The following is a 115,343-nucleotide window of genomic DNA, read 5'->3' as shown; positions in this document are numbered from 1 at the left end:
TCGGCCACGAGCTGCTCGACCGGCTTGCCGGTGGCGGCCAGCATGTTCAGCCAGAACAGCACCGCCCACAAGCCATCCTTTTCGCGCACGTGATCCGAGCCGGTGCCGTAGCTCTCCTCGCCGCACAGCGTGACCATGCCGGCATCCATCAGGTTGCCGAAGTACTTCCAGCCGGTCGGCGTCTCGAAGCAGGACACGCCCAGCGCCGCAGCCACGCGGTCGGCGGCGGTCGACGTCGGCATGGAGCGGGCGATGCCCTTGATCCCTGCCGCGTAGCCCGGCGCCAGCGTGGCATTTGCCGCGATGATGGCCAGGCTGTCCGACGGCGTCACCGCAATGCCGCGCCCGACAATCATGTTGCGGTCGCCATCGCCGTCCGATGCCGCACCGAAGTCGGGCGCATCGGCGCCATTCATGAGGGAGATGAGTTCGGCGGCATTGACAGGATTCGGGTCCGGATGGTGGCCGCCAAAGTCTTCCAGCGGTACGCCGTTGATCACGGTGCCGGCCGGGGCGCCGAGCACGCCTTCGATGATCGCTTTCGCATACGGCCCAGAGACGGCGCACATGCCGTCGAATTTCATTGTAAAACCGCGTGCGAACAGGGCGCGGATGGCGTCGAAGTCGAACAGGCGGCCCATCAGTTCGGCGTAGTCGGCCACCGGATCGATCACCTCGACCTGCATGCCTTCCAGGGTGCTGGTGCCGATCGCGTCGAGGTTGACCGCCGGCGCGTCGCTAATGCGGTAGGCGGACAGGTTCCGGGTGTGGGCGTACACGGCCTCGGTGATTTTTTCGGGAGCCGGTCCGCCGTTGTCGATGTTGTACTTGATGCCGAAGTCGCCGTCCGGGCCGCCGGGGTTATGGCTGGCCGAGAGCACGATGCCGCCAAAGGCGCCATGCTTGCGGATCACGCAGCTGACCGCCGGCGTCGACAGGATGCCGCCGCGCCCGACCAGCATGCGCGCCACGCCGTGGGCGGCGGCCATGTGCAGGATGGTCTGGATCGCGTCGCGGTTGAAATAGCGGCCGTCGCCGCCGACGACCAGGGTGCGGCCCGTGCAGTCGCCTAGCGTCAGGAAAATCGCTTCGACAAAATTCTCGAGATAGCCCGGCTGCTGGAACTCGGTCACCTTCTTGCGCAGGCCCGAGGTACCCGGACGCTGGCCGGCAAATGGCGTCGTTGCCACGGTCTGAATGGTCATGCTTCGCTCCTGAAGTGAATGCGTTCGTCTGTTGATAAAACGTTACGATACGCTAGGGGCGAAAAGCATGGCGCAAATTTAGCGGTTTTTATCGGTGACAGCCAGCGTCAATACGGCAGCCAGCAGCATGCAGCCGCCGCCCAGCGCCAGCGTCTGCGCCGTGTGGCCGTTAAAGAATTCGCGCGTGACGAAGCCGAGCAGCAGGCCGCTGACGATCTGCGGGATCACGACGAAGAAGTTGAACAGACCCATGAAATAACCCATGCGCCTGGCCGGCAAGGCGCCCGCCAGGATCGCATACGGCATCGTCAGGATGCTGGCCCAGGCGATGCCGACGCCGACCATCGGCAGCATCAGCATTTCCTTGCTATCGATGGCGACGATGCTGGCCAGGCTCAATCCTCCGATCGCCAGGCAGGTCGCGTGCACGGTCTTGCGGCTGGTGGCGCGCGCGAACACCGGCAGGATGAAGGCGGCCAGCGCCGAGACGCCGCTATACACCGCGAACATGATGCCGACCCAGTTGCCGGCGTCCTGGAAGGCGGCCGACTGCGCATCGCGCGTGCCGTAGACGGAATCGGCGATCGCGCTGCCGGTGTAGATCCACATCGCGAACAGGGCGATCCAGGTGAAGAACTGGACAAAGGCCAGCTGCACCATCGTCTTCGGCATCTTGCCGAAACCGCTCAGGATCTCGGTCAACGCCACACCGACGCGGCGCGCGTTGGCGCGCTCCTTGTTGAACGCTTCCATGTCCGGCGGCGGCAGTTCGTCGGCGGTGAACACGGTCCAGCTCACCGCGATCATGAAGACCAGCGCGCCGGCGTAGAACGCATAGCGCACGGTGTCGGGAATGGCGCCGTCGACCGGCACGTTCGACACGCCCATGCCGGTGAAGATCGTCGGCAGCAGCGAGGCGATCACGGCGCCACAGCCGATGAAGAAGGTCTGCATCGCATAGCCCGCGGTCTGCTGCGAGACGTCGAGCTTGTCGCCGACAAAGGCGCGGAACGGCTCCATCGAGACGTTGATAGCGGCGTCCATCATCCACAGCACGGCCACCGCCATCCACAGCGCCGAGGAATTGGGCATCAGGAACATGGCGATCATCGCGAGCAAGGCGCCGACGAAGAAGAAGGGACGGCGGCGGCCCCAGGTCGGGTGCCAGGTGTTGTCGCTCAGGTAGCCGATGATCGGCTGCACCAACAGGCCCGTGACGGGTGCGGCGAGCCAGAACAGGGCCAGGTCGTCGGGGTTGGCGCCCAGCGTCGAGAAGATACGGCTGGTGTTGGCGTTTTGCAGCGCGAAGCCGAACTGGATGCCGAAGAAGCCGAAACTCATGTTCCACAACTGCCAGAACGACAGGCGCGGTTTGTCGAGCGCCTTGGTATGCATGTCCATCCGTGTCCCCAATGGCCCGGCGTCCCGGGCGCTATTCGTGTATGTGGCGAACGCGCCATGTGCCGCGCGGCGCCAACTAAATTTGTAGCAAAATAACATGGCGTTTTCCGAGTGTCAATTCGAATGAGTCAGAGTAAAATCGCAACGCGAGTCCGCTTCAAGACGGGCTTTGTAGTCAAATAACACAACCGATGGAGACACCCATGCGCGACATGCAGCGCCGGCTGAGCAATTCCTTTTACGCCCTGAGCAGCTTGCCAGCCACGGCCATGGGCTTCGCCCTGTGCATCCAGATTTCGGCGCTTAGCTGGCTGCTGAGCACCAAATACGGACTCGACATCCACGAGATCGGCGTCGTCTGGGCCGCCGGTCCGCTGGCCGGCATCCTCGGCCAGGTGATCATCGGCTTCATCAGCGACAAGACCTGGTTCTGGGGCGGACGACGGCGTCCCTTCATCCTGATCGGCGGCGTGCTCGCTGCCTTGTCGGTGTACCTGCTGCCGCGCATCGAAGTGGTCGCCGACCTGTTCGGCATCGGCAACCTGGTGGTGGTGGCGGTGATGGTCGCACTGACGCTCGACCTGTCGATCAACATCGGCTTCAATCCGACGCGCTCGCTGATCGCGGACGTGACGCCCGACGGCGAAGCGCGCACGCGCGGCTATACCTGGATGCAGACCATCTCCGGCTTCTGGGGCGTGATGGCGTATTTGATCGGCGCCTTCATCGACAACTACACGCTGATCTCGGTCGGCGTGGTGCTGGTGCTGGTGTTCTCGATCGTGCCTGTCCTGTTGATCGAGGAACCGCGCGAACTGGCGCCGGCAACGCGGGAAGCTGCCAGCGCCACCGACTGGCCGCAACTGTGGCGCATCTGGGCGGCGCACGCGTTCACCTGGTTCGGGGTGCAGGCGATGTTCGTCTACATCATCGCGTTCATCCAGCAGCACGTGGTGGCCCCTGGCGCGACTGCCGCACAGGCGGCGGCGCAGTCGGGCCACGTGATCGCGATCTCGTTCGCGGTGATGAACGTGGTCGGCTTCCTGCTGCCGGCGCTGGTGCTGGCACCGCTGGTGAAGCGCTTCGGGCGCGTGCGCACGCAGGCCGCCTGCACCGGCATCATGGCGCTCGCTTACTTCGCCATCGCCTTGTTCGCGCGCTCGCCGGGCACCCTGTACGTGCTGATGGGCGTGGTCGGCATCGGCTGGGCGGCGGTGGTCAGCCTGCCCTTCGCGATCATGAGCGAGCAGGTCGACCGCAGCCGCATGGGTTATTTCATGGGCCTGTTCAACCTGTCGGTGGTGCTGCCGCAGCTGGCCACCACCGCCGTCGGCTTCGTATTGAAAACCAGCGCCGACAAGAGCCTGCTGTTCCTGATCTGCGGCGGCTGCCTGGCGCTGTCGAGCGTGCTGTGGCTGCTGGTGCGCGAGAAGGAGGCGGCGCCTGTCGCCGCGCCGGCGCTGGCCGCTTCCCACTAATCACAAGACCTCTTCCATGCCACCGATTCGTACCGCTTTCGTCCTGTTCGCCGCCCTGCTGGCCGCACCCGCCTTCGCCACCGACGCCGCTCCGACAAACAAACCGTCGACCGCCCTGCCCGGCGTGCGCCTGCTGCCCGACCTGGTTGAGATCCCGCAGCTGCAGCGCAAACGCCAGATCCGCCTGTACCTGCCGCCCGGCTATGCGACATCGCATAAACGCTATCCGGTGCTGTACATGCACGACGCCCAGAATTTGTTCGACGACGCCACCTCCTTTGTCGGCGAATGGAAGGTCGACGAGACGCTCGACGCGCTGGCCAAAGAGGGCAAGCTCGAACTGATCGTGGTCGGCATCGACAACGGCGGCGACAAGCGCATGACGGAACTGAACGCCTGGGACAACACGCGTTTCGGCGCGGGCGAAGGCAGGCAGTACACGGATTTCATCGTCCACACCCTGAAGCCGCTGATCGACGCCCAATACCGCACCCTGCCCGGCCGCGCCCACACCGCGATCATGGGCAGTTCGATGGGAGGGCTGGCTTCGCACTATGCGATCGCCCGGTACCCGCAGGTGTTCGGTAAAGCCGGCGTGTTCTCGCCCGCCTACTGGACGGCGACGCCCGCCTTCGACTTCATGGCGCAGCACCCGCTGCCGCAGGATGCGCGCGTGTATCTGCTGATGGGCGAAAAGGAAGGCGAATCGATGGTGCCGGACGTCGAGCGCATGGCCGGCGTCGTGCGCGCGAGCGGGCATCCGGCGGCGAACATGGTGCTGAAGATCGTGCCGGGGCAGCAGCACAACGAGGGGTTCTGGAGCGGCGAGTTGCGCGAGGCGTTGTTGTGGATGTTTGTCAGCGAGAAGACAACGCCCTGACACGACAGTAGTGCACCGTAGGGTGGGCACTTGTGCCCACGCGGATGCGGCCGGTGCGGGTCGAAACGTCGGCACGAGACGCAAACGTTGAACCGCGTGGGCACAAGTGCCCACCCTACGTTACGCATCGGCCAACGCAAAAAGGGGAATCGATCCACTTAACCGATCCTCCGTTTTATTTCATTGCGGCGAAGCCGCAACCATCACGCCTTCGGCTTCGCCTTCTTGAACGGCGGCTTGTCTGATTTAAAACCCGGCTTTTCCGAGAAGCGGCGATCGCCACCGAACGACTTCTTCGCGCCCGCAGCCTTCTTCGGCGGCGGCGTTTCGCCATCGCGCGTGATCTGCAGCTGCTGGCCGGCGACCCACACGGTTTTCAGGTGGTCGATCAGGTCCGGCGGCAGATCGGCCGGCAGGTCGAGCGTTGAAAAATCGTCGTAGATTTCGATACGGCCGATCAGCTTCGAATCGATGTTCGCTTCGTTGGCGATGGCGCCGACGATGTTGCCCGGCTTGACGCCATTGGTGTGGCCGACTTCGATGCGGAAAGTGGCCATGCCTTCGTCCGGCGCACGCGCCACGCGCTCCTTCTTGAAGCCGCTCGTGAAGCCAGCCTCGCGTGGCGCACGCGGCGCACGCTCTTCCCAGCTGCCGCCATCTTCGCGCGACGGACGCGGCAGGCGCTCGACGAAATCGGTGCGCGCCGGACGGTCTTCCCAGCTCGATGCCTTCGGTTCGCGGTCCGGCTTTTCCAGCAGCAGCGGCACGTCGCCGCGGCCCAGCTTGGCCAGCGCGGCGGCGATGTCGACCGCCGGCACGTTGTTCTCTTGCTCGTATTCCTCGATCAGGCCGCGGAACTGCTCCAGGCCGCCGGCGGCCAGGGTTTCCGTGATCTGTTCCTTGAACTTGGCGATGCGCACGTCGTTCACGGCTTTAATCGTCGGCAGCGTCAACTGGGCGACCGGCTGGCGCGTGGCGCGCTCGATCGCTTTCAGCAGGCTGCGCTCGCGCGGCGTGATGAACAGGATCGCGTCGCCGCTGCGGCCGGCGCGGCCGGTGCGGCCGATGCGGTGGGTGTAGCTTTCCGGGTCCGACGGCACGTCGTAGTTGATGACGTGGCTGATGCGCTCGACGTCGAGGCCGCGCGCGGCGACGTCGGTAGCGACCAGGATGTCGATCTTGCCGTTCTTGAGCTGCTCGATGGTGCGCTCGCGCTGCACCTGCGCCATGTCGCCGTTGATGGCGGTGGCCGCGAAGCCGCGCGCCTGCAGCTTGGTCGCCAGCTCTTCGGTACCGAGCTTGGTGCGGGCGAAGATGATCATGCCGTCGAACGGCTCGGCTTCCAGGATGCGGGTCAGCGCTTCGAGCTTCTGCATGCCCGACACCAGCCAGTAGCGCTGGGTGATGTTGTCGGCGGTGCCGGTCTTGGCGGCGACGGTGACTTCCGACGGGTCGCGCAGGTAAGTCTTGGCGATGCGCTTGATCGCCGGCGGCATGGTGGCCGAGAACAGCGCAATTTGCCGCTCGTCCGGGATCTGCTGCAGGATCTGCTCGACGTCGTCGATGAAGCCCATGCGCAGCATTTCGTCGGCTTCGTCGAGCACGAGCGTCTTCAGCTGCGACAGGTCGAGCGAGCCTTTCTGGATGTGGTCGATCACGCGGCCCGGGGTGCCGACGATGACTTGCACGCCGCGGCGCAGCGCCTGCAGCTGCGGGCCGTAGCTCTGGCCGCCGTAGATCGGCAGCACGGCGAAGTTCTTCATGTGCGCCGCGTAGCTCTGGAAGGCTTCGGCGACCTGGATCGCAAGTTCGCGCGTCGGCGCCAGCACCAGCGCCTGCGGCGTCGACTGTTTGGTGTCGATGCGCGCCAGCACCGGCAGCGCGAAGGCGGCTGTCTTGCCGGTACCCGTCTGCGCCTGTCCCAGTACGTCGCGGCCTTCCATCAACAGGGGAATGGTGGCGGCCTGGATCGGCGACGGCGTCTCGTAGCCGACGTCCTTCAGTGCCTTCAAAATAGGCGCCGGGATGTTCAGATCGGAAAACGTTGGGAGTGGGGTGTCAGACATGGATGAGTTGCTCTTAAATTAAAACGGAAGCGACAGTTTACACCGTCGTCCGCAAGGGCGTGGGCCGATTGCCGACACGCCACTGGTTTTGCAATAGAAAAAGCCCTTGCAGACAACAAAGTCCGCAAGGGCTGGATTCGCCCGAAGGCGATCCAGTAAGTTCGAGAAACCGTCGCGAGCGGAAGGAGTGCTGGCCGAGAAGCGCAGCTGTACGGTTGTACAGCGAGCATCGCAGGCCGGCAATCCGACGCGCAGCAGGTTTATCGAACTTACATCTTACAGTTTGTAGTTCAGGCCCAGCAGCATCTGACGGCCGTACTTGGTGTAGCCGCGTGGACGATCCTTGGTGCCGGCATAGGTCTCGAACTCGGTATCGGTCAGGTTGTTCACCTGGAACAGCACCGACAGGCCCTTCACTTGCGCGAAGTCGTAACCCAGCTGCAGGTCGACGACCTTGTCCGACTTCACGAAGGTCAGTTCGTTGGCGCCGCCGATGCCGCCGATCTCGCCGACGAAATCGCTGCGGTAGCGCTGGCTGACGCGGGCCGAGAAACCGTTGGCTTCATAGTAGGCGGTCAGGTTGAAGACGCGCTTCGAGAGGCCCGGCAGCGGAATCGCCATGCTGCCGAAACGCTGGTCCTTGACTTCGATTTCGCTGTTGGTGAACGAAGCGTTGGCGGTGACGCCGAAGCCGTCCAGCATCGGGTGCAGCATGTCCAGCGGTGCCGAGGCAGCCAGTTCCAGGCCTTGCAGCTTGCCGCCCTCGCCGTTCATCGGCTGGGTCATGGTGCCGATGTCGGCGGTGGCGCCCACCAGGCGGTATTCCGAGAAGTCACGCGGGCCGGTCAGCTGGTAGATGTAGGAATCGAGCTTCTTGTGGAAGCCGGCGACCGACACATACCCCTTGTTACCGAAGTACTTTTCCCACGACAGGTCGACCTGCTTGGCGCGCCATGGGTCGAGCTGGGCGTTGCCGCCGTTGCCCCATGGGGTACCGGTGCTCTGCGCGGTCAGGCCGACTTCCAGGGCGGCGTTCAGCTCGTTGAGCTTGGCGCGCGCCAGGGTCTTGCCGGCGCCGAAGCGGATGAACTGCTGGTCGGGCAGGCTCCAGGCCAGGTTCAGGCTCGGCAGGTAGTCGGTGTACTTCTTGCCGTCGGTCAGCGGCACCAGGTCGGCGAACGGCCAGGCGCGCAGCGTGTTGGCGGTCGAGCTCTGGTCGGTCTTGACGACCTGTACGCCGACGTTACCGCGCAGCGGCATCGCCATCAGTTCGGTGTCGATGTTCAGCTTGACGTAGCCGGTCTTGACCTTCTCGTCGATGGTCCAGTTCTTGGTCGCGCCCCATGGCACCAGCACCGACGGCGCGTATGGGCCGAAGTTCTGCGCCAGCACGCCCGGGATGTCCCAGCTCAGGGTGTTCGGCAGGCCGTACAGGTCTTGCGAACCGTTGACGACGTTCGCTGCAAAGGTGCCGGCGCCGATCTTCGAGAAGCCGGTTTCCAGGTGTTCCTTGTCCTTCGAGCGCTTGGACAGGTTGAAGCCGACTTCGACGCTCGAGAAGGCGCCTTCGGCGAACTTGTATTCGACGCTGGCGCGGGCCGAGTGCAGCTTGTCGGTCAGGTTCGGCGCATTGACGTAGCCTTCGCCGAACTGGCCGCCGATGGCGATCTGCGACGGGTCGTCGTAGGTGCCCGACAGGTTCAGGTTCGGGATGGCGCCGTTGCGGTAGTCGAAGCCGAGGGTCTGGCGCACGGCGCGGCCGGCGTTGATCTCGACCAGTTCTTCCTTGTGGTCGGCCTTGGAGCTGGAGAGGTCGATGATGCCGACCCAGGCGCCGCTGGTGAAGCGGTTGTTCCAGCCGATGGCGGACAGCTTGTCGTCGCGCTTCATGCGGTTGTTGCGCACGACCGGATTGACGTTGTTGGCGTTGCCGGCAACCATCACGCCATTCACGATGGTCGGATTCGCGAAGACGACGCTGCCGTCATCCTGCAGCGGGATTTCCATGCCGCGGCGGATTTCTTCCTGGTCGAAGCGCGAGTGGTACATGTCCAGGGTCGAGCTGAAATTCTTGTTCGGACGCCATTCGAGCACGCCCATCAGGCCGTCGCGCACCTGGTCGCCGGTCGTTGCCAGCGCCTTGATGCCCTTCGGTACCTTCACGGTCGAACCCGGCGCGACAGCCGAGTTGTCGACCCAGTCCCAGGTCTCGAACTGGCGCGAGACGTTCGGCTTGTCCTGGCGTGCGTAGCCGATGGCCACGCCGATGGTGCGGTTGGCGAACTGGTCGATGTACGAAGCGCTGACGCGGCTGCCGGTGTCCGGCGAGCCGGCGCTGATCGAGCCGGCCGAGTTCTTTTCGCCGCGCACGTTGACGCTGATCGCGCGCTCGCGCAGCGACAGCGGCTTGATGGTCTGCATGTCCACCGTGCCCGACAGGCCCTGGCCGACGACGCCGGCGTCCGACGTCTTGTACACGGTAACGGCGTTGATCAGTTCCGATGGGTACTGGTCGTATTCGACGGTGCGGTTGGCGCTGGTGCTGACCTGCTCGCGGCCGTTGAGCAGCGCGGTCGACAGGTCGCCCGAGGTGCCGCGGATGCTGATCTGCTGTGCCTGGCCATTCACGCGCTGCGAGGACAGGCCCGGCAGGCGCGCCAGCGATTCGGCGATGGAGACGTCCGGCAGTTTGCCGATGTCTTCGGCGGAAATGGCTTCGACGATACCGGTCGCATCGCGCTTGGTGGCGATCGCCGTTTCGATTGCGCGGCGGATACCGGTAACCGTCACGGTCTGGACTGGCGCATCGGCCGCCGCTTCGGTGACGGCGGTTTGGGCGCTGGCGGTGCCGGCCAGGGCCGATGCAAAAATGGCGCAGCCGGCCGCAACCGGGCTCAGCTTGAAGACAAGGCCCGACCCAGCGGTGCGCTTGTTTGCGAAGATATTCATGTGTCCCCTCAGATCAGACTACGTAATTTCCCGCAAGACAGCTGCACAGCCACGGCACGGGAGCTTTGATATAACGCCTCTTTAGACGTTCTGGCAAGAATTCTGTACTAAAACTAGATGCACTGTCAACGGGAGTTGATCCGCACTACGTTTCAAACGCCCTATACAAGCGCCTTATATAGAAGGAAGCTTCTTATCGTTGTATCCCAGCTACAAGAAGGCTTGCGCATATGTGTAGTCGGACTACAAGTCGATGTATTTTCACCGACTTAGTGCGAAAATGCACTATTTCGGTGCAATTTTAAGGATTTGATTTGTTTCACTGCTGATGAGGTCGCCTTGGATCTGTTCCGCACAGCATGATGTTAACGTGCACGGTGCCCGGACATCTTCCGCGCCACCATAGGCGATGTACTTAAACTAGCAATATTGTTGAATTGGCGTCAGGCCGCCTGTATAGTATTCTCGGCAATGCATAGAGTGAACACCGCGCTCAAGCTTGCCGATCGCTGAGTTTTATGTAATCAGACTACGTCTGACCGCATTAGAGTGTTTCCTCCATTCCCTTTTCCTGCCGAGTCCCGCATGCGACGCTCTTTTGCAACACTTTGTCTTGCCCTGACTTACCTGGACCCGGCGCTGGCCGCGCCCGCCATCGAACATCTCGAGCCGCCGTTCTGGTGGACCGGCATGCAGCACAAGAATGTCCAGTTGCTGGTGCATGGCGCCGGTATCGGCCGCATGCAGCCGGCGCTCGCTTACCCGGGCGTGCGCATCGTTTCCAGTACCCGGGTGGCGAACCCGAACTACCTGTTCATCGATCTCGAGATCGCACCCGGCGCCCAGCCCGGCAGCCTCGACCTCGTGTTCGAAGGCGCGGACGGCACCCTGCGCCAGCCGTATCAGCTGCGTGCCCGTGAACCCGGCTCGCGCGCGCGCCAGGGCTTCGGCAATGCCGACGCCATCTACCAGATCATGCCGGACCGCTTCGCCAACGGCGACCCGGCCAACGACAGCGTGCCCGGCATGCTGGAACGGGCCGACCGCAAGCACCCAGGCGGACGCCATGGCGGCGACATCCAGGGCGCGATCGACCGCCTCGACTACATCGCCGGCCTCGGTTTCACCCAGCTGTGGCCGACGCCGCTGGTCGAGAACGACATGCCGGCCTGGTCGTACCACGGCTACGCGGCCACGAATCACTACCGGATCGACCCGCGCTATGGCAGCAACGACGACTTCGTGCGCCTGTCGCAAGAGGCGCGCAAGCGCGGCATCGGCCTGATCCAGGACGTGGTGCTGTCGCACATCGGTAAAAACCACTGGTGGATGAAGGACTTGCCGACACCGGACTGGATCAACTTCGGCGGCCAGTTCGTGCCCACCGCGCACCACCGCGTCGCCGTGCAGGACCGTTACGCCTCACAAGCCGACAGCCGCAACTTCACCGCCGGCTGGTTCGTCGAGAGCATGCCCGACCTGAACCAGACCAACCCGCTGGTGGCGAATTACCTCATCCAGAACAACATCTGGTGGATCGAGTACGCGGGCTTGTCGGGCCTGCGCATCGATACCTACAGCTATTCCGACGGCGCCTTCCTCACGCAGTACACCAAACGGCTGATGGACGAATACCCGCACCTGAACCTGGTCGGCGAGGAATGGAGCACGCTGGTGCCGGTGGTGGCGCGCTGGCAGCGCGGCAAGGTCAACTTCGACGGCTACATCTCCTCGCTGCCGAGCCTGATGGACTTCCCGCTGGTCGAAGCGATGCGCACCGCCCTCACCGACCCCACTAAAGGTTTCAACGAGGTCTACCAGACGCTGGCGCTCGACCACCTGTACCCGGCGCCGGACAAACTCGTCCTCTTCGGCGGCAACCACGACATGGCGCGCATGTACAGCGCGGCCGGCGAAGACTTCGACCGTTACCGCATGAACCTGGTGTTCCTGATGACGATGCCGCGCATCCCGCAGTTTTATACGGGCGACGAGATCCTGATGACCAGCACTGTCAAAGGCCGCGACGATGCCAGTTACCGCCGCGACTTCCCGGGCGGCTGGACCGGCGACCGGGTCGACGCCTTCAGCGGCAAAGGTTTAACCAGGCACCAGCACGCGGCGCAGGAACTGGTGCGCAAGCTCGCGAACTGGCGCAAGGGCCAGGCGGTGATCCACAATGGGAAGCTGATGCATTTCGGGCCTGAGGAGAATACCTGGGTCTACTTCCGCTACAGCGATAACAAACGCGTGATGGTCGCCATGAACAACAACGACAAGGAGATGCGCTTGCCCATCGCCCGCTTCCAGGAAATGTTAAAAGGGACCGGCGCCGGCATCGACGTCCTCACCGGCCAGACGGTCGACCTCACGCGCGAACTGCGCCTGGCGCCGAAAGCGACCCTCCTCATCGAACTGCCGGAAACATGATGCGCCCTACCCTGCTTGCACTTTCCCTCGCTTTTGCCCTGGCACCCGCGGCCGCTGTCGACAAACCCGGCGTCGATGCCTTTTTCGAGGCGATGGCGATCGAGGCCGCCCCTGGACAACAGGCGCGCTTCGTCGCCGGCGATAACCTGGCCGGCTATTTCGAGGGTTTTACCCACAGCCACGATGCCGGGGCCGGCTACGTGCTCAAAAGCGGCACCGTCTTCCACAACTACGTGAGCCATATCGATGGCGTGCGCAACGAGCGCGCCGGCGGACGCGAACAGGTACTGCCTTTTGGCCACCGTGTCGTCTACACCAACGGCAGCAGCGAAGAACTGGCGCTGCTGTCGAAACAGCATGCGCTGGCGCTGCGCGTGACCGGTCCGCGGCCGGCGCTGCTCGGTTTGCAGCCGCTATTGAAGACGGCCGGCGCGATCAGCTTCACCGATGGCGTCGCCGTTGTCGCCCCTGGCAAAGGCGCCACCCAGTTCATGGCGCTGGCGGGCGATCGTCCGTTCACATTGGAAGATAGCCTGTTGCTGCGCACGCGCGCACCGACTGCGAGCTTCACTGTCGTCGCGGCCTTTGGCGCCACCGCCGAGGAAGCAAGCCAGCGCGCACGCACCCTGGTGTCCGGCGACCCGATCGGCGATGAACGCCGCGCCACCCACGCGGCGCTCACGCGCAGCTATCTCACCACCAGCGATGCGGAATACAACAAGGCGCTGAACTGGGCCAAGGCGGCCTCGCGCCTGTTCGTGGTCGACGAATACGGCGCCGGCATCTGGGCCGGCCTGCCCTGGTTCCGCGAGAACTGGGGCCGCGACACCTTCATCGCCCTGCCGGGTACGCTGCTGGTGTCGGGCCAGTTCGCGGATGCACGCGCGGTGCTTGCCAATTTCGCGCGCTTCCAGAACCTGCGCACGCCACGTGACAAGGATTACGGACGCATTCCGAACCGCGTCTCGCCCGACGAGATCATCTACAACACGGTCGACGGCACGCCGTGGATGCTGCGCGAAGCCCATGAATACATCCGCTACACCGGCGACCAGGCTTTTGCGCGCGCGATGTACCAGCTGGCCGTGCCCTATTTCGACGGCGCCATCGCCAATTATGTCGATGCCGACGGCTTGCTGCGCCATGCGGCCTCGGACACCTGGATGGATGCCCGCGTCGAGAACCCCACCCACCAGCCCTGGTCGGACCGCGGTCCGCGCGCCAACGACATTCAGGCGCTCTGGTACACGGCGCTGGAAACCGGCGCCTGGCTGGCGACCCAGGCCGGCGACCACCGGCGCGCGCGCGAATGGTCGGCACTGGCGGCAAAGGCGCAGGCCAGTTTCCTGCGCCTGTTCTGGGATGGCGCGACCATGGCCGACCGCCTGCGCGCCGACGGCAGCCGCGATACCAAGGTGCGGCCGAACCAGCTGATGGTCGCGACCATTCCCTTCGACGACTTCGTGCCCGCCGCAGTGCAGGCGCGCGTGACGAAAAACGCCGTCTCCCAGCTGCTCTACCCTTACGGCATCGCCTCGCTGAGCCAGGACGATCCGTATTTTCATCCGCGCCACCAGAACCCGGGCTTCCACCACAAGGACGCGGCCTATCACAACGGCACCATCTGGGGCTGGAACGCCGGCTTTACGGTCACTGCGCTGAACCGCTTCGGCTACCAGGACCTCGCCTGGGCGCTGACGCAAAACCTCGGCACGCAGATCCTCGGCCTCGACACGCTGGGCAACATGAGCGAAAACCTGGATGCGCTGCCGCGCGAGGATGGAAAGCTGCAGCCATCCGGCACCTTCGCCCAGTCCTGGAGCGTGGCCGAATATGCGCGCAATGGCTACCAGGATTACGTCGGTTTCAGGCCTGACCTGCCGGCCAATACGCTCGCGTTCGAGCCGGCGATTCCGGCGGCGTGGTCGCGTTTCGAGGCCGTGCTGCCCTTCGGGGCCGATGAAGACGTCGCCGTCGCGTTTGTTCGCCCCCAAGTGCGTGCCCAAGGCGGCGAACGCTGGACATTCACCCTGCGCGGCCAGAAGGCGCGTACGCTGCGCATGGCCTGGCTGAACCCCGATAAAAGCCGCTCGCAGGCCGCGTTCACGCTGGCGCCGGGCAAGGCGGTAACCTTGGCGCTCGGCACGCGCCGCGCGACGCTGGACGGGCGCCGGCTGGCAGTGCAGCAGTTGCGGCCCTCGTATGCGCAGGTCATCGGCTCGCTGCGCTTCGTCACGCCGAAGACCTACCACAGCGAAGATTTTCCCGTGCTCCGTGCGCAGGATGCGCTGCGCGGCATCATCGAACGCAACGAATACCGATAACTAAAGGTCTCACATGATCTCTCCCCGCTGGCTGCTGCCCACCTTCCTCGCTGCAAGCAGCGCCGTCGCCGCTGATCCCGGCCCGCTGCGCGAAGCCTTCTACATTCGCGGCGGCTTCAATGCCTGGGGCCTGGACAACGCCTTGCAGCACAAGGGAAATGGGGTCTACCAGGCCGACATCCTGGTCAGCCCCGGCAACCACGGCTTCAAGCTGGGCAATGGCGACTGGAGCCGGGAGTGGGTGCCGAACCCGGCGGCCAGCGTCGCCGTCAAGCCCGATCAGCCGGTGCAATTGGCCACCCGTGCCGGCCCCGAGGCGACGCTGTTCGTGGCGCGCACCGGCACCTACCGCTTCACGCTCGATGCTTCGAAGCCGGCCGCGCCGCAATTGCGTATCACGCGCCTGGCCGAGCCCAAAAGCGGCGCAGTTCCCGATCCGCATGCCGGCCGTGCGCGCGTGGCGACACTCGGCTTTCCCACCTGGGACGACAAGCAGGAGACAGCGCGCTTTTCGATCGCCGATCCCGAAGCCCAGCTGCGCAGCTACACCCATTCGACCACCATGCAGCTGCGCGACCCGCTGCCGCAGCACAGCAGCTACGCCGAAAGCGCCGACCTGCCTTATCTGCGCAGCGGGAACCTCGCCTTCGACGCGCTGTTCGCGCTGGCGGCGAGCGAGATGCGCCAGGATGCGGTCAGTGAAATCCGCGATGGCAACTACAACGGCGGCGCGGCGATTCCCTGCGACTGCTTCGAGACCGGAGAAAAGTGGCATTACGTCTGGACGCGCGACCTGTCGTATGCGGCCGACCTCGGCCTGGCCCTGCTCGATCCGGCGCGGGTGCGCAATTCGCTCGCATTCAAGCTGGCCGGTTTCAGGAAGAACGCGCCGCAAGCGCCGCAGGTTGCGGGCAGCGGGCAGCCGAATGTGCAAATTGTGCAGGATACCGGCAGCGGCGGCAGCTGGCCGGTCAGTACCGACCGCGTCGCCTGGGCCTTTGCGGCCGAGGAAACCCTGCGCACCCTGCCCGCCGCCGAACGCGCCGCCTTTGCCGCGCGCGCGCTTGCAGCCCTCACCAACACGCTCGAGAACGACCGCATCGCCGCCTTCGACGCGGCGGATGGCCTGTACACCGGCGAACAATCCTTCCTCGACTGGCGCGACCAGAGCTACGCCGCCTGGATCACCGACGACCTGGCGGCGATGGCGGGGTCGAAATCGGTGTCGACCAATGCCGCCCACTACCAGGCTTTAAGCCTCACCGCCCGCCTTGCGCGCGAAGCGGGAGACACTGCACGCGCCGCGCGCTACACGGCGTGGGCGGCTGCACTCAAGGAGGCCATCAACGCCAAGCTGTGGCTGCCCGAGGCCGGCATGTACAGCAGCCTCACCGCCGCCCACTTCGACGGCGCGCCGCTGCACAAATTCGACTGGCTCGGCCAATCGCTGGCGATCATCACCGGCATCGCCAGCGCCGAGCAGGCGCGCAGCATCCTCGCACGCTACCCGCACGGGCCGATGGGGCCACCGGTGATCTGGCCCCAGCAGCCGGGCATGCCGGTGTATCACAACCGCGCCATCTGGCCCTTCGTTACCGGCTATGGCCTGAAGGCCGCGGCCCAGGTCGGCAATGCGGCGGTGGCCGACGCCGCCTATGCCTCGCTGATGCGCGGCGCGGCGTTGAACATGTCGAATATGGAAAACCTCGAGTGGCTGTCCGGCCAGCCGCTGTTGCTCGACGAAAAACACCCAGGGCTGACCGGCCCCGTCATCAATTCGCGCCGCCAGCTATGGTCGGTCGGCGCCTACCTCGGCATGGTGGTCGAACAGGTGTTCGGCGTGACGGCGACCGATGCGGGTATCGCGCTGCGGCCCTTCGTCACCACCACGCTGCGCCGCGAGACCTTTGCCGGCACCGGCCAGGCAATGCTGCACAACCTGCGCCTGCGCGGTGTTCGCGTCTCGGTGCGCTTGCTGCTGCCCCCGGCCAGCACGGCGCCGGGTGTCCACCGGGTCGACAAGGTGCTGCTCAACGGCGCGCCGGCGGGCAGCACCATCGCCTGGGACAAGCTGCGCGACGGCGACACCATCGAGATCGCGCTCGGCGCGGTGGTGGCGGGCGATAATGCCATCCGCCGCGTCAACGCCGCCTCGTACGTCGAAGCGCCGGCCGTGTTCGCCCCGCCCGAGCCGGTCATCGCGTCGCTGGTGCGCGAAGGCGACGATCACGCGCGCCTGTACTTCACGGCCGGCGCGAACCAGGGCGCCGCCACCGTGTACCACGTCTACCGCAACGGCAGGCAGGTCGCCGCCAACGTCAAACCGGGCGAATGGCGCGACCCCGAAGTGCATCCCTACGCCTGCTACGCGGTCGAGGCGCAGTACCAGGAGTCCGGCAACCGCAGCCACCACAGCGCGCCACGCTGCGTGGATGCGGCGGTCGAGATTCCCGTGTCCGATGCGCGCGTGGTAGCGAGCCTGAAGGCGACCGCCGGTACGTCGCCCTACCTGGCCAACTGGGGCGCGCCGCAAGACCGTTTCGAACTGCGCGACCTGCGCATCGAGGCAGCGGGCACCTATGCGCTGCAGCTGCGCTACCGCAACGAGGCGAACCAGATCAACCTGGGCATCAGTGCCGGCGTCAAATGGCTGCAGGTCGAGGATGCGGCCGGGCGCACGCTGGCGGCCGGCGTGGTGCAACTGCCGCACACCAGGCCGGCGGGCGGCGCAGTGCCGGCGACGCTGTCGACACCCTTGAGTGTGCGCCTGCAGCCGGGCGCCTACCGCATTCGCATGATCGATTTCTATAACATGAGCTACCTGGAGAGCAACGCCAGCTTCAGTGGCGCCGGCGGTACGGGCGGGCCGTCGAATCGCTTCGACCTGTTCGGGGTGAGGGTGCAGCGGGTGGAGTGAGCGCGCGCCGGTTGAACGCGTGGGCGGCGCACGTGCCGCATGTGTGCATATCGCCGGGTGGAGCCGACCACCCTACAAATGCGTGCCGCGTCTGCGCATCGTTACGCGTGGGCTCGGGGCGCCCACCCTACCAAACCCGGCAGGCCGTAGGGTGGTCGGCTCCACCCCGCGCTATGAACAGACGCAGCATATGCGCCGCCCACGCGTTCAACGCACGTTTGAACCGTCGCGAGGTTTCCGGAGCCGGTTGAACGCGTGGGCGGCGTTAGCGGTGACGATGTTCACGTGCCGGAGTGGAGCCGCCCACCTTACGAGTATGCCGGACCCGTGCCGATAGTGCCGGCAGCACGACGTAAGGTGGGCGGCTCTACCCCGCGCTATGAACAGACGCAGCGTATGCGCCGCCCACGCGTTCAACGCACGCGTGCAGCGCCCCACATTAGACCGTCCCCAGTATCGCAAACAACTGCTTCGGATCGAGCGGCTTGACCAGGTGGTGGTCGAAGCCCGCCGCCGCCGTGCGCTGGCGGTCGGCTTCCTGGCCGTAGCCGGTGACGGCGATCAGCAGCGTACCGGCCGTCTCGGGCAGCGCACGCAGGCGCCGTGCCAGTTCGTTGCCGTCCATGTCGGGCAGGCCGATGTCGAGCAGGCAGGCGTCGGGCTGGTCGGCCTGCGCGCGTGCCAGGCCTTTGCGCGCGTCGTGTTCGACCGCGACCTGGTGGCCCGAGGCTTCGAGCAGCATCGCCAGCATCGCCGCCGCGTCGGCGTTGTCGTCCACGATCAGGATGCGCAAGCCGTGGGGACCCGCCTGCAGGGGGTGCTCGCCTGCCGCCGGCGCTGGCGGATGTTCCTGCGCGGCCAGGCGCGGCAGGCAGACGCTGAAGGTGCTGCCCTGGCCGGCACCGTCGCTGTGGCAGGCCACCGTGCCCTTGTGCAGTTCGACCAGGCTTTTCACCAGCGCCAGCCCCAATCCCAGGCCACCGGCCGAGCGGTCCGAGCTGCGTTCGGCCTGGGCGAACAGTTCGAACACGTGCGCCGCCAGCTCGGGCGCCATGCCGATGCCGTTGTCCGTCACCTCGATGCGCACGTGGGCGCCGTCGACCTCGGCGCGCAGGCTGATGCTGCCGCCTTCGTCGGTGTACTTGGCCGCATTCGCCAGGATGTTCGTGAACACCTGCACCAGGCGCTTCTTGTCGCCGATGACGCTGGTCGCCTGCGGCGGCAGGTGCAGGGCCAGCTGGTGGCGCCGCGCCTGGATCAGGGGCGTGACCTGCTCCACCGCTTCCATGACGACCTGCTGGACGTCCTGGGCCGCGTTGTCGAGCGTGACCAGGCCGCGCGTCACGCGCGACACGTCGAGCAGGTCGTTGATCAGGTGCGTCATATGGTCGACCTGGCGGCCGATGATCTGGCTCGTGTGGCGCACCCGCGCTTCGTCGAGCCGGCCCATGCGCAGCAGCTGGGCGGCGGCGCCGATCGGCGCCAGCGGGTTGCGCAGTTCGTGCGCCAGCATGGCCAGGAATTCGTCCTTGCGGCGGTCGGCCGTTTTCAGCTGTTCCTGCGCCAGGCGGCGCTCGGTGACGTCGCGGAAGAAGAAGGCGATGCCGCCGTCGAGCGAACGGTGGGTGCGTACCTCGCTCCACATCTCTGTCCCGTCGGGCATGACGTGCAGGGTTTCGATGATTTCCGTTTTCCCGGTCGCCATGACTCGGCGGTAAATACTCTCGGATTCGGAATTTTTAAGGTGGGGGAATACATCCCAGTGGCTCCGTCCGATCACCTGGCTGGCCGAAGTCTGCGTCAGCCGCAGTCCCTCCGCGTTCATGCGTACGATGGTCCAGTCGCGGTCGAGCACCGCGAAACCTTCGGCCATGCTGTCGAAGATGTACTGGCTCTGGTCGCGCTCGGCGCGCAGCGCCGCCTGCGCCTGCGCCGCCTCGACCGCCGACCAGGTGCGTTCGGCCATGTCTTGCGCAAGCTGCACTTCGTCCTCGCGCCATTCGCGCGCCGTGGCGTTGTGAATCGTCAGCACGACGCGCAGCCGGCTGCCGCGCACCAGGGGCAGTAGCAGGTCGGCGCGCACGCCGATCTTGTCGTAGGCGGCGACGTGGTCCGCCGTGCGCGGATCGCGCCTCACGTCGCCGTTGGCCACCGCGCGGCCGCCACGCAGGTCGGCGATCATGTCGGGACCGAAGTCGTCGAGGGTCTTGGTCTGCCCGGCCAGGCTGGCCGATCCCGCCAGGTTCCAGTCGCGCCGGATGAACAGCGTGCCGCGCGTGTCGTCGACTTCGGCGTACAGCACGCGCGTGACGCCCAGTTTGCGGCCCAGCAGTTCGCAGGCGGCTTCCATGACCTGGTCGGGGTCGTCCAGCTGGCGGATGCGGTCCGCCAGTTCCAGCTGAAAGGCCTGGCTCGAGCGGATCGCTTCGAGTTGCTGCACCTTTTCAGACAGCGCGCGATTGGCGTGGTAGGCGCCGCTGACGTCGTTCCCCTGCACGAAAATGCCCATCACCCGCTTGCCGTGGCCGGGCATCGGCTGGAACAGCAAGTCCACATAGCGGTCTTCCGGCACGGCGCCGGGTTCGCGATACAGCGTGATGCGGCGCTCGCGCAGCACGACCGGTTCGCCGCTGCGCGCCGCCTGGTCGAGCAGCTCCTTGAAACCCTGCCCCACCAGTTCGGGCAGCGCCTCTGCCGCCGGCTTGCCGATGATGGGTCGGCGCCCCACCAGCCGATAAAAGGCTTCGTTGACCATGTCAAAGGTATGGTCCGCGCCGGACAGGAAAGCGATGAAGCCGGGCGCGTGGTCGAACAGATTCTGCAGCTGGCTGCGCTCGTCGTTGAGGATGCGCACCATCGTCTCGTGCATTTGCAGCCGGTTCATCTGCTCGATGTCCGGCACCGCATTCGCCTCCTGCTTCAGGTAATACTTCCCGCTGGAGGGATCGAAGCGGTACAGGCTCGTGACGTCGATCGCGGTCTGGGCCACGTAGAGGACCTCGCCGGTGTCGTCCAGCACCGGACTATGCACCGCGCTCCAGTAGCGCTCTTCGAACGAAACGCCGCCGCCAGCCGTCGCGACCGGGATCGCGTAGCGCAGCAAGGCGCTGGTATGCGGCTGGCGCGTCGCGATGGCGCACTTGATCGATGCCCGTACTTCGTCGAGGTTGGTCGATTCGGGATGGTCCGGGTCGACGGGAAAGGCGTCGAAGATCGGTTTGCCGACGATGTCCTGCGCGGCCCTGCCGGTGGTGCGCAGGTAGGCCGGATTGGCGCCGATGATGACGAAGCCAGGATCGATCAGCAGGTAGGGATAGGGCGAAGCCACGAACAGCGCCGCATAGTCCGGTCGGATAGTCATGGTGCATTTTACCGACAACGGCCGCACGGGGCCGCACCGCCGCTGCTCTAAGCGGATTGCGCGTCGTCCGCCGGCCTGGCGGCCGGTTTCAACAGCAGCAGCCGTCCCTCCACCACGCGGAACTCGAGCGGCATGCGCATGTGCGTGACTTCGCCATCGGTGGCGACCTTGATGCGCTTGCGCGGCGACAGCGCGGCATGCTTCACCGTCAAGCGTTTGAAGGAAAAGGCGATCACGTTCTCGGCCTGGCCCAGGCGTCCGAGGGCGCCGCGCAGCAGCAGGCCGAGCATGCCGAGCTTGCCCACCGGGCGCGGCGCGATCGCGGCCAATTCGCCCTCCTCGAGCGCCTCGCCCATCGGTTCCAGGCCGACCTGCTCCATCTGCAGGCGGTTGTTGCCAACGAATAGGGTCGGCGTGCGCAGTTTGCGCATGATGCCGTCGAGCTCGAGCCGGATGCGCAGCGGACGGTGGCGCCCGAGCGCCGTTTTCAGGGCCGAGAGGATGGCCACCACGCGGCTGCGCCCGTACTGGCGTTTATCCAGTTCGCGCGCTTCCAGCAGTTGCGGATACAGGCCGACACTGGCGTTGACGAGGAAGATGCGGTCGTTGACCATGCCGATCTGGACGGGCGTGACGCGGGCATCGAGCAGCGCGCGCACGGCTTCTTCCAGGTCTTCGGGAATGCCGTGGGTGCGGCCGAAATAATTGAAGGTTCCCTGCGGCAGCACGCCGAACAGGCAGCCCTGGCGCACCGCCTCGTGCGCCACCGTGTTGATGGTGCCGTCGCCGCCGGCGGCGACCACGACGCCATCGTTGTCCCTGGCCTGGACCGCCATGCGGCGCGCGATGTCTTCGAGCTTGCCCGGGTCGTCGACGACCTCGAGATGGCAGGTGCGGCCGGCCGCTCCCAGCACGTCGCGGATGGTCGATTCGCGTAATGCCGTTTCGGAATGGCCGGAGCCGGCGTTCATGACGACGTAGAAGGCTGCGTTCGGACCGGGTTCGACGGGATGCATGGATGGTTTGGCTGTTGTAGGTTGGATGTCGAATTGACAAGCTCATCCTATCACTGCGCATACGGGCATGCTGCACCGCAGCCGTGCGGAAACAAAGCGCTTAACTCAGCTTATTCGTCGGCGGTCGGCCAGTGGTCCGGATCCTGCAGCAGCTGGTACATGACGTAGGCATCGACATAGCCCAGGCGCTTGTGGCGGAAGGCCTTGGGCAGCGTGCCGACGATGGCAAAGCCGAGCTTTTTCCACAACATGACGGCGGCGGTATTGGTACTGACCACGTAGTTGAACTGCATCGCCAGGTAACCCTGGCTGCGCGCCTCCAGCATGCTGTGCTCGCCCAGCAGGCGGCCCACGCCCGCGCCCTGCGCCGCCGGGCTGACCATGTAGGAGGCGTTGGCGACGTGGCGCCCGCGCCCGAGCTGGTTCGGCACCACGCGGTACATGCCCAGCACGCGTTCGCCCAGCGCCGCCACGCGGCTGGTGACGCCGGGACCGAACCAGTAGGCCTGCACCGCCTCGCGCGTGGTGTCAGGCTCGAACGGATACGTCTCCCCCGCATGCACATGGGCGCTGAAAATGTTCCACATGGCGTCGAAATCGGCGCTGGTTGCGGGGCGGATCTGGAGGTCTTTCACGGCTCGGCAATACTTCTTATCAAAAATGAAATTGATTCTAGCATCCGCTTTGACGAACTCAGCGCCTGATACGGAAGTCGACCGTGCCGGGGCGTCCGGCCAGGTGCAGGGCCGCGGCCGCGCGCGGCGCCTCGGCCACGACCTGCCCGCGGCGCACCACCAGGCGGCGCGCGGCGCGCAAGCGGATTGCCTCCACCGGGCTGGAAGCGTCGAGCAGGACGAAGTCGGCGTTGCAGCCGGGGGCGATGCCGTAGCCTTCCAGGCCAAGGATGCGCGCCGGCGTGTCGGTGATGGCCTGGTAGCACTGCAGCATGGCTGCCTGCCCCGTCATTTGCGCCACGTGCAGGCCCATGTGCGCCACTTCCAGCATGTCGCCCGAACCCATGCCATACCAGGGGTCCATCACGCAATCGTGGCCAAAGGCGACGTCAACGCCGGCGGCCAGCAATTCCGGCACGCGCGTCATGCCGCGCCGCTTGGGGTAGCTGTCGTGGCGGCCCTGCAGGGTGATGTTAATCAGCGGATTCGCGATCGCCGCGACGCCCGACTCGGCGATCAGCGGCAGCAATTTGCTGACATAATAATTGTCCATCGAATGCATCGAGGTCAAGTGCGAGCCGGCGACGCGTCCCTGCAGGCCGAGGCGCCAGGTCTCGTACGCCAGCGTCTCGATGTGGCGCGACAGCGGATCGTCGCTCTCGTCGCAGTGCATGTCCACGCGCAAGCCACGTTCGGCCGCGAATTCGCACAGCAGGCGCACCGACTCGGCCCCTTGCGCCATGGTGCGCTCGAAATGGGGGATGCCGCCCACCACGTCCACGCCCATGACGATCGCCCGTTTCAGGTTATCGAAAGCGCTCGGGCTGCGCAGCAGGCCATCCTGCGGAAAGGCGACCAGTTGCAGGTCGAGGTACGGCGCCACCCGCCGTTTTACCTCGAGCAGCGCTTCGACGGCCAGCAGGCGGTCGTCGCAAATGTCGACGTGGGTGCGGATCGCCAGCAGGCCGCGCGCCACGGCCCAGTCGCAATATTGCAACGCCCGCTCGATGAGCGCTTCCTGCGCCAGTTGCGGTTTCAGTTCGCCCCACAGCGCGATGCCTTCTAGCAAGGTGCCAGATTGGTTGACGCGCGGCAGGCCATAGCTGAGCGTGGCATCCATGTGAAAATGGGCATCGACAAACGGCGCCGACAGCAAGTCGCCGCCGGCGTCGATTTCGCGCGCGCCCTGTAGCGGCAGGCGCGCTTCGACAGCGGCGATGCGGCCGCCGGCGACGCCGACGTCGATCCCGCTGCGGCCATCGGCCAGAGTGGCATTACGTAGTACAAGGTCCATGGGCGCTCCCGTTCAGGTCGAATAATTGTAGCGATTTCCCATCACTGTCGATGTTGTATTAGGTGTTCAATTGTAACGGTGCTGCAATGCAATATTGCGCACATGACACAGTGGCAAATTTCGCTTTGCAGCACTCAGCATCGGGACTACACTAGTTATGTTGCAGTGCGCCATAACAGTGCGCCCTTACTCATTTGCACGTTCACTAACACGTCACAACCGATAGCCGATCGATAAGGATTTTCCGATGACTTCGCTTCCAGAACAGTTTTCAGCCGCTCGCCTTACCCAGCTCGACAATGGATTCAACCTGATGCGCAGCTTCGGCGACCAGGCCCTCGACCAGACCAGCCGCGTCGTCGCGCTCCAGCTCAACGCCTCGCGTAGCGCCATCGAACAGTCGTCCGCCGCCCTGCGCCAGCTGCTAGCCATACGCGACCCGCGCGACCTGCTGGCCTTCGGCTCCCAATCCCAACAGCAACTGCGCTCGATGCTCGACTACGGCAACGAGCTGTTCAGCATCGCCGCCGGCTTCACGCCGCTGCGCAGCTACAGTGCCGACGCCCTGAATGCGATCACGACCGCGAATGCCGCTGCGGCGCAACAAACGGTCGATGCGGCGGTGGCGAGCATGACGCCGTCGCTTCCTGTTGCGGAACCAGAGGCCGTAGCCCCGGCGGCCGAAGCCGAGCCTGCGCCTGCATCGGCTCCCGTTTCCGCCGTGCCGTTTAACGCGCCCGTGGCCGAACCGGAAAGCCTGCCGTCGATCGAAATCGTGACCTCTGACGTCGCACCGACCGTCGCGCCGACCGCGATCGCCCTGGCCGCCAGCGAAATCACCGACATGTCGGTCGAACCGCCGCACCCGGTGGCCGCCAGCGTGCCGGTCGAGGTGTCGGTCGAGATCGAACTGCCGAAGGTCGAGCCGGTCGATGCGACGCCGCCGGTCGTCGTTCCGGCCACCACCAAGGTCACGGAAATCCGCGGCACCAAGGGCCGCCGCAAGCAGCCCTGAGCGGCCGCGCGTGGCGCGCTGCGCCTGATGCGCAAAAAAAGTAAACTAGCGGGCTTCGGCCCGCTTTTTTATTTGGGCCGCACCCGTGCCGGTTTCCGGTGCGCTTACCCTGGCGAACGTAGGGTGGACGGCTCCACCGCATAAGGCGGCAGGTCCGCGGCGCCGATGCCGTCCACGCGTCCGCCAGAAGCAGAAACAAGGAACAACATGAGTCTAGCAAGCCTGGTCGGCAATTTTGTGCTGCGCCACTGGAAGGCCTACGCCTCGTCGGCGGTGATGCTGGTGGGTGTCGCCGTGTGCACGGTCTGGGTGCCGCGCACGGTCGGCCGCCTGATCGACGGCCTGGCCGCGCACACCCTGTCGCCCCACGACCTCACCATGGGCATCCTCGAGCTGCTCGCCCTCGGCGCGGCGATCTACGTGCTGCGCGTGAGCTGGCGCATCCGCCTGTATTCGGCCGCCTACCGCCTCGGCGTCGAGCTGCGCACGCGCCTGTACGCGCGCCTGGCGGCGCAAGGCCCGGCCTTCTACCAGAAGCAGCGCACCGGCGACCTGATGGCGCTGGCGACGAACGACATCGACGCCATCGAGATGGCCGCCGGCGAAGCCATGCTGGCCGGCTTCGACGGTACGCTAACCCTGGTCATGGTGCTGGGCGTGATGCTGCTCGGGGTCGACTACCGCCTGGCGCTGATCGCCCTGCTGCCCTTTCCGCTCATGGGCCTGGCCTTCTGGTATATCTCGCGCCACATCCACACGGCCGAAACGGATTCGCTGAAGCGCTTTTCGGCATTGAACGACCATGTGCAGGAATCGCTCTCCGGCGTGCGCACCGTGCGCGCCCTCGGCCTGGAAGCGCGCAGCAGCGCGCAATTCTCGGAACTGGCGGGCAAGGCGGCCGACGCCAGCCTGGATGCCAAAAAATGGGAAGCGGCCTACGAGCCGGCGGTCGGCCTGACGCTCACCGCGGCCAGCACCCTGACACTGGGCCTGGGCGGCTACCTGGTCTGGCAGAACCAGCTCACCATCGGGGCATTGACCAGTTTTACGATGTACCTGGGCCAGCTGATCTGGCCGATGTTCGCGGCCGGCTGGGTGCTCTCCTTGATCGAACGCGGCCGCGCCGGCCTGGCGCGCCTGCAGCCGATGCTCGATGCGCCGCTGACGGTGGTCGACGAAGGCAGCCTGGAACGCATCGACGACGGCGCGCTGGTCCTGCGCGACGTGCGTTTCACCTATGGCGGCACCGACAAGCCGGCGCTCGATGGCGTCTCGGTGGCGCTGCGTCCCGGCATGACGCTGGGCCTGGTCGGCCCGACCGGCGCCGGCAAGTCGACGCTGCTGCGCGTGCTGCTGCGCCAGGCCACGCCGCAGGCGGGGTCGGTCACCTGGGGCGGCCATCCACTGGCGAGCTACCAGCTGGCCGCCCTGCGCGCGGCCACCAGCTGGGTGCCGCAGGAATCCTTCCTGTTCTCGGCCAGCATCGCCGAGAACATCGCCCTGGCCCGCCCCGGCGCCAGCCGTGCCGAGATCGAGGCGGCAGCCGACATGGCCGCGATCCACGACGACATCCTGCGCTTCCCGCAGGGGTACGACACGCCGGTCGGCGAAAAAGGCATCACGCTCTCGGGCGGCCAGCGCCAGCGCGTGGCGATCGCGCGCTCGCTGCTGGCGCACAGTTCGCTGCTGTTGCTGGACGATGCCCTGTCGGCGGTCGATACCGGCACCGAGACGCGCATCCTCGAACACCTGGCCGAGCTGCGTGCGGCCAGGCCGGAACTGTCGGCGATCATCGCCAGCCACCGCCTGTCGGCGGTCGTCAACGCCGACCTGATCGTGGTGCTGAAAAATGGCCGCATCGTCGAATCGGGCGACCACGAGCAACTCCTCGCATTGGATGGCTGGTATGCCAGCCAGTGGCGCTACCAACAACTGGAGGCCAGCCTTGACGCAAGCTAAACCAATGGAAAAGGCCGGTCGCGCCCAGCTCACGCAAGCGAGCAGCCTGCTCAAGCGCGCCGCCTGGCCCGACCGCCGCCAGCTGATGCTGGCCACCTTGTGGCTGATGCTGTCCGCCTTCCTCGAAGTGATCGGCCCGATTTTAGGTAAAGCCCTGATCGACGACCACCTGCTGCCGCGCCACGCCGACTGGACGCGCATGTCGCTGCTCTTGGGCGGCGTGCTGCTCACCGGCTGGGCCGCCTCCTGGCTGCGCTACCTGCAGCTGATCCGCCTGTCCGGCATGGCGATGCGCTCGGTGCAGCGCCTGCGCGAATGGGTGTATGGCCACGTGATGCGCCTGCCGATGGCGTTCTTCGACCGCGCGATTACCGGCCAGCTGGTCAGCCGCGTGACCAACGATACCGAGGCCGTCAAAACCCTGTACATCCAGGTGCTGTTCGTGCTGCTCGATTCGAGCATCGTCCTGGTCGGCACCATGATCGCCATGGCCTGGCTCGACTGGCGCCTGATGCTGATCGTGCTGGCGCTGCTGCCGGCGGTGCTGGTCATCGTCTGGCTCTACCAGCGCCTCTCCGCGCCGGCGGTGACGCGCGCGCGTGCGTTGAGGAGCGACATCAACGGCCAGATGGCCGAATCGATCGGCGGCATGACGGTGCTCCAGGCCAGCAACGCCGCCGGCCGCTTCGGCCAGCGTTTTGCGTCCACCAACGACAAGCACTACGACGCGCGCCTGTCGGAGTTGAAAGCGAACGCCTTTTTGCTGCGGCCCGCGCTCGACCTGCTCAACGTGATCCTGCTGGCGGTGGTCATCTTCAGTTTCGGCCAGCGCAGCATCGGCGCGGTCGAAGTCGGGGTGCTGTACGCCTTCATCAGCTATATCGCGCGCGTGGTCGAGCCGCTGATCCAGATCACCATGCAGTTCAGCGGCCTGCAGCAGGCGGTGGTCGCCACCGCGCGCGTCGCCACCCTGCTCGACGAACCCGGCGCGGCCGAACACACGGCCGGCCGCGCCGCCGGCGCACGCCTCGAAGCCCGCCCCGATGCGCCGGCCGTGCGCGTGCAGGGCCTGACGTTTGCCTACGTACCGGGCCAGAACGTCCTGCACGACATCACGCTCGACATCCCGCAAGGCGCCTTCTTCGGCATCGTCGGCCACACCGGCAGCGGCAAATCGACGCTGCTGTCGCTGCTGCTGCGCTACTACCCGGCCGAGACCGGGCGCATCGAAATCTGCGGCGAGCCGATCGCCGGCATCGACAACGACCATTTCCGCAACGAAGTCGGTCTGGTGCCGCAAGACCCCTTCATCCTGGCCGCATCGGCGCGCGAAAACATCGACATGGGCCGTGGACTGCCGTTCGAGCGCATCGAAGCTGCGGCACGCGCCGCCCACGCGCACGATTTCATCGAAGCGCTGGAACAGGGCTACGACACCTCGCTCGGCGAAGGCGGCTCGCGCCTGTCCTCGGGCCAGAAGCAGCTGATCGCGATCGCCCGCGCGCTGGCCGGCGAACCGCGCATCCTGCTGTTGGATGAGGCCACCTCGCGCATCGACAGCGCCACCGAACAGATCGTGCAGGAAGCGCTGGACGAACTGCGCGGCCACGTCACCATCATCGCGATCGCGCACCGGCTGTCGACGATTCGCGATGCGGACCGGATCGTGGTATTGAATCACGGGCGCATCACGGAGTCGGGCGCGCATGAGGAGCTGATGGGGATCGAGGGTGGGCTGTATCAGCGCTTGTATTTGCTGCAGCAGCTGGCGGTGTAAACTTTTATCCGGAGGCAGGCAAGCGGATGGCAAAAGTCGCGCCTTGCCCGCGCCCCGCACTACTGACGCTGAGCGTCCCCTCGTGCAGTTCCACGATGCGGCGGGCGATGTACAGTCCCAGCCCGAGGCCGGCGGCGTTATTGTGCTGTTGGAGGGTAAAAGCGCCGAACACGTGGGGCAAGTCGTCCGGTTCGATGCCTTGGCCCGAATCGGCGATATCGATCGCCACCATGCCGTCGATGCGCCCGATCGTGATGCGGATGACGCCGTCCTCGGGCGTGAATTTGGTCGCGTTGAACAGCAAATTCCAGATCACCTGCTGCAAACGGCGGGCGTCCGCGTCCAGGCGGATGCGGTCGCCATAATCGCTCGGCGTGACTTGAATCGAGATGTGCTTGGTGTGGGCGAAGGTTTCCACGGTCGAGATGGCGTCCCGTAGCACCTGGCCCAGCAGGACCGGGGTTCGCGTTACCGACATCTGGCCGGTCAGGGTGCGCGCCGCGTCGATCAGGTCGTCGACCATGCCCGCTTCCTGGCGCACGTGCACGCGCATCGCTTCGAGGCCGCTGGCGACTTGCGGCGGCAGGTCGGGCATGGTGCGCAGCATCAGGTCGATGCGCAGCGACAGTGCCGACAGCGGCGTGCGCATTTCGTGCGACACGGTGGCGAGGAACAGTTCGCGCGTACGGCTCACACGCGTCAGGTCGTCGATCATTTCGCGCTGCCGGTCGAGCGTATTGGCGAGTGTGGACAACAAGGCCGTATACGTGGCCATGCGCCCCTCGGACACCGGTGCATCCAGCCGCGCCTCGTTCCACAGGCGGTGGCCCGGCAGCCCGATCTGCCTGGCGATGCGTTCGCACTCGAGCGGCGAACTGAAATCGCCGAAGCGCCAGCCGAATACCACGATGCCGTAGACCCGGCCGCGCAGCAGCAAGGGCAGCGAACAGACGCGCAGGCCGCCGAACTGTGCCGAGGCAGCCTGACCGTCGGCGCAGCTCGATTCCACTAGTCCGCGTTCGAGCGCCGTGCCGGCGCCGTCCTCATGCCACAGGCTGGAGCTGGCCAGCAGGCTGGCCAGGCGCGAGCCGGTGCGCGGCCCGATGCGGCGCACGCCATCGGTATCGAACACGGATATGACCAGGCCAGTCGCCGCCGCAAACTGCGTCAGCGGTGTGTCCCAGTCGTCCCAGTCGGGGGGTAATGTGGCCGGCAGCGTAGCGGTAATCACTCTGGCTTTTCGGTCAGCAGGCCCGCCGATGCAGGCAGCGGTGCGCCCTTGGCGACGGCTTCCTCGATGAGCGGACTCTGGCGCGATGGGGAGCGCGACAGCAAGCCGTAATAGGAGGAGAACGGCAGTTGCGGCACAGCGCCGGACTGGGCACTCTCTTCCTCGTCAACCAGCAGCAAGCCGCCCACGCCGATGGTGTATTCTCGCGTGATTTGCAGGTTGCGGCTGCCACGTACTTTCGGCACTGCGATCGCGCGCCGTAGGACTGTCGACACTTCCACGTAGTTCAACAGGACGATATTGTCGACCAGGTGCGAACCCTTGAGTTCTTCACTGATCTGCGACACGCCCAGCAGTTCCGGGCTTTCGTAATTGAACAGCGTCGTCGCCAGGCGGTTCTTGAAATACGTCGCCAGCGCATACAGGTAATCGGCCACCTCGCCGCGGCTGGTCATCTCGTAGACGGCGATCGAATCGAACACCACACAGTCGATACCGTGTTCCTCGACCAGCTTGACGAGGCGGTCGAAGTGGACATCGAGTTCCAGTTCCAGCGGTGACTCGTAGTAGATGAACATATCACCTGCATCGACCAGGGCCTGCAGGTCGAAGCCGAGCGATCTGGCATTGCGCATCAACTGGGCCGGATGCTCGTCCAGGCTCACCAGCAGCGTCTTGTGGCCGTCCCGGATCGCATTCGACAGGAATTGCACGCTCAGCACCGTCTTGCCGGTGCCGGAAATGCCCCCCACGAGCGTGACCGAACCTTTATACAGGCCGCCGTCCATCATCTTGTCGATGGCCGCCGAACCAATCGACAAGCGCTCCTCCGAGGTCGGTTGCACGATCGTGCCGAGTGGTCGCGACTGGGCGCGGCGGTAGACGTGCACGCCCGTTCCCGCTTCGATGCGCATCGTATGGCTGCCACCGATGAAATCCTGGCCGCGCGACTTCATCACCGCCAGGCGGCGCTGCACGCGGCGGCGCGTTTCTTCGCGCGTGAGCGAGATGATGGTATCGAACACGAAGCGCTCGTGCGCCAGCACGCCGCCCAGCGACTCGTCCCGTTCAGCGGTGACCATGGTGGTTACGCCCAGCCTTGTCAGGCCTTCGATCAACAGGTGCACGTCTTCGCGGAAAGGCATGTCGTGCACCTCCGCATGCAGGCGCAGCGGCGTCAGGCCGTCGATCAACAGGCGTTTTGCCCCCATTGCCAGCAGCGAAGCGGCAAAAGCGCCATCATCGCTGCGGAACTCGCTCAGCAAAACGGCCGGGCTGGTCTGGATGATCTTGATCTTGCCCGCGTCGATCATGCCCTGCAAGTCCCAGTTGAAGCCGGCCGCGTCGCGCAGCAGCTTGGCCGGATCGAGCTCGAACGAGACAATCGCGCCCGGTTCGTCGTAGTCGAGCGCACCGTGGTAAATGAAACCCAGGCCGAACGTGGTCTTGCCCGAACCCGGCGGCCCCTCGACGATCAGGTTGTTATTGCGTGGAATGCCGCCATGCAGTACCTCGTCGAGGCCCGCAATCCCGGTCTTCACCAATCCGTCCATGGACTTGCCCTTTTTATATAGTTGCCCAGCTTAACATGCCGGCAGGTGGCGGTTGCAAGGGCCAATGGTGCATGACGGGCCGGCAGGTAGCGAAGTTTTGGGAAGCCGCTTATATGTTTAATGAACAGCAATGATCTAAGGTCAATATTGTGGTTTCGCCGTCGCTTTTTTGCGATATCCATTCAAAAAAATTGATATTTCTGTTCTGCAACAAGAATATAATGGCAGATGGGCGCGCGTCATGACGCTAAACCGACCATCCTCGAGAGACCATCTATGCCAGCAGCACGCACGTTCAGACAGCCACGCCGTCGCACCGCGACGCTGCTGGCTTCGTTATTGCTGGCCTCCTCCTGCGCCTGGGGACAAACCGCCGCACCGCTCGCCGAGCGCCTGGCTGGGATCCGCGAAATCAACCGTTTCATTCCCGAACGCGCGCTGCCGATGCTGCTCGGCGTCGAGCACGAAGCGCGCGTGGCCACGGTCGCGGACAAGGGCGAGATGCTGGCCCAGCTGTGCGTCGCCTACATGGGTGTCGGCCGGCTCGACAAGGCGCTGGCCACCTGCGACGAGCTGATCGCGTTCGGCCGCCAGGCCAACGACAATGGCGCGCTGGCCAAGGGCCTGATGTCCAAGGGTTATATCAAGTACCGGCAAAAAGAGCTGGCCGTGTCGCATGCGCTGATCTGGGAAGCGGAACGCCTGGCCTTGACGACCGACGACGTCGAACTGCGTGTGCGCGTCGGTGTGTCCTCGGCCGAGTCGTACGCCGAAGACGGCAATTTTTTCCTGGCGCTGGAAAAGACCCAGGCGGTGCTGACGTATGCCCGCCAGCATGGCGGACCGGTCCACCTGGTCATGGTGCTCAACTCGCTGGCGCGCCTGTATGGCCAGACGCGCGAGCACGACAAGGGCTTCGAAGCCCTGGCCGAAGCGACCGAGGCCGCCGGCAAGACCAATTCCCCTGGCCGCATGGCGACGCTCAAGGCCACCGAATATGGCCTCGCGGTCGATACCGGCCAAATGCCGCGCGCGCTGAAGGCGCAGACGATGGCGCTCGAACTGCAGCGCCAGATCGGCGCCCAGTCGCTGGTGGTGCGCTCGCTGGTCAACCTGGCCGACTGCTACCTGAAGATGGGCGACTACCGCAACGCAAAGTCGTATTCGGTGCAGGCGATCGCGGCTGCCGGGAAAATCAACGACGAGGTGGCGCTGGCCACGGCACGGGTGAACCTGGGACAGGCATTCCTGTCGACCGGAAACCTGACCGAAGGCAAGCGCAGTTTCGAAGCGGGCCTGGCCTCGTATGAAAAAAGCGGCGACAAGCCCGAACTGCAGACGGTGCTGGCCGAATACGGCGAGGCGCTCGAGCGGGCGGGTGACTATGCCGGCGCGGTGCAGGCGTATCACCGCGAGCGTACCCTGTCGAACGAACTGTTCGAGCGGCGCCGCCAGAAGGCGATGCTCGAGCTGCAGGAAAAATACGACGCCGACAAGAAGCAGCGCCAGATCGTGCTGCTCGAGCGCGAGAACGAGATCAAGTCGGTCGAGATCGACAACCGGCGCCTGCAGCAGCGCGTGTGGTGGCTGCTGGCCGCCGTGTTCGCACTGGCCTCGCTCGTGGTCGCCCTCCTGTACCGCAAGGTGCGCCACGCCAACGCGCAACTGTTCCTGAAAAACCAGGAACTGAAGCAGCAGAGCGCGCGCGACCCGCTGACGAACCTGTACAACCGCCGCCACTTCCAGGAATTCATGCGTGGCGACCGCATGCTTGAGCGCATGGGCGACCAGCGCGGCGCCGGCACCACGGGCGAGGAGATGGTCAGCGCGCTGTTCCTGCTCGACGTCGATCACTTCAAGCACATCAACGACACCTGGGGCCACAGCGTCGGCGACGCGGTGCTGATCAGGATCGCGGAAAGCCTGCGCGAGATCCTGCGCGAGACCGACATGATCGTGCGCTGGGGCGGCGAGGAATTCCTCGCCTTCCTGCCGTCGATCCCGAAGAGCGGCCTGGACGACGTGGCGCGCCGCCTGCTGAACGGCATCGGCGACACCAGCATCGCCTGCCAGGGCACGACGCTGTCGGTGAACGTGTCGATCGGCTTCGCGCCGTATCCGCTGGCCCCGGCCGGCCAGCCGCTGCCGTGGGAGCGCGCCGTCAACCTGGTCGACATGGCCCTGTACATGGCCAAGGGCCACGGCCGCAACCGCGCCTACGGCGTGCGCGGCTTTACCAACTTCGGGCAGACCTCGATGGAGGAAATCGAGCAGAACCTGGAGCAGGCCTGGCGTGCGGGGTTTGTCGATATGTCGATCGTGACGGGTGGCTATCCGGATTTGCGCGCGAGCGCGTAGGGTGGGCTCCGCCCACGGCCGTTTTTCGTGCCCATGCATACCCGGTATGCGTTGCGGCCGTGTGAATGATGTAGGGTAGGCGCCCCTGTGCCCACGCGGAACGACGCGCCGACGAAACGCTTTTAATAATGGCGATGACAGCGCCGGGCGGCGTCCTGGAAAGCGTCAATGCGATGCAAGCGTCCGCGTGGGCACGGGGCGCCCGCCCTACAAAGCCGCAGCAGCCAAGTTCAGCGTGCAGCTTCCTGCATCTTTTCGCCGGCCTGCTCGACCTTCTCTCCCACCTTGCTGGTCGCCTTTTCCAGGCCGCGGCCGGCTTCCTGGGTGGCGTCCTTGATTTTTTCGCGCGCGGCTTCGGTGCGTTCGGCGAGTTGGCGGCGCTCTTCCTCGGCGCGGGCGGCCAGTTTTTGTGCTGCTTCATCCGCCTTTTCGATCGGGGCGCGCAGGCCGTCGGCGACCTTTTCGCCGGCCTCGTCGATCGCCTTGCCGGCCTTTTGCGCCGGCCCCACCGCTTCCTCGTCGCGCGTGCAGCCGGCGGCCAGGGCCAGGACCAGCAGCGCACCGAACATGGTCATCGTCTTCATGTTTCGCTCCTGTGTTCGTGTTTCCTAAAGCATACACCCAGCGCCGCTGCTGCGGTGCCTCACCTTCCTTCGACCTCATCGGCGCGCGGATGTTCGGGTGAGCGCGCCTCGATCTTGTCTTTCATGGTGCGGGTGGCGTCGTCCTCGCCCCAGCGTTTGGTAAAGGCGCGCAGGCGCGTGCGGGCGCGTTCGTACGAGGCGGCCGACAGTGCCGATTCGACCGACGTTTTCGTTTCGCGCCAGGCCTTGTCGCGCTGGCGCTTGCGGGTGCAGGCGCCGCTGGCGTCGTTGAGCGCCTTTTGCACGCGCTGCAGTTGCTCGGGCGTGGCTTTGGTGCCGCGCAGGGCGATCAGTTCGCTCTGGGCCTCGCGCGGTTTGCATTCGACGGCCAGCGCGATCGCCTTGTCCATCTGCGCGTCGATGCGCCGCTTGGACGGGTTTGCAATCAGCCAGACCACCCACAGCACGGCCAGCGCCAGCAACCACCAACGCAGGCGCACCGGTGTGCGCTGCGGCGGCGCGGCGGGGCCGCTGCGTGGCGGCGGTCCCTGTGGACGCCGTGGCGGCTCCGGCGGCAACCGGGTATTCGCATTGGCACGACTATCCGCCGTTGGTGCAGCCGGTTGCGCCGGCGCTCTCTCAGGAGGCGCCGCAGGCGGCGTGCCCTGCGCGTCGGCGCGGGCGGCCGCAGCGGCGGCGGTCACGGCCGCGGCAGAGGCGGCAGCGTTCATGGCGGCCGTGACGACGATCGCCTCGCGCGCCGGCGGCTCCTGCGCGGCGCTGGCCGGCGCCACGGGCGCGGCCGCCGGCACGGGCGCAGGTGCAGCCGCTTGCACGGGTGCCGCCGCCGGCACAGGCACCGCCGGCGGCGGCACCGGCCTTGCCTCTTCCTGCGCGGTCCCGCAATACGGACAAAAATGTACGCGCCGCGGCAATGCGTGCCCGCACGCGGCCTGGATGCAGCGGACCATCAGTTGCTCTTGCACAGCCCTCCCCTGTTATTGCGGATCCGGGACGCCGTCGTCCGGATCGGGAATCGATGGCGCCTGGACGCCCAGGCCGGGAATGTCGGAGACGAGCCCCCACTTGCCGAAGCGCGGATCCTGCGCCATGTTCCAGGCGCGCGTGGACAGGTCGATCTCGCCGCGCGCCAACTGCTGCGCGATCTCGCCAACCCCGAATGGCCCGCGCTGGGCGCCCGCCACGAACAGTTTATAGGTAAGCTGTGAAGCGGCCTGCGCCATCGGCAGCGGATCGGGAATCACCGCCGCTTGTACACCGAGTGCACGCACTTCCAGCGCCGCCGCGGCCCGCGCCTCGCTCGCCAGGATCTCGGGTTTCACGACGCGCTTGTCGATCGGACGCTCGACTTCCCAGCTGTAGGCGTCCTGCGCCGAATCGGGTACGGTGTCGCTCCAGGAGGCAATTGCCGCCAGCGCGGCGTCGACCGCGGCATTCGACAGCGTGCCGTCGGCCGCCTGCGCGCGCCGCAGCCAGGCTTCGTACAGCCGGCGCGCCGTGATGTTCGGCAGCGACGGCGACGGCAGCTGGGCGCCGGTTTCGTCGGTCTCCAGGCGCGGCTCGTACACGCGCTGCTGGTAATGGCGCATCAGCGCCGCCAGCAGCAGCAACTGGTGCGGGCCAAGCGCGGCCTGGCGGTTGCGCACGGCCGCGATCACCTGCTCGCGGTAATACGGCGGCAAGCCGTTCGAGCGGACCGCGTACTCGTTCCCGATCTGCAGCCATTCGCCGGAACCCGGCTCGACTTCGAACAGGTATTGACCGCGCGGCTGGAAGGCCGCTTCGCGGTCGCCCTGGTCCGCCTTCCTGCGGATCACGCCGAGCGCGATCGCCTGCAGGAACCACTCGTAATCGTCGGCCAGGCGATTGAGTTCGTCCATCGAGGGAGAAATCGGATGGCGGAAGCGCGTCGAGTCGAAGTGCAGGTGGGTCGGAATCTTCGGGTTCTCGATCTGGTACGAGGCGCGCCAGGTCGGCAGCCCGCGCAGGACCGTCATCGGGAAGCCCGACAGTTCGATGTAGCAGGTCGCGCGCCCGGGAATGCCGGTGTTCACCACCGAGACCAGGTCGCCATGAAAATACCCGGTCGGGATCGCTGCGCGGATCTCGCCTTCCATCCGGCGCCAGGCGCCGACGTCGCCCACTCCAATAAAACATTTAAATTGGTCCGAATTCGGAGTGAACTCGGCGGAGAAGCGCGCGTTCACCCAAGGCATGGCGCTCCTGATCCATTCGGCGAAAATGCGCTGGCGTTCCTGCGGCGTCATCGCATTCAGGCGCTCGAGCAGCGGGTCGACCGGTTCGCCTTGCAGCTCGCTGTTCGAGAGCTGGGTCTGCGCCCGGCGGAACAGCTTTAGCAACAGCTCCGCGCGCGTACGCTCGTCGCCCAGCTGCGGGAACAGTTTGCCGGAGCCGCCGAATTCAAGCAGTACTTCCTCGCTCCAGGCGCTCACGTCGCCGGTCAGGCGCACCGGCGCCGGCTGCATGTCGCCGGCCAGCTTGATGTACGTAGCGTGTTCCTGGCGCGCGTCGGCGCGCAGCTGGCTGATGCGGCCGTCGACGGCGCGCAGGATGTCCTGCACGTGGCGCCGTCCCTCCTGGAATTCGCCGGCGATGCCGCTCCACTGGGCATTGCCGTATTCGTCGGTCGATTGCGGTTCGCCCAGCCAGGCCGACATGCCGCGCATGACCTCGATCGACTGGCCGGCGGCCACCGCCAGCATGTGGAAGCGCAGGTAATCGGCGATGTCGCGTTTCAAATGCGCCATCACCTCCCTTGCCTGCGCATCCTTGCCGAACAGGCGTCCCGCCGCCTGCGACAGGTTGTTCAGCGATTCCTCGACCTGGCGCGTGCGCAGCGCGTCGCGGATGTCGCGGTAGCGGCGGCCGTTGCGCTCGGCGTTGGCCAGGTCGCGCTGCAGCAGGCGCGATTTGACTTGCTCCAGCAGCGACAGCACGAATTCGAGCCCGCCCTGCTTGCGGTCGTCGAGCAGCGCATACAGGCGCTCGCGCACGCGCGCCTTCAGGCCGCCGGTGAGTTCGATCGTGTGGCGCTTGATGCGGTCTTCGCTGGTCTCGGCGCTGGCGCCGGCTTCGCGGATCGCATCGCGCTCCAGGTTCGGCAGCAGCTCGGCCACGCGCTCTCTCCACTGCGGCACGTCGAAGGCGGCCATGATGCGGTCCATCTCGAGCTGTACTTTACTTTCGACGCGTTCCAGCAGCGAGCGCCCTTCCTTGTCGCGCAGCAGGAGACCTGTCAGCGCGTATTCCTGGAACGGCGCCACGTCCACCGTCCCCTTTTTAAAATCGGGGAATTCGTCGAAAGGCAGCTCGCGCATGTCCATGTGTTCGCGCATGAAGCCGTCGCGCTCCTGGTCGCCGGCACGCCGCGCCAGGGCGCCGTCGCGTCCGACCAGGCCAAAGAATTCCTTGACCATCAGCGCCGCCAGTTCATACGCGCGGATATCGTCGCGCAGGCTTTGCTGGGTATCGAGCACCGACTGGCCGAATGCCGAATACACCTTCGAGTACGACAGGCGCATGTCGCCGAAGCGCGCTTCCGGCACGCGCGGGTTGTACGGCCCCAGCTTGTGCTGCTGCTGGTTGACCGCCACCGAGCGCTTGCGATTGGCGAAATCGGCCGAGGCGAAGTCTTCGAACAGGGTGTCGGCCACCATCTGGTACACGTCCTTGACGTCGTGGGTGGCCTTGTTGGCGAGGTTGGCGGTGTCGACGAAGTACACGTCGTCGAACGGCGCGCCGCGCCCGGTGATGCTGTCCGGGTCCATCCATTTCACTTGCGCGTTCATGTCGCGCATGGTCGTTTCCAGCTCCATCATGGTGGCGTAGGCATTCGCTTCGGTACGCTCCTTGTTCGCCTTCGCAAACCCCGACGGCATGAACATCACCAGGTCGACCTGGCTGTCCGCCACTTCCTGGCGCGCGATGGCCTTTGCCATCCAGCCCAGGTCGATCGCGCTGCCGGCGCCGGTGCCGCCCGCATTCGAGGCGATGACGACGATGCGGAACTTCGAGGTATCGACCTGCAATCCGAGGCGCTGGTAATTTTCCTTGCGCTCGATGCCGGCGTTACTCCCCAGGTAGTTCAGCGCCCCCTTGATGCGCCCGCGCAGCTTGGGGTATTTGTCGAACAGGTACAGCCGCGCCACGGCGCGGATCTGGCCCGCCCCTTTCGACGGGTCGATGCCGAGCGAGCGCAGTTTTTTCGGGCGCAGCGGCATCCATTTTTCGATCAAGGGGAAGCGCGCCAGGCTGTCGTCGGACTCGTGGTACTGCGGCAGGTCGAGCGGTTCGACCAGCCGTTCCTCGTCGGTGAGTTTCACCAGTTCGTACCAGGGATCGGTGCGCTGCGATTTACCCTCGTCGATGATGGAATTCGAATCGAGGTCGAAGTGGAGGAAGCGCGCCACCGGGAAGTCGGCGATCGATTCGACCCGCGTGGGGTGGTGCCGGTTCCAGACGGCGGACAGGATGCGCCGGCGGATGCGCATCATGACTTCCATGCCGGTGCCGCCGGCGCCGATGAACAGCGTTGGGCGCAGGTCGACCTTCAGTTCGGACTTGCGGTTGATCTGGTCGAGAGTCGGGATATCTGCCATGTTCTTGTTCCTTTAGCGGCGGCCGATGAACAGCGCCGCGACCAGGCCGCCCAGTCCGACCGCAACCAGCGGCACCGTCACGCCGAAGGTCAGGTATTTGCTGGCGTTGATGATCGCCAGTACCACCGCCGCCGACAGGAAGGCGAGGCCGACGAACAGCAGCCAGCCGGCGCTGCCCGCGGTCGAAGGCGCTACGCGGCGCACGACCAGGTGGTGCACATAGGCGTTGCGAACGAAGAAGTACACCACCAGCAGCACCAGGAACACGCCGGTTCCGATGGCGACGTCGCGCGTGGAGGTGTCGGTCGCCGGCGCCGGCGCGCCAGGCATCACGTCGAGCGTGCCGGTCGGCGTTTCCGGTGTGGTTTTCGGCAGCGGATCGTCGGGCACCGCCTTGTCGGCGGGGAGTTTGAAGCCAGGGTCGGCCTGGGCGGTGGTGTTTTGGGCTTGCATGGTTTTTTTCCTTGGGGGTCAGCGGCCGAGACGGACTTGCGCACCTTCGCGCAGGTCAATCAGCTGGTGGCCGAACAGGGTGGTCTTCAGGCGCGCCACTTCATTGCCCGCCTTGTCGTAAATCGGTTGAATCGTGCCGGTGCGCGCGCGCATCGTACGCTGCTCGTCCTCGACGGTGACGAGCGCGCGGCGCGGACGCATCCAGCCCCAGGCGGCAGCGGCACCGGCCGCCAGCAGCGCCAGCAAGCCGCCGCCCACGGCCAGCAGCGGGCCGCTGTCGTAATGCACGCGCACTTCGATCGGCAGCAGTGCGGTCGATGCCTGCACCTGCGCGGGCGGCGTGAAAATCTCGGGCAGCGGGTCGCCCGGGAACAGTTCCGCCATGCGCTCGCGGAAGCCTTGGGACAAGGCCAGCTTCTGGTCGGCCAGGTGCAGCGCGATCGTCCCCGGCAGTACATAGGCCGAGCCGGCGGATTTCAGCGCCGCCATCGACCACTTGCCGGGCAGTTGCGCCACCGGCAGCTGCAGGGTCGAGCCGAGCGGCTGCGCCTTGCCTGGCGCCAGCGCATCGATGCGGTGGCTAGCCAACGTAACGGCGCGCTGCTCTCCGCCCAGCGTCGAGCGCGCGCTCAGACTGGCGCTGACGATGGTGTACGGGTACATCGTGTTCTCGAGCTGCCAGCCGATCTTCGCATTCGGCGCGCTGGCGTTGGGCGCGACATCGGCGCGCAGCACGCCGTTCTGCGCCATGGCGAAGGTGACGCCCGGCGCATTTTCGACCTTGCGCGGCACCAGGCGCACGGTATCGCGGTCGAGCGGCTTCAGGCGCGCCGGCGGCTCGGTGATGATCCGGCGTACCGCGCCCGACGCCAGCAAACCGTCGAGGGCGCGCGCCCCATCCGCACCGATTGCGAACGCGTACACCATCAAGCCGTTGGCCGTGTAGTGCGCGCCTTTGACAGGCATGCGCAGCGGGAAAGCCAGCGCGGTGCGGATCTTGTCGCCGCTGTGGATCAGCTGGTAGAACTCGCGGTTGCGCAAGCTGGTGGCCTGGTCGTTGTTCGGGCTGTTGCGGTTGTTGGTAACCAGCCAGACGATGCCGTCCTTGCCGCCCAGCGCCTGCGTCATGGCGGCACTTACCGCTTCGCCGAGGTCGGTGTCGGCCAGTGCGCCGCCGGCTTTGCGGGCGGTGTCGAGGCCGGCCAGCGCACTTGTGACGGTGGCGCGCGTGTCCTTGCCGACCGTGGCCGAGACCAGTGCGCGCGGCGATGGCGCGTTCGGCTGCGACTGGTTGAACGCCGCCAGCACCAGCGCGTTGCCCGGCTGCGCCACCGCCAGCGCGAGTTCCGTCACCAGCGGCTTGAAGGGCGATTGCGGATCGCTGTAGAACGGTTCCATCCAGCCCGAGTTCTGGACCAGGAAAACATGCGGCGTGGCCCATGCCGCAGCGCCGCCGCACAGCAGCAGGAAGCCAGCAATGACGCGTAAAAAAGCCGCCGTCACGACACGACTTCCAGGCGCCAGCCGCGCACCGTATTCCAGTCCGGGTGGTGCAGCCACAGCGCGCCGTCGTAGACAAACGGCGTGCAGTCGAGCGGGCGCGCCAGGCGTGCGACTTCGTCGAGGATCACGTTACGCTTGCCGATCCATTCGATCGTGGTCTTGGCGATCGTTCGCCCGGCCAGCGCTTCCTCGGCGCGGCCGGTGTAGGCGTGGAAGCGCAGCACCAGGCCGCTCGGCTGGGCGCGGTTGTTGTTAAAACTGCGCAGCAGCGGCAGCACCAGCGAGTCGTCGGCCACCGCGTCTTCGATGTGCTCGGCCGACCAGGGCTGGTCGAGCACCGGATGGCCGCGCCGGAACAGGAAATTGGCAAAGCCCAGGCGCGCGCCGTCGATCGGTTCGACCTGTGGATTGTCGGCCCCGAGTTCGAGGAAGGAATAGGCCTGGCCGTCGTGTCCGATGTGCCACAGGCGGCCGTCGCGGCTCTGGGTCGGCCCGCCGAAATCGAGCTTGGGCGTCCAGCCGCGCGGCCACGGCGTCCAGCGCGGCGCCTCGCCCGGGCGCCAGACCAGCTGCCCTTCGGCGTGCAGCCAGAACAGGCGGTTGTCGTAGCCGATCGGACGCTTCCAGCCAGAGGTCGGGGCGCCGGGACAATCGAAGGTAGTGCCGTTGACGAAGTCGAGCTGGGCGTCGAGCAGGTGCAGCACACCGTCTTCGACGTACAGGCAGCCGACCTGGCGCCGCATCACGCCGGGACTTGAGGCCAGGCGCCCGGCGAACAGCAGTTCGAGGCGGTAGCTTTCGTTGACCGGATTGATCCACAGTCGCGACAGACCCGTATCGAGCGGCACGATGCCGACTTCGCCGCGCGCCGGGTTCAGCGCCGGCAGCCAGCTGTAGCAGCCCCCGGAAAAGCGCAGTTCGTTGCCCGCTTCCTCGGCGCCCATCACGTGCCACAACTGGGCCAGCGGATCCCAGTATTGCAGCACGCCGCGCGCCGGGGCCAGCGCCAGCAGGCGCTGTTCGGGAAAACCGTAGCTGCCGGCGATGAATTCGCAATGGGCGTTGGGCGGCGCCGGCATCGCCAGTTCGGCGCGGTTCGGATGCGGCGCCGCCGGCCGCCCCTCCAGGCGGTCGCCCAGCGCCAGCGAGGTGACCGGCAAGCCGTGTGGCACGTGGCGCGGCAGCGCCTGGTCGCTGGGGGCGCCCCACCAGTCGGGCTGGTGATGGTGGCGCCCCTGCAGCCGCTCCAATGCGGCGCCGCAGGTCGGGCAATACGCAAAACCTTCGGGGTAGATCGGCGCGCAGGCGCAAGCAGCGGGTAGCGAGGCGCCGAGCAGATGGGCGACGTCGGGTAGCCGGCCGCGTGCATGCGCCAGCCAGTCGATCGTGCCCAGGCCTTGCGTGGCCTGCAGCGCGAATTGCCCGCTCGTCTCGTCTTCCAGCCAGGTGCTGGTCGGCGTGTCCCATTGAATTGCCATCGTGCTCCGCCGTCGGTCTTGCCGTGATTAGATATGCATGTCACCCACGTACCGCGGGTGGCCATTGCTGTCTAAATAATAACTGCCCCGGCACCTTCGCGGCGCGCCGTTCGGGCGGTAGCGCCGCGCGGCACTGCCGGGCGCGCCATCCGCGCCTTTGGGACGCCGCGGGGAGGACCGTATAATGTGCGCTCCACTCGCGCACGCTTCCCATGACCACCCTCGCCCCCACGCCCGACCTGCCGGCGCACGCCATCGATGCCGCCGCCGCCCACCTCGACAACATCCTCGCCGTCGCCATCGAACACGGCCCCGCGCACCAGGCACTGGTTGTCTACGACACGCGTACCGGCCTTTCCCGGGCGCTGGTCGAAGCTTACCGGCGCAACCTGCCCGACGCCGACTTCCTCGACTTCGACAGCGTCGACGCCGCCGAGGTGCTGGCGCGCTTTCGGCAGTTGAAGCCGCAAGACCTGGTGGTGCTGGTGCAGTCGACCAATTTCAGGTTGGAGGCGTTCCGGATTCGCGTCGAACTGTTCAAGCTGGGCCTGAAGGTGGTCGAGCACGTGCACCTGTCGCGCATGCCCGGCATCCAGGGCGAGCACTACATCGCGGCGCTGGAATATGATCCGGCCTACTTCCGCGGCGTCGGCCGCGCGCTCAAAGGCCGTATCGATGCGGCGCCACATGGGCGCGTGTGCGGGGGTGGCGAGGAGCTGGTGTTCGCCTCGCGCTTCGAGCCGGCCAAACTGAATATCGGCGACTACAGCGGGATGAACAACGTCGGTGGCCAGTTCCCGATCGGCGAAGTGTTCACCGAGGCGCTCGACCTGGAAGCGGTAAACGGGCGCGCGCAGATCCACGTGTTCGGCGATACGTCGTACCTGTCCAATCGGCCAGAAGTGCCGGTGACGATCGTCGTCGAGCGCGGCCGCGTCGTCGCTACCGAACACGCCACGCCCGAATTCCAGCGCGTGCTCGACATCATCCGCGCCGACGAGGGCGAAGTCTGGGTGCGCGAACTGGGCTTCGGCATGAACCGCGCTTTTACACGCGAGCGCCGCGTCGACGACATCGGCACCTACGAGCGCATGTGCGGCATCCACCTCTCGCTCGGCGCCAAGCATGGCGTGTATCCGAAATCGGGTTTCAAACGCAAGGATGCGCGTTACCACATCGATGTATTCGTGGTGACGGACGCCGTCTATCTCGGCTCAGAACGCGTGTACGCGGATGGCGCCTGGTGTCCTTGAATTAATGAATTTGACGACGACAAGTGGTAACATCGCAGGGTTGCCAATTATTCATATAAAACAGGTGGGATTGGAATGAACGAGGACCTTTTGAAGCGCGTGGACGAGATCCAGGCGATCAGCGCGGTGCCGAAGATTCTTGAAACGGTCGCCGCCATGACCGCGCTGCGTTTTGTCTGCATCGCGCACGTCACCGACGAGGCGTGGATCGCCTGCGCCGTGCTCGACAAGCTTGGTTTCGGCCTCGCGCCGGGCGGACAGCTCGATGTCAAAACGACACTTTGCGAGGAAGTGCGCGACAGCGCGCGCGCCGTCATCATCGACTGCGTGCGCGATAGCGAGCGCTACCGCGAGCATCACACGCCGCGCATCTACGGCTTCCAGAGTTATTTCTCGATTCCCATCTTCCGCACCGATGGCAGTTATTTCGGCACCCTGTGCGGGCTCGACCCGGAACCGGCGCGCCTGAGCGACAGCACGACCGCCTCGACAATGCACCTGTTCGCAGAACTGGTCTCGAAGCAGCTCGATGCCGACGTCAAGCTCGTCGCCGCGCGTGCCGACCTCTCGATCGAACGCGAAACGGCGGAACTGCGCGAGCAGTTCATCGCCGTCCTCGGCCACGACCTGCGCACCCCGCTCGGTTCGATCCTGCTCGGTACCGAGTTGCTGGCGCTGAAGCATCCCGACCCCGAATCGCGCCCGGTCGTCGAGCGCATCCGCCGCAGCGCCACGCGCATGGCGGCGCTGGTGGACGACGTGGTCGATTTCACGCGCGGCCGCATGGGCACGGGCATCCCGATGCGCCTGCGCGACGCTGCACTCGACGGCACGCTCGAACAGGTGGTCGACGAAATGCGCGGGCTGTATCCGGGGCGCGCGATCGAAGCGCAAATCACCCCCGGCTTGCGCCTGCGCTGCGATCCCGAGCGCCTCGCCCAGCTGCTGTCGAACCTGCTGAAGAACGCGCTGGTGCACGGCAGCGCCGACGCGCCGGTGCAGGTCGTGGCCGCGACCATCGGCGGCGAATTCGTGCTGTCGGTCGCCAACGGCGGCCGCGAACTGCCGCAAACCGTGATCGACAGCCTGTTCAAGCCTTACTGGCGCGCCGCCTCGCGTTCCGGCAGCGAAGGCTTGGGACTCGGCCTGTACATCGTCGACCAGATCGCGCGCGCCCACAACGGCACCATCGAAGTCAGCTCGCAGGGCGGCACCACGGTCTTCCTGTTCCGGCTGGTGGGCGCGAGTTTGCCGGCTGCATCAGCCACCACGCGGCCCGCCCATGCTGACGGCTGAACAGCGCACAGGCTACGACCGCGACGGCTTCATCGTCCTGCCCGGCTTCAAGGACGCGGCGCAGATCGCCGCGCTGCGCGCGCGCGCCGAAGCCATCGTCGACGCTTTCGACCCGAACGAATCGCGCGCCATTTTTACGACGCGCGACCAGGAACGCGCCAGCGACGCCTGGTTCCTTGGCTCGGACAACACGGTACGCTGCTTCTTCGAGGAAGAAGCCTTTGGCGCCGACGGCCAGCTGCGCCAGCCGAAAGCGCTGTCGATCAACAAGATCGGCCACGCGATGCACGACCTCGACCCGGTGTTCTCCGCCTTTACACGCGACCCGAAACTGGCGCAGGTGGCGCGCGACCTCGGCCTGGTGCAGCCGCAGGTGTATCAGTCGATGTACATTTTCAAGCAACCAGGCATCGGCGGCGAAGTGCGCTGGCACCAGGACGCGACCTTCTTCGACACCGACCCGATCAGCGTGACCACCTTCTGGTTCGCGCTGGAAGACGCGACGATCGACAACGGCTGCCTGTGGGCCGAACCGGGCGGCCACCGCGGCCCCTTGCGCGAGCGTTTTATCCGCGACGGCGATGCGATCAGGATGGAGAAGCTGGATGCGACGCCGTGGCCGGACGACAGTACCGCGGTGCCGCTGGAAGCGGCGGCCGGGACGCTGATTTGCTTTCATGGACTGCTGCCGCACTACAGCGCGCCGAATCGGTCGCCGGTGTCGCGTCATGCGTTTACCTTGCATGCGACGGATGCGGGGACTGTGTATTCGGCGCGGAACTGGATTCAGCGTGGGGCGGATTTGCCGGTGCGGGGATTTGACTGAGCGGCTTTTATAAGCCGCGTAACGCGTGGAGTCTCACGCCCCCCCAAACCCCGACTGCGCCAGCGCCCGCATCAAATCCGCCTTGAACACCGCATGATGAGCGTGGCGCTCCCGCCAGTGATGCTAGTCAAACCTGTCTAGCAGCTCAGCAATCATAGCAGTCAAATAGTGTATCAGGCCTTAGCCGTACTGGCAGCCTTCAACCAGGCTGACACTGCCTGCGAGTTCAAGTGACGCAATCTTGTTTCCAGCTGATGCACTTCAAGATGCGATATACTTCTATCAGTATCTTTTAATGCACTTTATTTCATTCATAAGCGCATCAGCGTGCGTGAAAGCGGACCATGGACTGCCACATCGAGCTATTTCACGAAGGCCAATGGCTTGAAGCCGCACAGGTGAGCTTTCCAGACAGGGTACAGAACGGCTTTCGGGCAGACGGCTGTGTGTTCGAATACGATCTTCATTACGCGTTCGGCGACGCCCCTCCGGTATCGCTGACCTACCCGGTTAACGCCGATCGTCATGTCCTGCAGTCATGGCCAGCCTTCCTGTATGACTTGGTACCCCAGGGCAATGGGCGCAGGTTTCTCCTGGACCGCATGCAGCTTCCGGATGCGCAGGCATCTGACCTGCCGCTGCTCTGCGCCGGCGCCTTCAATCCGATCGGACGGCTGCGCATCCGCGAAGCGGTGCACTACTTCGAACGACATGTCGAGCGGCACGGACTGATCACAGATGGTTTCGCGTTCGATGAACTGTTGGCGCGCGCGCCAGACTTTCATGAAGCGATGATGGTGCACGGTATGCTGGCGGCGGGCGGCACGGGCATCCAGGGCGTCGCTCCAAAATATCTGCTGACCGAAGCAGATGACGGGAAGTGGTATCCAGACGGGGCGCTGACCGATAGCGGGGCGCGGCGTCACTTCATCGTCAAGCGTCCGCGCGGGCCTTCCGAGGCTGACCGCAAGGTGCTGCGCAACGAGGCGCGCTACATGGAAGTCGCGCAACGCATCGGCATCCGAAGTTTCGACCTGCCGTCCCTGCACGAAGACATGCTGTTCATCCCGCGCTTCGACCGGCGCGCACAGAATGGCCGTGTTCTGCGTTTTCACCAGGAGAGTGCCGCGTCGATCGCCGGTCTCGGCGGATTCGGCATCCAGGCCAATCAGTTCGATTTGCTGGCGGCGATCCGCAAGGTCGTCGATGCGCCCCTGGAAGAGACGATCGAATTCATCCGGCGCGACGTGCTCAACCTGGCAATGCGTAATCCCGACAACCATGCTCGCAACACGGCCGTGCAGACCGTCGATGGCGTCACCCGTCTTACGCCCCTGTTCGATTTTGCGCCGATGTATCTTGACCCGGAAGGCATCACACGCGCGGCGCGCTGGTATCACCCTGCAACCGGCAAGGAGCTGCAACGCTGGGAAGATGTGCTGGCCCATCTGGCCCTGCCTCTGCAGGAGCGTGCACAACTGGTCGAGGCGCTGGTACGCTTCGGCGAACAGCTGGCAACCCTGGCGGACTGCATGCGCGAAGCCGGCGTCGACGAAGATATCGTCGATTTCGTTACGCCCAGCATTGCCGCGCAACGCACCCAACTTCTGGCACTGAGATCATCATGAGCAAACGAAAACCGATGGACAAGGCCCAGGCCCGAGAAAGGCGTAACCAGTTGCTGGAGTCGGCTGCAGGGGCAAGGCTGTCGCTGACCGAAGGCGTACGCGAAATGCGCGCAATCTCAGGCATGACGCAGGAAGACTTTGCGCGCCACCGCGAGGTCAGCGCGCGCGTCATCAAGGCGATCGAACTTGGCCAGGGAAATCCGACAGTGGCGACGCTGAATCGCATTGGTCAGTTCTTCGGGTTGGAAGTCGGATTTGTTCCAATCAAGCGCCAGCAGATAGCTGCGGCATTGCCCCACGCGGATGCGGTGTCGACAGGCGTGCTTGCGCAACCGGCTACTGTTACTATCGACGCCTGGACTGCCAGTGCGATTCGTAATGAAGTGTTCAAGGAGCTTGAAACCGTGCTGATGTCGGATGACTTCGGCAGAATTTTTCGTGAGGGTTTTCGCAGCGCCATGCGCGAGGCAGCTGAACCTGACGCAATCCCTGAACACCAAAAACCCAATTCAGAACAATCGCAAGAACGCGTATTCAGCGATGCCCAACTACCTGTCGCGCCTATCCGCAATAAAAGAAAGTCGTGATTTCCTGATGCGTACTTGCGTGTCGCTCACGCGCACCCAAACCCCGACTGCGCCAGCGCCCGCGTCAACGCCGCCTTGAACACCGCGTAATCGATCGCCTTTTCCACGAACTCTCCTGCACCCAGCATACGCGTACGCACGCGGTCGCTGTCGTTGCGCGAACTCGACAGGACGATGACGGGGACGTCGGACAGGAAGGGTGTGGAGGCGATGGCCTTCAATACTTCAAAGCCGTCGACCTTGGGCAGGTTCAGGTCGAGCAGGACGACGTCGAAGTCGTGCGCCCGGCGCAGTGCGCGCAGCGCTTCTTCGCCGTCCGAGACCACGACCACTTCATGATCGGCGGCGCAGCCCTGCAATACCCGGCGCGTCAACGCAACGTCGAAGGGCAAGTCGTCGACAATCAGGGCTTTTTTGACCATTGGTCGATGGTACATCAAATAGCGGCCCAGGCAGCAGCGGCGCAAGCATGATTTCTACATCAGCCGGACCCAGCTGCCTTTATAGAGGATTGGCCCGCTCGGCCCGTCGGGACTCGGCGAGCCGCCGGCCGGTTCGAGGCTGACCGCCAGTACCGCCACGTCGGCGCCGATGGCACCGGCGGGCAACGGCAGCGTCAGCTCGCGCCGGGCGCCCAGCACGCCCAGCGAACGCGGTCTGCCGGTGCGTGGTACCGCCCACAGTTGCAGCGCCTGTTGGGCCGTGAGCGGCACGTTCGCCACCACCTTGACCGTCATGCGCCTCCGTTCGCGGTCGGCCGTTACCACCAGTGCGGGCCGGGCCTGGGCGTCGGTCAGGCTGGCGATGTCGCTCATGGGCGTTGTGTCGGGACGCCCGAGCAGCACCGCCACCAGCAGCAGCGCGGCCAGTGCCGACGAGGCCAGGCCGACGCCGCGCCACAGGCCGAGCGCGCCATGGCGCCAGAGCTGCCAGGCCGGGGCAGCCGGCCGCAGGCCGAGGCGGTTCTCGATCGCGCGCCAGATGCGCCGCGGCGGCGTCACCGGTACGGCGAATTCGGCCATCACGCCAAGGCGCTCGTGCCATTCATGCGTGGTCCGGCGCAAGGCGGCATCGCCATGCATCAGGCCTTCGAAACGGCGCCGCGCGTGGCCGCGCAGGGTGCCGAGCACATATTCGGCGGCCAGGCGCTCGCGCAAGGGCTGGTTGCCGCGCAGGTTCATGCGGCGCCCCGTGCGCTCAGGCAGGATTGCAGGCGCGCCAGGCTGCGCCGGATCCAGGTCTTGACGGTGCCAAGCGGCAGCGTCAGCCTTGCCGCGACGTCGTTGTGCGACAGGTCGTGGAAGAAGGCCATGCCGACGACTTCGCGGTGTTTCTCTTCCAGCGCCGCCATACAGTCGGCCAGCGCTTGCGCGTCGCTGCTCATCTGCAGCCGGTCGGCCGGCGTCGCCGCGCCATCGGCCAGCGCCTCGAGCGCACGGCTGTCGAGCGCAGCATCGTCGCCTTCGTGGCGGCTGCGGCGCAGCACGTCGAAGGCGCGGTTGCGCACGATCGTCGTCATCCAGGTCATCGGTGCCGACAGTGCACCCTCGTATTCGCCCGCATGCTGCCAGATCGCCGCGAAACTCTCTTGCAGCACCTCTTCGGCCAGTTCGTGGCGGCCGAGAATGCGCAGTGCCAGGCCATACAGCCGGGGAGAACTGGCGTCGTAGAGCGCGCGGAACGCGCCGCGGTCGCGCCGCCCCGCCGCCTGCAGCCAGGCCCGCAATTGCACCGGATCGGTTTGTGATGCGGCGCTGCTCACAGTGTGCTTTTTAATGGAGGCATGGTCATGGCTGTCGTGATGTTGTTAATAAAAATACCACAACCTCCACTGCGCACCGCAGGAAAATAATTTGAATCCATCTTGCCGTTTGCTGCGTATATGTGTGTACGGCCTGGTCTGATTTGAAATATCTCCTATCCTTATCGAATCGTGCGACGGCCTGTCAGCCTAATCAATATCATCAAATTTGTACTGCAACCAATAATTAAACAACGTAGTCAACCGGAGAGCGCGATGAGACACATGCAGAAAAAGAGCCTATGGGCGGCGGCGGTTTTGACGGGAAGCGCGCTGCTGGCGCTAACGGGGCCGGCAAGCGCCTCCAGCCACCGCGAAGCACCCTTTTTGACGAATTCGCCGAAGGTGGACGGCACCGATTTCTACATGTTCCGCAGCTATGCGCCGGGGCGCGAGGGCTTCGTGACGATGATTGCGAATTTCATTCCGTTCCAGGACCCGCAGGGCGGGCCGAACTTCTACCAGTTCGACCAGAACGCCCTTTACGAGATCCACGTCGACAATAACGGCGACGCGAAAGAAGACATCACCTTCCAGATCCGCTTCAAGAACACCTCCAAGCGCACCGCCCTGAACATCGGCGGCAAGCAGGTGCTGATCCCCCTGATCAATTCGTCGACCATCAGCGGCGTCAATCCGGCGTCGCTCAACGTGCGCGAAACCTATACCATCGACATGGTCAAGGGCGACCGCCGCAGCGGCGCACGCACCCGCCTGGCCGCGGCCAACGGCACCACCGAGTTCGACAAGCCGGTCGACAACATCGGCGACAAGGTCTTCGGCGGCGCGACCGGTTACGAAACCTATGCCAACCAGCATATCTACGACATCAACGTACCGGGCTGCGGCGCCGGCCGCGTGTTCGTCGGCCAGCGCAAGGAACCGTTCTACATCGCGGTCGGGAAAATCTTCGACTTGTTCAACCTGAACCCGCTCGGCGCGGAATCGGGCGGCAACCGCAACGACCTGGAAAGCAAGAACATCAGTGCGATCGCACTCGAACTCCCGGTCGGCTGCCTGGCCGTGGCCGGCGAGCCGGTGATCGGCGCCTATGCCACCGCCAGCCTGCGCCAGGCGCGCCTGCTCAATCCGGCGCCGGCATCGGGCATCAACAACGCGACCAAGGAAGGCGCCGCCTGGGTGCAGGTGTCGCGCCTCGGCATGCCGCTGGTGAACGAAGTCATCATCGGCCTGGACGACAAGGACCGCTTCAATACCTCCAAGCCGAAGGACGATGCCCAGTGGGCCAACTACGTGACCAATCCGGTGCTGCCGGCCGTGGTCGAGACGTTGTTCCCGTCTGCCAAAGCGCCAACCAACTTCCCGCGCACCGACCTGGTTACCGCCTTCCTGAAGGGCATCCCGGGCGTGAACCAGCCGAAGAACGTCGTGGCCTCGGAAATGCTGCGCCTGAACACCAGCATCGCGCCGACCGCGCTGGCGTCGCAGAACCCGCTGGGCGTGGCCGCCGGCGACAATGCGGGCTTCCCCAACGGACGCCGTCCGGGCGACGATATCGTCGACGTCGAACTGCGCGTGGCGATGGGCGCGCTGTGCGTGCTGACCGGCGCCAGCGATGCCCTCGGCGTCGGCTGCAAGCCGGCCGATGCACCGGCCGGCGCCCTGCCGCTGACCGACGGCGTACGCAAGAATGCGAGCAATTTCAGGGCGGGCTTCCCCTACCTGAACACGCCGCTGCCGGGCAACCAGTAAATCGAGGAGCGCAGCCATGTCCATCCATCTCCTTTTGCGCCGGCGCGGCGCCCTCGCCGCGGCGCTCGTGTGCACGGCGCTGGCGCTCGCCGCCTGCGGCGGCGACAGCAAGACGCCGCACGTGAACCTGCCGCCGGGCGGCGGCACGCCGCCGCCGGTGGCGAGCGATTCGTTCTTCGACTACGTGCTGGCACGCGTCAACACCATGCTCGACAACGATGAGCCGGCCGCGATCGACGGCGTGACCGAAACCCGGCCGGAAGACACCGAGCCGAAACCGCTCGGCTGACCGTAGTGCAAGGCGCGGGGCGGTTCGCCGTTCCGCGCCATCCCTTACCAAGGTTTCCATGCCCGGCAAGACCTTTATTTTCTTCGCCTGCGCCTGCCTGCTCGCCGGCGCCGGCGCGAACGCGGCGCCGTACATTCCTTCGAGCGGCGCCCAGGTGCTCGAACGCCTGCCCGGCGGCCTCGCCCCCGCGCGGCGTGCGCTCCAGGAAGCGCGCAGCGCACTGCGCGCGCACCCGCACGACCTGGCGCTGGCCACGAATCTGGCCCAGCGCTATATCGAACAAAGCCGGCGCGACGGCGATCCGCGCTATCTGGGATACGCTCAGGCCGCGCTGGCCCCCTGGTGGGACCAGCCGCAGCCGCCCTCCCCGGTGCTGGTGTTGCGCGCGACGCTGCGCCAGAGCACCCACCAATTCGGCGCCGCGCTGGCCGACCTCGACACGGTCCTGCAACGCGACAGCGGCAACAGCCAGGCCTGGCTCACGCGTGCCACCGTGCAGACCATCACCGGCGATTTCGGCGGCGCCCGCGCCAGCTGCATGCGCCTGTATTCGCGCGCGCCGCAACTGGTGGTGCAAGCCTGCCTGTCGAGCGTGGGCAGCGTCAGCGGGGACGCCGGCGCCAGCTACGAACGCCTGCGCCAGGCCCATGCCGCGCGCGCCGACGCCGGCCCCGAACTGCGCGCCTGGAGCGCGACCCTGCTCGGCGAGATGGCCGCGCGCCTCGGCCGGCCTGACGCGGCCGAGGCCCACTTCCGCGAAGCGCTCGCGCTCGACCCGGCCGACAGCTATCTGCTGGGCGCGTATGCCGACTTCCTGCTCGAACGCGGCCGCGCCGTGGAGGTCGTTGCCCTCCTGCGCGACAAGACGCAAGCCGATGCGCTGCTGCTGCGCCATGCGATCGCGCTGAAAACCACGGGCGCGCCCGGCGCGGCGCAAGCCAGTGCGGAGCTGGCGGCGCGCTTCGACGCCGCCATGCGCCGGCGCGACAACGTGCACCAGCGCGAGCAGGCCCGCTACGAACTGGCGCTGCGCGGCGACGCGCCGGCGGCGGTGCGCCTGGCCAAGCTGAACTGGGCGGTGCAGAGGGAACCGGCCGACCTGCGCATCCTGGCGCAGGCGGCGCTGGCCAGCCGGGACCCTGAAGCGCAGGCCCTGGTGCGCGCCTGGCTGGCGTCGAGCCGGCTCGAAGATGCCGGCATCGCCGCCACCGTGGCGCGCCTGGGGGGCAAGGCATGAGGATATTGTTGTGGTTGGTTTTGCTGTTCGGGTATGTGCTGCCGGCGCAGGCGCACAAGGCGAGCGACAGTTATCTCAGCCTGGCGGTGCAAGGCGAACGCATCGACGGCCAGTGGGACATCGCCCTGCGCGACCTCGAGATGGCCGTCGGTCTCGATGCCGACGACGACGCCGCCATCACCTGGGATGAAGTGCGCGCGCGTCACGAGGCGATCGCCGCCTACGCGCTGGCGCGCCTGCGCCTGTCGAGCGACGACGCGCCTTGCCCGCTGCGCGTGACGCAGCACCTGGTCGACACCCATACCGACGGTGCCTATGCGGTGCTGCGCCTGCAGGGCGCCTGTCCGGCGGCGGTGACCACCCTCGCGATCGATTACAACTTGCTGTTCGACGTCGACCCGCAGCACAAGGGCCTGCTGCGCCTCGCGCATGGCGCCGTCACTACCAGTGCGATCTTCGCGCCCGACACCCGCAGCCAGGCGCTGGCGCCGGCGCTGCAGTCGCGCTGGCGCCAGTTCGCCGATTATGTGCGCCACGGCGTCTGGCATATCTGGATCGGCTTCGACCACATCCTGTTCCTGGTGTCGCTGCTGCTGCCTGCGGTGCTGGTGCGCCAGGACGGCCGCTGGCAGGCGCGCGCCACGCTCAAGGCGTCGGCGCTCGACGTGCTGGCCATCGTGACCGCGTTCACGCTGGCGCATTCGCTGACCCTGACGCTGGCCGCCCTGGGCGCGCTGGCGCTGCCTTCGCGCCTGGTCGAATCGGCGATCGCCGCTTCGGTGGTGCTGGCGGCCCTGAACAACCTGTGGCCGCTGGTACACCGCTGGCGCGCGCTGGTCGCCTTCGGCTTTGGCCTGATCCACGGTTTCGGCTTTGCCAGCGTGCTGGCCGACCTAGGCTTGCCGCAGGGCGCGCTGGTGCTGTCGCTGGTCGGCTTCAACGTCGGCGTCGAGCTGGGCCAACTGGCCATCGTGGCCGCGTTCCTGCCGCTGGCCTACCTGCTGCGTGGCGGCCTGTTCTACCGGCGCGTGGTGATGGCGGGCGGCTCGGCGCTGATCGCGCTGGTGGCCGTGATCTGGTTCGCCGAGCGCGCACTCGACCTGAAGCTGCTGGCGTGAGCAGCCCGCCCTGCCGTCAGGCCTGCCGCTTCAAGACTGCTCCTCCGGCTCCGGCCCGCGCGTCTTGCCCGGCGGCGTCAGCTTGACCGGCCGCCCGCTGCGCGCCGATGCGTAGATCGCTTCGATGATGCGCTGGTCCTGCAAGCCCTCCTCGCCCGGCGTGTGCGGCTCCTTGTCCTTGCGTACGCACTGGGCAAAGTGGTCGAGCTCCCTGGCGAACTGGTTGCCTTCCTCGATCTGCAGTTCCGACGTCTGCTCCCGGCCCTGTTCGACGCGCGAGACGCGCAGGCGGTTGCCTTCATAGGCATAGGCTGGACTCATCTCGGCCCAGGTGCTGGCGCCGTTCAGGCGGTACATCTGCGATTTGTGCGAACTGTAGCCGGTCGAGCAGGTGGCAACGAAGCCGCTCGGGAAGCGCAGCGTGAACTGGCAGCTTTCCTCGACTTCCTTGAAGCGCGCGTCGCCCGGCGTCGACCAGGTGTGTCCAATGACTTCGACCGGTTCTTCCCCGCTCAGGAAACGCGCCTGGCTGATGCAGTACAGGCCGACGTCCGGCAGCGGTCCGCCGCCGGCCAACGCCCGTTTTAAACGCCAGTGCTGCGGATCGCCCATGTTCTGCGAATTGACGGAGGTAAATTCGCGCAGCTCGCCCAGCTTTTTGTCCTTGATCATCTTGACCAGCCCGCGCTCGAGCGGCGAGTACTGGCGGCGGTAGGCAATCATCAGCTTGCGTTTGGCGCTCCTGCAGGCGTCGATCATGCTCTGGCATTCGGCTACCGTGTTCGCCATCGGCTTTTCGCACAGCACGTGCTTGCCCGCCTTGGCGGCGCGGATCGTGTACTCGGCGTGCATGCTGTTCGGCAGTGCGATGTAGACGCCCTGCACTTCCGGCATCTGCGCCAGCTTGTCGTAATCCTTGTAGTCGAGCACCGCGCTTTCGGGAATGTTGTACTGGCGCGCGATTTTTAATGCCTTGGCGCGGTCGCCGCTGACCAGCGCGACCGGTTTCGCGTGCTTGCTCTGGGCGAAAGCCGGCAGCATTTCATTTACCGAGATACGTCCGACGCCAACAATCGCGATGCCGACCCGCTCGTTCCACGGGTCGCCCGGCGGTTCGGTCTTTTCCGGCTTTTCGGTCTTGGTTTCGATGGGCGGGAAGGTAACTTTATCTTTTTCGGCTGCGCCCGCTGCCAGGGCGGGACTCGACAGGGCGGCCAGGGTACCCACATAGCGCAGGAAATCACGGCGTGGCGCTTGGTCTTGACTCATGAAATGCATCCTTTCGGCGAATGCTGCTGTTAGATGAGAGTGGATGCAAATCCTCGCACACTGCCAAAAATGACAATTTTCTATTGCCTATAGTTCATAACCGTCTGTCGCACCAGGGTGCAATCCGTCGCATTGCCTCCTTCATGTCGATGATTTGATGAAATCATAGGATTTTGAACAGCTGGAGCCCGCCATGCACACCATCGTCCTGAACGACCGCTTCCTTTCACGCCGCCGTTCAACCGGAGCGCGCGCCCTGTTGCTCCTGCTGTGCATGCCGGCGCTGGCATGGGCCGGCATCGACGCCGAGATTGCCCGCGTCGAGCGTGGACTGGGCGCGCCGGTGGTGCTGGCCGGCGCGGCGGCGCCGTCGCGCACGCTGGCGGACGAGATGGCGCGCCTGCACGTCCCTGGCGTCAGCATCGCGCTGATCCGCGGCGGCAAGATCGCGTGGACGCGCGGCTACGGCCTGGCCTACCCCGGCGGACCCGCCATCACGCCCGACACGCTGTTCCAGGCCGCTTCCATCAGCAAGCCGGTGACGGCCATGGCGGCATTGCGCATGGCGCAAGAGGGCCGGCTCGCTCTCGATGCCGGCATCGAACCCTTGCTGACGGGCTGGAAGCTGCCTGCGGCGGACGGCGCCGCGCTGGTGACGCCGCGCCGGCTGTTGTCGCACACGGCCGGCATGGGCGTGTCGGGCTTCCCCGGCTATGCCGCCAACGCACCGGTGCCGACCCTGGTGCAGGTGCTCGACGGCGCGGCGCCGGCCAACACGCAGCCAGTGCGCGTCGAGACGGCGCCGGGCAGCGCCTGGCGGTATTCCGGCGGCGGCTACAGCGTTGTCCAGCAGGCGCTGATCGACCACACGGGGCAAGCTTTCGACGTGCTGCTCGACGAGACGGTGCTGGGCCCGATCGGCATGCGTGACAGCCGCTTCGCCCAGCCGCTGCCCGCCGGCCTGCTGCCGCGCGCAGCCCTGCCGCACGACGAAGAAGGCAAGCCGATCAGCGGCGGCCCCTATACCTATCCGGAACGGGCGGCGGCAAGGGCGTGCTGTCGCCGCGGATGGCGCGCACGATGACCACACCGGTAAAAAACGGCTATGGCCTGGGCCTGAACATCGAAGGCACAGGTACAGCGCGCAGCTTTGCCCACGGCGGCAGCAACATGGGCTACCAGAACACCATGTTCGCTTATGTTCATGGCGACGGCGCCGTGATCATGACCAACGGCGCCAACGGTGCGGAACTGGCGAACAGCGTGCTGCGCGCCCTCGCCGCCGAATACAAGTGGCCGAGCCAGCATCCGCAAATACGCAAGGCGGTGGTCCTTGGCGCCACTGCGCAGGAAAAGCTGGCGGGCCGCTACGAGATCAAGGGACTGGGCGACTTCCGCATCGCGCGCAGGGACGGCCGGTTGATGGTGGCGCTGCGCGGGGACAGCTGGGAGCCGCTGTATGCGGTCTCGCCGACGCGGCTGTTCGTGCTCTCGCGCGAACTCGACCTGTACGTGGATGGCGATGGCGGGCGTCTCGTTTCCGGCTCGTTCGACGTGCGCTTCCAGCGGGCGCCGTAATCTGCAAAGGCTGATGCGTGTTGCGTATGCATCATGTATCAGCTTTTTTACAAATCGGCTCCAAGCTTGCTCGAAAGATACCATTAGAATCGTTTCTCCAAATTATCTATAAAAACAGGGGAAACATGATTCGTTTGCCAATCGCACTGGCGGCCTTATGCCTCAGCGTCTCCGCCTTCGCGGCCGATCCTTTCGACGACAAATTCCGCCAGCTCGACGAGCTGCTGCCGACCGCGTCGACCGTCCGCACCGCGTCGGGCGCGCCGGGCCAGGCCTACTGGCAGCAGCGCGCGGACTACACGATCCGCGCCACCCTCGACGAAGCGAACCGCGCGATCCGCGGCGCCGAGACGATCACCTACCATAACAATTCCCCGGATACGCTCAACTATCTGTGGGTCCAGCTCGACCAGAACATCTACAAGCCGAACTCGGACGCGCGCATGTCGGCCACCTCGGTCTCGCGCGAGGCGTGGGCCAAGCCGCGCAGCCCGGAAGAAGGCATGAAGTTCGACGCCCTGCGCACGACCTTCGAAGGCCTTACTTTTGATGGCGGCTTCAACATCACCAACGTGAAGTCGGGCAGCCGCACGCTGGCGCACACCATCAACCGCACGATGATGCGCATCGACCTGCCGCAGCCACTGAAACCAGGCCAGCGCTTCACCTTCGAGGTCGAGTGGAACTACAAGATCAACGAACAGAAGGTGCTGGGCGGCCGCTCGGGCTACGAGAAGTTCGACGAAGACAAGAACGACCTGTTCGAGATCGCGCAGTGGTTCCCGCGCATGGCGGCCTATTACGACGTCTATGGCTGGCAGCACAAGCAGTTCCTCGGCGCCGGCGAATTCACGCTCGAATTCGGCGACTACGACGTGGAAATCACGGTCCCAAGCGACCACATCGTGGCTTCGACCGGCGTGCTGCAGAACCCGGGTTCGGTGCTGACCTCGGCCCAGCGCGAGCGTCTGGAACGCGCGAAAAAATCGAACAAGCCGGTGATCATCGTTACCCAGGCCGAAGCCGAAGCAGCCGAGAAGTCGCGCGCAGGTGTCAGCAACGGCGCCACTAAAACCTGGCACTTCAAGGCGAAAAACGTGCGCGACTTCGCGTTCGCTTCCAGCCGCAAGTTCATCTGGGATGCGCAAGGCATCAAGAGCGGCGACACCGACGTGATGGCGATGTCTTACTATCCGAAGGAAGGCAACCCGCTGTGGGAGAAGTATTCGACCCAGGCGGTGGTGCACACCATCGAGCAGTACAACAAGTATTCGTTCGACTATCCGTACCCGACCGCGATTTCCGTGAATGGCCCGGTGGGCGGCATGGAATACCCGATGATCTCGTTCAACGGCCCGCGTCCGACCAAGGACAAGAAGACCGGCGAACTCACCTACGGCAAGCGCACCAAATATGGCCTGATCGGCGTGATCATCCATGAAGTGGGCCACAACTACTTCCCGATGATCGTCAACTCGGACGAGCGCCAGTGGACCTGGATGGACGAAGGCTTGAACTCCTTCGTGCAGACCCTGGCCCAGGAAGCCTGGGAAGAGCAATGGCCGGAAATGCGCGGCGAGCCGCGCCTGATCACCGACTACATGAAGAGCCGCAACCAGGTGCCGATCATGACCAACTCGGAGTCGCTCCTCCAGTTCGGCAATAACGCCTACGCCAAGCCGGCCGCCGCGCTGACCGTGCTGCGCGAGACGGTGCTGGGCCGCGAACTGTTCGACTTCGCCTTCCGCGAATACGCACAGCGCTGGAAGTTCAAGCGCCCGACCCCGGCCGACTTTTTCCGCACCATGGAAGACGCTTCGGGCACGGACCTCGACTGGTTCTGGCGCGGCTGGTTCTACACGACCGACGCGGTGGATGTGAGCATCGACGGCATCAGCGAATACACGGTCAGCTCGCAGAATCCGGAAATCGAAAAAGCATGGCGCCGCAAGATGCGCGACGCCGAGCCGACCTCGCTCACCGACCAGCGCAACAAGGGCATGCCGCGCCGCGTCGACGCGCATCCTGAACTCAAGGATTTCTATAACGAGCATGACGACTTCACCGTCACGAATGCCGACCGCAACAAGTTCAACGAGTCGCAGGAAAAGCTCGAGGACTGGGAAAAGGCGCTGCTCGCATCGGGCAAGCACCTGTACCTGGTCGACTTCACCAACATCGGCGGGCTGGTGACGCCATTGGTACTGGAGATCCAGCTCGCCAGCGGCAAGAAGTACGTCGAGCGCATTCCGGCCGAAGTGTGGCGCTACTCGCCGAAGAAGATCACGAAACTGATCGTCACCGACGAGCCGATGACCAGCCTGGTGCAGGATCCGTTCTGGGAAACCGCCGACATCGACCAGAGCAACAACGCCTGGCCGCGCAAGCTGACCCCGTCGCGCCTGGAACTGTTCAAGACCGAACGTGGCGGCAACGACATGATGAAGGACTTCAATACCAAGTTGAAGACCAAGGAAGAAAAGGCGGCGACCGCCGAGGAACCGAAGAAGGAGACGGTGCCGAAGGTGCAGTGACGATGTCGTAGGGTGGACGGGTTCCCCGTCCACGCGTTCGACAATCGCACACCCGTTCAACGTTGATATGCCGGTATGTAACCGTTCGTTGAACGCGTGGACGGCAAAGCCGTCCACCCTACCTGGAGCCGGTGGTTGCGCCAAAAGCGCGGCCACCGGTTTGTTTCATTTAGAACGACCAAATTTTATGAACATGAAACACCTCGCGCATTCGCTTGCGCTGACCTTCGCCGCCCTTACCCTGTCCAGCGCCGCCCACGCCGCCGACCCGTTCGACGACAAATTCCGCCAGCTCGACGAACTGCTGCCGACGCCCTCGGCCACGCGCAGCGCCTCCGGCGCCCCGGGCCACGCCTACTGGCAGCAGCGCGCCGACTACAAATTGCGCGCGACGCTGGACGAAGCGAAACGCGCGATCACTGGCGCCGGCACCATCACCTACCACAACAACTCGCCCGACACCCTGCATTACCTGTGGGTGCAGCTGGACCAGAACATGTTCCGCGGCGACTCGGACAACCGCAACATCTCGACCATCCCCTCGCGCGACGGCTGGCAAAAGGGCGGCGCGGAAGGCGTGAAGTTCGATGCCATCCGCTTCGCCTTCGAGAGCCGAAAATTCGAAGGCGGCTTCCAGGTCGCCAGCGTGAAAGGCGCCAACGGCCAGCCGCTGCGCCACGTGATCAACAAGACCATGATGCGCGTCGACCTGCCGCAGCCACTGAAGCCGGGCCAGCGCTTCTCGTTCGCACTCGAATGGCGTTTTAATATTCCCGAAGCGAGCGTGCTGGGCCGCCGGATGGGCTTCGAGCGTTTCGATAAAGAGGATAAAAACGACCTGTTCGAGATCGCCCAGTGGTTCCCGCGCATGGCAGCCTATTACGACGTCGCCGGCTGGCAGAACAAGCAATACCTCGGCGACGGCGAATTCACGCTCGAATTCGGCGATTACGACGTGGCGATTACGGTCCCGAGCGACCATATCGTCGCCTCCACCGGCGAACTGCAGAACGCAAGCGAAGTCCTGACGAGCGCCCAGCGCGACCGCCTGGCGCGCGCGAAGACGTCGAAAACGCCGGTGATCATCGTCACCCAGGCCGAGGCTGAAGCTGCGGAAAAACGCCGCGCAAGCACCATGAAAACCTGGCGCTATAAAGCGAAGAACGTGCGCGATTTCGCCTTTGCCTCGAGCCGCAAGTTCATCTGGGATGCGCAGGGCATGAAGAGCGGCGACACCACCGTGATGGCGATGTCCTACTACCCGAAGGAAGGCAACCCGCTGTGGGAGAAGTACTCGACGCAAGCCATCGTCCACACGATCGAGCAGTACAGCAAGTACTCGTTCGACTATCCCTACCCGACGGCGATCTCGGTGAACGGCCCGATCGGCGGCATGGAATACCCGATGATCTCGTTCAACGGCCCGCGCCCGACCAGGGATAAAAAGACCGGCGAGCTGACCTACTCGAAGGCGACCAAATATGGCCTGATCAGCGTGATCATCCACGAGGTCGGCCACAACTACTATCCGATGATCGTCAACTCGGACGAGCGCCAGTGGACCTGGATGGACGAAGGTTTGAATAGCTTCCTGCAGTTCCTGGCCGAGGAAGCCTGGGAAGAAAACTACCCGGCGCGCCGCGGCGAGCCGCGCGACATCACCGATTACATGCGTAGCAAGAACCAGACGCCGATCATGACCAATTCGGAGTCGGTGCTGCAGCGCGGCCCGAACGCCTACGGCAAGCCGGCCACCGCCCTGAACGTGCTGCGCGAGACGGTGCTGGGCCGCGAACTGTTCGACTTCGCGTTCAAGGAATATGGCCGCCGCTGGAAGTTCAAGCGCCCCACGCCCGCCGACCTGTTCCGCACCATGGAAGACGCGTCCGGCACCGACCTCGACTGGTTCTGGCGCGGCTGGTTCTACACCACCGACGCTGTCGACGTGAGCGTGGACGGCATCAGCGAATACACGGTCAGTTCGCAGAATCCGGAGATCGAAAAAGCCTGGCGCCGCAAGCTGCGCGACGCCGAGCCGACCTCGCTCACCGACCAGCGCAACAAAGGCATGCCGCGCCGCGTCGACGCGCATCCTGAACTCAAGGATTTCTATAACGAGCATGACGACTTCACGGTCACGAACGCCGACCGCAACAAATACCAGGAAACGCAGGACAAGCTGGAAGACTGGGAAAAGGCGCTGCTCTCCTCCGGCAAGCACCTGTACCTGGTCGACTTCACCAACGTCGGCGGCCTGGTGACGCCACTGGTGCTGGAAATCCAGCTCGCCAGCGGCAAGAAGTATGTCGAGCGCATTCCGGCCGAAGTGTGGCGCTACTCGCCAAAGAAGATCACCAAACTGATCGTCACCGACGAGCCGATGACCAGTCTGGTGCAAGATCCGTTCTGGGAAACCGCGGACATCGACCAGAACAACAACGCCTGGCCGCGCAAGCTGACGCCGTCGCGCCTGGAACTGTTCAAGAGCGAGCGGCCGTCGAACGATATGATGAAGGACTTCAATGCGACGTTGAAGGCCAAGGAAGAATCGAAGCCAGTACAGTGAGTTGTAGCGTGGACGGCTTTGCCGTCCACGCGCTAACCGCGCGAATTGACCTGAACGCATGCAGCAGGATGTAAGGTGGGCGGGTCTCCCGCCCACGCGTTCAACACACGTTTGCGGTTCAAAAACGAGCGAATTGGTACCTTGAGGATCGTTGAACGCGTGGGCGGCAAAGCCGCCCACCTTACGTCCCTCCGCTTTAGTTTCTAAATTAATACTTCCACGCATATGAAACACCTCACCCGCCTCTTCGCCCTGACCCTGCTCTTTGTCAGCACCCTGGCCTCCGCCCACCGCTTCCACGCCGGCATGACCGACATCGCCTTCAACGCCCGCACCGGCAACACCGAGATCGTCCACACCTACATGGCGCACGACGTCGAGGCCTTGCTGGCCAACCTGTACGGCCGCCAGTTCGACCTTTCCGACCCGGAAGACCAGGATGCCATACGCAAGTATGTCGAAGGCCGCTTCCGCATCCTGGGCCAGGACAAGGCCCCGCTGCCGCTGCGCTGGGTCGGCATGACGGCCGATGCCGAGAAGGTGACCGTGTTCCAGGAGATCGAACAGACGCCGCTGTGGAAGGCGAGCGCCATCCACGACAAGGTGCTGATCGATTTCATCCCCGACCAGGTCAATACCGTCAACCTCAACGAAGGTAATGTTGTGCGCACCCTGACCTTCGACCTCAACAACGTCGAACAACCAACCCGCTAAGACCAACATGTTTTCTATTCGCCCAATTCCGTTCGCGCTGGCAGCGCTGTTTACCTCTTCTTCCGCCCTCGCCGACGACCTCGTCCTGCAGCGCGTGCTGGTCGAAGGTTCCCGCATGAGCCAGCTCGGCATCGCCGACTCGGCCAATGCCGGCACCGTCGGCCAGAAGGAGCTGGCCGCGCGCACTACTTACCGTCCCGGCGAGATGCTCGAAGCGATGCCGGGCCTGATCGCCAGCCAGCACAGCGGTGAGGGCAAAGCCAACCAGTTCTACCTGCGCGGCTTTAACCTCGACCACGGCACCGACCTCGCCACCTGGGTCGACGGCATGCCGGTCAACCAGCGCAGCCATGCGCACGGCCAGGGCTGGACCGACGTCAACTTCCTGATTCCGGAACTGGTCGGCCGCCTCGACTACCGCAAGGGCCCGTATTCGGCGCGCGACAGCGATTTCGCGTCCGCCGGCAGCGCCGAGATCAGCTATGCCAACCGGTTAGTAAAAGACATCGCCAGCGTCACGCTCGGCCAGGATGGGTTCAGGCGCGCGATGATCGCCGGCTCGCCCGAGCTCGCGGGCGGCACCCTGCTCTACGCGCTCGAACTGCTGGACAACGAAGGTCCCTGGACCCGTCCCGACGACTACCGCAAGCGCAACGGCATCCTGCGCTACAGCCGTGGCTATGCCAACAACGGCTGGAGCGTCACCGCCATGGCGTATCGGGGCACCTGGAACGCGACCGACCAGATCCCGCTGCGCGCGGTGGAGGACGGCAGCCTGGGACGCTTCGACGCCATCGACGACAGCGACGGCGGCAGCGCGCGCCGCTACAGCCTGTCCGGCATCTGGCGCCGGACCGACGCCGATTCGGCCTCGAAGGTGAGCGCCTACGTGATCCGCAACCAGCTCGACCTGTTTTCGAATTTTACGTATTTCATGAACGACCCGGTCAACGGCGACCAGTTCGCCCAGCCGGACCGGCGCGTCACCAGCGGCGTCGATGCGACCCACACCCTGCACCTGCACCGCGGCGAGGCCGGGGCCTCGGACCTGACCTTCGGTGCGCGCCTCCAGAACGACAACATCTTCAATGGGCTGTACAACACCCGCGCCCGTGAACGCCTGAGCACGACGCGCGAAGACCACGTGGTCGAAACCAGCGGCGGCCTGTTCATCGAAAGCGCGACGCGCTGGAACGAGGTCGTGCGCACCAAGGCCGGCCTGCGCGCCGACCGCTACCGCTTCGACGTGAGCAGCGACCTGGCCGCCAACAGCGGGCGGGCGCATGACACGCAGGTCAGCCCGTCGTTCAGCCTGATCCTGGCGCCCTTGGCCTCCACCGAGTTCTACCTGAACTACGGCCACGGCTTCCACAGCAACGACGCGCGCGGCACCGTTGCCGCGATCGACCCGGCCACCCTCGACCCGCTCGAACGCGCGCCCGGCCTGGTGCGCTCGCGCGGCATGGAACTGGGCATGCGCACCGAGGCGATCCCGAAGATGCAGACGGCGGTCTCGCTGTACCGCCTCGACTTCGACTCCGAACTGACCTACATCGGCGACGCCGGCATGACCGAAGCGGGCGACGCCAGCCGCCGCTACGGCGTCGAATTCTCGAACTACTGGCGGCCGCTGAAATGGCTCGCGGTGGACTTCGACGCGGCCTATGCGCGCGCACGTTCGCGCAATGGCGACCGGATTCCGGGCGCGGTCGAGGGCGTGGGCCAGCTCGCGCTTACCGTCGACAAGGTGGGACCATGGTCGGGCGCACTGCGCCTGCGCTACTTCGGCCCGCGTCCGCTCATCGAAGACAACAGCGTACGCTCGCATGCCAGCACCACGCTCAACGGGCGCGTCGGCTACAAGATCAACAAGGACCTGCAGCTGGAACTGGAAGCGTTCAACCTGACCGACCGCCGCGCCTCGGCGATCGACTACTTCTATGCATCGCAACTGCCCGGAGAAGCGGAGCCGCGCGACGATATCCACTTCCACCCGATCGAGCCGCGTTCATTACGGCTGACGCTCACCAAAACCTGGTAAACCAGAGGGGTCGGTTTTTCACCGGCCCTTGTAAAAGCTGCTACGCTACCGGGCATGACACCATCCGAACTGCCCTACAGCGACCCATCGCGCCTGGCCGAAGCCCTGGTCGGCGATGGCTACGCCCTTCTTCACCCCCACGACGTCGCGCGCCTGGCCGGCTGCACGCTTTCCGACCTCGACGCGCTGGCGCCGAGCTGGGACCACCTCGAACTCGATCACTACCTAAAGGACGGCGGCCGCTACCGGCGCCGGCGCCACTCCTGTTTCGTCGACGACGGCACCACGCTGGCGCAGACGCCGCACCGCGCGCACTGGCAGCCGGTCGAATACAACGCCCTGCACGGCGGCATGCACCGCCTGTTCGAACCGATCGAAGCGGCCACCATCGCCCAACCGGGCTGGCAGCAGCTGCTGCGTTCGCTGGGCGCGGTCTGCTCGCAAGTCAAAGCGGCGCGGCCCTGGTACGTGGAAGCGCACCAGTTCCGCATCGATACCGCCGACGGCATCGGCCGCCCGACGCCGGAAGGCGCGCACCGCGACGGTGTCGATTTCGTGGCCGTGATCCTGATTGACCGCAGCGGCATCAAGGGCGGCGAGACGCGCGTATTCGACGCCCACGGCCCGCGTGGCCAGCGTTTCACCATGACCGAACCGTGGACCCTGCTGCTGCTCGACGATGCGGCCGTGATCCATGAGTCGACGCCGATCCAGCCGCTGGGGGAACATGGGCACCGCGATACGCTGGTGCTGACCTGGCGCGCGGGGTCGTTCCAGGGCGAAGGGGTGTAATCAATTCCAACGAGCCGGTTTCTTCCATGGCTATTACTGGCGGTACCTCGCTGCCACTGACTTCGGACCCGTGCGTACGCGTGGGCTCGGGGCGCCCACCCTACAACGGCATCCACCACCAAAAAAAACGCCCGCGTACCTTGCGGTAGCGGGCGGCAATCCAGAATTTCGGAGAAAAACTGGAGGAGACAGTTCCAATATACCTCCGTTTATTGTGCAGCGCAATACAGTAAAACTACTGCGCAGCTGGGATAATCCCTCCTGTCTGTGTAGGCATTTTCTGACGATCCATGTTGTATGGATCAGGTTATGACGCAGCGCACCATACGGGTGCGAATACCCCGTAACCCTGCACGCATAGAAGGCGTTCAGGTGCCGTCCGACCTTGCCTTGCCACCGGCTGGTGCGCCCGATGTTGCGGCGCGCGCGCAAGAACCTTGTGTATTTTTTTCCACGTAGGCGTTGTTGTCGGCACGCGCCGTCGCCGCCGCCATTGCGCGCGCCGATGGCGTCAACGCATGCGAGGGCACGCGCCCAGCTGCGGCAATGCTGCCAAGCTGCGGTTCAGGGCGGGTACTGGCGCGGGCCGGCAAGGCGCTCGACGCGCGCGCACTATCCACCGGCGTGACACAGGGTGCTGGCGGGGCAGCGACTGTGCGTGATTCCGGCACGGCCTGGCCCGCGGCACAGCCGGGCAAGGCGGCGCAGGCGGCGGCAATCAGTAGCAACATGTTCATGGCCCCCCCTCCTCATGATCAACCAATTCTAGCCCTGTTCTTCATCCGGCAGCGACAGCAGCACCGCCCGCGCCGCCGCCACCAGCGCGACGCCCATGCGCTCGACCCGCTGCGGCTGGATGCGCCAGGCATGCCAGTACAGCGGCACGTCGACGGGAAACCGCAGCGCCAGGTCGACCAGTTCGCCCGTATCGAGCAGGAGCTGGCATTGTTCGAGCGGCAGCATGCCGTAGCCGAAGCCGAGCCGGATCGCATGCACGTAGGGATCGCTGGCCGGCACGTAATGGCAGGGGTAGCTGCCCTCGGGCAGGCCGAGGTGTTCGAGCAGGAAGGCGGATTGCAGTGAATCCTTGCGATCGAACACCACGACCGGCGCGACCCTGGCCGCCTCGCGCTCGATCCCGTCGGGAAAGCAGCGGCGGGCGAATGCCGTCGACGCCACCATCCGGTAGCGCATCAGGCCGAGCGGCATCGCGGTGCAGCCATGCATCGGCTGCGCCTTGCCGGAGATGCAAGCCAGCACGCGGCCCTCTTCCAGCAGAGTAAAAGTATGGCCCTGGTTGTCGAGCACGAATTCGGCCAGCAATCCTTCGGCGGCCAGGATCGGCGCCAGCGCCGGCAGCAGCCAGGTGGCGAGGGTGTCGTTGTTGACGGCCAGGGCGACGCGCGCCGGCCCCGCATCCATCCCCATCTCGGCCAGGAATTCGGATTCGAGCAGCAGGCTGCGGCGCAGGTATTGCAGCAGGCGCATGCCGGGAATGGTCGGGCGGCAAGGGCGACTGCGCACCAGCAGCGGCGTGCCGAATTCCTGTTCCAGCGCCGAGATGCGTTGCGAGACGGCCGACGACGTAATCCCCAACTGGTCGGCTGCACCCTCCAGGCTGCCGGTATCGACGGCGGCGGTGAATGCGCTGCTGCGGCGGGGATCGATTTTCATTCGAATTTTATAGTTAAGTATTTCTTATGTACCTTTAATATTCATAAATATAATTGAAGTAGCGTTCTTCCCTTGGGAAAATCGCGGCTCTTCTGTCGTGGAGCTGTCATGTTTTCCCAACAAATTTTCTTGCAAGGCCTGGGCCTGGGCGCCAGCCTGATCATGGCGATCGGCGCCCAGAACACCCACGTGATCCGTACCGGCGTGCGTGGCGAGCACGTGCTCGCGACCGTCCTCACCTGCATCGCGGTCGACGTGGCGCTGATCGCGCTCGGCATGACGGGCCTGGGCAGCCTCATCGAATCCTCGCCACCGCTGCTGGCGCTGGCGCGCTATGGCGGCGCCGCCTTTCTCACCTGGTATGGCTGGCGTTGCTGGTCGAGCAGCCTGCGCGGTGGCGCGGCGCTGGCGCTCTCCAGCCAGGACAACCGCCAGAGCCTGCAACGCGCGCTGGTCACGGTGCTGGCGCTGTCGCTCCTGAACCCCCACGTGTATCTCGATACCGTGGTGCTGCTGGGCGCGGTCGGCAGCAGCCTCGCCGGCGACCAGCGCGGGTCCTTTGCAGCCGGCGCCATGGCGGCCTCGGTGCTGTGGTTCAGCGCGCTCGGCCTGGGTGCGCGGCGCTTCGCCTCGGTGCTGGGACGCCCCGCGGTCTGGCGCGTGATCGAGGCGCTGACCGGCACGCTGATGCTGGTGCTGGCCGTGCTCCTGCTGCGCGGGGCGTGAAGCGCGTGCCGGGATGGTTGAATTCGCATCCACTTTTCGTGCCTTTTGATAAACTGCCCCATTGCGTTCAAGGCGACCGCCTTGCCCGACCATGGAACGGAAATCCAAACACATGCCCTCGACGACATCGCGCAGTTTACTCATCGGCTCGGCCGCCCTCTTCTCCCTACTGCTCGCCGCGTGCGGCAAGGACGATGCCAAAAAAGCGGCAGCTCCCGCCACCCCGGCCCTGACCGTCAGCACGGCAGCGCCGACCACGGCCAGCCTGCCCCTGCAACTCGGCGCCAACGGCAACGTCGCCGCCTGGCAGGAAGCCGTCATCGGCAGCGAATCGGGCGGGCTGCGCCTGCTGGAAGTGCGCGTCAACGTCGGCGACGTCGTCAAGAAAGGTGAAGTGCTCGCCGTGTTCTCGGCCGATACCGTGAATGCCGACGTCGAGCAGGCGCGCGCGGCGCTGCAGGAAGCACAGGCGAACGCCGCCGAAGCCGCCGCCAACGCGCGCCGCGGCCAGTCGCTGAAAAGCTCGGGCGCCATGAGCGAGCAGCAGGTCAACCAATACCTCACCGCTGAGCGCACCGCCGCAGCGCGTGTCGCCGCCGCCAAGGCCACGCTCACCCAGCAGCAGTTGCGCCTGAAGTACACGCAGGTGGTGGCGCCCGACAGCGGCGTGATCTCGGCGCGCAGCGCCACCGTGGGCGCCGTGGTCGGCGTCGGCACGGAACTGTTCCGCCTGATCCGCCAGGGCCGCCTCGAGTGGCGCGCCGAACTGCCGGCTCTTGAGGTCGGCCGCATCAAGCCGGGCACGCGCGTGCGCGTCAAAGGCGCGAGCGGCAGCGAAGTCATAGGCAAGGTCCGCATGATCGCGCCGACGGTCGATGCGCAGACCCGCACCACGCTGGTGTACGTCGACCTGCCCCCTGGCCTCTCGGCCAACGCGCCCCTGAAAGCAGGCATGTTCGCCGGCGGCGAATTCGAACTCGGCGCCTCCAACGCGCTCACCGTGCCGCAGCAGGCAATCGCCGTGCGCGACGGTTTCAGTTACGTGTTCCGCCTGAACAAGGACAGCCGCGTCAGCCAGCTGAAGATCGGCACCGGGCGCCGCCTGGGCGACCGTATCGAGGTCGTCAGCGGCCTGGCGCCGGATGCGCAGATCGTCGTGAATGGGGCCGGCTTCCTGAACGACGGCGACCTGGTGAAGAACGTTCCAGCGCCGGCCGCTCCCGCCAAGGTCGCGAAGCGCTAAGGGCAGACGATGAACTTTTCCGCTCTTTCGATCCGCAACCCGATCCCGGCGATCCTGCTGTTCGCCCTGCTGACGCTGGCCGGCCTGCTCGCCTTCAACGCCAATAAAGTCCAGTTCTTCCCCGATATCGAACTGCCGATCGTGACCGTCACCGCCACCCTCGATGGCGCCGCGCCGGCCCAGTTGGAGACCGAGGTGGCGCGCAAGATCGAGGACTCGGTCGCCACCCTGCAGGGCGTCAAAAACATCTACACCAAGGTGCTCGACGGCGTGGCCACGGTCACCGTCGAATTCATCCTCGAAAAGAACCTGTCGGACGCCGAGAACGACGTGCGCGGCGCCGTCTCGCAAGTGCGCGCGGACATGCCGGCCGAGATGCGCGAGCCGAGCGTGACCAAGGCGGCCACCGCCGGGCGCTCGATCCTGACCTTCACCGCCGCCGCCAAACCCGGCACCAACGGTTTAGATGACCAGGAACTGTCCTGGTTCGTCGACAACGCCGCCGCCAAACGCCTGCTCACCGTGCCCGGCCTGGGCGCGGTAAAGCGCGTGGGCGGGGTCGACCGCGAAGTGCGGGTCGAACTCGACGACGCACGCATGGCCGCGCTGCGGGTGTCGGCGCTGGACGTGTCGCGCCAGCTGCGCAACGTACAACGCGAAGCGCCGGGTGGACGCGGCGACGTCAGCGGCGCCGAGCAATCGGTGCGTACGCTGGCCACTGTCGGCAGCGCGCAGGAGCTGGCGCGCATGGACATTCCGCTGCCGGACGGGCGCCGCGTGCGCCTCGACGAAATCGCGCGCGTATCCGACACGGTGTCCGAACCGCGCGCGCTGGCCGAACAGGATGGACGCAAGGTGGTCGGCTTCGAAATCTTCCGCACGCGCGGCGCCAGCGAGACCGAGGTCGCCGCCGGCGCGCGCGCCGCGGTGGCCGAACTGCAGAAGGCACACCCGAACCTGGTGCTGACCGAGGTGGTCGACAACGCCGAACCGGTGCAGGAAAACTTCGATGCCTCGATGGAGATGCTGTACGAAGGCGCGGTGCTGGCGGTGCTGGTGGTGTGGTGGTTCCTGCGCGACTGGCGCGCCACCTTTGTCGCCGCCGCCGCCCTGCCCTTGTCCGTGATTCCCGCCTTCCTCGGCCAGTACCTGTTCGGCTATACGCTGAACATGGTCACTTTGCTGTCGCTGGCGCTGGTGGTCGGCGTGCTGGTGGACGACGCCATCGTCGAAATCGAAAACATCGCGCGCCACCTGCACATGGGGAAAAGCCCGATGCAGGCGGCACTGGAAGCGGCCGACGAAATCGGCATGGCCGTGATCGCCACCACCTTCTCGCTGGTGGCGGTGTTCCTGCCGACCGCCTTCATGGGCGGCATTCCGGGGCGCTTCTTCAAGCAGTTCGGCTGGACCGCGGTGCTGGCGATCCTCGCGTCGCTGGTGGTCGCGCGCCTGCTGACGCCGATGATGGCGGCCTACATCATGAAGAAGCCGTCGAAGCCGCACGTCGAACAGGACGGCGCGCTGATGCGGCGCTACATGGCGAGCATGCAGTGGTGCCTGCGCCACCGCCGTATCACGGCGATCGTTTCGCTGCTGTTCTTCGCCGGTTCGATCGCGCTGGTGCCGCTGCTGCCGACCGGCTTCGTGCCGGCCGCCGACCGCGGCCAGACCATCGTCAACGTCGAACTGCCGCCCGGCTCGACGCTGGCGCAAACCCATGGCGTGGCCGAACAGGCGCGCGCCGCTGCGATGCGCGTGCCCGGCGTGAAAAGCGTGTTCAGCTCGATCGGCGGCGGCTCCAGCGGCGACGCCTTTGCCCCCGGCGCCTCGGCCGAAGCGCGGCGCGCGGTGCTCACTGTGACCACTTCGCACCGCAGCGACCGCGACGAATCGCTGTCCGACCTGGAACGGCGCATGCGGACGGAATTGTCCGGCATCCCGGGCGCGCGCTTCAGCGTCGGCCAGGCCGACACCGGCGGCAAGCTGCAGCTGGTACTGCGCAGCGAAGATCCAGCCGCGCTGTCCGCCGCCGCCCGGCGCGCCGAGCGCGAACTGCGCGGCTTGCAGGGCATCGGCAACGTCAGTTCCAGTGCTTCGCTGGTGCGCCCCGAAATCATCGTGCGTCCCGACTTTGCGCGCGCCGCCGATCTCGGCGTGACGGCGGCGGCGATCGGCGAGACGGTGCGCGTGGCCACCGCCGGCGACTACGAACAATCGCTGGCAAAGATGAACCTGTCCGAGCGCCAGGTGCCGATCCGCGTCAAACTGCCGGACGCCGTGCGCGCCGACCTCGACGCCATCGGACGCCTGACGGTGCCCGGCAAGAACGGCCCGGTACTGTTGTCCACCGTTGCCGACATCACGATGGAAAGCGGCCCGGCCGAGATCAACCGCCTCAATCGCAGCCGGAATGTCACGCTCGACGTCGAGCTGGGCGGGCGCTCGCTGGGCGACGTGAATGCCGAAGCGCGCGCCCTGCCCGCCTTCCAGCAATTGCCGGCCTCGGTGCAGATCGCGGAACTGGGCGACGCCCAGGAGATGCAGGCATTGTTCGCCAGCTTCGGCGTGGCGATGGCGATCGGCGTGCTGTGCATCTACGGCGTGCTGGTGCTGCTGTTCCACGACTTCATGCAGCCGATCACCATCTTGGCCGCGCTGCCGCTGTCGATCGGCGGCGCCTTCATCGCGCTGCTGATTACGGGCAGTGCGCTGTCGATGCCGACCATGATCGGCCTGATCATGCTGATGGGGATCGTCACCAAGAACTCGATCCTGCTGGTTGACTACGCCATCCTGGCGCGCGAAGCCGGCATGAACCGCTTCGACGCCCTGGTCGACGCCTGCCACAAGCGCAGCCGGCCGATCATCATGACCACGATCGCGATGGGCGCCGGCATGCTGCCGCTGGCACTGGGCCTGTCGGGCGACCCGAGTTTCCGCTCGCCGATGGCGATCGCGGTGATCGGCGGGCTGATCACGTCGACCTTGTTGAGCCTGCTGGTGGTGCCGGCGGTGTTTACCTATGTCGACGATCTCAAGGGCTTGATGAATCGTGGGGTGCGCAGGTTGCGCAAGCATCCGCATGAGCCGGTGCGGGTGAGCGAGCCGTCGGCGATGAAATAGGTGTGCCGCATTATTGATGATGAAGGCGGGCATGCCCGCCCTACGTTACACGGCGGTCAACAATATAATCTGCGGCCGTGGTGCACCGTAGGGCGGGCATGCCCGCGTTTGCGGCGTATCCACAGGGTTGACGTCCGCGCAATCGTAGACATCCGAATGCGTCGGTGCGGATCGATCGTTGCGGGGTGTACCGCGCCGTTGATGGCGAATGCGCGAGCATGGGGTGCACGTAGGGCGGGCATGCCCGCCGATACGACGTATCCACAAACAAAAACGCCGGCATCGCTGCCGGCGTTTTTATTATTACTTCAAAAAACCGCTCAGAAAATAATCGCGAGCAGGATGATGACCGGAATCGGAATCCCTATCAGCCACAACAGAATTGAACGCATGAGGTTCTCCTTAAATTAACGACGGGATACGGCGGCGACGCCGTCGCGCAGTTTGCCGCCCAGGGTGGCGCACCAGCTGGCGACAAAGGCGCCGATCAGCAGGGCGACCGTCAGCCAGAGTGCGGTGCCGGCAGCGGCCTTGCGGGCGGTGTCGGCGGCTTCCTTGGCGGTGGCCTTGGCCTTGGCGGCGGCGGCGGCGCCGCGGGCATAGACGTCGTCCACGCGCTTTTCGGCGCTGGCCTGGTCGAGGCCGGTGCGGGCGGCGATGCGGCTGGCCAGGTAGGCGCGGTCGTCGGTGGCCAGGCTGCCGTTCTTGACGGCGTTGGCGAGGATGCGCATGGTTTCCTGGCGCAGGTCGCCGCTATTGCCGGTGGTGTCTGGCTTGTCGGTGCGCAGCATCATGTCCGAGAAATAGTCGAGCGGGTTGCCGCCCGCGCTGTCGCCGTTGTCCTTGGCGACGGCTGCCGTGGCGGCTGCGCCGCTGGCCATCGTGGCTTTGGCCACGCCGGCGCCGGCATCGACCGCGGTGCCGGTCATCTTGCCGATCACGCTCGAGAACAATGCCGCGGCCAGCATGGTCGACACCGCCCAGGTCAGCAGGCCGTGCGCGGTATCGCGGAAATAGACTTCATCGGTATGCACGCTGGCCCACTTGACGCGCAGGCGACCGGCCATGTAGCCGCCGATGGCGGAAGCGGCCAGCTGGGTCAGCGTCAGCCAGAGAATCGCGCCGATGCCGAAGGCAACGCCGCTGTTGTCGGACCAGGGAGACGCGGCGGACAAGCCGAGGCCGGAGCCGAGCAGGTACAGCACCAGAGAGAGTGCGGTGGCGGCAGCAGCGCCGGCCAGGATGGCGCCCCAGGAAACGCCTGAACGCGCCGTTTCGACGGCGTCGCCATTGGCCGGGACGTGCGTGGTCGTGCTCGTTGGTTGAGCTTGCATGGTTTCCTTTTTTTCTTATGAATGAAAGACAGACGCCCGGCCGGGCTTTGTGCCGGCCGGGTACGTCGGTGAAACGCTACCGATCAGTAGTCGTCACGGCGGCGGCTGCTGCCACCAAGCAGTTTGGCCAGGATGTAGCCGGCGCCGAGGGCGATTGCCACGGCGGTGCCTGGCTTGTTGCGCACGTATTCGCGACCCGAGTCAGCCAGTTGCTGGTAGGTGTCGGTCACTTGTGCGGAACGGTCGCTGAACTGGGTCGATGCACCGCTGAGCAGGCCGCTCAGCTTGTCGACGCCGGCGTGGGCCGAGCTCACGACGCGCTCGACGATTGGCTGGGCTGCCTCGGCGGCCTTGTCGATCGTCTTGTGCAGTTCGTCAGGCTTGACCGATGCCAGCACGCCGGCTGCGGTCGACGACGACGACGACGAATCGCCGCTCGAACCAGCGCTGGCGCCGCTCGAACCGCCCTGGGCGCCCGACGACGACGAACCGCCGGTCGAACCGGTCGAACCCGTAACAGGCGAGCTGCCCAGTGCGCCGGTGCCCGACGATGCACCACCCATGGCGCCCGACGAACCTGCCGACGACGAACCGCCGCTGACCGAACCCGTGCCGGCCGTGCCCGACAGCGACGAGCTGCTCGACGAACCGGTGGACGGCGAACCCGATGCCGACGAACCGCTCGCGCCGCTCGACGAACCGCTCAGGCCGCCGCTGCTGCCGGCGCCGCTCGAACCCATGCTGCCGGTCGAACCGCTTGCCGGACTGGCGCTCGACGATGCGCCGCCCGACATGCTGCCGGACGAACCTGCGCTGGCCTGCGAACCGGTCGACGAACCGGCGGTCGGCGAACCGGTAGTGCTCTTGTTCAGGTTGCTCGACTGATCCTTGCCAATGCTGCTGCCTTGCTTGCTAGCATCAACGCCTTTTCCCTCGCTCGACTTCTGATTATCCATGACTTTTGTCCTTATAAAATGTAGACCAACGCGGAGTAGACCGGTGCCCGACCCTCACCACATTCTTCCTCGATTCCGTTCGAAACAAAACGGAGGCGCGAAAATGAACTGCGCTACATCAATGGATCGGTTGATACCATGCTCTCGGTCAACGAGTTAAATCGACGACCTCGAACAAGCTCAAAAGTTCCTTCAACCAGCCACGTCACTTTCGCATCCCGTTTTGCAAGCGTACGCCGATCCGGCGTACCGCACGATTGCAGCGGTCGGGCTACCTCGTGCGATACAAAAAATATAACGAATAGGCCCGCTGGACCGTGCGTTGACTAACAGAACCGGCGGGATCAATGCCGATCAGGGGAAAATAGGTGCGGAAGCGCGCCTGTTCGGCACTATTTCGATGAATGGAGGAAATTAAAACGGTCGAGCAGAAACAAGCCAAAACAGAATGCAGCATCTATAGAGACAAAAAGAAAAGGCCCGGCGGAAACCGGGCCGGTTCTCGTTATTCGACGGCGACCTTCGCCGCCTTGACCACCTTGGCATAGCGCTCGGTATCGGTCCTGATCTGGCTGGCCATCTGCGCCGTGCTGTTACCGATCGGTATGGCGCCGAGTTCGTCCATGCGCTTGCGGAAGTCCGGCGCATTCACGATCTTCACGATTTCCGCGTTCAGGCGTGCCACCACCTCTTTCGGGGCCGCGGCCGGCGCCAGCACGCCGAACCAGGTGCCCTGGTCGAAGCCTTTCAGGCCCGCTTCGTCGAGCGTCGGCACGTCGGGCAGCGCCGCCGAACGCGCGATCGTGGTCACCGCCAGCGCGCGCAGCTTGCCTGCGCGGATGTGCGACAGCACCGGCGTCACGGTGTCGAAGGACATGTCGATCTGGCCGCCCAGCAGGTCGATCGTCAGCGGCCCGCTGCCTTTATAGGGCACGTGCATGATGTCGACGCCGCTGGCGATGCCGAACTGGGCGCCGATCAGGTGCTGGCCGGTGCCGTTGCCGTTCGATCCGAAGGTGAGTTTGCCGGGGCTCTTCTTTGCCAGGGCGATCAGTTCAGCAACGTTCTTGGCTGGCACGTTCGCATTCACGACCAGCACGTTCGGCACCAGCGCCACCGTCGTCACCGGCGCGAAGTCGCGCTGGAAATCGTAGGGCAGCTTCTTATATACACTGCTGGCGATCGTGTGGTGGACCGCGCCCAGCAGCAGCGTGTGGCCGTCCGGCTTGGCCTTGGCAACGTAGTCGGCGCCGATGGTGGCGCCGGCGCCCGGCTTGTTTTCGACGATCACTGGCTTGCCCAGGCTCTTCGACAACGCCTGGCCGAGCGAGCGTGCGATCGCATCGGTCGTGCCGCCGGTGGCGAACGGGACCACGATGGTGATGTTCTTGGCGGGCCACGCTTGCGCCATGGCTGCCGTTCCGTATGCGCATAGAACTGCCGCCGCGGCGGCTCCGATGATGCGCTTGTGATGCAGGGCTTGCTGTCGCATGCTTGTCTCCTGATAGCGATATTGTCGAGGATGGGTCCTGCGCGCTAAGGGCTTGGCTGGCTGCCGTGCGCGTTTTTTAGTCACCGTGCCAGGAGCGAATATACGGCTTGCGTGAGTTAAAACATGGCGCTAAAGTTGAACCATTATCAAGTTTGAGTCAACAATGTCGACTCCCGTCAATGCCCATTCCGAGATGGCGTTTTTCAGCCTGCTGGTGCGCGCCGGCACCCTCTCGGCCGCCGCGCGCGAGATGAACGTCACCACCGCCGGCGTCAGCAAGCGCCTGAGCCAGATGGAGGCCCGTCTCGGCGCGCGCCTGCTGCACCGGACCACGCGCCGCATCGGACTGACGGCCGAAGGCGAGATGTACCTGGCGCAGTCGCGCCGCATCCTGGCCGACATCGAAGACATGGAACAGATGATCCAGAGCGCCGGCACCGCGCCCAAGGGCCTGTTGCGGGTGAACGCGACCCTCGGCTTCGGCCGCAGCCATATCGCGCCGCTGATCTCGGCCTTCCATAAGCGCTATCCGGACGTGGATGTCCAGTTGCAGCTGACGGTCAATCCGCCCTCGCTGATCGAGGACGCCTGCGATGTCTGGATCAGGTTCGGCGAACCGCCGGATACGCGCGTGATCGCGAAACGGATCGCCTCGAACCGGCGCCTGATCGTCGCTTCGCCGGCCTACCTGGAACAGCATGGCACGCCGCGCGTGCCGAACGACCTCGGCCAGCACAGCTGCATCGGCATCCGCCAGGGAGAAGAAGGCTACGGGATCTGGCATTTAAAATCGGGCCAGAAGACCGAGACGGTCAAGGTGCGCGGGTCGCTCAGCACCAACGACGGCGAGATCGCCGTCAACTGGGCATTGGAGGGACACGGCCTGATCATGCGCGCCGAATGGGACGTGGCGAAGTACCTGCAAAGCGGCCGCCTGCGCCAGGTGCTTCCGAACTGGTCGACGCCGCCGGCAGATATCTACGCCGTCTATCCCTACCAGTTGCAGACCGCGGCGCGCGTGCGCAGCTTCGTCGACTTCGTGGCGCAGGCGTTTTCGTCGGCGACGCCGATGGGGCAGGAGGTGGCGCGCTGGCCGTCGAGCGAAACAGGCGGGAGCGCCTGACTTTCCGTAGGGTAGGCACTCGTGCCCACGCGGTCGTACCGTCGCGTGCCGCACACTCATTGCGACGGTATGAGTATGCATACCGCGACCCGGCAATCAACCGCCGCCGATTTCCGGGAATGTTGCGGGATTCAACTGTACGACCGCGTGGGCACAAGTGCCCACCCTACGGTACGCCACTGCTAGCGGCTCTTGCCTGGCTGTTGGTGTGCCATTATCCGTTGATCCGGGCGATATGCAGCAGGTTGGTATTCCCAGCCGCTCCGAACGGCATGCCGGCGGCGATCACGATCGTCTGGCCCGCCGCGGCCAGTCCCTCGCGCAGCGCGGCGGTGCAGGCGAATTCCGTCATCTCGGCAACAGTGGCCACGTCGTGGGTCAGCACCGCGTGCACGCCCCACACCAGCGCCAGGCTGCGCGCGGTGGCAAGCCGCGGCGTCATGCCGACGATCGGCGCCAGCGGGCGCTCGCGCGCCAGGCGCAGCGCGGAGTAGCCGGAGCTGGTGTAGGCCACGGCGGCGGCGACGTCGAGCAGGTGCGCCACGTTGCGCATGGCCAGCCCGATCGCGTCGGCGATGTCGGCGCGCGCCGGACTCTGGCTCGCCTTCAGGCTCTCGGCGTAATACGGGTCCGATTCGGTCTGGACGATGATGTTGTTCATCATGGTGACCGCCTCCAGCGGGTACTTGCCGGACGCCGATTCGGCCGACAGCATGACCGCGTCGACGCCGTCGTAGATGGCGGTGGCCACGTCCGACGCTTCGGCGCGGGTCGGCACCGGCGCCGTGACCATCGATTCGAGCATCTGGGTGGCGACGATGACGGGCTTGCCGAGGCGGCGGCAGGTGCGCACGATGCGCTTCTGGATCGCCGGCACCTGCTCGGCCGGCATCTCGACGCCGAGGTCGCCGCGCGCCACCATGACCGCGTCCGCGGCTTCGACGATCGCTTCCAACTGCTTGACCGCGGCCGGCTTTTCCAGCTTGGCGACGATGCCGGCGCGGCCCTGCACGATGGCGCGGATCTCGTGGATGTCCTCGGCGCGCTGCACGAACGACAGTGCGATCCAGTCGACGCCGAGCGTCAAGCCAAAGGCGAGGTCGGCGCGGTCCTTGTCCGTCATCGCCGACAGCGGCAGCACCACGCCGGGGACGTTCACCCCTTTGCGGTCCGACAGCATGCCGCCATTGACGACGACGGTGTCGGCATGTTCTGGCGAGAAGCGTTCGACCCGCAATTCGATGCGTCCGTCGTCGAGCAGCAGCCGGGCGCCGGGTTCGAGCGCGGCGAAGATTTCCGGATGCGGCAGCGCGACGCGGGTGTGGTCGCCCGCCTGGCCGCGGTCCAGGTCGAGGCGGAAGGCGGCGCCTGTCTCCAGCATGACTTTACCTTCGGCGAAGGTGCCGATGCGCAGCTTCGGTCCTTGCAGGTCGAGCAGGATGCCGATCGGGCGGCCTAAAGAGCGTTCGAGCGCGCGCAGGATGTCGTGGCGCCGCTTGTGGTCGTCGTGGGTGCCGTGGCTGAAGTTCAGGCGGAACACGTCGGCGCCGGCGCGGAACATGGCCTCGAGGGTGGCGCTGTCGGTGCTGGCCGGGCCGACGGTAGCGACGATTTTGGCCTTGCGGTTACGATGCATGAGAGGACTCCGTGGATACTGGCGCTCCGATCAGGATAGCGCGGAAATCGTTGACGTTGGTGAGCGTCGGACCGGTCACGACCGCGTCGCCAAGCGCGCCGAAAAAGCCGTGGCCATCGTTGCGGTCGAGGCTGGCCTGCGGCCGCAGCCCCTGGGCGAAGGCGCGCGCCAGGCTGTCGGGCGAAAAGTACGCGCCGGCGATTTCTTCCTGGCCGTCGACGCCGTCGGTGTCACCGGCCAGTCCGTGGAGGCCGGGCTGCCCGCGCAAGGCGATCGCCGCGGCCAGCAGGAATTCGACGTTGCGCCCGCCCCTGCCGTCGCCGCGCAGCGTCACCGTGGTTTCGCCGCCGGAGAGCAGGATGCAGGGCGCGCTGAAGGGTTCACCGTGGCGGGCGACGGACAGCGCCACGCCGGCCATCACCTTGCCGACCTCGCGCGCCTCACCCTCCAGGCTGTCGCCCAGGATATGGGTGGCGAAGCCGGCGGCGCGCGCCACCTGGGCGGCGGCTTCCAGCGCGATGCGCGGCGCGGCCACCATCCGAATTTCGTGGCCAGCCAGGCGCGGGTCGCCCGGCTTGACCGATTCGCCCGCGCCGCTTTCCAGTACCTCTCTCACGTTCGGCGCCAGGTCGATGCCGTAGCGGCGCACGATGTCGAGCGCGTCGGCGCAGGTGCTGGCATCGGCCACGGTCGGGCCGGAGGCGATGTCGGCCGGGTCGTCGCCGGGCACGTCGGAAATCAAGAGCGTCACGACGCGCGCCGGATGGCAGGCTGCCGCCAGGCGCCCGCCCTTGATGGCCGACAGGTGACGGCGCACGCAGTTCATCTCGCCGATGCTGGCGCCCGAAGCCAGCAAGGCGCGGTTGACGGCCTGCTTGTCGGCCAGCGTGATGCCGGGCAGCGGCAAGGGCAGCAGCGCGGAGCCGCCGCCGGAAATCAGGCACAGCACGGTATCGTCGGCGCTCAAGCCACTGACCAGTTCCAGCATGCGCCGGGCCGCGGCCTCTCCGGCCTGGTCGGGTACCGGGTGCGCCGCTTCCACGATCTCGATCTGCCGGCAGGGCACCGCGTAGCCATAGCGCGTGACGACCAGCCCTTCCAGCTTGCCCTGCCAGTTGTCCTCGACCGCCCTTGCCATTTCCGCCGACGCCTTGCCGGCGCCGATGACGACCAGGCGCCCGGCCGGCGGCGCCGGCAGGTGCGGCGGCACGCACAAGGCCGGCTGGGCCGCCGCGATGGCGGTCCGGAACAGCTTTTCCAGCAGTGCGCGCTCAGGTTGCAGGTCCATGTTCGCCTCCATTAACATCGGCGCGTTCATGCCGACAGCCTGTGCTGCAGCGCCGGTTCCGGCATCAGGTCGGCCGTTGGTTCCGGCGTCTCGTAGATCGACTCCGTTTCGCGGTAGACGTCGTTGCCGTCGAGGATATGCTGCATGCGCTCGCGGTCGACGGCGCCGACCCAGCGCGCGATCGCCATGGTGCCGACCGCATTGCCGATGGTGTTGGTGATCGCCCGCGCTTCGGACATGAAGCGGTCGACGCCGAGCAGCAGCACCATCCCCTCCACCGGGATCTTGCCCATCGTCGCCAGGGTGGCGGCCAGGGTGATGAAGCCGGAACCGGTGACGCCGGCCGAGCCCTTCGAAGTCACCATCAGGACGCCCAGCACCACCAACTGGTCAAGCAGCGACAGGGGCGTGTTCGTGGCCTGGGCGATGAAGATGGCGGCCATCGTGTAGTAGATGCACTGGCCGTCGGGATTGAAGGTGACGCCGGAAGGAATCACCAGCCCGACCACCGGCTTCGACACGCCCACGTGCTCGAGTTTGCGCATCAGTTGCGGCACCACCGATTCCGAAGAGCTGGTGCCGAGCACCGTAAAGATCTCGTCCTTGATATAGCGGAGGAACTTCCACAGGCTGAAGCCGGAGATGCGTGCGATCGACCCCAGCACGACGAACACGAACATGACGCAGGTGAGGTACATGCAGGCCATCAGCTGACCCAGCGACATCAGGGAACCCAGGCCGTATTTGCCGACGGTGAAGGCGATCGCGCCAAAGGCGGCGATCGGGGCGATGCGCATGACCATGCCGACCACGACGAACATGCCGTTGCTGAAGGCCTCCAGCACGTCGACGATCGGCTTGGCGCGCTTGCCCATGTGCGACAGGGCGATGCCGAAGAAGGTGGCGAACACCAGGATCTGCAGGATGTCGTTCTTGGCCAGCGCGTCGACGATGCTGGTCGGGACCATGTTCAGCAGGAAGTCGACGAAGCCGGTCGACTTGGCCGCCTGCGCCGTGTAGTTGGCAATGCTGCCGGTGTCGAGGCTGGCGACGTCGATGTTCATGCCGACGCCGGGTTTGAAGACATTCACCACCACCAGCCCGAGCAGCAGGGCAAAGGTCGACAGGACTTCGAAATAGATCAGGGCACGGGCGCCGACGCGACCCAGCTCCTTCATGCTTTCCATCTTGGCGATGCCCAGCACGACCATCGCGAAGATGACCGGGGCGAACACCATTTTGATGAGGCGGATGAAGACGTCGCCGAGGGGTTTCAGGTCGGCGCCGACGGTCGGGTAGACATAGCCGAGCAGGCCGCCCGCCACCACGCCGATCAAGACCTGGACATACAGTTTTCCAAAGAAACGCTTAGACATGATGTCTCCTGTAGATGAGCTTTCCGGGACTCCCCTCCTGGACTCTGGCGGCCGGTAGGGGCGGAACTGGCGCAGGACGCCAAAAACAAAAAGGCGCCGTGGACGACGGCGCCGATCGGGCTCGGTCAGGCAGCTGCGCGCTGCTGCTGCCGGCTGCTCAGGAAGTCACAAACGGCCTGGGTGACTTGCACGGTGGTCGCCGTGCCGCCGAGGTCGCGGGTGTGCAGGGCCGGATTGGCGGTGACGCTTTCGATGGCCGCCATCACCTGCTGCGCGGCGGCGTGCTCGCCCAGGTGCTCGAGCAGCATGACGACCGACCAGAAGGTGCCGATCGGGTTGGCCAAACCTTTGCCCATGATGTCGAAGGCCGAGCCGTGGATCGGCTCGAACATCGACGGGTAGCGCCGCTCCGGATCGATGTTGCCGGTCGGGGCGATGCCCAGGCTACCGGCCAGCGCCGCGGCCAGGTCGGAAAGGATGTCGGCGTGCAGGTTGGTGGCGACGATGGTGTCGAGCGTGGCCGGACGGTTGACCATGCGCGCGGTGGCCGCGTCGACCAGCTCCTTGTCCCATGTCACGTCCGGGAATTCGCGCGAGACTTCCAGCGCGATCTCGTCCCACATCACCATCGCATGGCGCTGGGCGTTGCTCTTGGTGACGACAGTGAGCAGCTTGCGTGGCCGCGACTGCGCCAGTTTGAAGGCGAAGCGCAGGATGCGCTCGACGCCGACGCGCGTCATCATGCTGACGTCGGTCGCTGCTTCGATCGGATGGCCCTGGTGCACGCGCCCGCCGACGCCGGAATATTCGCCTTCCGAATTTTCGCGCACGATGACCCAGTTCAGGTCTTCCGGCGCGCAGCGTTTTAGGGGACCGTCAATGCCAGGCAGGATACGCGTCGGACGCACGTTGGCGTACTGGTCGAAACCCTGGCAGATTTTCAGGCGCAGGCCCCACAGGGTGATGTGGTCGGCGATGTCCGGGTCGCCGGCCGAGCCGAACAGGATCGCATCCTTGCCGCGCAATGCATCGAGGCCATCGGCCGGCATCATGACGCCGTGCTGACGGTAGTAGTCGCCGCCCCAGTCGAAGTTCTCGAAGCTGAACTGGAAAGCATTGCTTGACGCGGCCAGCGCCGCCAGCACTTCCTGCCCTGCCGGCACGACTTCCTTGCCGATGCCGTCGCCTGGGATGGTTGCGATGTTGTAGGTCTTCATGTTGCTGTCTCCGTCAGTGTTGGGTGGTGTGGTCGTGAGATCACTCTACCCGCTCCGGAAGACATACAAAGGGCTGGAAACTCAATCCATTCTTAACTGTGGATTAACAATGATGCTGTAGGGGCGTGTACGCCAAGCGGAGGGACGTAGGGTGGACGGCTCCCCCCCCGGAGCAAGCAGGCACGCCGCTTGTGCGCCGCCCACGCGTTCAACGACAGCCAGAGCAGTCGCGAAGTTTCATAAGCTGGTTGAACGCGTGGGCGGCGTTCAAGCCGCGAATCAATCAGACAGTCGGGTGGAGCCGTCCACCCTACGTCCCTCTGCTTAGGGCTATCGGAAATAAAAAAGGGTTACATGCCGAAGCATGCAACCCTTTTCTCTTACTGCTAAATTCTTGGTGCCGCTGGCCGGAATCGAACTGGCGACCTTCGCATTACGAATGCGCTGCTCTACCAACTGAGCTACAGCGGCTCTTAACCGGGCAAACCCGACGAAGAGCCGTATTCTAGCAAACAACCAGGCAAACTTGCTAGTCCCACTCGGCAATTTCTTGCCAATTGGCCAAAAAGCATCCGCCTTGGCGGTTATTCGGCGTGGTAGCGCGTCACGATCTCCACTTCTTCCTTCGAACCGAGGAAGACCGGCACACGCTGGTGCAGTTTATGCGGCGCGATCTCCATGATGCGCCCGGTGCCGTCGGTGGCGGCGCCGCCGGCCTGCTCGACGATCATCGCCATCGGGTTGGCTTCGTACATCAGGCGCAGCTTGCCCGGCTGGGACGGGTCGCGCATGTCGGCTGGGTACATGAAGACGCCGCCGCGGTTCAGGATGCGGTGCACATCGGCCACCATCGAGGCGATCCAGCGCATGTTGAAATCTTTTGCGCGCGGCCCGGTCTTACCGGCCAGCATTTCGTCGATGTAGCGCTGGACCGGCGGCTGCCAGTGGCGCTTGTTCGACATGTTGATCGCGAATTCCTTGGTCGTGGCCGGGATCTGGATGTTGCTCTGCGTGAGCACCCAGGAACCCTGCTCGCGGTCGAGCGTGAAGCAGTGCACGCCGTTACCCGTTGTCAGCACCAGCATGGTCTGCGGGCCGTATACGGCGTAGCCGGCGGCGACCTGGGCCGTGCCCGGCTGCAGGAAGGCCTGTTCGGTCGGCTCGCCCATGCCTTCCGGCGCCCTCAAGACCGAGAAGATGGTGCCGATCGAAACGTTGACGTCGATGTTCGACGAGCCGTCGAGCGGATCGAAGAGCAGCATGTACTCGCCCTTCGGATAGCGGTTCGGGATCGGGTGGATGCTTTCCATCTCTTCCGACGCCATCGCCGCCAGGTGGCCGCCCCACTCGTTCGCTTCCAGCAGGATTTCGTTGGAGATCACGTCCAGCTTCTTCTGTACTTCGCCCTGGATGTTTTCGGTGTCGGCACTGCCGAGGATGTCGCCCAGGGCGCCCTTGCTGACTTCATAGCTGATGCGCTTGCAGGCGCGCGCCACGACCTCGATCAGGAGGCGCAGTTCGGCCGGGATGGAATTGTGGAGGCGTTGTTGCTCCACCAGGTGTTGCGTGAGACTGACGCGTTTCATGACTTCCTTCGCTTGGATTGATAGTTCTAATTAGTTTGCCAGAGCCTTGCCGATAACTTCTCGGACATTGTTCGACAGGCGCTGCTGTCCTGCGACCTGTTGCAAGGCTTTTTTCATCTGCTCCTGCAGTTCCGGCGTGTAACGGCGCCAGCGGTCCATCGAGCGCGCCAGGCGGCTGGCCACTTGCGGGTTGAGCGCATCGAGGGTGATCACCTGCTCGGCCCAGAAGGCGTAGCCGCTGCCGTCCGGGGCGTGGAATTGCACCGGGTTGGCGGTGCAGAAGCTCGAGATGACGCTGCGCGCGCGGTTCGGGTTGCGCAGGTTGAACGCCTGGTGGCGCATCAGGCCGCGCACGGTCGGCACGTCGGTGAGCGGGTTCGCTGCCTGCATCGCGAACCATTTGTCGACGACGAGGGGTTCGTCCTCGAATTCGTCGTAGAAACGCTGCAGTGCCGCTTCCGCACCGGGCGCGCGCGCGTCGACCAGCGCGGCGAGCGCGGCGATACGGTCGGTCATGTTGTCCGCCGCGTCGAATTGTTGCTGGGCCAGCGCCAGCCCTTCTTCATCCCGTGCCGCCGCGAGATACGCCAGGCACAGGTTTTTCAGGGCGCGCTTGCCGGCCGACAGGGCGTCCGGGCTGTATTCGCCTGGCGTCTGGTTGGCCCGGTATTGCGCCAGCAATTCGGTGCGCAGGTAGGCGCCGATGTTGGCGCGCATGAACTGGCGCGCCAGATGGATCGACATCGGATTGACCACTTCGATCTGCTCGGCAACCATGCCCTCCGACGGCAGCAGCAATGCCTGTTCGCGGAAGGCGGGATCGAGCGACTCATCGAGCAGCATCTTGCCCAGCGCCACCAGGAAGGTGTCGTCCAGCAGCAGCGGCGCGCCGACGCCGGCTTCGCCGGTCAGTTTCAGCAGGCGTCCCATGGCTAATCTCTGGCCGGCTTCCCAGCGGTTGACGGCATCGCTGTCGTGGCTGAACAGGTGCAGCAGGTCGGCGTCGCCATAGTTGAAGTCGAGGATGACCGGCGCGGAGAAATTGCGCAGGATCGATGGCGTCGGCTGCGCGAGCACGTTCTCGAAGACGAAGCTCTGCTCGAATTCGGTCAGCTCCAGCACGGCGGTGGTGCCCTGCTCTGCACCGTCGATCGTCAAGGCGATGTCGTTACCGTCCGCATCCAGCAGGCCGACGGCGATCGGGATGTGGAACGGGAACTTGCTGGCCTGGCCCGGAGTCGGCGGGCAAGACTGGAAGAATGTCAGCGTGTAGGTTTTTTCGATCTCGTCGTAGCGGGTCTCGGCGCGCACGACCGGGGTGCCGGACTGGCTGTACCAGCGTTCGAAGCGGGTCAAATCGCGCCCGTTGGCGTCGGCCATGGCACACAGGAAATCGTCGCAGGTGACGGCCTGGCCGTCGTGGCGCTCGAAATACAAGTCCATGCCCTTCTTGAAACCGTCGCGGCCGAGCAGGGTTTGATACATGCGCACGACTTCTGCGCCCTTTTCGTACACGGTCACCGTATAAAAATTATTGATTTCGACAAAGGAGTCGGGGCGCACCGGGTGCGCCATCGGGCCGGCGTCTTCCGGGAACTGGGTTTGGCGCAAGGTACGCACCTGGTCGATGCGGCCGACCGCCCGTCCGCTGTCGGTGCCGATCATGTCGGCAGAGAATTCCTGGTCGCGGAACACGGTGAGGCCTTCTTTCAGCGACAGCTGGAACCAGTCGCGGCAGGTAACGCGGTTGCCGGTCCAGTTGTGGAAGTATTCGTGGCCGACCACCGCCTCGATGCCCTGGAAGTCGATGTCGGTCGCCACGCGCGGATTGGCCAGCACAAATTTCGTGTTGAAAATGTTCAAACCCTTGTTTTCCATCGCGCCCATGTTGAAGTCGCCCACGGCGACGATCATGAAGCGGTCCAGGTCGAGTTCGAGATCCCAGCGTTCCTCGTCCCAGCGGATGCCGTTTTTCAGGGCTTGCATCGCGTAGTCGGTCTTGTCCAGGTTGCCGTCTTCGACCCAGACTTGCAGCAGGGCGTCGCGACCATCTTTCAAGCGGAACGTTTCTTCCTGGCAGACCAGGCGTGCGGCGACCAGTGCGAACAGGTAGCTCGGCTTCTTGAACGGGTCTTCCCACTTGGCGTAGTGGCGGCCATCGCCGAGTTCGCCTTCTTCGACCAGGTTACCGTTCGACAGCAGCACCGGGTATTTTTCCTTGTCGGCGCGCAGCATGACGGTGAAGACGGCCATCACGTCCGGGCGGTCCGGGAAATACGTGATCGCGCGGAAGCCCTCGGCTTCGCACTGGGTATAAAAACTGCCGTTCGACGTGTACAGGCCGTTGAGCGTGGTGTTTTGCTCGGGCACGCAGATCGTTTCGATCTCGAGCGTGACTTCCTCGGGGGTATCGGGAATCGTCAGCTGGTGGCCCTCGATGCGATAGTCCTCCTCGCCCAGGGTGTTACCGTTCATGCGCAGCGCCACCAGTTCCAGGTTCTCGCCGTAGAGTTCGATTTCGCGCTGGGCGCTGTCCGGATTGCGCCGCATCGTCATCCGGTTGGCGACGATGGTACGGGCCGGATCGAGATCGAAGCCGAGTTCGACGGTGTCCACGAGGTAGCTGGGCGGGGTGTAATCTTTCCTGTAAATCGTCTGGGGCGTATCGGTGCGCATGGGGGAGGTCCGGAAATATACAGTCGAAGAAGCACTTATTTTACCAACAAGATTTACCCCGGCTCGCGCAATTCAGTCGATGCGCACCTGTGCGAAATGTGTCGTCAAGTAGTGTTGGTAACCATGTGTAAATTAATCTGCGTAAATTGACGAAACGGCGCAATCTGACGCTAGGCAAAGACCGTTAAAAACCCGGAGAGAAAACGAATGAAACGCTTGATTGCAGCAGGCATGGCGCTCACCGCGCTATTGCTGGGCGGATGCGCCACCACCATCCGCTCGGACGTCACGACCTTCCACCAGTGGCCGGCCCAGATCGAAGACAAGAGCTATGTGTTCGAGGCGCCGCCGAATTTCGACAATACGCTCGAATACCAGAGCTACCAGAACCTGGTGCGCGGACAGCTGGCGCAGCTGGGTTTCCGCGAATCGAACCTGAGCCCGGCCGCCCTGAAGGTGGCGATGCGGTTTACCACCACCGACGTCCCGGTGCGCGTCGTGCAGCCGGTGATGTACGATGATTTTTCGTACTTCGGCCCGCGTTATGGCTCCTTCTATGGTTCGCGCTTCGGTCCGCGCGGACGCTTCGCCCGTTGGCACCATCCGTTCTATGACCCGTTCTGGAGCCCGGTCCCGGCCTACCAGGTCTCGATCGAGCACCAGTACCGGCGCGAGCTGCAGGTATCGATCAAGGACAAGACCGACAAGCGCCTGTTCGACGTCACCGTGCACAACCTGAGCCGCCAGCTGTCGACGCCGGAAGTGATGCCGGCGCTGGTGCAAAGCGCGTTTGCGGGATTCCCGGGGCCGAGCGGGCAGGTGCGCAGGGTGGAGTTGCAGCGTAAGGATGGCTGATTTGCCGTTTTAAGGCGTTGGAATACAAAGCCGGAACAGTGATGTTCCGGCTTTTTTATTGATTATTGAGACAGTGGCGTACCGTAGGGGGGCTCGGGGAGCCCCCCTACGGTACGCCATGGTCAACAATTACGTGAAATACGCCTCCGAAGCGAAGGTGATCACGATAATCAACAGCACCGCCAGCAGCAGCACGATCAGCAAACGCCCGAACTTCGGCGCGCCGACCGTGTCCGGCTCCTGCGGCTCGTTATCGTCGCTGAACTCCCTCATGGCAGCAGGATCGTTGAACCGGTGGTCCGGCGCGCTTCGAGCGCGATGTGGGCCTTCGCGGCCTCGGCCAGCGCGAAGCGCTGGTGGATGTCGATCTTCACTTTGCCGCTCTCGACCATCGCGAACAGGTCGGCCGCGCGTTCTTCCAGCGCGTCGCGGGTGGCGACATAGGCGCCCAGCGAGGGCCGGGTGAGGTACAGCGAATTGCGCGACGCCAGTTCGTTCATCGAGAACGGCGGCACCGGCCCCGACGCGTTGCCGAAGCTGACCATCAGCCCGCGCGGCTGCAGGCAGTCGAGCGAGCGGATAAAGGTGTCCTTGCCGACCGAGTCGTAGACGACCGGCACCTTCGCGCCATCCGTGATCTCGAGCACGCGCGCCACGATGTCTTCCTCGTTGTAGTTGATCACATGGGCAGCGCCGGCCGCTTGTGCCAGCGCCGCCTTTTCCTTGGACCCGACAGTGCCGATCAGGTTCACGCCCATCGCACGCGCCCACTGGCAGGCAATCAGGCCAACGCCGCCGGCGGCCGCATGGAACAGGATGGTCTGGCCCGGCTTGATCTGGTAAGTGCCGTTGAACAGGTATTGCACCGTCAAGCCCTGCAGCATCATGGCCGCGGCCGTTTCGAAATCGATCGCGTCCGGCAGGCGCACCAGGATATCGGCCGGCATCGTGCGCAATGCACTGTAGGCGCCGTTCGGGCGCCCGGCATAGGCGACGCGGTCGCCTGGCTGGACGTGGGTCACGCCCTCGCCCACCGCCTCGACCACGCCCGCGCCTTCCTGGCCCAGGCCTGAGGGCAGCGGCATCGGGTACAGCCCGGTACGGAAATAGACGTCAATAAAATTCAGGCCGATCGCATGCTGGCGCACGCGCGCCTCGCCCGGTCCGGGCTCCCCTACCTCGACGTCGACGTACTCGAGTACTTCCGGCCCGCCGGTGCGGGTCATGCGTATTGCCTTGGCCATCATGCTGCGATCTCCTTGTCGTTGATTGTCATGAGCTGGCTCAGCACCAGGTGAGCCGTGGATACGTTGGTGGCGCAGGCGACGTTGTGGACGTCGCAAGCGCGTACCAGCGCGTTGATATCGGGTTCGTGCGGCTGCGGCGTCATCGGGTCGCGCAGGAAAATCACGGCGTCGATGTTGCCGATGACGAGCTCGGCGCCGATCTGCAGGTCGCCGCCGAACGGACCGGAATGCTTGCACTCGACCGCCAGGCCGAGTTCGGCGATCAGGCGCGATCCGGTGGTGCCGGTGGCGACCAGCGCGCAGCCGGCCAGGAAGTCGCGGTAGGCGCCCGCGAGCACGATCATGTCGTCCTTCTTCTTGTCGTGCGCGATCAGCGCGATGCGTGGTTTCATTTTCTCCCCTCTTTATTTTTTCAAGGACAGCAAGGTAATGCCCGCCAGCACCAGGCCGGTGCCACCCAACTGCACCGCGGTCAGCGGCTCGCCCAACACCAAGTAGCCCAGGAACAGCGTCGACACCGGGCCGATCATGCCGGCCTGGGAAGCGGTGGCCGCGCCGATGCGCCCTACCGCCGCCATGGTCATGAATACCGGGAAGATGGTACAGAAAACGGCGTTGACGAGCGAGAGCCCGTACACCGCCGGCGGCTGTACCAGCAGCGCCACCGGCCGCAGGACGAGGAACTGGATGACGCAGGCCACGCCCGATACACACATCGCATACGCCACCAGGCGCAGCGAGCCGACGCGGCGCACCATCTCGCCGGTGCCGAGCAAGTACACGGCGTAGGTGACGGCCGAGCCGGTCACGAACAGCGCGCCCAGCACCGTGTTGCCGGCATCCCCACCGGCCAGGTCGTGCAGGAAGACCAGCACGATGCCGCAGTACGACAGCGCCAGCGCGCCCCACTCGAAGGGGCCGATGCGGCGCTTGAAAAAGATGGCGGTGATCGCCAGCACGAAAGTCGGCGTCAGGAACAGGATCAGCCGCTCGAGCCCGACGGAAATGTACTGCAAGCCCAGGAAATCGAGCGTGCTCGACAGGTAATAGCCGATCAGGCCGAGTCCGGCGATGCGCCAGCGGTCCGCCGGGCTGAGCGGCGCCTCGGTACGCATCTTCCAGAAGGCGACGGCGGCAAACACCGGAAGCGAGAACAGCATCCTGAACGCGATCAAGGTAATCGCATCGATGTGGTATCGGTACAGCAGTTTGGCGACGATGGCTTTCGTGGAAAACAAAACGGCGCCACCGATGGCGATGGCCAGGCCGGCAAGGAAAGCCGGGCGTGGCATGGAGGTTGCAGTCGCGGCGGGTTCGGGCGGGGTCATCCGACGATTGTACGGCCAAGCACAAAATCGAGCTCGGCAGCACCGCGGAACGCAAGGCCGCCCGCGCAGTCCAACCTCGGCCACCACCTTCAATGAGAGAGCACAATGCCGAACTGGAACATGGTTTGGAGAATGAAGCGGCCGCCGGCGCATTCGCCGCCCTGGCCGCACAGCACGGGAGCACCCGGATGACTTCCCTGATCCGTGTCGACACCCAGCCCGGCCGCGAGCGGCCCTTCGTCATTGCCTGCCTGGCGCTGCTGGTGGCAATCTGCTGGGCCTGCCTGGTGTTTCGCGCCTTGCGCATCGCCACGCTCGATCCGCCGCCGCCGGGTACGGTGCTGGCGACGCCGCCCTATCGCGCGTCCGAACTGGGGCTGGTGCTGGCGATGTGGGGCGCGGTCCTCTCGGCCATCACGCTGCCGGCGGCGACGCCAGTAATCCTGCTGTTCGCCCACATTAACCGGCTGGCGCGCGCGGTACGCTTCCCGAATCTCGGGACGCTGGCGTTCATTCTCGGCTACCTGGCGGCCTGGATCGGCTTCGGCGCCTGCGCCACGCTGGCGCAGTGGGCGCTGCACGATGCCGGCCTGCTCGATACCGGCATGGCCATCGTCAATGGCGCGGGGTGCGGCTTGCTGCTGGTGGCGGCCGGGATCTACCAGTGGACACCGGCCAAGCACGCCTGCCTGCGCCATTGCCGGGCGCCGCTGTCGTTCGTGGTCACCAGCTGGCGCCCGGGCCTGGCGGGCGCCCTGCGCATGGGTTGCACGCACGGCCTGTACTGCGTGGGCTGCTGGTGGCTGCTGATGCTGTTGCTGTTCGCGGCCGGGGTCACCAACCTGGGTGCGCTGCTGGGCCTGGCGGGGCTGGTGATGCTGGAAAAGCTGGTGCCGGGTGGCGCCGTGGTGGCTTGCGTGGGTGGCCTGGGGCTTCTCGGATGGGGAACCTTGTTGTTGTTTCCATAAGCCGATGTCGTTTTTTGCAGACGGTGCCCATGCTAGAATGACGGCCATTCTTGCATACCGTCTAAGGAATTCTCGACATGGCTGGACACAGCAAATGGGCCAACATCAAACACAAAAAGGCCGCGACTGACGCCAAGCGCGGCAAGATCTGGACCCGCCTGATCAAGGAAATCACGGTCGCCGCGCGCATGGGCGGCGGCGACATCGACGCCAACCCGCGCCTGCGCCTGGCCGTCGACAAGGCGGCCGACGCCAACATGCCGAAGGATAACGTCACCCGTGCGATCCAGCGCGGCTCGGGCAGCCTGGAAGGCGTGAACTACGAGGAAATTCGCTACGAAGGCTACGGCATCGGCGGCGCGGCGATCATCGTCGACTGCATGACCGACAACCGCGTGCGCACCGTGGCCGAAGTGCGCCATGCCTTCAGCAAGTTCGGCGGCAACATGGGCACCGAGGGTTCGGTGGCCTTCATGTTCAAGCACACCGGCCAGTTCCTGTTCGCGCCCGGCGTCGACGAGGACAAGCTGATGGAAGCGGCCCTCGAAGCCGGCGCCGAAGACGTGGTGCAGGACGAGGAAGGCGGCTTCGAAGTGCTGTGCGATCCGTTTGCCTTCTCGAACGTCAAGGACGCCCTCGAAAAGGCCGGCTTCAAGGCCGAAGTGGCCGAAGTCATCATGAAACCTGCCACCGAAACCGAATTCACCGGCGAGGACGCGATCAAGATGCAAAAGCTGCTCGACGCGCTGGAAAACCTCGACGACGTGCAGGAAATCTATACCAACGCCGTCATCAGCGACGAATAAGCCCACTATGAAGATCCTGGTAGTCGGCTCTGGCGGCCGCGAACACGCCCTGGCCTGGAAACTGGCCCAATCCGAACGCGTACAGATGGTGTACGTCGCGCCCGGCAATGGCGGCACCGCGCGCGATCCGCGCCTGGTGAACGTCGACATCACGGACCCGGCTGCTTTGGCCGACTTCGTCGTGGCCGAACACGTCGCGCTGACCCTGGTCGGCCCGGAAGCGCCGCTGGCGGCCGGCATCGTCAACCTGTTCCGTTCGCGTGGCCTGAAAATATTCGGGCCCACGCGCGAAGCGGCGCAGCTGGAAAGTTCCAAGGACTTCGCCAAGGCCTTCATGCAGCGCCACGGCATCCCGACCGCGAAGTACCAGAGCTTTTCCGATGCCGCCCAGGCGCACGCCTATGTCGACGCCAACGGCGCGCCGATCGTCATCAAGGCCGACGGCCTCGCCGCCGGCAAGGGTGTCGTCGTTGCGATGTCGCTCGAAGAAGCGCATGCCGCGGTCGACCACATGCTGTCCGATAACGCCTTTGGCGACGCCGGCGCACGCATCGTGATCGAGGAATTCCTGGCGGGAGAGGAAGCGAGTTTCATCGTCATGTGCGACGGCAAGCACATCCTGCCGATGGCCACCTCGCAAGACCACAAGCGCCTGCAAGACCACGACCAGGGCCCGAACACCGGCGGCATGGGTGCCTATTCCCCGGCGCCGATCGTGACTCCGGCGATGCATGCGCGCGTGATGCGCGAGATCATCAACCCGACCATCCAGGGCATGGCCAAGGACGGCATCGTCTTCACCGGCTTCCTCTACGCCGGCCTGATGATCGACAGCGAGGGCAATCCGCGCACGCTGGAATTCAATTGCCGCATGGGTGACCCGGAAACCCAGCCGATCATGGCGCGCCTGAAAAGCGACTACCTGACGGTGCTGGAACACGCCTGCAACGGCACCCTCGACACGGTCGACCTCGAATGGGACCGGCGCACGGCGGTGGGCGTGGTGATGGCCGCCGCCGGTTACCCGGACAGCCCGCGCAAGGGCGACGTCATCGAGGGTATCGCCGCCGAGACGCCGGAATGCGTGACCTTCCATGCCGGCACCACGATCGTGGACGGCAAGCTGCAATCGAATGGCGGACGCGTTCTCTGCGTGGTCGGCCTCGGCGACAGTGTGAAAATGGCGCAGAAGCAGGCGTATGAAGGCGTGGAAAAAATCCGCTTCGACGGCGCCCAGTTCCGGCGCGATATCGGGTGGCGCGGGATCAAATAAGCGTTTCGATTGCTGAAACGTTGTACTGCCGTGGAGTCGGGACTCCACCCTACGTGAACCAATGATCGTAGGGTGGAGTCCTGACTCCACGCGTTTACTCCATTCGATCAAACGCCGCCTCATTAGCACCGGCGCAGTGTACAATCCCCCTCTTATTTTTCCTTCACGCTCCGCCCTACATGTCCACACCTTCCCCTTCCGCCATCAAAGCCTGGCTGCTCGACCTGCAGGTAAGCATCGTCGCGGGACTGGAAGCGGTCGACGGCAAGCCCTTCCTGCGCGATAGCTGGGAACGGCCCGAGGGCGGCGGCGGCATCTCGCGCCTGATCGAGGAAGGCAATGTGCTGGAACGCGGCGGCGTGAATTTTTCGCACGTGACCGGCGCCAGCTTGCCGCCCTCGGCGGCGGCGGCCCGGCCGGAACTGGCGGGGCGCGCCTGGGAAGCGATGGGCGTGTCGCTGGTGTTGCATCCGCGTAACCCATACGCGCCGACGGTGCACATGAACGTGCGCTTCTTCGAAGCGACGGCGGAAGGCCAGGAGCCGGTCTGGTGGTTCGGCGGCGGCATGGACTTGACGCCGTATTACGGCAACGCCGACGACGCGCGCCACTTCCACCAGGTCTGCCACGACGCGCTGGCGCCTTTCGGCGCCGACCTGCATCCGCGTTTCAAGAAGTGGTGCGACGAGTATTTTTATATCAAGCACCGCAAGGAAGCGCGCGGCGTCGGCGGCATCTTTTTCGATGACTTCAACGAGCTGCCCTTCGACGACGCCTTTGCGCTGGTACGCAAGGTCGGCGACGGTTTCCTCGACGCCTACCTGCCAATCTTGAAAGCGCGCAAGGACACGCCGTACGGCGAACGCGAGCGCGATTTCCAGGCTTACCGGCGTGGCCGCTACGTCGAGTTCAATCTCGTCTGGGACCGCGGTACCCACTTCGGCCTGCAGTCGGGCGGACGCACCGAGGCGATCCTGATGTCGCTGCCGCCGATCGTGAAATGGCGCTACGACTGGCATCCGGAACCGGGCAGCGCGGAAGCGGCGCTATATTCCGACTTCCTGCCGCACCGGGACTGGCTCTCTCAGTGAGCACAGGCTTGACCACCTGCATCGCCCTGCTCGGCGGCAGTTTCGATCCCGTCCACCACGGCCACGTCGCACTGGCGCGGCTGTTCTGCGAGTTATTGCAGCCGACTGCGTTGCACGTGCTGCCGGCGAAACCATGGCAGAAATCGTCGCTGCAGGCGAGCGACGAACAGCGCGTGGCGATGCTGGAACTGGCCTTCCGCGATAGTGGTTTGCCGGTCGTCATCGACCGGCGCGAAATCGAACGCGGCACCTCGACCTATACGGTCGAAACGCTGCGCGGCCTGCGCGCCGAACTCGGGCCGGATGCCTCGATCGTCTTCCTGATGGGGGCGGACCAGTTGCAGAACCTGGACAGCTGGCGCGACTGGCAACAGCTGTTCGAACTGGCCAACATCGCGGTCGCGGCGCGGCCGGGGTATACGCTGGAACAGGATGCGCTGCCGCACGCGGTGGCGCGCGAACTGGCGCCGCGTGTAGCGCCACCAGAACAAGTGCGCACCACGCCTGCCGGCCTGGTGTGCCTGGCGCACACGCTGGCGGTCGATATCTCGGCCACCCAGGTGCGCGCCCTGCTGCGTGGGGAAGACGATTCAGGTACGGCCGCCAAGGCGAACGTGAACTCGCTCGTCCCGCCGGTAGTGCTAGACTATATTCAACAACATCATTTATACAAGAACTAATGGATATCAAAAAACTGCAAACGGTCGTCGTGGACGCCCTCGAAGACGTCAAGGGCCAGGAGATCATGCTGTTCGATACGACTGGGCTGACCAGCCTGTTCGACCGGATTGCGGTCGTCTCGGGTACCTCGAACCGCCAGACCAAGGCGCTGGCCGCCTCGGTGCGCGACAAGGTCAAGGAAGCCGGCGGCGACATCATCGGCATGGAAGGTGAAGATACCGGCGAATGGGTGCTGGTCGACCTGGGCGACATGATCGTCCACATCATGCAGCCGGCCATCCGCCAGTACTACCGCCTTGAGGAAATCTGGGGCGAGAAGCCGGTGAAGCTGGGCGCCGCCAAGCGCAAGTCGACCGCCGAAGCGCTTGAGGCTGCCGAGCCGAAAGTGAAATCGAAGCACCTGGCCGCCAACCAGGACGCACCGGAAGTCAAGCCGGTCAACGAGCGCAAGCCTGCGGCCAAGCGCGCCACAACCCTGAAGACCTCCGCCACCAAGGCGCCGGCGAAGAAACCAGCCGCCAAAGCAGTATCGAAAGCCGTCGGCAAGACCATCACGGTCGCGCCGAGCCGGACCGAGATCGCCGCCGTCGAAGCGACCAAGGCCAAGCCGCCAAAGCGCAAAGTCGCAGCGCCTGCCGTTGCGGCCGATGCAGCACCCGTGAAAAAAGTCATCAAGCGCGTCACCAAAAAGGCCGCCGAGTAATTTTACGTAAGTTTCAATGCAACTCATCATCGCCGCGGTCGGCCATAAAATGCCGGCCTGGATCGAAACCGGCTTTTCCGAATACACGAAGCGCATGCCGCCCGAGCTGCGCATCGTGCTCAAGGAAATCAAGCCGGTCGAACGTTCCGGCAGCAAGACGGCCGCCACCGCGATGGCGCTCGAACGCGAGCGCATCGAAGCCGCATTGCCGAAAGGCGTGCGCATCATCGCGCTCGACGAGCGCGGCAAGGATTTGACCAGTGTCGGCCTGTCCCAGCAATTGCTGGGCTGGCTGCAGGATGGCCGCGATACCGCCTTCCTGATCGGCGGGGCCGACGGCCTCGATCCGGAACTCAAGGCGCGCGCCGAGGGCCTGATCCGTATTTCCAGCATGACGCTGCCGCACGGCGTCGTGCGCGTGATGCTGGCCGAACAGCTGTACCGGGCCTGGTCCATCACCCAGAACCATCCGTACCACCGCGTCTGACCAGGTCTGCCATGAAAGTCCTCGACAAGAAAATCTACCTCGCCTCGAAATCGCCGCGGCGGCGCGAATTGCTGCGCCAGGTCGGCGTGGACTTCGACCTGCTGATGCTGCGCAGCGACCCGGCGCGCGGCGTCGACGTCAGCGAAGACGTGCGGCCGGGCGAACCGGCGCACGACTACGTGGTGCGCGTCGCGCTCGAAAAAGGCGCGTTTGCCTGGAAAGTATTGCAGCAGCGCCGCCAGCCGCTGCGTCCGGTACTCACGGCCGACACCACCGTCACCGTCGACGACGAGATCCTCGGCAAGCCCGCTGATCCGCTTGAAGCCGCTGCCATGCTCGAACGCCTGTCCGGCCGCACGCACCAGGTGCTGACCACGGTTGCGGTCCACTTCGTCGACATGGCCGAGCACATCACGCAAGTATCGAACGTACGCTTCGCCACACTGACGCCCCAGGCCATCCGCGCCTACTGCGCCACGACCGAACCCTACGACAAGGCCGGCGGCTACGGCATCCAGGGGCTGGCGGCGCTGTTCGTCGAGCATATCGAGGGCAGCCATTCGGGGATCATGGGGCTTCCTTTGTTCGAGACAGCCGTGCTGCTGCGCAAGGCGGGCGTGCCGATTTAATCGATCTGTTTAAATCGCGTAAACCGTAGGGTGGACTCCTGAGTCCACGCGGTGCAGCAGGTGAGGCAATCGGGGAGCATGCGTCGTACCGCGTGGAGTCAGGACTCCACCCTATATGTGCGGTATGCACGCGTTTACGATACAAGCTAAAGCCGTCGCGTTGACGTCCCGCTTCGTCCCGCTTTCGTCCCCTGCCAAACCCGCAGTTCCCCGCCGCCCTCCTTGCCGGGCGTGTATCATGGCACTCTGAACAATATCCGTGCCCGGCGTGCCATGAACGAAGACATCCTCATCAATATCACTCCGCAGGAAACGCGCGTGGCGCTGGTCTTGCAGGGCGCGGTGCAGGAGTTGCACATCGAACGCACACTGACGCGCGGCCTGGCCGGCAACGTGTATTCGGGCAAGGTGGTGCGCGTGCTGCCGGGGATGCAGTCCGCTTTCATCGACATCGGCCTCGAGCGCGCCGCTTTCCTGCACGTGGCCGACATCTGGGAAGCGCGCCCGCACGACAATTCGAACACGCCGCCGACGCCGATCGAAAAGCTGCTGTTCGACGGCCAGGTGCTGACGGTGCAGGTGATCAAGGATCCGATCGGCACCAAGGGCGCGCGCCTGTCGACGCAGATTTCGATTGCCGGGCGCATGCTGGTGTACCTGCCGCAGGATAACCACATCGGCATCTCGCAAAAGATCGAAAAGGAAGCCGACCGCGAACTGCTGCGCACGCGCATGGGCGCCCTGCTCCCGAGCGACGAAAAAGGCGGCTACATCGTCCGCACCCAGGCCGAGGACGCCTCCGATGTCGACCTGGCCGCCGACATCGATTACCTGCGCAAGACCTGGGCCGCGATCCAGAACGGCGCGCGCACCCGTCCCGCCACGAGCCTCTTGTACCAGGACCTGAACCTGGCCCAGCGCGTGCTGCGCGACTTCGTGCACGACGAGACGGCGACGATCCAGGTCGACTCGCGCGAAAACCATGCCATGCTGGTCGAGTTCGCCAAGATCTACACGCCGAGCGTGCTGGCGCGCCTGCAGCACTACACCGGCGAGCGGCCGCTGTTCGACCTGTATGGCGTGGAAGAGGAAATCCTGCGCGCGCTGGGGCGCCGCGTCGACCTGAAAAGCGGCGGCTACCTGATCGTCGACCAGACCGAGGCGATGACGACGATCGACGTGAATACCGGCGGCTATGTGGGCGGTCGCAATTTCGCCGACACGATTTTCAAGACCAACCTGGAAGCGGCGCATGCGATCGCGCGCCAGCTGCGCCTGCGCAACCTGGGCGGGATCATCATCCTCGACTTCATCGACATGGAAAACAACGAGCACCGCAACCAGGTGCTCGCCGAACTCAAGAAGACGCTGGCGCGCGACCGCACCAAGGTCTCGGTCAGCAATTTCTCGGCGCTGGGCCTGGTCGAAATGACGCGGAAGCGCACCCGCGAGTCGCTCGCCCACATCCTGTGCGAGCCCTGCCCGGCCTGTTCGGGCAAGGGCCAGGTCAAAACCTCGCGCACGATCTGCTACGAAATCCTGCGCGAACTGCTGCGCGAAGCCAAGCAGTTCAACCCGCGCGAATTCCGCATCCTCGCCTCGCAGGAAGTTGTCGATTTGTTCCTCGAGGAAGAATCGCAGCACCTGGCGATGCTGGGCGATTTCATCGGCAAGAAGATCTCGCTGCAGGTGGAAAAGGGGTATCACCAGGAACAGTACGACGTCATCCTGATGTGAGGTGACGCATGAAGCATGTTGAAGAGCGCTGGCAGCAGCTGTGGCAGGCCATCGGCTCCCCGCCACCCGCCGGCTTGCTCGACGCCCTGCTGGCAGCCTGGCGCGAACCGCAGCGCCATTACCACACGCTGCAGCACCTGGAAGAATGCCTCGATCACTTCGACGCCATGCGCGCGCAGAGCGATCACGCCTGCGAGATCGAACTGGCCCTGTGGTTCCACGACGCCGTCTACGACGTGCATGCCCACGATAATGAAGCGCGTTCGGCCGGCTGGGCACTGCGCGCGCTCGCCGGCGCCGGCCTGGCGCCGGCCTCCTGCGAACGCGTGGCGGCCCTGGTCATGGCGACCGCCGCGCACGCGCCGAGTGCCGCACCCGACGCGCAAGTGCTGACCGATATCGACCTGGCCATCCTGGGCGCCCCTCTCCCACGCTTCGCCGAATACGAGCGCCAGATCCGCGCCGAATACGCCCACGTGCCGGCCGCCCTGTTCGCCGCGAAGCGCAAGGCGGTGCTGCGCGGCTTTCTCGAACGCGCGCGCATCTACCAGACCGCGCACTTTAGAACCCACCTCGAATCGCAGGCACGCGCCAACCTGGTGGGAGCCATTGGCCTCCCGTGAACCATTGACGCGCCACTGCTTCAACCCGTATCGGGTCTACGCAGGCGGTAGCCCGTCCCGCTTTTGACGCGCACGCCTTCTCCGCCGCTGCGCGCCGATCTTGACGCAAGATGCGAAATTGCCTAGCTTCCCAAGCAGGCGGCCGATTACTCGGGCATTCCTCGCAGCGAACCCAATTGCTATCGACATGGACACAGAACCGTTCAGCCACAGGATGGAGATACGTGGTCGGCGCCGGACGGACCAGCGCACGCCGGCGGGCAGCCATGCGTCGGATGAAGCCGCCCAGAAAGCGGCCATGCTGCGCCTGACGCAAGACCAGATGCTGGTCAACCAGGCGCTGGTGGAAAAGATCCTTGCTTTCGAACAGGCCGAAGCGGCGTTGCGCGAATCGGAACGAAAACTGCACGACTTGCTGGCGCACCAGCAGGCGGCCCGCGAGGACGAGCGCAAGCGACTCTCGCGCGAGCTCCACGATACGCTGGCCCAGAACCTGCTCGCCTTGCGCATCGACATCGTCATGCTGTACCAGCAAACGACCCGCCGGCACTATCGCCTGCGCGACCGCATCGGCGCCGCGCTCGACAACGTCGACGCCATCCTGCGCTCGGTAAAGCAGCTGCTGGGTGAACTGCGGCCGTCCTGCCTGGAGCTTGGCCTGATGGCCACGGTCGACATGGAATTGCGCAAGTTTGGGCGCACCAGCGGGATTGCCTGCGATCTGGCGGGCGAACCCGGCATCGACGAACTGGTCATGGATGAGGAAGCATCGCTGACGCTATACCGGGCGCTGCAGGAATGCCTGAACAATATACTGCGCCATTCGCTGGCAAGCCGCGTCAACGTGCGCCTGGACATCGTGCACGGCATGCTGGCAATGCGCATCGCCGACAACGGCATCGGCTTCGACCCGGCGGCAGTGCGCAAGCCGGGTAGTTTCGGCCTGCTCGACCTGCACGAACGCGTGAACGGGCATGGCGGCAGTCTCCTCATCACGAGCGCCTATGCGCATGGCACCGAGTTAGTTGTAAGCGTCCCACTGAGCGCTCCGCAGCCGGATGGATTCACATCTGAATAGCGCCATTTAACTGGTTCGTCATGGCGCCACTGTCGCCTGAACACCATGCCAATGTCTATCGGGCTGTTTACGACCATCAGAAGAGATCGCGTCGATCCTGCTGCCGGCGCGAGGCTCCCTGTCCTTCACTTTCAACAGATTTATCTAATGTAAATTCACATCGATAACGACTGGTGCAACAGAGAAACGCCGCATTGTCGGAATTCTTTACACATATCCACAGCATCCATTTCTGTCTGTTTTAAGTAATTGATTTAATAGGATATTTATTCTAGGCATGGCGATTGCTTACTAAAAGTTTCCTCCTCCCGACGACTACATGTCGAAAGATTAACAATGAATTTAGTTAAGAAACTTATGTGCGCTGCAGCAATGGCGCTGGGCACGACCGGTGCCGCAATCGCGAGTCCGGTGCTCAACAATTGGGTATTTAATCCGTCCGGCACCGGTTTTGCCGGCGGCCAGACCATCAACGAATATCTGGACATCAACGGCAACGCGTTCATCCAGCTGACGCCGACCGGCGGCACCTCGTTTGCATTCAAGGAAACTGCAGTCTTGAATATTGCGCAGGCCGACGGTAACGGCAAGCTGTTCCCCGTTAACTACCCAGGTGGGAATATCACGGCGACCTTCGAAGCGATGGGCAGCGGCAGTTTCGGCGGCGCCTTCAACTTCACCAGCGGCACCGTGCGCATGTACCATAACCTGACCGGTGGCCAGTACGCCGGCACGAACGGGTTCTATGGCGCCAACCTGGGCGAGATGATCGCCGAGTTCAACGTGCTGGGCGGCGGCGGCTTGGTCGACGCAAGCGGCATCCCGACCAACAATGGCCAGGTCAGCGTCTTCGCCCAGGCAGCCCCCGGCATGCTCGACGCCGGCTACTTCTTCAACCGCACCGGCAAGGACCTGTCGAGCGAGTCGATCCTGTCGTTCGCCTTTACCAACGCCAATACGATCAGCTCGCCGACCAGCCGCATGGTGAGCGAAGTCGCTTGCGAATTTGCCGGCTTCACCGGTCCGGGCTGCGGCAGCGGTACCTATGTCAACCGTCCGGGCGAGTATTTCTTCATCGGTTCGAACGGCCAGTTCAAGCTGGCCGACGTGCCGGAGCCGGGTTCGATCGCCCTGTTCGGCATCGCCCTGGCCGCTGCGGGCGCGGTTGCGCGCAAGCGTAAAGCCCTGTCGAAATAAGTGGGACGAAACGAAAAAAAGCGGCTACGGCCGCTTTTTTCGTTTCTAGTCACGGCTTGTCGCCGGCTTCTTCCTTGTGTGGACGGTATTCGAGGCGGCCGTCGCGCAGCTTCAGGCGGCGCACGCCCGGCAGCCCGATCAGGTCGCGGTCGTGGCAGGCCATCACCACCGTGCTGCCCTCCTGCACCAGTGTCGGGATCAGGGCGATCACCTGCTCGCGCGCGGCGCCGTCCAGGTTCGCGGTCGGTTCGTCCAGCAGCAACAGGCGCGGTTGCAGCACGCGCGCGCGCGCCAGCGCCACGCGCTGCTTTTCTCCGCCGGACAGGCGCGCCGGCTCGGTCTCGCGCAGGTAGCCGACGCCGGCCCAGTCCATCGCCTCGGCGACCAGCGCCGCCACGCGCGCCTTCGGTTCGCCGCGCGCCGCCAGGCCATAGCCGATGTTCTGCGCGACGCTGGTGGAAAACATGACCGGATGCTGGTGCACGTAGACGATGGCGCGGCGCAGCAGCGGCGGATACGGATGCAGGGCGACCGGCTTGCCTTCAAAGACCGCATGGCCGATCTCGGCGGTGTCGAGGCCAGCCAGGATGCGCAGCAGCGTGCTCTTGCCGACACCGTTGGCGCCGGTGAGCACATAGGCGCTGGCCGCTTCCAGCGTCAGCGTATCGATGTCGAACAGCAGGCGTTCGCCGTGACGCTTGCGCAGCCCCTGTACGGTTAACAGCGCGCTTTTCAGCTTATTCATGCACGGCCCCCGGCCGTATGCGCTTCGCCCTGCAGCAGCATCAGCGCGCCGTTCATCAGGAGCGCCAGCGCGACCAGCACGATGCCCAGCGCGATCCCCTGCGCGAATTCGCCCTTGCTCGTTTCCAGCGCAATCGCGGTGGTGATGGTGCGCGTCTCGCCCTCGATGTTCCCGCCCACCATCAGCGCGCAGCCGACTTCCGAGATCACGCGTCCGAAGCCGCTGATCACGGCCGCCATGACGCCGTAGCGCGCCTCGTGCAGCACGGTCGTCATGACGCGCCAGCGCGAGGCGCCGAGCGCGCGCGCCGTCTCGGCATAGCGCGCATCGAGCGCCTGCACCGCCGCCAGCGTAAAGGCCAGCAACACCGGCAAGCCGACCACGAACTGGCCGGCGATGATGCCCGACTGCGAGAACAGCCACTCCAATGGTCCCAATGGGCCGCGCCGCGACAGCAGCAGGTAGAGCAGCAGGCCGATCAGCACCGTCGGCAGCGACAGGGCGCACTGCGCCAGCCAGACCGCGATGCGGCGTCCCGGAAAGCGGTGCATGGCGATCGCATACCCGAGCAGCACCGCCGGCGGCGTCGCCAGCAGCAGGCCGATGACGCTGGTTTTGACGGACACCCAGATGATGCGCCAGAGCGCGGCGTCGCCGGAAAACAGCAGCGCGAAGGCGTGCGCCGTGGCGTCGAACAGGGACATCGGGCTGGCGCTCAGGCGCTGCGCGGATAGTGCGGTACGTCGGCCAGCTCCGGCTCGAACACGAGCCGCTCCTGCCCGGCCAGCAGCAGGAAGTGCCTGCCGCTGCAGCGCGCCAGCAGGCTCATGCCGACCTTTTGCGCCACCATGTGCCCCATCTGCGTGGTGCCCGAGCGCGACAGCAGGAAGGGAATGCCCATCTGCGCACCCTTGATGACCATCTCCGAGGTCAGGCGGCCGGTCGTATAGAACACCTTGTCGGCGCCCTCGATCCCGTCCAGCCACATCAGGCCGGCGATCGCATCGACCGCGTTGTGACGGCCGACGTCCTCGACGAAATACAGCAAGTCTCCCGTGTTGGAGAACAGCGCGCAGCCGTGCACCGAGCCGGCCTGTTTGTAGATCGATTGCTGGGTGCGAATGGTGTCGACGATGCGGTAGACGACCGACTGGGCCAGCGTCGCCGTCTCGCTCAGGGAAATCGTCTCCACCTCGTCCATCAAGCCGCCGAAGACCGACCCTTGCCCGCAGCCGGTGGTAACGACCTTTTTCGCCGTGCGCTCTTCGACGTCGGCGATGCCGTTGCGGGTGACGACCGCCACCGCATCGACCGACCAGTCGACCTGCACCGACACCACGTCGTCGATCGACCGCACCAGGCGCTGGTTGCGCAGGTAGCCCAGCGTCAGCGCTTCGGGCGCGCCGCCGAGGGTCATCAGCGTGACCAGTTCGCGCTTGTCGACGTACACCGTCAGCGGGCGTTCGGCCGGGATCGAAATCGTGGAAGCGCGGCCCCGTTCGTCGAGCGCGCTCACCTCGTGGGTGAGATGGGCGCGGGCGTCGGACAGGAGCGGGCGGTGAGGTGACAAGGGAAGTGGGCAGTTCATCTTGCCAATTGTGCCATGCCGGCCAGGATTTGGCCGCCACCGTAGCTGCTTTGCCGTGCGACCTCCCCGCCGGGCGTCACCTTGATCGCGCAATATTTGAATTCCGGGATCTTGCCGACCGGGTCGAGCGCGGCGTTGGTCAGCCTGTTGATGGCCGCCTCGTAGTAACAGAACGGCACGAAGATGGCGCCGACCGGCGAGCTGTCGTCGGCGCGCGCCCACAACACCACCTCGCCGCGGCGCGAAGCGATCGTGATCGGCGCGCCCGGCGCAATGCCCAGGCGTTCCAGGTCGAGCGGGTGGACGAGCGCCACCGGATCGGGCTCGATCGCATCGAGCACGGTGGCGCGCCGGGTCATGCTGCCGGTGTGCCAGTGTTCCAGCTGGCGGCCGGTGATCAGCACCATCGGGTACTCGCTGTCGGGCCGCTCGTCGGCCGGGATGATGTCGGCCGGGACGAAACGCGCCCTGCCCCCTTCGCGCGGGAACAGTTCGGTAAACACCACCGGCTGGCCGACGTCGCCTTCGTTCATGCACGGATAGACCACGGCGCCGTTGCGTTCCAGGCGCTCCCAGGTGATGCCGCCGATGCTGGCCATCGTGTGGCGCATCTCGTCGAACACTTCGGACACGTGGCCGTAGTTCCACGGCAGGCCGAGGCGGTTGGCGATCTGCTGGATGATCCACAGGTCCTGCTTGGCCTCGCCCGGAGGGTCGATCGCCTGCCGGCCCAGCTGCACCAGGCGGTCGGTATTCGTAAACGTGCCGGTCTTTTCCGGGAAGGCGGATGCGGGCAGGATCACGTCGGCGAGATACGCCGTCTCGGTCAGGAAGATGTCCTGCACCACCAGGTGTTCGAGTGCCGCCAGCGCGGCGCGCGCGTGATTGGCGTCAGGATCGGACATGGCCGGGTTCTCGCCCATGATGTACATGCCGCGGATTTGCCCGTGGTCGATCGCGTCCATGATCTCGACCACCGTCAGGCCGGGTTTTGGATCGAGCTTGCTGCCCCAGGCGGCTTCGAATCGTTCGCGCGCGGCCTGGTTGTCGACGCGCTGGTAGTCCGGCAGCATCATCGGGATCAGGCCGGCGTCGGAGGCGCCCTGCACGTTGTTCTGGCCGCGCAGCGGATGCAATCCCGTGCCGGGACGGCCGATCTGGCCCGTCATCAGGGCCAGCGCGATCAGGCAGCGCGCGTTGTCGGTGCCGTGCACGTGCTGCGAAATACCCATGCCCCACAGGATCATCGAGCCCTTCGAGGTCGCATACAGGCGCGCCACGTAGCGGATGGTGTCGGCGTCGATGCCGCAGATCGGCGCCATCGCTTCCGGGCTGTACTCGGCCACGTTCTTTTCCAGGTCTTCGTAGCCGACTGTGCGGCTGGCGATGAAGGCTTCATCCACCAGCCTTTCGCTGACGATCACGTGCATCATCGCGTTGAGCAGTGCGACGTCGGTATCCGGCTTGAACTGCAGGTAGCGGTGCGCGTGGCGCGCCAGTTCCGAGCGGCGCGGATCGAGCACGATCAGCTTGGCGCCGGTGCGCACCGCGTTCTTGATCCAGGTGGCGGCCACCGGGTGGTTCACGGTCGGATTGGCGCCGATGATGACGATGACCTCGGCGCGGGTGACGTCCATCACCGGGTTCGACACGGCGCCGGAACCGATCCCTTCCAGCAGCGCCGACACCGAGGAAGCGTGGCACAGGCGCGTGCAGTGGTCGACGTTGTTGGTGCCGAAGCCGGTGCGCACCAGCTTCTGGAACAAATACGCTTCTTCGTTGCTGCCCTTGGCCGAGCCGAAGCCGGCCAGCGCGTTGCCGCCGTGGTCGTCGCGGATCTGCGCCAGCTTGCCGCCGGCCAGCGCCAGCGCTTCTTCCCAGCTCGCTTCGCGGAAGACGTCGAGCACCCGGTCCGGGTCCATGACGAAGTCGCCGGTCTTCGGCACCCCTGCGCGGCGGATCAGCGGTTTCGTGAGGCGATGCGGGTGGTGCGCATAGTCGAAGCCATAGCGCCCTTTCACGCACAGGCGGCCCAGGTTGGCCGGGCCGTCGCGTCCTTCGACGTACAGGATCTTGTTGTCCTTGATGTTGTAGGTCAGCTGACAGCCGACGCCGCAGTACGGGCAGACCGAATCGACCTGTTTGTCCGGGATGTTCAGCGCCACCTCGCGCGCCGGCATCAGGGCGCCGGTCGGGCAAGCCTGCACGCATTCGCCGCAGGCCACGCAGGTGGAATTGCCCATCGGGTCGTCCTGGTCGAACACGATTTTCGCGTTCTCGCCGCGGAAGGCGAGACCGATGACGTCGTTCACCTGCTCGTCGCGGCAGGCGCGCACGCAGCGTGTGCACTGGATGCAGGCGTCGAGGTTGACGGTGATGGCGGCGTGCGAATCGTCGCGCCGGGGCTGTACGCGTGTGGACGGGAAGCGCGGCTTGCCGACGCCGAGTTTTTCGGCCCAGAGGTCGACTTCGTTCTTGCGCGTGTACTCGGCTTCGGGCATGTCGGCCAGCAGCAGTTCGAGCACCATCTTTTGCGCGGTGACGGCGCGGGCGCTGTCGGTCGTCACCTTCATGCCGGCGCTGGGGTGGCGGCAGCAGGACGGCGCCAGCGTGCGCTCGCCGGCGATTTCGACCATGCAGGAGCGGCAGTTGCCGACGGCCTCGTAGCCTTCCTTGTAGCACAGGCGCGGGATGGCGATGCCTTCGCGGGCGGCGACCTCGATGATGGTCTCGTGCGGCAGCGCCGCCACGGCGTGGCCGTTGAGTTCGAATGTGACGGTGGGCGTATTTGCGTTCATGATGGATTACCTTTCCAGCTCGTGCGGGAAGTACTTGATGACGCAGTCGAACGGATTCGGCGCGGCCTGGCCGAGGCCGCAGATCGACGCGTCGCGCATCACCTGCGACAGTTCGCCCAGCAGGGGAACGTCCCAGACCGGCTGCTTGATGATGTCGAGCGCCTTGGCGGTGCCGTTGCGGCAGGGCGTGCACTGGCCGCAGGATTCGTCCTTGAAAAAGGCGAGCGTGTTGCGCGCGGCGGCGCTGGCCGTGTCATGCTGCGACAGCACGACCACGGCGGCCGAGCCGATGAAGCAGCCATAGGGTTGCAGCGTATCGAAGTCGAGCGGGATGTCGCCCATGCTTGCCGGCAGGATGCCGCCCGAGGCGCCGCCCGGCAGGTAGGCATAAAAACTGTGGCCGTCCTGCATGCCGCCGCAGTATTCGTCGATCAGTTGCGTGATCGTGATGCCGGCCGGGGCGAGTTTCACGCCCGGTTCGCGCACGCGGCCCGAGACCGAGAACGAGCGCAGGCCGTGGCGGCCGTTGCGGCCAAAGCTGGCGAACCAGTCGCCGCCGTGTTCCACGCTTTGTTCCAATATCTCGCGCACCCAGTGCAGCGATTCGAAATTGTGTTCCAGCGTCGGCCGCCCGAACAGGCCGACTTGCGCCACGTAGGGCGGACGCAATCTCGGCATGCCGCGCTTGCCCTCGATCGATTCGATCATGGCCGACTCTTCGCCGCAGATGTAGGCGCCGGCGCCGCGGCGCAGGTAAATTGGCGGCATGCCCTGCAGCGGCGGATCGGCGCGCAGTTTGTCGAGCTCGGCTTCGAGCATGGCGCGGCAGCCATGGTATTCGTCGCGCAGATAGATATAGATGGCCTCGATGCCGACCGCCCAGGCGGCGATCAGCGCGCCTTCCAGGAAACGGTGCGGGTCGCGCTCGAGGTAGACGCGGTCCTTGAAGGTGCCGGGTTCGCCTTCGTCGATGTTAATTGCCATCAGGCGCGGGCCGGCTTCGGCGCGCACGATGCGCCACTTGCGGCCCAGCGGGAAGCCGGCGCCGCCCAGGCCGCGCAGGCCGGAAGCCTCCAATGTCTTGATCACGTCGTCGACGTCGTGCTCGCCGGCGACGCAGGCGCGCAGCAGTTGGTAGCCGCCGTTCGCGCGGTAATCCATGAAACCGATGTGCCCGGTCACTTCATCCGTCGTGCGGCCGGCGCTGGCTGCCGCCACGACCGTCTCGACGCTGGCGTGCGGGATCGCATGCTGCCCCACCACCGCCGCCGGCGCCTGCTCGCAGCGGCCGATGCAGGGCGCTTCCAGCACGCGCACTTCGCGGCCCAGCAAGTCCGGCAGTTTGGCCAGCAGTTCGCGCGCACCCGCCATCTCGCACGACAGGCCGGCGCAGACGCGCACGGTCAGCGCGGCCGGGGCCGCGTCGCCCTCCTTCACCACGTCGAAATGGTGGTAGAAGGTCGCGACCTCGTAGACCTCGGTTTGCGCGAGGCGCATTTCCTGGGCCAACGCCGCCATGTGGGCGCTGGACAGGCAACCGAAGTGGTCTTGCAGCTTGTGCAGGTGTTCGATAAGCAGGTCGCGCTGGCGTGATTCATTGCCGAGCAGCGCCTGGACGTCGGCGAGGGCCTGCGGGTCGACGCGGCGGCCCTTTGGGGCTTCGCGCTTGCGCTGGCGGCTGGCACCGACGATGGCAATCGGGATGGTGGGGTGGTTCATGGTGGTGTCCCGTGTGATCTGTGTTGCGTTGGTTTGTTGTGGCGGTGTTGGTATTTCAAGCGGTGATCCGCGTGGGCACAAGTGCCCACCCTACAAAACCCGCTTTACGTAGGGTGGGCACTTGTGCCCACGCGGTACAACGCCTGAACAGACGTTACTTGAACAGCACCGCCGCCTTCTGCAGCGTCACCCACACCCCGAACATCAGCGGAATGCCGACCGCCAGCCAGGCGAACAGCGCCACCGCCGGGCTCGAGGCCACGCCGGCGCCGGCGCTGGCGCCGCCACGCATGCCGCTCATGGCGCTGACGTCGCGTTCATGTGCCAGCTTCTTCTCCGCCGCCAGTTCGGCATCGGTCATGAAATGCTTGTCGGCCAGCGGACGGATCATCGTGTTGAGCACGATGCCGACCACGATCAGGCCGGCCAGCACGTACATCGTCACGTCGTACGCCTGCGCCTTCGGCACGCCGTGGGCGATCTGGTACTCGCGGATGTAGTTGATCAGGATCGGACCAAGCACACCGGCGGCGGCCCAGGCGGTCAGCAGGCGGCCATGGATCGCGCCCACCATCTGGGTGCCGAACAGGTCGGCCAGGTAAGCCGGTACGGTCGCGAAACCACCGCCGTACATCGACAGGATGATGCAGATGAAGCCGACGAACAGCGCCAGCTGGCCCGCATGCGCCAGCGACGGAATCGATACATACAGTATGAACCCGAGGACCAGGAAAATGAAGTAGGTCGCCTTGCGGCCGATGTAGTCCGAGCACGAAGCCCAGGCGAAACGTCCGCCGATATTGAACAGCGACAGCAGGCCGGTGAAGCCGGCGGCGATCGCCGCAATCTGACCCTTCTGCGCGGCGTCGAGGTCGTTGAAGCCGAGGTCGACGCCGATCAGGCGCCCGCCGAACACTTCCTGCAGCAGCGGCGAAGCCATGCCCAGGATGCCGATGCCCGCCGAGACGTTCAGGAACAGCACGCCCCAGATCAGCCAGAACTGGGGAATGCCCCAGACCCGGCTGGCATGCACGTGGCGCGCGGTGATCATGGTGTTGGCGCTTTGCGCCGGCGCGGTCCAGCCGGCCGGCTTCCAGCCGGTGGCGGGCACGCGGTAGGTCAGCGCGCCGGCCACCATGAAGACGAAATAGATCGCGGCCAGGGCCAGGAAGGTTTCCCAGACGCCGACCGAGGTGGCGGTGGCAAAGTGCTTCATCAGCTTGTCGGCCAGCGGCGCGCCGATCATGGCGCCGCCACCGAAGCCCATGATGGCCATGCCGGTCGCCATGCCGCGCCGGTCCGGGAACCATTTGATCAACGTCGACACCGGCGAGATGTAGCCGAGGCCGAGGCCGATGCCACCGATGACGCCGGAACCGAGCCACATCAACCAGATCTGGTGCGTGTAGATGCCGAAGGCGGAAATCACCAGACCGCCGCACCAGCACAGCGCCGAGACGATGCCGGCCTTGCGCGGACCGGCGTGCTCGAGCCAGCCGCCGAACAACCAGGCGGCCAGGCCCAGGAAGACGAAGAAGAGCGTGTACATCCAGCCCAGCATCGAGATCTTCCAGTCGCAGGTCGTGGAAAAGAGTTGCGCCATGAAGCCCATGTCGGCGGCGCAGGCCACCGACTCGGTGATACCGATCGCTTTCGACAGCGGCAGCCAGAACACCGAAAAGCCGTAGGCCATGCCGATGCACAGGTGGATCGCCAGCGCCGCCGGCGGCACCAGCCAGCGATTGAAACCTGGTCCCGCGATCGTGCGTTCCTTGCTCAGAAAATCAAACAACCTCATTGTCCCCTCCAGTTTTTTATGTTCCTGAATATGCTTTTTTAAGCATATCTATCAGGCATTTATTATTGCTTTCCGAGGGTATCATGATGTTTTTGGCACTGAAATAGGCTATTTTCAGCATATGCTCACCGTCCATATCCGCCCGCACTGGGAAATCAGCGTCAAGGGAGAAGTGCCGCTCGACATGGCCAACCTGCTCGGCCTGCTGCTATCGATCCAGGACACCGGTTCCATCGCCCAGGCGGCGAAAAGCGTCGGCCTGTCCTACCGCTATGCGTGGGGTTTATTGCGCGCGGCGGAAAGCCTGTTCGGCACGCAGCTGCTGCAGACCGGACGCGGGCGCGGTACGCTGCTGACGCCGCTGGCGCAAAAGCTGGTCTGGGCCGACCGCCGCATCGCCGCGCGCCTGTCGCCGACGCTGCACAGCCTGGCCTCGGAGCTGGAAGCGGAACTGGGGCGCATCACGGCCAATACCATCCGCACCCTGCGCATGGACGCCAGCCACGGTTTCGCGGTGGCCGCGCTGACCGGCTGCATCGACCGCGACGCCCTGCCGCTCGACCTGCGCTACCGCACCAGCACCGATGCCGTGGCGGCGCTGGCGCGCCGTGAATGCGACCTGGCGGGCTTTCACATTCCGCTGGGGCGCTTCGAGGCCCAGACGACCACCTGGTATTTGCGCTGGCTCGATCCGAACCTGCATTGCCTGGTGCGCGTGGCCGGCCGCCAGCAGGGGCTGATCGTGGCGCGCGATAATCCGCTCGGCATCAGAGGCCTGGCCGATCTCGCGCGACCGGAGGTGCGCTTCGTCAACCGCCAGGCCGGCTCGGGCACGCGCATGCTGCTCGAGATGATGCTGGCGGCGGACGGCCCGCCGCCCGAATCGATCAACGGTTTCAACAGCGCCGAGTTCACCCATTCGGCGGTGGCGGCCTATATCGCCAGCGGCATGGCCGACGCCGGCTTCGGCATGCAGGCCGCCGCTGCCCAGTTCAAGCTCGATTTCCTGCCGCTGGTGCGCGAACATTATTATTTTGCGCTGCGCCGCGACGCCGTCGACGAGCCGGCCATGCGCCAGCTGTTCGAGGTGATGCGCAACCCCGCCTACCACCGGCTGGTGGCCGCCCTGCCCGGCTACGATGCGGCCGGCACCGGCGAATTGGTGTCGATCGCCGAGGCATTTTCGCTGCAAACCTAAGAAGTATTCGTTGCCGGCGACGCTTGCGCGCAACCTCGTCGCCGGCAGGCCTCTCCTGTGTCGGCCTCCTGTCGACATGACACTCCTGCGCTCGCGCAAACGAGCGGTCTCGTCCGTCGCTAGATTGGAGTCTTCGCCCAACACGATGAGACGGAGAAGACGCCATGGTCGACAGATATTTCATCACGCTCGGTGCGCCGACGTCGGCCGGCGGCAAGGTCACGTCCGGCAGCCGCTTCAGGACCATCAACGAAGCGCCGGTGGCGGTCGCGGGCGACACTTGCTGGTGCCCCGCCTGCCTGTCGGAAGGCGTCATCGTGCCCGACGGCCCGCGCCTGGACGAAACGGTCGACGGCCGCCTGGTGGCCCTGCACGACGACCTGTGCGTCTGCAAATGCAACCCGCCGCCGCGCCTGGTCGCGGCGCAAACCTTCATGTGCCAATCGATCGACGGCAACTGGTATGCCGGCCAGCTTGCCGCCGCGACTGAAACAGCGGCGCGCGCCAACGCGGCCGCGCTCGCTGCGGACGACGCCGACCTGCCGCTCGTGCTGCTCGATCCGGACACGCTGCAGCCACTGGACACCGGTTCGTACCGGCTCGACCTGGCGGAGGGGACGCGCGCGGATCTGCTCGACGATATGGGGCGCACCGAGCCGCTCGCCGCCGCGCAGCGGACCGGCGCCGTGACCTGGCAGGCGGACGACGCCGGCTGAGGGGCGCCCGATGCAGGCCCGTTACGTCCCCGGCGCGCCGAATCCCTGGTTCGCCAGGCACAAGTACCACGGCATTCCCATCCACCGCAACATCAAGCCGATCGCCGAGTGCAAGCTGCACCACTGCGTCGGCCCGGCGGCCACCGTGGAAAAGGCGATCGGCGTCCCGATCCTGACGCCGGAACACCTGTGGGGCACCTTCCAGGTCGAAGCCGAAAAGATCCTCACCATCGACGGCAGCCTGGAAGGCAACGACCGCGAGCGCAACCGGCGCATCAATGCGGCGTATGCGAAGTTATGGCTGGCGGATAACCGGTTTCAATGGGCGGGATTGGCGGCGTTCGCGTCGAAGCAGGTGGGGTGCGGGCTGCTGCATTCGGCCGAGGTCAGCGAGAAGAACCGCCGCGTGCGCGAACAAGTGGGGCACGCCTTTGCCGCCTATCCCGGCGCAGGCGCCTCCACACTGGTGCAGTCCGGCACGGAGGCCGCGGCGCAGTACATGTACACGAAGCTGGGCTTCGGGAATGCGCATCTGTTTTTGGATATTTATCCGCTGCACAGGTTTTTCATGGAGCGGGGGTGGAACGAGTTCGATACCTATCTTTCAAAAAGGCAAAACGAGAAGTATTCGATTTATTGGGCGGTGAATAGGGAAACGCTTCGGTTTGGAACGCCGTTTGCCGAGATCAAGAATGGATTTGCGCACATTCATTCAGGAAAGCTGCTGCTGAGCGTAGAACACCTCGCCCAGCACGAACAAGTGAACGTCCTCCAAAAAATCATGTACAACGATCTCGTCCTGCAGAAGCTGCTTGCCATGAACCAGTATGCTTGGGCGACCGGATTCCCGACTGGCGACTACCAGGAAATCAAGCTGACCTTATCAGCCGAGTGCCGGGCGAAGACCGGTTTCACGTCCTGGTTCTCCCGCAACAAGAATGCGCAGCTGTGGGTGGTGGAGCAGCGTATGCCGTTCGTGCTGGCAGCCGCCAGACAATTCCACGACCTCCTGAACGGGCCGGAGCGACCCTACGTTGAGGCATCAATCCGCGCGATCGCCGCTGGCGGGAGTGTTGCATGAAGCGCAGGTATTTCAGCATCGCCCTACTCGCCGGCGTCGCCGTCGTCACCGTTTGGTGGAACTCGCGCACTCCGGAGCCGACCGTCCTGGCCTTCCGCCTCGGTCAGACCTTCGAGCAGGTCGTCAGGAATTCCAGCTACCCGGCGCTGGAACGTTCTAACCGGCCCGCCGATGACCCGGGATACCACAAGTTCGGTGCGATCTGGGTCAGGGAACCGGCCGTGATCATCCATTTCACCGACCCGAAACACGGCTTCACGCTGCCCCCCACCAAGTTCGCTGCGCTTACCTTCTCGGAAAACCAGGCCGTCTCGCTTGCTACCTCTCCGATGCTGGACCCGCTGCCCTTTGACGAAGCTGTCGTCATCCTTGAAAACTTGCAGAACCAGTTCAAGGCTGGCGGATGGGAGCCGTGGGAGAAGAACGACAGTACCTGGTTCGACCTGACGCCGGAAGGAAAGAAGCGGCTGCATGCCCGGATGTTCGAGCCGGGCTATATGGAATCGACCGATTTGCGCGTTCCCAGAATGTACAACATGATTTTCCGGCTGAAATGTAGCGAAGGCTGCTGGACGCGGGAACCGCCTTACCTGTTTCTCATCGATATCGGGGTAGGCACTGATGTCCATGGCTGGGATGAGGGCGACCTGATGAGGTGGCAACGGCCTGAAAATGCAGTCACCGGCAGCAGCGTGCCATGAAGACCCGCAATCGCCGTCCGACCATCGGAAATCGGCCGCGATCGTCTGTTTCTACCGGTCCAAAACACAGGCTTCACGCTATCGTCCCAACGCCGCCGTACCACCAATTCAGCAAACCACGCTGCAGGCCCGCCGCCGCTCCGGTATCATGTCGGGATGAATGAGCTTTCCTTTTCTCCGTTTGTGATTGGTGTCGCCGGCGGTAGCGGCAGTGGCAAGTCGACCGTGACCCAGCAGGTGCTGGCGTCGTTCGGCACCGAGATGGTGTCGGTGGTGATGCAGGACGATTACTACCGCGACCAGTCCGACCTGACGCCCGAAGTACGGCGCAAGCAGAATTACGACCATCCGCAGGCCTTCGACTGGCCGCTGCTGGTGCAGCACGTGCGCGCCCTGCGCAATGGCGAAGCGATCGAGATGCCGGAGTACGACTTCACGATCGACAACCGCTCCGACCGCACCATTCCAGTGAAACCGGCGCCGGTGATCGTGATCGAGGGCCTGTTCGCCCTGTACGACGCGGACTTGCGCAAGATGATGTCGCTGAAGATCTTTGTCGATACCGCCGCCGACGTGCGCTTCATCCGCCGCATGCAGCGCGATATCACCGAACGCGGCCGCACCGTGGAGAGCATCGTCGGCCAGTACCTGGAAACCGTGCGCCCGATGCACAAGCAGTTCATCGAGCCGACCCGGCGCCAGGCCGACGTCATCCTGCCGCACGGCGCGAATGGCCCGGCGATCGACGTGATCACCACCAAGGTGGCCAGCGTCATCGGCCAGCTGAAGCAGTCCTGATTTTTACGGCGGCCGCCTCTCCCCTCCCTTCAGCGCCGCCGCTTCTTCCAGTCGTAATCCAGCCCCGTCACGTCCACCCCCGGATGCCCTACCGATTCCGGGTGCTCGGAACACATCGTAATGAAGCGCACGCCCTCGCCCGCGCGCTGGCGCCGCCGCAGCTCTTCCATGAAACCCATGGCCTTGACCATTTCGTCGGTGCCGAATCCTTGCGCATGGGGACGGCAATCCGTTTCCTCAATAATCGTCCAATACAC

The 115,343-nt window shown here is 65.2% G+C and carries 90 protein-coding genes and 1 tRNA gene (2 of these 91 cut by a window edge); 48 read left to right on the top strand and 43 right to left on the bottom strand.

Features of this window, described 5'->3' with window-relative positions; genetic code table 11:
• Positions 1–1,205: the 5' portion of an alpha-D-glucose phosphate-specific phosphoglucomutase gene (locus IFT60_RS02320; protein WP_192049080.1), read on the bottom strand. Its footprint begins 427 nt before the window's first position; 1,205 of the gene's 1,632 nt are visible here — the first part of the coding sequence; it begins with the start codon at positions 1,203–1,205; its stop codon lies beyond the left edge, outside the window.
• A gap of 78 nt (positions 1,206–1,283) precedes the next feature.
• Positions 1,284–2,606 (bottom strand): MFS transporter, encoded by a 1,323-nt coding sequence (locus tag IFT60_RS02315; protein ID WP_192049078.1) that lies wholly within the window; start codon positions 2,604–2,606, stop codon positions 1,284–1,286.
• 203 nt (positions 2,607–2,809) lie between these two features.
• Between IFT60_RS02315 and IFT60_RS02310 the strand changes: the two genes are divergently transcribed.
• Complete coding sequence (locus IFT60_RS02310; protein WP_192049076.1) at positions 2,810–4,084, top strand: MFS transporter; 1,275 nt, start codon at positions 2,810–2,812, stop codon at positions 4,082–4,084.
• Between the two features lie 16 nt (positions 4,085–4,100).
• Positions 4,101–4,964 carry an alpha/beta hydrolase gene (locus IFT60_RS02305; RefSeq protein ID WP_192049074.1) on the top strand — a complete coding sequence of 288 codons (864 nt, stop codon included), beginning with the start codon at positions 4,101–4,103 and terminating at the stop codon, positions 4,962–4,964.
• 203 nt (positions 4,965–5,167) lie between these two features.
• Here IFT60_RS02305 and IFT60_RS02300 read toward each other — a convergent pair whose 3' ends face one another.
• Positions 5,168–7,030: a DEAD/DEAH box helicase gene (locus IFT60_RS02300; RefSeq protein ID WP_192049072.1), complete on the bottom strand. Its 1,863-nt coding sequence runs from the start codon at positions 7,028–7,030 to the stop codon at positions 5,168–5,170.
• 276 nt (positions 7,031–7,306) lie between these two features.
• Positions 7,307–9,979: a TonB-dependent receptor gene (locus IFT60_RS02295; protein ID WP_192049070.1), complete on the bottom strand. Its 2,673-nt coding sequence runs from the start codon at positions 9,977–9,979 to the stop codon at positions 7,307–7,309.
• A gap of 585 nt (positions 9,980–10,564) precedes the next feature.
• Here IFT60_RS02295 and IFT60_RS02290 point away from each other — a divergent pair.
• The 3 genes from IFT60_RS02290 to IFT60_RS02280 are packed head-to-tail and all read left to right on the top strand — an operon-like array spanning position 10,565 to position 17,650.
• Positions 10,565–12,409, top strand: coding sequence for a glycoside hydrolase family 13 protein (locus IFT60_RS02290; RefSeq protein ID WP_192049068.1), 1,845 nt, complete (start codon positions 10,565–10,567; stop codon positions 12,407–12,409).
• Complete coding sequence (locus tag IFT60_RS02285; RefSeq protein WP_192087947.1) at positions 12,406–14,733, top strand: glucosylglycerate hydrolase family protein; 2,328 nt, start codon at positions 12,406–12,408, stop codon at positions 14,731–14,733. The genes IFT60_RS02290 and IFT60_RS02285 overlap by 4 nt, the downstream gene beginning before the upstream one ends.
• A 13-nt stretch (positions 14,734–14,746) precedes the next feature.
• The gene (locus tag IFT60_RS02280; RefSeq protein ID WP_192049064.1) at positions 14,747–17,650 is read left to right on the top strand and encodes an MGH1-like glycoside hydrolase domain-containing protein; all 2,904 of its coding nucleotides are present in this window, start codon (positions 14,747–14,749) and stop codon (positions 17,648–17,650) included.
• Between the two features lie 439 nt (positions 17,651–18,089).
• Here IFT60_RS02280 and IFT60_RS02275 read toward each other — a convergent pair whose 3' ends face one another.
• The 4 genes from IFT60_RS02275 to IFT60_RS02260 form a co-directional block, all read right to left on the bottom strand.
• Positions 18,090–21,011, bottom strand: a complete 2,922-nt coding sequence (locus IFT60_RS02275) for a hybrid sensor histidine kinase/response regulator (RefSeq protein ID WP_192049061.1) — start codon at positions 21,009–21,011, stop codon at positions 18,090–18,092.
• 47 nt (positions 21,012–21,058) lie between these two features.
• Entirely contained in the window at positions 21,059–22,027 is a 969-nt protein-coding gene (locus IFT60_RS02270) for a diacylglycerol/lipid kinase family protein (protein WP_192049059.1), read from the bottom strand.
• A 110-nt stretch (positions 22,028–22,137) separates the two neighbouring features.
• The gene (locus IFT60_RS02265; RefSeq protein WP_374000662.1) at positions 22,138–22,662 is read right to left on the bottom strand and encodes a GNAT family N-acetyltransferase; all 525 of its coding nucleotides are present in this window, start codon (positions 22,660–22,662) and stop codon (positions 22,138–22,140) included.
• A gap of 58 nt (positions 22,663–22,720) precedes the next feature.
• On the bottom strand, positions 22,721–23,995 hold the full coding sequence (locus tag IFT60_RS02260; RefSeq protein ID WP_192049057.1) for an amidohydrolase family protein: 1,275 nt from the start codon (positions 23,993–23,995) through the stop codon (positions 22,721–22,723).
• 247 nt (positions 23,996–24,242) lie between these two features.
• On the opposite strand from IFT60_RS02260, the gene IFT60_RS02255 reads away from it, so the two are divergent.
• The 3 genes from IFT60_RS02255 (at position 24,243) to IFT60_RS02245 (ending at position 28,746) form a co-directional block, all read left to right on the top strand.
• Positions 24,243–25,010, top strand: a complete 768-nt coding sequence (locus tag IFT60_RS02255) for a phasin family protein (RefSeq protein WP_192049055.1) — start codon at positions 24,243–24,245, stop codon at positions 25,008–25,010.
• 207 nt (positions 25,011–25,217) lie between these two features.
• Positions 25,218–26,969 carry an ABC transporter ATP-binding protein gene (locus tag IFT60_RS02250; RefSeq protein WP_192049053.1) on the top strand — a complete coding sequence of 584 codons (1,752 nt, stop codon included), beginning with the start codon at positions 25,218–25,220 and terminating at the stop codon, positions 26,967–26,969.
• A 4-nt stretch (positions 26,970–26,973) separates the two neighbouring features.
• On the top strand, positions 26,974–28,746 hold the full coding sequence (locus tag IFT60_RS02245) for an ABC transporter ATP-binding protein (protein WP_192049408.1): 1,773 nt from the start codon (positions 26,974–26,976) through the stop codon (positions 28,744–28,746).
• 4 nt (positions 28,747–28,750) lie between these two features.
• Here the strand turns inward: IFT60_RS02245 and IFT60_RS27010 are convergent, their stop codons facing one another.
• Positions 28,751–29,977 (bottom strand): sensor histidine kinase, encoded by a 1,227-nt coding sequence (locus IFT60_RS27010; protein ID WP_192049051.1) that lies wholly within the window; start codon positions 29,975–29,977, stop codon positions 28,751–28,753.
• Positions 29,974–31,530, bottom strand: a complete 1,557-nt coding sequence (locus tag IFT60_RS02235) for an ATPase domain-containing protein (RefSeq protein ID WP_192049048.1) — start codon at positions 31,528–31,530, stop codon at positions 29,974–29,976. The genes IFT60_RS27010 and IFT60_RS02235 overlap by 4 nt, the downstream gene beginning before the upstream one ends.
• A 276-nt stretch (positions 31,531–31,806) precedes the next feature.
• Here IFT60_RS02235 and IFT60_RS02230 point away from each other — a divergent pair, with 276 nt between their 5' ends.
• Complete coding sequence (locus IFT60_RS02230) at positions 31,807–33,888, top strand: tetratricopeptide repeat-containing diguanylate cyclase (protein ID WP_192049046.1); 2,082 nt, start codon at positions 31,807–31,809, stop codon at positions 33,886–33,888.
• Positions 33,889–34,118: 230 nt separating this feature from the next.
• Here the strand turns inward: IFT60_RS02230 and IFT60_RS02225 are convergent, their stop codons facing one another.
• The 6 genes from IFT60_RS02225 to IFT60_RS02200 all read right to left on the bottom strand — a co-directional run bounded on the left by IFT60_RS02225 (position 34,119) and on the right by IFT60_RS02200 (position 42,546).
• Positions 34,119–34,472, bottom strand: coding sequence for a hypothetical protein (locus IFT60_RS02225; protein ID WP_229510652.1), 354 nt, complete (start codon positions 34,470–34,472; stop codon positions 34,119–34,121).
• A gap of 59 nt (positions 34,473–34,531) precedes the next feature.
• Positions 34,532–35,308 carry a hypothetical protein gene (locus tag IFT60_RS02220; RefSeq protein ID WP_192049044.1) on the bottom strand — a complete coding sequence of 259 codons (777 nt, stop codon included), beginning with the start codon at positions 35,306–35,308 and terminating at the stop codon, positions 34,532–34,534.
• A gap of 162 nt (positions 35,309–35,470) precedes the next feature.
• Positions 35,471–39,112, bottom strand: a complete 3,642-nt coding sequence (locus IFT60_RS02215; protein WP_192049042.1) for a tubulin-like doman-containing protein — start codon at positions 39,110–39,112, stop codon at positions 35,471–35,473.
• Between the two features lie 12 nt (positions 39,113–39,124).
• Positions 39,125–39,565, bottom strand: coding sequence for a hypothetical protein (locus tag IFT60_RS02210; protein ID WP_192049040.1), 441 nt, complete (start codon positions 39,563–39,565; stop codon positions 39,125–39,127).
• 18 nt (positions 39,566–39,583) lie between these two features.
• Positions 39,584–41,068, bottom strand: coding sequence for a hypothetical protein (locus IFT60_RS02205; RefSeq protein ID WP_374000667.1), 1,485 nt, complete (start codon positions 41,066–41,068; stop codon positions 39,584–39,586).
• A complete protein-coding gene (locus IFT60_RS02200; RefSeq protein ID WP_192049038.1) occupies positions 41,065–42,546 on the bottom strand; it encodes a hypothetical protein in 1,482 nt (493 codons plus the stop codon). The genes IFT60_RS02205 and IFT60_RS02200 overlap by 4 nt, the downstream gene beginning before the upstream one ends.
• Positions 42,547–42,758: 212 nt before the next feature.
• Here IFT60_RS02200 and IFT60_RS02195 point away from each other — a divergent pair, with 212 nt between their 5' ends.
• From IFT60_RS02195 to IFT60_RS02175, 5 genes are all read left to right on the top strand, one after another.
• Entirely contained in the window at positions 42,759–43,799 is a 1,041-nt protein-coding gene (locus IFT60_RS02195; RefSeq protein ID WP_192049036.1) for a M29 family metallopeptidase, read from the top strand.
• Between the two features lie 75 nt (positions 43,800–43,874).
• Positions 43,875–45,095, top strand: a complete 1,221-nt coding sequence (locus IFT60_RS02190; protein ID WP_192049033.1) for a sensor histidine kinase — start codon at positions 43,875–43,877, stop codon at positions 45,093–45,095.
• Positions 45,082–45,921, top strand: coding sequence for a phytanoyl-CoA dioxygenase family protein (locus tag IFT60_RS02185; protein WP_192049031.1), 840 nt, complete (start codon positions 45,082–45,084; stop codon positions 45,919–45,921). Before IFT60_RS02190 ends, IFT60_RS02185 begins: the two co-directional genes overlap by 14 nt.
• Positions 45,922–46,265: 344 nt before the next feature.
• The gene (locus tag IFT60_RS02180; protein ID WP_192049029.1) at positions 46,266–47,549 is read left to right on the top strand and encodes a type II toxin-antitoxin system HipA family toxin; all 1,284 of its coding nucleotides are present in this window, start codon (positions 46,266–46,268) and stop codon (positions 47,547–47,549) included.
• Positions 47,546–48,136, top strand: coding sequence for a helix-turn-helix transcriptional regulator (locus IFT60_RS02175; protein ID WP_192049027.1), 591 nt, complete (start codon positions 47,546–47,548; stop codon positions 48,134–48,136). Before IFT60_RS02180 ends, IFT60_RS02175 begins: the two co-directional genes overlap by 4 nt.
• Positions 48,137–48,162: 26 nt before the next feature.
• Here IFT60_RS02175 and IFT60_RS02170 read toward each other — a convergent pair whose 3' ends face one another.
• From IFT60_RS02170 to IFT60_RS02160, 3 genes are read right to left on the bottom strand one after another with little or no spacing between them, the layout of a single operon-like run.
• Entirely contained in the window at positions 48,163–48,558 is a 396-nt protein-coding gene (locus IFT60_RS02170; protein ID WP_192049024.1) for a response regulator, read from the bottom strand.
• Positions 48,559–48,612: 54 nt separating this feature from the next.
• Complete coding sequence (locus IFT60_RS02165; RefSeq protein WP_192049022.1) at positions 48,613–49,317, bottom strand: anti-sigma factor; 705 nt, start codon at positions 49,315–49,317, stop codon at positions 48,613–48,615.
• Entirely contained in the window at positions 49,314–49,898 is a 585-nt protein-coding gene (locus IFT60_RS02160; RefSeq protein ID WP_192049020.1) for a sigma-70 family RNA polymerase sigma factor, read from the bottom strand. Before IFT60_RS02160 ends, IFT60_RS02165 begins: the two co-directional genes overlap by 4 nt.
• A gap of 255 nt (positions 49,899–50,153) precedes the next feature.
• On the opposite strand from IFT60_RS02160, the gene IFT60_RS02155 reads away from it, so the two are divergent.
• From IFT60_RS02155 to IFT60_RS02140, 4 genes are read left to right on the top strand one after another with little or no spacing between them, the layout of a single operon-like run.
• The gene (locus IFT60_RS02155; RefSeq protein WP_192049018.1) at positions 50,154–51,650 is read left to right on the top strand and encodes a DUF4331 domain-containing protein; all 1,497 of its coding nucleotides are present in this window, start codon (positions 50,154–50,156) and stop codon (positions 51,648–51,650) included.
• A gap of 16 nt (positions 51,651–51,666) precedes the next feature.
• Complete coding sequence (locus IFT60_RS02150; RefSeq protein WP_192049016.1) at positions 51,667–51,939, top strand: hypothetical protein; 273 nt, start codon at positions 51,667–51,669, stop codon at positions 51,937–51,939.
• Positions 51,940–51,997: 58 nt separating this feature from the next.
• On the top strand, positions 51,998–53,176 hold the full coding sequence (locus IFT60_RS02145; RefSeq protein WP_192049014.1) for a tetratricopeptide repeat protein: 1,179 nt from the start codon (positions 51,998–52,000) through the stop codon (positions 53,174–53,176).
• 8 nt (positions 53,177–53,184) lie between these two features.
• Complete coding sequence (locus IFT60_RS02140) at positions 53,185–54,294, top strand: HupE/UreJ family protein (RefSeq protein WP_374011011.1); 1,110 nt, start codon at positions 53,185–53,187, stop codon at positions 54,292–54,294.
• A gap of 30 nt (positions 54,295–54,324) precedes the next feature.
• Here the strand turns inward: IFT60_RS02140 and IFT60_RS02135 are convergent, their stop codons facing one another.
• The gene (locus tag IFT60_RS02135; RefSeq protein ID WP_197986189.1) at positions 54,325–55,563 is read right to left on the bottom strand and encodes a Gfo/Idh/MocA family protein; all 1,239 of its coding nucleotides are present in this window, start codon (positions 55,561–55,563) and stop codon (positions 54,325–54,327) included.
• Positions 55,564–55,756: 193 nt separating this feature from the next.
• On the opposite strand from IFT60_RS02135, the gene IFT60_RS02130 reads away from it, so the two are divergent.
• The 7 genes from IFT60_RS02130 to IFT60_RS02100 all read left to right on the top strand — a co-directional run bounded on the left by IFT60_RS02130 (position 55,757) and on the right by IFT60_RS02100 (position 65,788).
• On the top strand, positions 55,757–56,647 hold the full coding sequence (locus IFT60_RS02130) for a serine hydrolase domain-containing protein (RefSeq protein WP_192049007.1): 891 nt from the start codon (positions 55,757–55,759) through the stop codon (positions 56,645–56,647).
• The gene (locus IFT60_RS02125; RefSeq protein WP_192049005.1) at positions 56,644–57,141 is read left to right on the top strand and encodes a hypothetical protein; all 498 of its coding nucleotides are present in this window, start codon (positions 56,644–56,646) and stop codon (positions 57,139–57,141) included. Before IFT60_RS02130 ends, IFT60_RS02125 begins: the two co-directional genes overlap by 4 nt.
• Positions 57,142–57,266: 125 nt before the next feature.
• Entirely contained in the window at positions 57,267–59,675 is a 2,409-nt protein-coding gene (locus tag IFT60_RS02120) for a M1 family metallopeptidase (RefSeq protein WP_192049003.1), read from the top strand.
• Positions 59,676–59,862: 187 nt separating this feature from the next.
• Positions 59,863–62,241 carry a M1 family metallopeptidase gene (locus IFT60_RS02115; protein WP_192049001.1) on the top strand — a complete coding sequence of 793 codons (2,379 nt, stop codon included), beginning with the start codon at positions 59,863–59,865 and terminating at the stop codon, positions 62,239–62,241.
• A 225-nt stretch (positions 62,242–62,466) separates the two neighbouring features.
• On the top strand, positions 62,467–62,955 hold the full coding sequence (locus IFT60_RS02110) for a DUF6702 family protein (protein WP_192048999.1): 489 nt from the start codon (positions 62,467–62,469) through the stop codon (positions 62,953–62,955).
• A gap of 7 nt (positions 62,956–62,962) precedes the next feature.
• Positions 62,963–64,996: a TonB-dependent receptor gene (locus tag IFT60_RS02105; RefSeq protein ID WP_192048996.1), complete on the top strand. Its 2,034-nt coding sequence runs from the start codon at positions 62,963–62,965 to the stop codon at positions 64,994–64,996.
• A gap of 54 nt (positions 64,997–65,050) precedes the next feature.
• Positions 65,051–65,788 carry a 2OG-Fe dioxygenase family protein gene (locus IFT60_RS02100; protein WP_192048994.1) on the top strand — a complete coding sequence of 246 codons (738 nt, stop codon included), beginning with the start codon at positions 65,051–65,053 and terminating at the stop codon, positions 65,786–65,788.
• 368 nt (positions 65,789–66,156) lie between these two features.
• Here IFT60_RS02100 and IFT60_RS02095 read toward each other — a convergent pair whose 3' ends face one another.
• On the bottom strand, positions 66,157–66,525 hold the full coding sequence (locus IFT60_RS02095; RefSeq protein WP_192048992.1) for a hypothetical protein: 369 nt from the start codon (positions 66,523–66,525) through the stop codon (positions 66,157–66,159).
• 28 nt (positions 66,526–66,553) lie between these two features.
• Entirely contained in the window at positions 66,554–67,462 is a 909-nt protein-coding gene (gene argP, locus IFT60_RS02090) for a LysR family transcriptional regulator ArgP (RefSeq protein ID WP_192048990.1), read from the bottom strand.
• Between the two features lie 108 nt (positions 67,463–67,570).
• Here argP and IFT60_RS02085 point away from each other — a divergent pair, with 108 nt between their 5' ends.
• From IFT60_RS02085 to IFT60_RS02075, 3 genes are all read left to right on the top strand, one after another.
• Entirely contained in the window at positions 67,571–68,188 is a 618-nt protein-coding gene (locus IFT60_RS02085) for a LysE/ArgO family amino acid transporter (RefSeq protein ID WP_229510651.1), read from the top strand.
• A gap of 112 nt (positions 68,189–68,300) precedes the next feature.
• On the top strand, positions 68,301–69,431 hold the full coding sequence (locus IFT60_RS02080) for an efflux RND transporter periplasmic adaptor subunit (protein ID WP_192048988.1): 1,131 nt from the start codon (positions 68,301–68,303) through the stop codon (positions 69,429–69,431).
• 9 nt (positions 69,432–69,440) lie between these two features.
• The gene (locus IFT60_RS02075; protein WP_192048986.1) at positions 69,441–72,557 is read left to right on the top strand and encodes an efflux RND transporter permease subunit; all 3,117 of its coding nucleotides are present in this window, start codon (positions 69,441–69,443) and stop codon (positions 72,555–72,557) included.
• Between the two features lie 407 nt (positions 72,558–72,964).
• On the opposite strand, the gene IFT60_RS02070 is transcribed toward IFT60_RS02075, so the two are convergent.
• The gene (locus tag IFT60_RS02070) at positions 72,965–73,891 is read right to left on the bottom strand and encodes a hypothetical protein (protein ID WP_192048984.1); all 927 of its coding nucleotides are present in this window, start codon (positions 73,889–73,891) and stop codon (positions 72,965–72,967) included.
• Between the two features lie 83 nt (positions 73,892–73,974).
• Entirely contained in the window at positions 73,975–74,454 is a 480-nt protein-coding gene (locus IFT60_RS26405) for an ElaB/YgaM/YqjD family protein (protein ID WP_229510650.1), read from the bottom strand.
• Here IFT60_RS26405 and IFT60_RS26400 point away from each other — a divergent pair.
• On the top strand, positions 74,453–74,776 hold the full coding sequence (locus IFT60_RS26400) for a hypothetical protein (RefSeq protein ID WP_229510649.1): 324 nt from the start codon (positions 74,453–74,455) through the stop codon (positions 74,774–74,776). The genes IFT60_RS26405 and IFT60_RS26400 overlap by 2 nt on opposite strands.
• A gap of 576 nt (positions 74,777–75,352) precedes the next feature.
• Here IFT60_RS26400 and IFT60_RS02060 read toward each other — a convergent pair.
• Positions 75,353–76,339 (bottom strand): Bug family tripartite tricarboxylate transporter substrate binding protein, encoded by a 987-nt coding sequence (locus tag IFT60_RS02060; RefSeq protein ID WP_192048980.1) that lies wholly within the window; start codon positions 76,337–76,339, stop codon positions 75,353–75,355.
• A 163-nt stretch (positions 76,340–76,502) separates the two neighbouring features.
• Between IFT60_RS02060 and IFT60_RS02055 the strand changes: the two genes are divergently transcribed.
• Positions 76,503–77,462 (top strand): LysR family transcriptional regulator, encoded by a 960-nt coding sequence (locus IFT60_RS02055; protein ID WP_192048958.1) that lies wholly within the window; start codon positions 76,503–76,505, stop codon positions 77,460–77,462.
• 214 nt (positions 77,463–77,676) lie between these two features.
• On the opposite strand, the gene pyk is transcribed toward IFT60_RS02055, so the two are convergent.
• The 7 genes from pyk to pepN form a co-directional block, all read right to left on the bottom strand.
• Entirely contained in the window at positions 77,677–79,098 is a 1,422-nt protein-coding gene (gene pyk, locus IFT60_RS02050) for a pyruvate kinase (RefSeq protein ID WP_192048956.1), read from the bottom strand.
• Entirely contained in the window at positions 79,088–80,386 is a 1,299-nt protein-coding gene (locus tag IFT60_RS02045; RefSeq protein ID WP_192048954.1) for a glycerate kinase type-2 family protein, read from the bottom strand. The genes pyk and IFT60_RS02045 overlap by 11 nt, the downstream gene beginning before the upstream one ends.
• Positions 80,387–80,412: 26 nt before the next feature.
• Positions 80,413–81,762 (bottom strand): dicarboxylate/amino acid:cation symporter, encoded by a 1,350-nt coding sequence (locus tag IFT60_RS02040; RefSeq protein WP_192048952.1) that lies wholly within the window; start codon positions 81,760–81,762, stop codon positions 80,413–80,415.
• A 125-nt stretch (positions 81,763–81,887) separates the two neighbouring features.
• A complete protein-coding gene (locus IFT60_RS02035) occupies positions 81,888–82,979 on the bottom strand; it encodes a tartrate dehydrogenase (protein WP_192048950.1) in 1,092 nt (363 codons plus the stop codon).
• Positions 82,980–83,374: 395 nt separating this feature from the next.
• Positions 83,375–83,450 (bottom strand) — tRNA-Thr (locus tag IFT60_RS02030).
• A gap of 113 nt (positions 83,451–83,563) precedes the next feature.
• The gene (locus IFT60_RS02025) at positions 83,564–84,565 is read right to left on the bottom strand and encodes a class 1 fructose-bisphosphatase (protein WP_192048948.1); all 1,002 of its coding nucleotides are present in this window, start codon (positions 84,563–84,565) and stop codon (positions 83,564–83,566) included.
• A 30-nt stretch (positions 84,566–84,595) separates the two neighbouring features.
• Positions 84,596–87,241, bottom strand: coding sequence for an aminopeptidase N (gene pepN / locus IFT60_RS02020; protein ID WP_192048946.1), 2,646 nt, complete (start codon positions 87,239–87,241; stop codon positions 84,596–84,598).
• Between the two features lie 207 nt (positions 87,242–87,448).
• Between pepN and IFT60_RS02015 the strand changes: the two genes are divergently transcribed.
• Complete coding sequence (locus IFT60_RS02015) at positions 87,449–88,096, top strand: DUF4136 domain-containing protein (RefSeq protein WP_192048944.1); 648 nt, start codon at positions 87,449–87,451, stop codon at positions 88,094–88,096.
• A 129-nt stretch (positions 88,097–88,225) separates the two neighbouring features.
• Here the strand turns inward: IFT60_RS02015 and IFT60_RS02010 are convergent, their stop codons facing one another.
• The 4 genes from IFT60_RS02010 to IFT60_RS01995 are packed head-to-tail and all read right to left on the bottom strand — an operon-like array spanning position 88,226 to position 90,635.
• The gene (locus IFT60_RS02010) at positions 88,226–88,369 is read right to left on the bottom strand and encodes a hypothetical protein (RefSeq protein ID WP_192049446.1); all 144 of its coding nucleotides are present in this window, start codon (positions 88,367–88,369) and stop codon (positions 88,226–88,228) included.
• The gene (locus IFT60_RS02005; protein WP_192049400.1) at positions 88,366–89,340 is read right to left on the bottom strand and encodes a quinone oxidoreductase family protein; all 975 of its coding nucleotides are present in this window, start codon (positions 89,338–89,340) and stop codon (positions 88,366–88,368) included. Before IFT60_RS02005 ends, IFT60_RS02010 begins: the two co-directional genes overlap by 4 nt.
• A complete protein-coding gene (locus IFT60_RS02000; protein ID WP_192048941.1) occupies positions 89,340–89,735 on the bottom strand; it encodes a methylglyoxal synthase in 396 nt (131 codons plus the stop codon). Before IFT60_RS02000 ends, IFT60_RS02005 begins: the two co-directional genes overlap by 1 nt.
• A 12-nt stretch (positions 89,736–89,747) precedes the next feature.
• On the bottom strand, positions 89,748–90,635 hold the full coding sequence (locus tag IFT60_RS01995; protein WP_229510647.1) for a DMT family transporter: 888 nt from the start codon (positions 90,633–90,635) through the stop codon (positions 89,748–89,750).
• Positions 90,636–90,859: 224 nt separating this feature from the next.
• Here IFT60_RS01995 and IFT60_RS01990 point away from each other — a divergent pair, with 224 nt between their 5' ends.
• The 12 genes from IFT60_RS01990 (at position 90,860) to pepA (ending at position 101,944) form a co-directional block, all read left to right on the top strand.
• A complete protein-coding gene (locus IFT60_RS01990; protein WP_192048936.1) occupies positions 90,860–91,639 on the top strand; it encodes a DUF2182 domain-containing protein in 780 nt (259 codons plus the stop codon).
• Between the two features lie 77 nt (positions 91,640–91,716).
• Complete coding sequence (locus IFT60_RS01985) at positions 91,717–92,445, top strand: YebC/PmpR family DNA-binding transcriptional regulator (protein ID WP_192048934.1); 729 nt, start codon at positions 91,717–91,719, stop codon at positions 92,443–92,445.
• 7 nt (positions 92,446–92,452) lie between these two features.
• The gene (purD, locus tag IFT60_RS01980; protein ID WP_192048933.1) at positions 92,453–93,718 is read left to right on the top strand and encodes a phosphoribosylamine--glycine ligase; all 1,266 of its coding nucleotides are present in this window, start codon (positions 92,453–92,455) and stop codon (positions 93,716–93,718) included.
• Positions 93,719–93,897: 179 nt separating this feature from the next.
• Positions 93,898–94,809, top strand: coding sequence for an oxygen-dependent coproporphyrinogen oxidase (hemF, locus tag IFT60_RS01975; RefSeq protein WP_192048930.1), 912 nt, complete (start codon positions 93,898–93,900; stop codon positions 94,807–94,809).
• Positions 94,806–95,489: a nicotinate-nucleotide adenylyltransferase gene (locus IFT60_RS01970; RefSeq protein ID WP_374000678.1), complete on the top strand. Its 684-nt coding sequence runs from the start codon at positions 94,806–94,808 to the stop codon at positions 95,487–95,489. The genes hemF and IFT60_RS01970 overlap by 4 nt, the downstream gene beginning before the upstream one ends.
• Entirely contained in the window at positions 95,489–96,193 is a 705-nt protein-coding gene (gene rsfS / locus IFT60_RS01965) for a ribosome silencing factor (protein WP_192048928.1), read from the top strand. The genes IFT60_RS01970 and rsfS overlap by 1 nt, the downstream gene beginning before the upstream one ends.
• 16 nt (positions 96,194–96,209) lie before the next feature.
• Complete coding sequence (gene rlmH, locus IFT60_RS01960; protein WP_056341400.1) at positions 96,210–96,680, top strand: 23S rRNA (pseudouridine(1915)-N(3))-methyltransferase RlmH; 471 nt, start codon at positions 96,210–96,212, stop codon at positions 96,678–96,680.
• A gap of 11 nt (positions 96,681–96,691) precedes the next feature.
• Positions 96,692–97,309: a Maf family protein gene (locus IFT60_RS01955; protein WP_192048926.1), complete on the top strand. Its 618-nt coding sequence runs from the start codon at positions 96,692–96,694 to the stop codon at positions 97,307–97,309.
• 273 nt (positions 97,310–97,582) lie between these two features.
• Positions 97,583–99,046, top strand: coding sequence for a ribonuclease G (rng, locus tag IFT60_RS01950; protein WP_192048924.1), 1,464 nt, complete (start codon positions 97,583–97,585; stop codon positions 99,044–99,046).
• Positions 99,047–99,054: 8 nt separating this feature from the next.
• Positions 99,055–99,669 (top strand): HD domain-containing protein, encoded by a 615-nt coding sequence (locus IFT60_RS01945; protein WP_192048922.1) that lies wholly within the window; start codon positions 99,055–99,057, stop codon positions 99,667–99,669.
• A gap of 187 nt (positions 99,670–99,856) precedes the next feature.
• Positions 99,857–100,747 carry a sensor histidine kinase gene (locus IFT60_RS01940; protein WP_192048920.1) on the top strand — a complete coding sequence of 297 codons (891 nt, stop codon included), beginning with the start codon at positions 99,857–99,859 and terminating at the stop codon, positions 100,745–100,747.
• A gap of 357 nt (positions 100,748–101,104) precedes the next feature.
• Entirely contained in the window at positions 101,105–101,944 is an 840-nt protein-coding gene (gene pepA, locus IFT60_RS01935) for a flocculation-associated PEP-CTERM protein PepA (RefSeq protein WP_192048918.1), read from the top strand.
• A gap of 49 nt (positions 101,945–101,993) precedes the next feature.
• On the opposite strand, the gene IFT60_RS01930 is transcribed toward pepA, so the two are convergent.
• From IFT60_RS01930 to IFT60_RS01905, 6 genes are all read right to left on the bottom strand, one after another.
• Positions 101,994–102,689 carry an ABC transporter ATP-binding protein gene (locus IFT60_RS01930; RefSeq protein ID WP_192048916.1) on the bottom strand — a complete coding sequence of 232 codons (696 nt, stop codon included), beginning with the start codon at positions 102,687–102,689 and terminating at the stop codon, positions 101,994–101,996.
• Positions 102,686–103,393 (bottom strand): ABC transporter permease, encoded by a 708-nt coding sequence (locus IFT60_RS01925; RefSeq protein WP_192048914.1) that lies wholly within the window; start codon positions 103,391–103,393, stop codon positions 102,686–102,688. Before IFT60_RS01925 ends, IFT60_RS01930 begins: the two co-directional genes overlap by 4 nt.
• Before the next feature lie 11 nt (positions 103,394–103,404).
• On the bottom strand, positions 103,405–104,277 hold the full coding sequence (locus IFT60_RS01920) for a formate dehydrogenase accessory sulfurtransferase FdhD (RefSeq protein ID WP_192048912.1): 873 nt from the start codon (positions 104,275–104,277) through the stop codon (positions 103,405–103,407).
• The gene (gene fdhF, locus IFT60_RS01915; protein ID WP_192048910.1) at positions 104,274–107,075 is read right to left on the bottom strand and encodes a formate dehydrogenase subunit alpha; all 2,802 of its coding nucleotides are present in this window, start codon (positions 107,073–107,075) and stop codon (positions 104,274–104,276) included. The genes IFT60_RS01920 and fdhF overlap by 4 nt, the downstream gene beginning before the upstream one ends.
• Before the next feature lie 6 nt (positions 107,076–107,081).
• On the bottom strand, positions 107,082–108,794 hold the full coding sequence (locus IFT60_RS01910; protein ID WP_192048908.1) for an NAD(P)H-dependent oxidoreductase subunit E: 1,713 nt from the start codon (positions 108,792–108,794) through the stop codon (positions 107,082–107,084).
• A gap of 154 nt (positions 108,795–108,948) precedes the next feature.
• Entirely contained in the window at positions 108,949–110,592 is a 1,644-nt protein-coding gene (locus tag IFT60_RS01905; protein WP_192048907.1) for an OFA family MFS transporter, read from the bottom strand.
• A 121-nt stretch (positions 110,593–110,713) separates the two neighbouring features.
• On the opposite strand from IFT60_RS01905, the gene IFT60_RS01900 reads away from it, so the two are divergent.
• From IFT60_RS01900 to udk, 5 genes are all read left to right on the top strand, one after another.
• On the top strand, positions 110,714–111,790 hold the full coding sequence (locus IFT60_RS01900; RefSeq protein ID WP_192048905.1) for a substrate-binding domain-containing protein: 1,077 nt from the start codon (positions 110,714–110,716) through the stop codon (positions 111,788–111,790).
• Between the two features lie 164 nt (positions 111,791–111,954).
• Complete coding sequence (locus IFT60_RS01895; RefSeq protein WP_192048903.1) at positions 111,955–112,506, top strand: PAAR domain-containing protein; 552 nt, start codon at positions 111,955–111,957, stop codon at positions 112,504–112,506.
• A gap of 10 nt (positions 112,507–112,516) precedes the next feature.
• Entirely contained in the window at positions 112,517–113,587 is a 1,071-nt protein-coding gene (locus IFT60_RS01890) for a DUF2515 family protein (RefSeq protein WP_192048901.1), read from the top strand.
• Entirely contained in the window at positions 113,584–114,288 is a 705-nt protein-coding gene (locus IFT60_RS01885) for a hypothetical protein (RefSeq protein WP_192048899.1), read from the top strand. The genes IFT60_RS01890 and IFT60_RS01885 overlap by 4 nt, the downstream gene beginning before the upstream one ends.
• A 156-nt stretch (positions 114,289–114,444) precedes the next feature.
• Positions 114,445–115,086 (top strand): uridine kinase, encoded by a 642-nt coding sequence (gene udk / locus IFT60_RS01880; RefSeq protein WP_192048897.1) that lies wholly within the window; start codon positions 114,445–114,447, stop codon positions 115,084–115,086.
• Between the two features lie 29 nt (positions 115,087–115,115).
• Here udk and IFT60_RS01875 read toward each other — a convergent pair whose 3' ends face one another.
• Positions 115,116–115,343 carry the 3' portion of a hypothetical protein gene (locus tag IFT60_RS01875; RefSeq protein ID WP_192048895.1) on the bottom strand. Its footprint extends 9 nt past the window's final position, so the window shows 228 of its 237 coding nt (coding positions 10–237); its start codon lies off the right edge, out of view; the stop codon is at positions 115,116–115,118.

This window comes from Massilia sp. CFBP 13721, assembly GCF_014842025.1.
GTDB lineage: Bacteria > Pseudomonadota > Gammaproteobacteria > Burkholderiales > Burkholderiaceae_D > Telluria.
The sequence above is the reverse complement of the archived record's forward strand: the minus strand, read 5'-3'. Positions and strand labels throughout refer to the sequence as shown.

Bases quoted from the DNA above. Each gene is read 5' to 3' on its own strand.
- IFT60_RS02280 (WP_192049064.1), top strand. From the start codon at position 14,747: ATGATCTCTCCCCGCTGGCTGCTGCCCACCTTCCTCGCTGCAAGCAGC.
- IFT60_RS02045 (WP_192048954.1), bottom strand. From the start codon at position 80,386: ATGGACCTGCAACCTGAGCGCGCACTGCTGGAAAAGCTGTTCCGGACC.
- IFT60_RS02185 (WP_192049031.1), top strand. From the start codon at position 45,082: ATGCTGACGGCTGAACAGCGCACAGGCTACGACCGCGACGGCTTCATC.
- IFT60_RS01955 (WP_192048926.1), top strand. From the start codon at position 96,692: ATGAAAGTCCTCGACAAGAAAATCTACCTCGCCTCGAAATCGCCGCGG.
- IFT60_RS01895 (WP_192048903.1), top strand. From the start codon at position 111,955: ATGGTCGACAGATATTTCATCACGCTCGGTGCGCCGACGTCGGCCGGC.
- IFT60_RS02110 (WP_192048999.1), top strand. From the start codon at position 62,467: ATGAAACACCTCACCCGCCTCTTCGCCCTGACCCTGCTCTTTGTCAGC.
- IFT60_RS02170 (WP_192049024.1), bottom strand. From the start codon at position 48,558: ATGGTCAAAAAAGCCCTGATTGTCGACGACTTGCCCTTCGACGTTGCG.
- rng (WP_192048924.1), top strand. From the start codon at position 97,583: ATGAACGAAGACATCCTCATCAATATCACTCCGCAGGAAACGCGCGTG.
- IFT60_RS02255 (WP_192049055.1), top strand. From the start codon at position 24,243: ATGACTTCGCTTCCAGAACAGTTTTCAGCCGCTCGCCTTACCCAGCTC.
- IFT60_RS02290 (WP_192049068.1), top strand. From the start codon at position 10,565: ATGCGACGCTCTTTTGCAACACTTTGTCTTGCCCTGACTTACCTGGAC.
- IFT60_RS02270 (WP_192049059.1), bottom strand. From the start codon at position 22,027: ATGCATCCCGTCGAACCCGGTCCGAACGCAGCCTTCTACGTCGTCATG.
- IFT60_RS02310 (WP_192049076.1), top strand. From the start codon at position 2,810: ATGCGCGACATGCAGCGCCGGCTGAGCAATTCCTTTTACGCCCTGAGC.
- IFT60_RS02105 (WP_192048996.1), top strand. From the start codon at position 62,963: ATGTTTTCTATTCGCCCAATTCCGTTCGCGCTGGCAGCGCTGTTTACC.
- hemF (WP_192048930.1), top strand. From the start codon at position 93,898: ATGTCCACACCTTCCCCTTCCGCCATCAAAGCCTGGCTGCTCGACCTG.
- fdhF (WP_192048910.1), bottom strand. From the start codon at position 107,075: ATGAACGCAAATACGCCCACCGTCACATTCGAACTCAACGGCCACGCC.
- IFT60_RS02080 (WP_192048988.1), top strand. From the start codon at position 68,301: ATGCCCTCGACGACATCGCGCAGTTTACTCATCGGCTCGGCCGCCCTC.
- IFT60_RS02315 (WP_192049078.1), bottom strand. From the start codon at position 2,606: ATGGACATGCATACCAAGGCGCTCGACAAACCGCGCCTGTCGTTCTGG.
- IFT60_RS02100 (WP_192048994.1), top strand. From the start codon at position 65,051: ATGACACCATCCGAACTGCCCTACAGCGACCCATCGCGCCTGGCCGAA.
- argP (WP_192048990.1), bottom strand. From the start codon at position 67,462: ATGAAAATCGATCCCCGCCGCAGCAGCGCATTCACCGCCGCCGTCGAT.
- IFT60_RS02245 (WP_192049408.1), top strand. From the start codon at position 26,974: ATGGAAAAGGCCGGTCGCGCCCAGCTCACGCAAGCGAGCAGCCTGCTC.
- IFT60_RS02215 (WP_192049042.1), bottom strand. From the start codon at position 39,112: ATGGCAGATATCCCGACTCTCGACCAGATCAACCGCAAGTCCGAACTG.
- IFT60_RS02225 (WP_229510652.1), bottom strand. From the start codon at position 34,472: ATGAAGACGATGACCATGTTCGGTGCGCTGCTGGTCCTGGCCCTGGCC.
- IFT60_RS01925 (WP_192048914.1), bottom strand. From the start codon at position 103,393: ATGTCCCTGTTCGACGCCACGGCGCACGCCTTCGCGCTGCTGTTTTCC.
- pepN (WP_192048946.1), bottom strand. From the start codon at position 87,241: ATGCGCACCGATACGCCCCAGACGATTTACAGGAAAGATTACACCCCG.
- IFT60_RS01890 (WP_192048901.1), top strand. From the start codon at position 112,517: ATGCAGGCCCGTTACGTCCCCGGCGCGCCGAATCCCTGGTTCGCCAGG.
- IFT60_RS02130 (WP_192049007.1), top strand. From the start codon at position 55,757: ATGCACACCATCGTCCTGAACGACCGCTTCCTTTCACGCCGCCGTTCA.
- IFT60_RS02010 (WP_192049446.1), bottom strand. From the start codon at position 88,369: ATGAGGGAGTTCAGCGACGATAACGAGCCGCAGGAGCCGGACACGGTC.
- pepA (WP_192048918.1), top strand. From the start codon at position 101,105: ATGTGCGCTGCAGCAATGGCGCTGGGCACGACCGGTGCCGCAATCGCG.
- IFT60_RS02235 (WP_192049048.1), bottom strand. From the start codon at position 31,530: ATGGACGGATTGGTGAAGACCGGGATTGCGGGCCTCGACGAGGTACTG.
- IFT60_RS02145 (WP_192049014.1), top strand. From the start codon at position 51,998: ATGCCCGGCAAGACCTTTATTTTCTTCGCCTGCGCCTGCCTGCTCGCC.
- IFT60_RS02230 (WP_192049046.1), top strand. From the start codon at position 31,807: ATGCCAGCAGCACGCACGTTCAGACAGCCACGCCGTCGCACCGCGACG.
- IFT60_RS02135 (WP_197986189.1), bottom strand. From the start codon at position 55,563: ATGAGTCAAGACCAAGCGCCACGCCGTGATTTCCTGCGCTATGTGGGT.
- rlmH (WP_056341400.1), top strand. From the start codon at position 96,210: ATGCAACTCATCATCGCCGCGGTCGGCCATAAAATGCCGGCCTGGATC.
- IFT60_RS02195 (WP_192049036.1), top strand. From the start codon at position 42,759: ATGACCACCCTCGCCCCCACGCCCGACCTGCCGGCGCACGCCATCGAT.
- IFT60_RS02085 (WP_229510651.1), top strand. From the start codon at position 67,571: ATGTTTTCCCAACAAATTTTCTTGCAAGGCCTGGGCCTGGGCGCCAGC.
- IFT60_RS01905 (WP_192048907.1), bottom strand. From the start codon at position 110,592: ATGAGGTTGTTTGATTTTCTGAGCAAGGAACGCACGATCGCGGGACCA.
- IFT60_RS02275 (WP_192049061.1), bottom strand. From the start codon at position 21,011: ATGACTATCCGACCGGACTATGCGGCGCTGTTCGTGGCTTCGCCCTAT.
- IFT60_RS01945 (WP_192048922.1), top strand. From the start codon at position 99,055: ATGAAGCATGTTGAAGAGCGCTGGCAGCAGCTGTGGCAGGCCATCGGC.
- IFT60_RS02210 (WP_192049040.1), bottom strand. From the start codon at position 39,565: ATGCAAGCCCAAAACACCACCGCCCAGGCCGACCCTGGCTTCAAACTC.
- IFT60_RS02005 (WP_192049400.1), bottom strand. From the start codon at position 89,340: ATGGCCAAGGCAATACGCATGACCCGCACCGGCGGGCCGGAAGTACTC.
- IFT60_RS02025 (WP_192048948.1), bottom strand. From the start codon at position 84,565: ATGAAACGCGTCAGTCTCACGCAACACCTGGTGGAGCAACAACGCCTC.
- IFT60_RS02075 (WP_192048986.1), top strand. From the start codon at position 69,441: ATGAACTTTTCCGCTCTTTCGATCCGCAACCCGATCCCGGCGATCCTG.
- IFT60_RS02150 (WP_192049016.1), top strand. From the start codon at position 51,667: ATGTCCATCCATCTCCTTTTGCGCCGGCGCGGCGCCCTCGCCGCGGCG.
- IFT60_RS02015 (WP_192048944.1), top strand. From the start codon at position 87,449: ATGAAACGCTTGATTGCAGCAGGCATGGCGCTCACCGCGCTATTGCTG.
- IFT60_RS02285 (WP_192087947.1), top strand. From the start codon at position 12,406: ATGATGCGCCCTACCCTGCTTGCACTTTCCCTCGCTTTTGCCCTGGCA.
- IFT60_RS02070 (WP_192048984.1), bottom strand. From the start codon at position 73,891: ATGCAAGCTCAACCAACGAGCACGACCACGCACGTCCCGGCCAATGGC.
- IFT60_RS02175 (WP_192049027.1), top strand. From the start codon at position 47,546: ATGAGCAAACGAAAACCGATGGACAAGGCCCAGGCCCGAGAAAGGCGT.
- IFT60_RS01985 (WP_192048934.1), top strand. From the start codon at position 91,717: ATGGCTGGACACAGCAAATGGGCCAACATCAAACACAAAAAGGCCGCG.
- IFT60_RS02095 (WP_192048992.1), bottom strand. From the start codon at position 66,525: ATGAACATGTTGCTACTGATTGCCGCCGCCTGCGCCGCCTTGCCCGGC.
- IFT60_RS02035 (WP_192048950.1), bottom strand. From the start codon at position 82,979: ATGAAGACCTACAACATCGCAACCATCCCAGGCGACGGCATCGGCAAG.
- pyk (WP_192048956.1), bottom strand. From the start codon at position 79,098: ATGCATCGTAACCGCAAGGCCAAAATCGTCGCTACCGTCGGCCCGGCC.
- IFT60_RS02125 (WP_192049005.1), top strand. From the start codon at position 56,644: ATGACCACACCGGTAAAAAACGGCTATGGCCTGGGCCTGAACATCGAA.
- IFT60_RS01940 (WP_192048920.1), top strand. From the start codon at position 99,857: ATGGACACAGAACCGTTCAGCCACAGGATGGAGATACGTGGTCGGCGC.
- IFT60_RS02060 (WP_192048980.1), bottom strand. From the start codon at position 76,339: ATGCGACAGCAAGCCCTGCATCACAAGCGCATCATCGGAGCCGCCGCG.
- IFT60_RS02000 (WP_192048941.1), bottom strand. From the start codon at position 89,735: ATGAAACCACGCATCGCGCTGATCGCGCACGACAAGAAGAAGGACGAC.
- IFT60_RS01910 (WP_192048908.1), bottom strand. From the start codon at position 108,794: ATGAACCACCCCACCATCCCGATTGCCATCGTCGGTGCCAGCCGCCAG.
- IFT60_RS01990 (WP_192048936.1), top strand. From the start codon at position 90,860: ATGACTTCCCTGATCCGTGTCGACACCCAGCCCGGCCGCGAGCGGCCC.
- IFT60_RS02165 (WP_192049022.1), bottom strand. From the start codon at position 49,317: ATGAACCTGCGCGGCAACCAGCCCTTGCGCGAGCGCCTGGCCGCCGAA.
- IFT60_RS02155 (WP_192049018.1), top strand. From the start codon at position 50,154: ATGAGACACATGCAGAAAAAGAGCCTATGGGCGGCGGCGGTTTTGACG.
- IFT60_RS02190 (WP_192049033.1), top strand. From the start codon at position 43,875: ATGAACGAGGACCTTTTGAAGCGCGTGGACGAGATCCAGGCGATCAGC.
- IFT60_RS01920 (WP_192048912.1), bottom strand. From the start codon at position 104,277: ATGAACTGCCCACTTCCCTTGTCACCTCACCGCCCGCTCCTGTCCGAC.
- IFT60_RS02055 (WP_192048958.1), top strand. From the start codon at position 76,503: ATGTCGACTCCCGTCAATGCCCATTCCGAGATGGCGTTTTTCAGCCTG.
- IFT60_RS02300 (WP_192049072.1), bottom strand. From the start codon at position 7,030: ATGTCTGACACCCCACTCCCAACGTTTTCCGATCTGAACATCCCGGCG.
- rsfS (WP_192048928.1), top strand. From the start codon at position 95,489: ATGGATATCAAAAAACTGCAAACGGTCGTCGTGGACGCCCTCGAAGAC.
- IFT60_RS02295 (WP_192049070.1), bottom strand. From the start codon at position 9,979: ATGAATATCTTCGCAAACAAGCGCACCGCTGGGTCGGGCCTTGTCTTC.
- IFT60_RS26400 (WP_229510649.1), top strand. From the start codon at position 74,453: ATGGCGCCCGACGAACCTGCCGACGACGAACCGCCGCTGACCGAACCC.
- IFT60_RS02260 (WP_192049057.1), bottom strand. From the start codon at position 23,995: ATGGACCTTGTACTACGTAATGCCACTCTGGCCGATGGCCGCAGCGGG.
- IFT60_RS02180 (WP_192049029.1), top strand. From the start codon at position 46,266: ATGGACTGCCACATCGAGCTATTTCACGAAGGCCAATGGCTTGAAGCC.
- IFT60_RS01900 (WP_192048905.1), top strand. From the start codon at position 110,714: ATGCTCACCGTCCATATCCGCCCGCACTGGGAAATCAGCGTCAAGGGA.
- IFT60_RS02120 (WP_192049003.1), top strand. From the start codon at position 57,267: ATGATTCGTTTGCCAATCGCACTGGCGGCCTTATGCCTCAGCGTCTCC.
- IFT60_RS01930 (WP_192048916.1), bottom strand. From the start codon at position 102,689: ATGAATAAGCTGAAAAGCGCGCTGTTAACCGTACAGGGGCTGCGCAAG.
- IFT60_RS02200 (WP_192049038.1), bottom strand. From the start codon at position 42,546: ATGGCAATTCAATGGGACACGCCGACCAGCACCTGGCTGGAAGACGAG.
- IFT60_RS02115 (WP_192049001.1), top strand. From the start codon at position 59,863: ATGAACATGAAACACCTCGCGCATTCGCTTGCGCTGACCTTCGCCGCC.
- purD (WP_192048933.1), top strand. From the start codon at position 92,453: ATGAAGATCCTGGTAGTCGGCTCTGGCGGCCGCGAACACGCCCTGGCC.
- IFT60_RS01885 (WP_192048899.1), top strand. From the start codon at position 113,584: ATGAAGCGCAGGTATTTCAGCATCGCCCTACTCGCCGGCGTCGCCGTC.
- IFT60_RS26405 (WP_229510650.1), bottom strand. From the start codon at position 74,454: ATGGGTGGTGCATCGTCGGGCACCGGCGCACTGGGCAGCTCGCCTGTT.
- udk (WP_192048897.1), top strand. From the start codon at position 114,445: ATGAATGAGCTTTCCTTTTCTCCGTTTGTGATTGGTGTCGCCGGCGGT.
- IFT60_RS01995 (WP_229510647.1), bottom strand. From the start codon at position 90,635: ATGCCACGCCCGGCTTTCCTTGCCGGCCTGGCCATCGCCATCGGTGGC.
- IFT60_RS02250 (WP_192049053.1), top strand. From the start codon at position 25,218: ATGAGTCTAGCAAGCCTGGTCGGCAATTTTGTGCTGCGCCACTGGAAG.
- IFT60_RS02040 (WP_192048952.1), bottom strand. From the start codon at position 81,762: ATGTCTAAGCGTTTCTTTGGAAAACTGTATGTCCAGGTCTTGATCGGC.
- IFT60_RS02305 (WP_192049074.1), top strand. From the start codon at position 4,101: ATGCCACCGATTCGTACCGCTTTCGTCCTGTTCGCCGCCCTGCTGGCC.